114 protein-coding genes, 2 tRNA genes, 3 rRNA genes and 2 pseudogenes (1 of these 121 cut by a window edge) are annotated in these 115,343 nt (G+C 39.4%); 86 read left to right on the top strand and 35 right to left on the bottom strand.

What is annotated here, in order from left to right; all coding sequences use genetic code 11:
* The 8 genes from F984_RS15580 to F984_RS15550 all read right to left on the bottom strand — a co-directional run.
* Positions 1-486, bottom strand: the 5' portion of a protein-coding gene (locus F984_RS15580; RefSeq protein WP_004710631.1) for a hypothetical protein. Its footprint begins 93 nt before the window's first position; only the first 486 of its 579 coding nucleotides appear in the window; it begins with the start codon at positions 484-486; the stop codon falls past the left edge of the window.
* Complete coding sequence (locus tag F984_RS15575; protein ID WP_004710630.1) at positions 483-1,193, bottom strand: hypothetical protein; 711 nt, start codon at positions 1,191-1,193, stop codon at positions 483-485. The genes F984_RS15580 and F984_RS15575 overlap by 4 nt, the downstream gene beginning before the upstream one ends.
* Positions 1,194-1,202: 9 nt before the next feature.
* On the bottom strand, positions 1,203-1,490 hold the full coding sequence (locus F984_RS15570) for a pyocin activator PrtN family protein (RefSeq protein WP_004710629.1): 288 nt from the start codon (positions 1,488-1,490) through the stop codon (positions 1,203-1,205).
* The gene (locus F984_RS15565) at positions 1,487-1,747 is read right to left on the bottom strand and encodes a hypothetical protein (protein WP_004710628.1); all 261 of its coding nucleotides are present in this window, start codon (positions 1,745-1,747) and stop codon (positions 1,487-1,489) included. Before F984_RS15565 ends, F984_RS15570 begins: the two co-directional genes overlap by 4 nt.
* A gap of 81 nt (positions 1,748-1,828) precedes the next feature.
* Positions 1,829-2,029: a hypothetical protein gene (locus F984_RS22590; protein ID WP_004710627.1), complete on the bottom strand. Its 201-nt coding sequence runs from the start codon at positions 2,027-2,029 to the stop codon at positions 1,829-1,831.
* Positions 2,026-2,313: a hypothetical protein gene (locus F984_RS15560; RefSeq protein ID WP_004710626.1), complete on the bottom strand. Its 288-nt coding sequence runs from the start codon at positions 2,311-2,313 to the stop codon at positions 2,026-2,028. The genes F984_RS22590 and F984_RS15560 overlap by 4 nt, the downstream gene beginning before the upstream one ends.
* A gap of 3 nt (positions 2,314-2,316) precedes the next feature.
* Complete coding sequence (locus tag F984_RS15555) at positions 2,317-2,622, bottom strand: hypothetical protein (RefSeq protein ID WP_004710625.1); 306 nt, start codon at positions 2,620-2,622, stop codon at positions 2,317-2,319.
* A 104-nt stretch (positions 2,623-2,726) separates the two neighbouring features.
* Entirely contained in the window at positions 2,727-3,368 is a 642-nt protein-coding gene (locus tag F984_RS15550) for a LexA family protein (RefSeq protein ID WP_000447685.1), read from the bottom strand.
* Positions 3,369-3,471: 103 nt separating this feature from the next.
* On the opposite strand from F984_RS15550, the gene F984_RS15545 reads away from it, so the two are divergent.
* The 33 genes from F984_RS15545 to F984_RS15395 all read left to right on the top strand — a co-directional run bounded on the left by F984_RS15545 (position 3,472) and on the right by F984_RS15395 (position 32,652).
* Complete coding sequence (locus F984_RS15545; RefSeq protein WP_000198661.1) at positions 3,472-3,684, top strand: helix-turn-helix domain-containing protein; 213 nt, start codon at positions 3,472-3,474, stop codon at positions 3,682-3,684.
* A gap of 29 nt (positions 3,685-3,713) precedes the next feature.
* Positions 3,714-4,214 carry a phage regulatory CII family protein gene (locus tag F984_RS15540; protein WP_004710624.1) on the top strand — a complete coding sequence of 167 codons (501 nt, stop codon included), beginning with the start codon at positions 3,714-3,716 and terminating at the stop codon, positions 4,212-4,214.
* Positions 4,207-6,894, top strand: coding sequence for a DUF5906 domain-containing protein (locus F984_RS0104020; RefSeq protein WP_004710623.1), 2,688 nt, complete (start codon positions 4,207-4,209; stop codon positions 6,892-6,894). Before F984_RS15540 ends, F984_RS0104020 begins: the two co-directional genes overlap by 8 nt.
* 346 nt (positions 6,895-7,240) lie before the next feature.
* Positions 7,241-7,711, top strand: coding sequence for a hypothetical protein (locus tag F984_RS15530; protein WP_004710621.1), 471 nt, complete (start codon positions 7,241-7,243; stop codon positions 7,709-7,711).
* Positions 7,712-8,020: 309 nt separating this feature from the next.
* A complete protein-coding gene (locus tag F984_RS15525) occupies positions 8,021-8,611 on the top strand; it encodes an HNH endonuclease (protein ID WP_004710620.1) in 591 nt (196 codons plus the stop codon).
* Complete coding sequence (locus F984_RS15520; protein ID WP_004710619.1) at positions 8,608-8,826, top strand: hypothetical protein; 219 nt, start codon at positions 8,608-8,610, stop codon at positions 8,824-8,826. Before F984_RS15525 ends, F984_RS15520 begins: the two co-directional genes overlap by 4 nt.
* Entirely contained in the window at positions 8,826-9,026 is a 201-nt protein-coding gene (locus tag F984_RS15515) for a hypothetical protein (protein ID WP_004710618.1), read from the top strand. The genes F984_RS15520 and F984_RS15515 overlap by 1 nt, the downstream gene beginning before the upstream one ends.
* A gap of 133 nt (positions 9,027-9,159) precedes the next feature.
* Positions 9,160-9,681, top strand: a complete 522-nt coding sequence (locus F984_RS15510) for a P27 family phage terminase small subunit (RefSeq protein ID WP_004710617.1) — start codon at positions 9,160-9,162, stop codon at positions 9,679-9,681.
* A 9-nt stretch (positions 9,682-9,690) separates the two neighbouring features.
* The gene (locus F984_RS15505) at positions 9,691-11,529 is read left to right on the top strand and encodes a terminase large subunit (RefSeq protein WP_004710616.1); all 1,839 of its coding nucleotides are present in this window, start codon (positions 9,691-9,693) and stop codon (positions 11,527-11,529) included.
* Positions 11,526-12,797, top strand: a complete 1,272-nt coding sequence (locus F984_RS15500) for a phage portal protein (RefSeq protein ID WP_004710615.1) — start codon at positions 11,526-11,528, stop codon at positions 12,795-12,797. The genes F984_RS15505 and F984_RS15500 overlap by 4 nt, the downstream gene beginning before the upstream one ends.
* On the top strand, positions 12,769-13,500 hold the full coding sequence (locus F984_RS15495; protein WP_004710614.1) for an HK97 family phage prohead protease: 732 nt from the start codon (positions 12,769-12,771) through the stop codon (positions 13,498-13,500). The genes F984_RS15500 and F984_RS15495 overlap by 29 nt, the downstream gene beginning before the upstream one ends.
* 62 nt (positions 13,501-13,562) lie before the next feature.
* Positions 13,563-14,846: a phage major capsid protein gene (locus F984_RS15490; protein WP_004710613.1), complete on the top strand. Its 1,284-nt coding sequence runs from the start codon at positions 13,563-13,565 to the stop codon at positions 14,844-14,846.
* 103 nt (positions 14,847-14,949) lie between these two features.
* Positions 14,950-15,249, top strand: a complete 300-nt coding sequence (locus F984_RS15485; protein ID WP_004710612.1) for a head-tail connector protein — start codon at positions 14,950-14,952, stop codon at positions 15,247-15,249.
* 3 nt (positions 15,250-15,252) lie between these two features.
* The gene (locus F984_RS22900) at positions 15,253-15,399 is read left to right on the top strand and encodes a hypothetical protein (protein WP_004710611.1); all 147 of its coding nucleotides are present in this window, start codon (positions 15,253-15,255) and stop codon (positions 15,397-15,399) included.
* 11 nt (positions 15,400-15,410) lie between these two features.
* On the top strand, positions 15,411-15,740 hold the full coding sequence (locus F984_RS15480; protein ID WP_004710610.1) for a phage head completion protein: 330 nt from the start codon (positions 15,411-15,413) through the stop codon (positions 15,738-15,740).
* Positions 15,740-16,255 carry an HK97-gp10 family putative phage morphogenesis protein gene (locus F984_RS15475; RefSeq protein ID WP_004710609.1) on the top strand — a complete coding sequence of 172 codons (516 nt, stop codon included), beginning with the start codon at positions 15,740-15,742 and terminating at the stop codon, positions 16,253-16,255. The genes F984_RS15480 and F984_RS15475 overlap by 1 nt, the downstream gene beginning before the upstream one ends.
* A complete protein-coding gene (locus F984_RS15470; RefSeq protein WP_004710608.1) occupies positions 16,242-16,607 on the top strand; it encodes a DUF3168 domain-containing protein in 366 nt (121 codons plus the stop codon). Before F984_RS15475 ends, F984_RS15470 begins: the two co-directional genes overlap by 14 nt.
* Positions 16,608-16,610: 3 nt before the next feature.
* A complete protein-coding gene (locus tag F984_RS15465; RefSeq protein ID WP_000763816.1) occupies positions 16,611-17,042 on the top strand; it encodes a phage tail tube protein in 432 nt (143 codons plus the stop codon).
* A 47-nt stretch (positions 17,043-17,089) separates the two neighbouring features.
* Positions 17,090-17,461, top strand: coding sequence for a hypothetical protein (locus F984_RS15460; RefSeq protein ID WP_004710607.1), 372 nt, complete (start codon positions 17,090-17,092; stop codon positions 17,459-17,461).
* A gap of 77 nt (positions 17,462-17,538) precedes the next feature.
* A complete protein-coding gene (locus tag F984_RS15455) occupies positions 17,539-17,766 on the top strand; it encodes a phage tail assembly protein T (protein ID WP_004710606.1) in 228 nt (75 codons plus the stop codon).
* A 63-nt stretch (positions 17,767-17,829) separates the two neighbouring features.
* Entirely contained in the window at positions 17,830-18,210 is a 381-nt protein-coding gene (locus F984_RS15450) for a J517_1871 family lipoprotein (RefSeq protein ID WP_004710605.1), read from the top strand.
* Positions 18,211-18,270: 60 nt separating this feature from the next.
* Complete coding sequence (locus F984_RS0104015; RefSeq protein WP_004710604.1) at positions 18,271-22,041, top strand: tape measure protein; 3,771 nt, start codon at positions 18,271-18,273, stop codon at positions 22,039-22,041.
* A 3-nt stretch (positions 22,042-22,044) separates the two neighbouring features.
* Positions 22,045-22,386 (top strand): phage tail protein, encoded by a 342-nt coding sequence (locus tag F984_RS15445; RefSeq protein WP_004710603.1) that lies wholly within the window; start codon positions 22,045-22,047, stop codon positions 22,384-22,386.
* 55 nt (positions 22,387-22,441) lie between these two features.
* The gene (locus F984_RS15440) at positions 22,442-23,602 is read left to right on the top strand and encodes a phage tail fiber protein (protein ID WP_004710602.1); all 1,161 of its coding nucleotides are present in this window, start codon (positions 22,442-22,444) and stop codon (positions 23,600-23,602) included.
* Complete coding sequence (locus F984_RS15435) at positions 23,589-24,383, top strand: phage minor tail protein L (protein WP_004710601.1); 795 nt, start codon at positions 23,589-23,591, stop codon at positions 24,381-24,383. The genes F984_RS15440 and F984_RS15435 overlap by 14 nt, the downstream gene beginning before the upstream one ends.
* Before the next feature lie 6 nt (positions 24,384-24,389).
* Positions 24,390-25,181, top strand: a complete 792-nt coding sequence (locus F984_RS15430) for a C40 family peptidase (protein ID WP_004710600.1) — start codon at positions 24,390-24,392, stop codon at positions 25,179-25,181.
* Positions 25,165-25,821: a tail assembly protein gene (locus tag F984_RS15425; RefSeq protein WP_004710599.1), complete on the top strand. Its 657-nt coding sequence runs from the start codon at positions 25,165-25,167 to the stop codon at positions 25,819-25,821. Before F984_RS15430 ends, F984_RS15425 begins: the two co-directional genes overlap by 17 nt.
* Before the next feature lie 55 nt (positions 25,822-25,876).
* Positions 25,877-30,859, top strand: coding sequence for a TipJ family phage tail tip protein (gene gpJ / locus F984_RS15420; RefSeq protein ID WP_004710598.1), 4,983 nt, complete (start codon positions 25,877-25,879; stop codon positions 30,857-30,859).
* The gene (locus F984_RS15415) at positions 30,859-31,038 is read left to right on the top strand and encodes a hypothetical protein (RefSeq protein WP_004710596.1); all 180 of its coding nucleotides are present in this window, start codon (positions 30,859-30,861) and stop codon (positions 31,036-31,038) included. Before gpJ ends, F984_RS15415 begins: the two co-directional genes overlap by 1 nt.
* 67 nt (positions 31,039-31,105) lie before the next feature.
* Positions 31,106-31,339 carry a hypothetical protein gene (locus F984_RS15410; protein WP_004710595.1) on the top strand — a complete coding sequence of 78 codons (234 nt, stop codon included), beginning with the start codon at positions 31,106-31,108 and terminating at the stop codon, positions 31,337-31,339.
* Positions 31,329-31,877 (top strand): glycoside hydrolase family protein, encoded by a 549-nt coding sequence (locus F984_RS15405; RefSeq protein ID WP_004710594.1) that lies wholly within the window; start codon positions 31,329-31,331, stop codon positions 31,875-31,877. The genes F984_RS15410 and F984_RS15405 overlap by 11 nt, the downstream gene beginning before the upstream one ends.
* Positions 31,874-32,236, top strand: coding sequence for a hypothetical protein (locus F984_RS15400; protein ID WP_004710593.1), 363 nt, complete (start codon positions 31,874-31,876; stop codon positions 32,234-32,236). Before F984_RS15405 ends, F984_RS15400 begins: the two co-directional genes overlap by 4 nt.
* 224 nt (positions 32,237-32,460) lie before the next feature.
* Positions 32,461-32,652 (top strand): hypothetical protein, encoded by a 192-nt coding sequence (locus F984_RS15395; RefSeq protein ID WP_025469349.1) that lies wholly within the window; start codon positions 32,461-32,463, stop codon positions 32,650-32,652.
* Positions 32,653-32,934: 282 nt separating this feature from the next.
* Here F984_RS15395 and F984_RS15390 read toward each other — a convergent pair whose 3' ends face one another.
* The 3 genes from F984_RS15390 to F984_RS15380 form a co-directional block, all read right to left on the bottom strand.
* Complete coding sequence (locus F984_RS15390; protein ID WP_004710591.1) at positions 32,935-34,125, bottom strand: MFS transporter; 1,191 nt, start codon at positions 34,123-34,125, stop codon at positions 32,935-32,937.
* Positions 34,126-34,143: 18 nt separating this feature from the next.
* Positions 34,144-34,551 (bottom strand): RidA family protein, encoded by a 408-nt coding sequence (locus F984_RS15385; protein ID WP_004710590.1) that lies wholly within the window; start codon positions 34,549-34,551, stop codon positions 34,144-34,146.
* 68 nt (positions 34,552-34,619) lie between these two features.
* Positions 34,620-35,546 (bottom strand): DMT family transporter, encoded by a 927-nt coding sequence (locus tag F984_RS15380; protein ID WP_004710589.1) that lies wholly within the window; start codon positions 35,544-35,546, stop codon positions 34,620-34,622.
* 238 nt (positions 35,547-35,784) lie between these two features.
* Here F984_RS15380 and F984_RS15375 point away from each other — a divergent pair, with 238 nt between their 5' ends.
* The 3 genes from F984_RS15375 to F984_RS15365 are packed head-to-tail and all read left to right on the top strand — an operon-like array spanning position 35,785 to position 38,705.
* A complete protein-coding gene (locus tag F984_RS15375; protein WP_004710588.1) occupies positions 35,785-36,912 on the top strand; it encodes a Re/Si-specific NAD(P)(+) transhydrogenase subunit alpha in 1,128 nt (375 codons plus the stop codon).
* Positions 36,913-36,923: 11 nt separating this feature from the next.
* Positions 36,924-37,238 carry a proton-translocating transhydrogenase family protein gene (locus F984_RS15370; RefSeq protein ID WP_000230434.1) on the top strand — a complete coding sequence of 105 codons (315 nt, stop codon included), beginning with the start codon at positions 36,924-36,926 and terminating at the stop codon, positions 37,236-37,238.
* Positions 37,239-37,250: 12 nt separating this feature from the next.
* Positions 37,251-38,705, top strand: a complete 1,455-nt coding sequence (locus F984_RS15365) for an NAD(P)(+) transhydrogenase (Re/Si-specific) subunit beta (protein ID WP_000394402.1) — start codon at positions 37,251-37,253, stop codon at positions 38,703-38,705.
* A 51-nt stretch (positions 38,706-38,756) separates the two neighbouring features.
* Here F984_RS15365 and F984_RS15360 read toward each other — a convergent pair whose 3' ends face one another.
* From F984_RS15360 to F984_RS15335, 6 genes are all read right to left on the bottom strand, one after another.
* Positions 38,757-39,578, bottom strand: coding sequence for an SDR family NAD(P)-dependent oxidoreductase (locus F984_RS15360; RefSeq protein WP_002054525.1), 822 nt, complete (start codon positions 39,576-39,578; stop codon positions 38,757-38,759).
* A gap of 236 nt (positions 39,579-39,814) precedes the next feature.
* On the bottom strand, positions 39,815-40,216 hold the full coding sequence (gene rsfS, locus F984_RS15355; protein ID WP_001047580.1) for a ribosome silencing factor: 402 nt from the start codon (positions 40,214-40,216) through the stop codon (positions 39,815-39,817).
* 81 nt (positions 40,217-40,297) lie between these two features.
* On the bottom strand, positions 40,298-41,092 hold the full coding sequence (locus F984_RS15350) for a hydroxypyruvate isomerase family protein (RefSeq protein ID WP_004710585.1): 795 nt from the start codon (positions 41,090-41,092) through the stop codon (positions 40,298-40,300).
* Between the two features lie 16 nt (positions 41,093-41,108).
* Complete coding sequence (locus F984_RS15345; protein WP_004710582.1) at positions 41,109-41,975, bottom strand: NAD(P)-dependent oxidoreductase; 867 nt, start codon at positions 41,973-41,975, stop codon at positions 41,109-41,111.
* 11 nt (positions 41,976-41,986) lie between these two features.
* On the bottom strand, positions 41,987-42,775 hold the full coding sequence (locus F984_RS15340) for a crotonase/enoyl-CoA hydratase family protein (protein ID WP_004710579.1): 789 nt from the start codon (positions 42,773-42,775) through the stop codon (positions 41,987-41,989).
* 97 nt (positions 42,776-42,872) lie between these two features.
* On the bottom strand, positions 42,873-45,680 hold the full coding sequence (locus F984_RS15335; RefSeq protein WP_004710578.1) for a GacS-like sensor histidine kinase: 2,808 nt from the start codon (positions 45,678-45,680) through the stop codon (positions 42,873-42,875).
* A 172-nt stretch (positions 45,681-45,852) separates the two neighbouring features.
* Here F984_RS15335 and cysM point away from each other — a divergent pair, with 172 nt between their 5' ends.
* The 4 genes from cysM to F984_RS15315 are packed head-to-tail and all read left to right on the top strand — an operon-like array spanning position 45,853 to position 51,354.
* Positions 45,853-46,785, top strand: a complete 933-nt coding sequence (gene cysM, locus F984_RS15330) for a cysteine synthase CysM (protein ID WP_002054567.1) — start codon at positions 45,853-45,855, stop codon at positions 46,783-46,785.
* A 12-nt stretch (positions 46,786-46,797) separates the two neighbouring features.
* A complete protein-coding gene (locus tag F984_RS15325; RefSeq protein ID WP_004710576.1) occupies positions 46,798-47,616 on the top strand; it encodes a 3'-5' exonuclease in 819 nt (272 codons plus the stop codon).
* A 9-nt stretch (positions 47,617-47,625) separates the two neighbouring features.
* On the top strand, positions 47,626-49,017 hold the full coding sequence (gene rlmD / locus F984_RS15320; RefSeq protein ID WP_004710573.1) for a 23S rRNA (uracil(1939)-C(5))-methyltransferase RlmD: 1,392 nt from the start codon (positions 47,626-47,628) through the stop codon (positions 49,015-49,017).
* 30 nt (positions 49,018-49,047) lie between these two features.
* Positions 49,048-51,354, top strand: a complete 2,307-nt coding sequence (locus F984_RS15315) for a RelA/SpoT family protein (protein ID WP_002054537.1) — start codon at positions 49,048-49,050, stop codon at positions 51,352-51,354.
* Positions 51,355-51,398: 44 nt separating this feature from the next.
* On the opposite strand, the gene F984_RS15310 is transcribed toward F984_RS15315, so the two are convergent.
* Positions 51,399-52,172, bottom strand: coding sequence for an SDR family oxidoreductase (locus F984_RS15310; RefSeq protein WP_002054535.1), 774 nt, complete (start codon positions 52,170-52,172; stop codon positions 51,399-51,401).
* A 112-nt stretch (positions 52,173-52,284) separates the two neighbouring features.
* Between F984_RS15310 and mazG the strand changes: the two genes are divergently transcribed.
* From mazG to yjgA, 9 genes are all read left to right on the top strand, one after another.
* Complete coding sequence (gene mazG, locus F984_RS15305; protein WP_004710571.1) at positions 52,285-53,091, top strand: nucleoside triphosphate pyrophosphohydrolase; 807 nt, start codon at positions 52,285-52,287, stop codon at positions 53,089-53,091.
* Positions 53,060-53,470, top strand: coding sequence for a ComEA family DNA-binding protein (locus F984_RS15300; RefSeq protein WP_004710569.1), 411 nt, complete (start codon positions 53,060-53,062; stop codon positions 53,468-53,470). Before mazG ends, F984_RS15300 begins: the two co-directional genes overlap by 32 nt.
* 125 nt (positions 53,471-53,595) lie before the next feature.
* On the top strand, positions 53,596-55,059 hold the full coding sequence (gene pcnB / locus F984_RS15295; protein ID WP_004710567.1) for a polynucleotide adenylyltransferase PcnB: 1,464 nt from the start codon (positions 53,596-53,598) through the stop codon (positions 55,057-55,059).
* Positions 55,056-55,538, top strand: a complete 483-nt coding sequence (gene folK / locus F984_RS15290) for a 2-amino-4-hydroxy-6-hydroxymethyldihydropteridine diphosphokinase (protein ID WP_002054538.1) — start codon at positions 55,056-55,058, stop codon at positions 55,536-55,538. The genes pcnB and folK overlap by 4 nt, the downstream gene beginning before the upstream one ends.
* 45 nt (positions 55,539-55,583) lie before the next feature.
* Positions 55,584-56,393 carry a 3-methyl-2-oxobutanoate hydroxymethyltransferase gene (gene panB / locus F984_RS15285; RefSeq protein ID WP_000624763.1) on the top strand — a complete coding sequence of 270 codons (810 nt, stop codon included), beginning with the start codon at positions 55,584-55,586 and terminating at the stop codon, positions 56,391-56,393.
* Between the two features lie 3 nt (positions 56,394-56,396).
* On the top strand, positions 56,397-57,245 hold the full coding sequence (panC, locus tag F984_RS15280) for a pantoate--beta-alanine ligase (protein WP_004710563.1): 849 nt from the start codon (positions 56,397-56,399) through the stop codon (positions 57,243-57,245).
* 22 nt (positions 57,246-57,267) lie between these two features.
* Positions 57,268-58,119 (top strand): RNase adapter RapZ, encoded by an 852-nt coding sequence (rapZ, locus tag F984_RS15275; protein WP_002054547.1) that lies wholly within the window; start codon positions 57,268-57,270, stop codon positions 58,117-58,119.
* Positions 58,116-58,385 carry an HPr family phosphocarrier protein gene (locus F984_RS15270; RefSeq protein ID WP_000567533.1) on the top strand — a complete coding sequence of 90 codons (270 nt, stop codon included), beginning with the start codon at positions 58,116-58,118 and terminating at the stop codon, positions 58,383-58,385. Before rapZ ends, F984_RS15270 begins: the two co-directional genes overlap by 4 nt.
* A 2-nt stretch (positions 58,386-58,387) precedes the next feature.
* The gene (gene yjgA, locus F984_RS15265; protein ID WP_004710561.1) at positions 58,388-58,924 is read left to right on the top strand and encodes a ribosome biogenesis factor YjgA; all 537 of its coding nucleotides are present in this window, start codon (positions 58,388-58,390) and stop codon (positions 58,922-58,924) included.
* 60 nt (positions 58,925-58,984) lie between these two features.
* Here yjgA and F984_RS15260 read toward each other — a convergent pair whose 3' ends face one another.
* On the bottom strand, positions 58,985-60,613 hold the full coding sequence (locus F984_RS15260) for an acyl-CoA synthetase (RefSeq protein WP_004710558.1): 1,629 nt from the start codon (positions 60,611-60,613) through the stop codon (positions 58,985-58,987).
* 412 nt (positions 60,614-61,025) lie between these two features.
* Here F984_RS15260 and thrS point away from each other — a divergent pair, with 412 nt between their 5' ends.
* The 4 genes from thrS to F984_RS15240 all read left to right on the top strand — a co-directional run bounded on the left by thrS (position 61,026) and on the right by F984_RS15240 (position 64,814).
* Positions 61,026-62,948, top strand: a complete 1,923-nt coding sequence (thrS, locus tag F984_RS15255) for a threonine--tRNA ligase (RefSeq protein ID WP_004710556.1) — start codon at positions 61,026-61,028, stop codon at positions 62,946-62,948.
* A gap of 5 nt (positions 62,949-62,953) precedes the next feature.
* Positions 62,954-63,505, top strand: a complete 552-nt coding sequence (gene infC / locus F984_RS15250; RefSeq protein ID WP_079377112.1) for a translation initiation factor IF-3 — start codon at positions 62,954-62,956, stop codon at positions 63,503-63,505.
* Positions 63,506-63,710: 205 nt separating this feature from the next.
* Positions 63,711-64,331 carry a glutathione S-transferase N-terminal domain-containing protein gene (locus tag F984_RS15245; protein WP_002054551.1) on the top strand — a complete coding sequence of 207 codons (621 nt, stop codon included), beginning with the start codon at positions 63,711-63,713 and terminating at the stop codon, positions 64,329-64,331.
* Positions 64,332-64,385: 54 nt separating this feature from the next.
* Positions 64,386-64,814 (top strand): YqaA family protein, encoded by a 429-nt coding sequence (locus F984_RS15240; protein ID WP_004710553.1) that lies wholly within the window; start codon positions 64,386-64,388, stop codon positions 64,812-64,814.
* A gap of 40 nt (positions 64,815-64,854) precedes the next feature.
* On the opposite strand, the gene nreB is transcribed toward F984_RS15240, so the two are convergent.
* A complete protein-coding gene (nreB, locus tag F984_RS15235; RefSeq protein ID WP_004710551.1) occupies positions 64,855-66,105 on the bottom strand; it encodes a nickel resistance MFS transporter NreB in 1,251 nt (416 codons plus the stop codon).
* A 130-nt stretch (positions 66,106-66,235) separates the two neighbouring features.
* Here nreB and F984_RS23060 point away from each other — a divergent pair.
* The 5 genes and pseudogenes from F984_RS23060 to F984_RS15215 form a co-directional block, all read left to right on the top strand.
* Positions 66,236-66,343 (top strand): annotated as a pseudogene (locus tag F984_RS23060) (hypothetical protein); the annotation flags it as partial.
* A gap of 11 nt (positions 66,344-66,354) precedes the next feature.
* Positions 66,355-66,549 carry a 50S ribosomal protein L35 gene (gene rpmI, locus F984_RS15230; RefSeq protein ID WP_002054552.1) on the top strand — a complete coding sequence of 65 codons (195 nt, stop codon included), beginning with the start codon at positions 66,355-66,357 and terminating at the stop codon, positions 66,547-66,549.
* Between the two features lie 11 nt (positions 66,550-66,560).
* Positions 66,561-66,920 (top strand): 50S ribosomal protein L20, encoded by a 360-nt coding sequence (rplT, locus tag F984_RS15225; RefSeq protein ID WP_000124858.1) that lies wholly within the window; start codon positions 66,561-66,563, stop codon positions 66,918-66,920.
* 91 nt (positions 66,921-67,011) lie between these two features.
* A complete protein-coding gene (locus F984_RS15220; RefSeq protein ID WP_025469348.1) occupies positions 67,012-67,569 on the top strand; it encodes an NADAR family protein in 558 nt (185 codons plus the stop codon).
* A gap of 59 nt (positions 67,570-67,628) precedes the next feature.
* A complete protein-coding gene (locus tag F984_RS15215) occupies positions 67,629-68,132 on the top strand; it encodes a GNAT family N-acetyltransferase (RefSeq protein ID WP_004710546.1) in 504 nt (167 codons plus the stop codon).
* Between the two features lie 6 nt (positions 68,133-68,138).
* Here the strand turns inward: F984_RS15215 and F984_RS15210 are convergent, their stop codons facing one another.
* Positions 68,139-69,140 carry a hypothetical protein gene (locus tag F984_RS15210; RefSeq protein ID WP_004710544.1) on the bottom strand — a complete coding sequence of 334 codons (1,002 nt, stop codon included), beginning with the start codon at positions 69,138-69,140 and terminating at the stop codon, positions 68,139-68,141.
* Between the two features lie 157 nt (positions 69,141-69,297).
* Between F984_RS15210 and pheS the strand changes: the two genes are divergently transcribed.
* The 3 genes from pheS to F984_RS15195 are packed head-to-tail and all read left to right on the top strand — an operon-like array spanning position 69,298 to position 72,985.
* The gene (gene pheS / locus F984_RS15205) at positions 69,298-70,278 is read left to right on the top strand and encodes a phenylalanine--tRNA ligase subunit alpha (protein ID WP_002054514.1); all 981 of its coding nucleotides are present in this window, start codon (positions 69,298-69,300) and stop codon (positions 70,276-70,278) included.
* Positions 70,279-70,310: 32 nt separating this feature from the next.
* Positions 70,311-72,692, top strand: coding sequence for a phenylalanine--tRNA ligase subunit beta (gene pheT, locus F984_RS15200; RefSeq protein WP_004710542.1), 2,382 nt, complete (start codon positions 70,311-70,313; stop codon positions 72,690-72,692).
* Positions 72,689-72,985 (top strand): integration host factor subunit alpha, encoded by a 297-nt coding sequence (locus F984_RS15195; RefSeq protein ID WP_000126166.1) that lies wholly within the window; start codon positions 72,689-72,691, stop codon positions 72,983-72,985. Before pheT ends, F984_RS15195 begins: the two co-directional genes overlap by 4 nt.
* A 167-nt stretch (positions 72,986-73,152) precedes the next feature.
* On the opposite strand, the gene F984_RS15190 is transcribed toward F984_RS15195, so the two are convergent.
* On the bottom strand, positions 73,153-73,416 hold the full coding sequence (locus F984_RS15190; RefSeq protein WP_004710540.1) for a hypothetical protein: 264 nt from the start codon (positions 73,414-73,416) through the stop codon (positions 73,153-73,155).
* A gap of 93 nt (positions 73,417-73,509) precedes the next feature.
* Between F984_RS15190 and F984_RS22580 the strand changes: the two genes are divergently transcribed.
* Positions 73,510-73,644 carry a hypothetical protein gene (locus tag F984_RS22580; protein WP_017393480.1) on the top strand — a complete coding sequence of 45 codons (135 nt, stop codon included), beginning with the start codon at positions 73,510-73,512 and terminating at the stop codon, positions 73,642-73,644.
* Between the two features lie 184 nt (positions 73,645-73,828).
* Here the strand turns inward: F984_RS22580 and rho are convergent, their stop codons facing one another.
* Both rho and trxA read right to left on the bottom strand, forming a co-directional pair.
* Positions 73,829-75,097: a transcription termination factor Rho gene (gene rho / locus F984_RS15185; RefSeq protein ID WP_001054522.1), complete on the bottom strand. Its 1,269-nt coding sequence runs from the start codon at positions 75,095-75,097 to the stop codon at positions 73,829-73,831.
* 319 nt (positions 75,098-75,416) lie between these two features.
* Complete coding sequence (gene trxA, locus F984_RS15180; protein WP_002054512.1) at positions 75,417-75,743, bottom strand: thioredoxin; 327 nt, start codon at positions 75,741-75,743, stop codon at positions 75,417-75,419.
* Between the two features lie 279 nt (positions 75,744-76,022).
* Between trxA and ppx the strand changes: the two genes are divergently transcribed.
* The 5 genes from ppx to F984_RS15155 are packed head-to-tail and all read left to right on the top strand — an operon-like array spanning position 76,023 to position 81,122.
* Positions 76,023-77,543: an exopolyphosphatase gene (gene ppx / locus F984_RS15175; protein ID WP_002054555.1), complete on the top strand. Its 1,521-nt coding sequence runs from the start codon at positions 76,023-76,025 to the stop codon at positions 77,541-77,543.
* A gap of 18 nt (positions 77,544-77,561) precedes the next feature.
* A complete protein-coding gene (locus F984_RS15170; RefSeq protein WP_002054564.1) occupies positions 77,562-78,383 on the top strand; it encodes an acetyl-CoA carboxylase carboxyltransferase subunit alpha in 822 nt (273 codons plus the stop codon).
* Positions 78,320-79,720: a tRNA lysidine(34) synthetase TilS gene (gene tilS / locus F984_RS15165; protein ID WP_080631570.1), complete on the top strand. Its 1,401-nt coding sequence runs from the start codon at positions 78,320-78,322 to the stop codon at positions 79,718-79,720. Before F984_RS15170 ends, tilS begins: the two co-directional genes overlap by 64 nt.
* Entirely contained in the window at positions 79,695-80,531 is an 837-nt protein-coding gene (gene proC, locus F984_RS15160) for a pyrroline-5-carboxylate reductase (protein WP_080631569.1), read from the top strand. The genes tilS and proC overlap by 26 nt, the downstream gene beginning before the upstream one ends.
* Before the next feature lie 21 nt (positions 80,532-80,552).
* Positions 80,553-81,122 carry a YggT family protein gene (locus F984_RS15155; protein WP_002054582.1) on the top strand — a complete coding sequence of 190 codons (570 nt, stop codon included), beginning with the start codon at positions 80,553-80,555 and terminating at the stop codon, positions 81,120-81,122.
* Between the two features lie 59 nt (positions 81,123-81,181).
* Here the strand turns inward: F984_RS15155 and polA are convergent, their stop codons facing one another.
* Positions 81,182-83,953: a DNA polymerase I gene (gene polA / locus F984_RS15150; protein ID WP_004710531.1), complete on the bottom strand. Its 2,772-nt coding sequence runs from the start codon at positions 83,951-83,953 to the stop codon at positions 81,182-81,184.
* A 154-nt stretch (positions 83,954-84,107) separates the two neighbouring features.
* Here polA and F984_RS15145 point away from each other — a divergent pair, with 154 nt between their 5' ends.
* The gene (locus F984_RS15145; RefSeq protein WP_004710529.1) at positions 84,108-86,933 is read left to right on the top strand and encodes a DUF2339 domain-containing protein; all 2,826 of its coding nucleotides are present in this window, start codon (positions 84,108-84,110) and stop codon (positions 86,931-86,933) included.
* Here F984_RS15145 and F984_RS15140 read toward each other — a convergent pair.
* Complete coding sequence (locus tag F984_RS15140; RefSeq protein WP_004710527.1) at positions 86,923-87,840, bottom strand: mechanosensitive ion channel family protein; 918 nt, start codon at positions 87,838-87,840, stop codon at positions 86,923-86,925. The genes F984_RS15145 and F984_RS15140 overlap by 11 nt on opposite strands.
* A gap of 9 nt (positions 87,841-87,849) precedes the next feature.
* Positions 87,850-88,671 carry a hypothetical protein gene (locus F984_RS15135; protein WP_004710525.1) on the bottom strand — a complete coding sequence of 274 codons (822 nt, stop codon included), beginning with the start codon at positions 88,669-88,671 and terminating at the stop codon, positions 87,850-87,852.
* Positions 88,672-88,767: 96 nt separating this feature from the next.
* On the opposite strand from F984_RS15135, the gene gspE reads away from it, so the two are divergent.
* Positions 88,768-90,258 (top strand): type II secretion system ATPase GspE, encoded by a 1,491-nt coding sequence (gene gspE, locus F984_RS15130; RefSeq protein ID WP_004710523.1) that lies wholly within the window; start codon positions 88,768-88,770, stop codon positions 90,256-90,258.
* 55 nt (positions 90,259-90,313) lie between these two features.
* Here the strand turns inward: gspE and F984_RS15125 are convergent, their stop codons facing one another.
* The 7 genes from F984_RS15125 to F984_RS15095 all read right to left on the bottom strand — a co-directional run bounded on the left by F984_RS15125 (position 90,314) and on the right by F984_RS15095 (position 95,274).
* On the bottom strand, positions 90,314-90,745 hold the full coding sequence (locus tag F984_RS15125) for an organic hydroperoxide resistance protein (RefSeq protein ID WP_000051124.1): 432 nt from the start codon (positions 90,743-90,745) through the stop codon (positions 90,314-90,316).
* Between the two features lie 87 nt (positions 90,746-90,832).
* Positions 90,833-91,270, bottom strand: coding sequence for a MarR family winged helix-turn-helix transcriptional regulator (locus F984_RS15120; RefSeq protein ID WP_004710519.1), 438 nt, complete (start codon positions 91,268-91,270; stop codon positions 90,833-90,835).
* A 159-nt stretch (positions 91,271-91,429) separates the two neighbouring features.
* Entirely contained in the window at positions 91,430-91,807 is a 378-nt protein-coding gene (locus F984_RS15115) for a DUF4951 domain-containing protein (protein WP_002054542.1), read from the bottom strand.
* 14 nt (positions 91,808-91,821) lie between these two features.
* Positions 91,822-92,646 (bottom strand): carbon-nitrogen hydrolase family protein, encoded by an 825-nt coding sequence (locus tag F984_RS15110; RefSeq protein WP_004710517.1) that lies wholly within the window; start codon positions 92,644-92,646, stop codon positions 91,822-91,824.
* A 26-nt stretch (positions 92,647-92,672) separates the two neighbouring features.
* Positions 92,673-93,194 (bottom strand): anti-anti-sigma factor GigB, encoded by a 522-nt coding sequence (gene gigB / locus F984_RS15105; RefSeq protein WP_000103065.1) that lies wholly within the window; start codon positions 93,192-93,194, stop codon positions 92,673-92,675.
* Positions 93,195-93,296: 102 nt separating this feature from the next.
* Entirely contained in the window at positions 93,297-94,265 is a 969-nt protein-coding gene (gene gigA / locus F984_RS15100) for an RsbU family protein phosphatase GigA (RefSeq protein WP_002054548.1), read from the bottom strand.
* 115 nt (positions 94,266-94,380) lie between these two features.
* On the bottom strand, positions 94,381-95,274 hold the full coding sequence (locus tag F984_RS15095) for an MlaA family lipoprotein (protein ID WP_004710515.1): 894 nt from the start codon (positions 95,272-95,274) through the stop codon (positions 94,381-94,383).
* Positions 95,275-95,845: 571 nt separating this feature from the next.
* Here F984_RS15095 and F984_RS15090 point away from each other — a divergent pair.
* From F984_RS15090 to hisC, 12 genes are all read left to right on the top strand, one after another.
* Positions 95,846-97,383 (top strand): 16S ribosomal RNA (locus F984_RS15090).
* Positions 97,384-97,442: 59 nt separating this feature from the next.
* Positions 97,443-97,519 (top strand) — tRNA-Ile (locus F984_RS15085).
* A 55-nt stretch (positions 97,520-97,574) separates the two neighbouring features.
* Positions 97,575-97,650 (top strand) — tRNA-Ala (locus tag F984_RS15080).
* A 348-nt stretch (positions 97,651-97,998) separates the two neighbouring features.
* A 23S ribosomal RNA gene (locus F984_RS15075) occupies positions 97,999-100,889 on the top strand.
* A gap of 179 nt (positions 100,890-101,068) precedes the next feature.
* A 5S ribosomal RNA gene (gene rrf, locus F984_RS15070) occupies positions 101,069-101,183 on the top strand.
* Together the 16S, 23S and 5S rRNA genes with 2 tRNA genes alongside form the textbook arrangement of a ribosomal RNA operon.
* 324 nt (positions 101,184-101,507) lie before the next feature.
* Positions 101,508-102,956 carry an RNA polymerase factor sigma-54 gene (locus tag F984_RS15065; RefSeq protein ID WP_004710512.1) on the top strand — a complete coding sequence of 483 codons (1,449 nt, stop codon included), beginning with the start codon at positions 101,508-101,510 and terminating at the stop codon, positions 102,954-102,956.
* Positions 102,957-103,125: 169 nt separating this feature from the next.
* On the top strand, positions 103,126-103,464 hold the full coding sequence (hpf, locus tag F984_RS15060) for a ribosome hibernation-promoting factor, HPF/YfiA family (protein WP_001167461.1): 339 nt from the start codon (positions 103,126-103,128) through the stop codon (positions 103,462-103,464).
* Positions 103,465-103,602: 138 nt separating this feature from the next.
* A complete protein-coding gene (ibaG, locus tag F984_RS15055) occupies positions 103,603-103,854 on the top strand; it encodes a BolA family iron metabolism protein IbaG (protein WP_002050455.1) in 252 nt (83 codons plus the stop codon).
* Between the two features lie 6 nt (positions 103,855-103,860).
* Positions 103,861-105,117: a UDP-N-acetylglucosamine 1-carboxyvinyltransferase gene (gene murA, locus F984_RS15050; protein ID WP_004710509.1), complete on the top strand. Its 1,257-nt coding sequence runs from the start codon at positions 103,861-103,863 to the stop codon at positions 105,115-105,117.
* On the top strand, positions 105,117-105,800 hold the full coding sequence (gene hisG, locus F984_RS15045) for an ATP phosphoribosyltransferase (protein ID WP_002050281.1): 684 nt from the start codon (positions 105,117-105,119) through the stop codon (positions 105,798-105,800). Before murA ends, hisG begins: the two co-directional genes overlap by 1 nt.
* A gap of 105 nt (positions 105,801-105,905) precedes the next feature.
* A complete protein-coding gene (gene hisD, locus F984_RS15040) occupies positions 105,906-107,195 on the top strand; it encodes a histidinol dehydrogenase (protein WP_025469347.1) in 1,290 nt (429 codons plus the stop codon).
* 69 nt (positions 107,196-107,264) lie between these two features.
* A complete protein-coding gene (gene hisC / locus F984_RS15035) occupies positions 107,265-108,350 on the top strand; it encodes a histidinol-phosphate transaminase (RefSeq protein WP_004710506.1) in 1,086 nt (361 codons plus the stop codon).
* Between the two features lie 3 nt (positions 108,351-108,353).
* Here hisC and F984_RS15030 read toward each other — a convergent pair whose 3' ends face one another.
* Positions 108,354-109,742, bottom strand: a complete 1,389-nt coding sequence (locus F984_RS15030; protein ID WP_004710504.1) for an anthranilate synthase component I family protein — start codon at positions 109,740-109,742, stop codon at positions 108,354-108,356.
* Positions 109,743-110,060: 318 nt separating this feature from the next.
* On the opposite strand from F984_RS15030, the gene filA reads away from it, so the two are divergent.
* From filA to F984_RS23055, 5 genes and pseudogenes are all read left to right on the top strand, one after another.
* The gene (gene filA, locus F984_RS15025) at positions 110,061-110,909 is read left to right on the top strand and encodes a putative pilus system protein FilA (protein ID WP_002050459.1); all 849 of its coding nucleotides are present in this window, start codon (positions 110,061-110,063) and stop codon (positions 110,907-110,909) included.
* Between the two features lie 297 nt (positions 110,910-111,206).
* The gene (gene filB / locus F984_RS15020; protein WP_025469346.1) at positions 111,207-112,040 is read left to right on the top strand and encodes a putative pilus system C39 family peptidase FilB; all 834 of its coding nucleotides are present in this window, start codon (positions 111,207-111,209) and stop codon (positions 112,038-112,040) included.
* Positions 112,041-112,084: 44 nt separating this feature from the next.
* On the top strand, positions 112,085-113,269 hold the full coding sequence (filC, locus tag F984_RS15015; RefSeq protein WP_004710498.1) for a putative pilus system protein FilC: 1,185 nt from the start codon (positions 112,085-112,087) through the stop codon (positions 113,267-113,269).
* 12 nt (positions 113,270-113,281) lie between these two features.
* Positions 113,282-114,946 carry a putative pilus system OmpP1/FadL family transporter FilD gene (filD, locus tag F984_RS15010; RefSeq protein ID WP_004710495.1) on the top strand — a complete coding sequence of 555 codons (1,665 nt, stop codon included), beginning with the start codon at positions 113,282-113,284 and terminating at the stop codon, positions 114,944-114,946.
* 14 nt (positions 114,947-114,960) lie between these two features.
* Positions 114,961-115,343 (top strand): annotated as a pseudogene (locus tag F984_RS23055) (putative pilus assembly protein FilE); the annotation flags it as partial.

The following is a 115,343-nucleotide window of genomic DNA, read 5'->3' as shown; positions in this document are numbered from 1 at the left end:
TCCAGCTTTGCTATTTGACAAAACAGGAAGACCATATTGAATTTGATGCTTAACATCATTTATATAAACATCTTCATAATCTGATATAGCTTGTTTAAGTCTTTCAGTAGAGCATCTAAATATTTCACCAGACTCTTTTAAATAAACTGTTTCCCCGCAATCCGAAAGGTTACAGATTAAAAGGTCTTCTTTGGCTTCTGAAATTCCACCAAGTTTTGTGATGATTACTATTGATTCTACAAATTGTTTTAGCTCTAAAAGGTCTGACATTTCGGGTGCATCCCATACCCGATTTGATGTTCTTTGATAAGTAAACTTTTTGAGATATTCGTTGTATGACATCACATTGCCATTTTTGCTTTTTTTGTAATAAATACAGAGATATTCATTTCGATAAACAACTTTTAATGCTTGGTCTGGCGCGTTTTCAACAATTTCTTTGGTCTTCTCAAAGGAAAAGTTTTGGATAAATTTGTATGCCTTCATCTCTTTGTTCCTTTCTTTTTCGCTTTATAGCGGTAACTGGCATTGTTTTGGCAGGTGACGCATTTGTAATTAAAGCCAGTTAATGTTTTTGGGCTTTTCATAATCATGAATTTAGTTTCACCATGACTGTTACACATGCCAGTAAAATGTTTTTGGTTTTGTTCAATGGCTAAAGTCATAAGTTCGAAATTCAATTGAACACGCTTATTATTTGCCTGAACTTCTGCATCGGTAAGTGATCTATATCGACACTTCTTGCAACGTGCATTGTTGTTATCAAAGTAGTAATCAGTTAAACCGTGTTTACTGCAAATTGCTTGAAATTCGGTAAGGCCAAGCTTTCGTGCATTCTCATAAGTTTCACGATTACAGATTCGGTTCATTTCAGCTTCAGTAAAAATATAAAGCTTGGTTGGTTTCTTAGGTCTACCAATTGATTTATTAACTTTTGTCTTGTTGGCCACCTTCTCCAGCTTCGGCTTTTTAGCCTTAACTGGAGCTTTTTTGGTTACCTTTTCAGCGTTATATTTTTCAATGTCCAGTGGTTTTACCTGGACACGTTCTTTAGGAATATTTCCATCTGGAAAATTAGTAAAGCCTGGCTCAAGCAATGTGATTATGTTTCCTTTAATTTTTAACCACTGTTCAACTGCTTCATTTAGGTTTGGCTTTACATATAAATTTGGGCGGATAGTTTCATCAAACATAATGAACACCTATGCATGCATAGCCTGGTGATCTTTTAGGGCAATTTGGCTTTGCTTATCTAAATAAACTGCCAAATCTGCAAGGTTCACCATCCAAGTTGATTTTTTGTTATCCGGTTCGCTACGAAATGCAGGAAACGGTAACTGTTGACTGTTCGCACGTCGTCTAGCTTCAGCAATTTGCATGTGATTGAAATAGTCCTTAATAATCGTTTCCAATGGAACTACTGGTGACTGATAACGAGCTACAAGCAAAAATAGACTATTAGCAAGAAACGGTTTGTCTGGAGTTGTCATAGGTCCTCCTTAGTTTTTCGCCATACTTCAGCAGGGACAATTGCATCTTCATAACCAGGCTTATTGTGCAGACTAAGGGATAGCAACAAATCCTCTTGTGCTTCTGGATCGGCCACAATTAATTGCGTTGCAATATGCCCGGTATAATGAAAAGAAAAACGTTGTGAACCGTCTTCAAGATCAGTCACAATTACATTTGTGACTAAATCAAGGTTAATAAAGTGCTGATGTTTAAGGTTATCTTTAACAAATAACATTAGATTTTCTCCAAGCAACTAACTAAGAGATAGCCCGCCAATAACAGGCCAATTATTGAAAAACCAGCTAGCTTTTCCATTTCATTCTCTCCAGTTGACGCAATTTGATGTGTCACATTGACCAGAGATATGACCGTTGTGTGAGCTGATTGAATAAATCACTTCACCTTCATTACAGATCGGGCAATCGAGCGTGCCATTGATTGTTTGAGCGGGACGTTTTACACCGTGTTTGTCGGTAATTACCTGGCGAACTTTTAAATACGCATCGGACCAATTCATACTGTTCTGCCCCCATGAATAGCCTGGATAAGTTGGCGTTGTGCATCTTGTAAACGTGCAACCAATTGGCTTACTGATTTACCGAAAGGCACAACAATAGCTACGGTGCGATTTTCCCAATCTTTTTTGGCGTGCTGATAACCACCGAAGTAAACGTAAATACGAACTTCTTCAGTGTGGTTATAAAGTTTGAAATTGATCTGTAGTCCAGGCTTAGAAAGCTGAAAGCAGCTACCAGCCAATTTCATGATTTCTTGCTGAACTTGTGGTGAGTTTTGGACCATTGATCAAGCCTCCAAAACCGAACCGTGAAAAGCAGAACTTAGTTCTTCAGTCCATTTAACCTTTTCAACAAGGTTAATAAATTCAAGGTTATAAGCTGAATCAATGAAGGCATTTGCCTGGGCAATCGCAATAACGAGTTCATTGCCGTTAGAAGCTTTTGAAATGTTGGAGATAGCGCATTTGATTTGATCAATCGATCTTTCACGATAGAAATCAAAATCACGCTTTGGTTGGGCAAAATCAGGGGCAAATAGTCGAGCATCAACAAGGATGTCGAATTGGGTTTTAGCAGGGTTATGTTTTTTCATGACTAAATCCTAAGTTAGATTAGATGTATTAAAACTAATCTAGCTTAGATTTTTAGTCAATCAATATTTCTAAGTTTACTTAGATTATTTTTTTTATTATTGATTTATAAGAATTTTTTTGGAGGTTCAAATTTACCCACATATTTACCTTTATAAATACAATTTTCTTTAAGAGGGATAATGTTCGGATGGAAATTCCCATTTAAAGCTTGTAAGTACATGTTTTTATTCTCTCTAACAAGAGCTTTGAATGTTGCTTGATCATCACACATTGCAACAATCATTTCACCTGTTTGAACGTATTCAAGTGGAATATCTGGATCAATACAGATTAAATCCCCATCTTTGAAGTGTGGGGTGTTGCTTGTGCCCTGAACAATCATATAAAAACTGTTTCTTCCTGCTTCTGGTGGAGCAGGTAACCATAGTTCAATTTCATGTGGTTGAATTGATCTTACATTGGTCCAGTTTCCAGCTTGAACATAATCGAGCACAGGCAGCATCCTTGTAATTGGTCTAAAGTCTTTAACAGATTGCTCATTATTATTAACACCATATTTTAAATAATCAATTGTAGTATCAAGGACCTGACACAAAGCCTCTAAATTTTCGTATTTAGGCTCATTTACGTCTTTTTCCCAAAAACCGACTGTTACATCAGATACTCCAACTAGATCGCCAAGTTTTACTTTGGATAATTTTTTTTCTTTCCTAAGTTTTTGTATACGTAAACCAATGGTTTCCATTTCTAAATCCTACAATGATTATCTAAGTTATCTTAGCTATTGACTATCGAAGTTAACTTGTGTCTAATAAATTCTAAGTTTACTTAGATTTTTTGGTGACAGTATGACCCGTACAGAAGCTCTAGAGCTACTTAATTGCAAAAAACTTTATCAATTAGCAGAAAAACTCGAATTGACCACTTCTGCAATAGCTCAATGGGGTGATGAGGAAGACATCCCTGATTATCGTGAATATGAAATCAGAGAGTTAGCGGCTGGCCGAGTTCCTAAACGCCTCCAAAAGAGCAAGCAGAATTTAGTGCATGTAAATAATTAAAAAAATGAATGAAATCGGAGATTTTTAACATGGTTTTATCTTTAATCGAACGTCGTGAAAAAACGGTAATGTCATTAGAGCAGGCTTTAAAGGCTGCTGTTTATCGTCCAGGTGATGAATACCTAATGGCGCAAATTGCAGAAAAGAACGGATGGAATATCAATACGTTCCGTAGTTCCATCAATCCAACGACTCCTACACATAAAGCAAATATTTACCATTTTGAAGCTATTTTGGATGAAACAAAAGATAGCCGAATTATGGATAGTGTTTGTGCAATTCATGGAAATGCGGCTTGGTTTGAGCTACCTAAAACCGAAAATTTAAATACCACTGATTTTGTTATGAAAATAGGAAAATTGGCTCAAGAGCAGGGTGACTTATCTCAATCCGTAGCTAAAGCCATTGGCGATGGTTGCATTAGTGAAGATGAGTTAGCGGTAATTCGTAAAGATGCATTTGAACTTATTCGTGTTGTTTCAACGATTCTAGCTATGGCGGAAGAACATTATCGAGGTGAACATGGCTAGACCTAAAAAGGGCCTTGATTTAAAAATTGTTAAAGAAAAGACCTTCAATCAATGGGATGCAATTTATCCTCAATTTGGCATTACCATGCCGCCTAAAAAAAGACATTCCTCATGTCCTTCGTGTGGTGGTGAAGATCGTTTTTATTACGATGACAAACAGGGGTTCGGTGATTTTTTCTGTAATAACTGTGGAGCTGGGGATGGTATTGCTTTAATTGGACGTGTGACTAATTTGGCTTTACCTGAAATTATTAAAGAATTGGCCGCAATCGTTGGTATTTCTGAAGAAACCGTAATCACCGAAGCAGATCGGGAGAGATGGAGAAAAGAGGCTGCTTTACGTAAACGTATGCATGAGGAAGAGCTGGAAAAAATCCAAAAAAATGCAGCAAAAAAGGCTCTTCGTTTATGGAATAACACACACCAAGGTGAAGAGAAAAACTGTATATACTTAAAAGACAAGCAAGTCAAAATTTTTGATTGCCAGGTCAACTTTGATGGCGATTTGATTGTGCCATTGTTTAACGAAAAACGAGAATTATGGAACCTTCAATATATTAAAGCTGACGGTTCAAAAAAGTTTTTACCAGGTGGACGTAAGAAAGGCTGTTTTCATATTATTGGCACAATTGATCTAGCTGATCCTGTGATATGTATTGCAGAGGGGTATGCAACAGCCGCATCAATACACATGGCAACCAATTTACCTGTCGTGGTTGCGTTTGATGCAGGTAACTTGCCACCAGTAGGACAAGCAATTCGGTCAATAGAACCAAATGCACGTTTGCTTTACTGTGCAGACGACGACAGCGCAAAAGAAGATACTGGCCGAAAAATGGCAAATGAAGCTGTTGCTGTGACAGGCGGTATGGTTATTGTGCCAATCTTCAAGCATGAAGATGGTATCAGTAATGAATCACAAGAGATGGCACAGCAACAAGCATTAACTGACTTTAATGATCTTCACGTGAACTTTGGCTTAGAGGCGGTCAAGGGACAGATCGAAAGAGCCTTGGCTTCTTTCGCATCTTTCCCCGCACCCCTTTCCCCAACAGACCACAAAAATGAGGGTCAAGATCGTGATATTTCATCAAATCAAACTGCTTCAACTGATTGTGTGGCAGAAAATGGGGGTTCCAAGGGGGAGGAAGGTGTATACACCCTTAATCTGGAATCATGTCTAGGTCGGTTTTGCCAGATTGAAGGTGAATCTAAATATTGGGATATGCATAGGAAGGTCCAGATCAAGAAAACAGCCTTCCAAGATATGTTGGGCAAAGGCTTATTTGCTGAATGGTCGAATCACCCTAAGCGTAAATTAATTGATAGCAACTCTGTTAAGAATATCTTAAATAAAGATATGGACCGACTTGAGCAGAATATGAGTGAAAGATTCATTATGCTCGAAGGTACAAAAGAGTCATGGGATGTGAAGAGAAGGCGCACCGTCCGCAACGATACGATCAAGGATAACTTTCGTTCTGGTTATGAAGTTTGGATTAAGTCAGAAAATAAAAAAATGATTTGGTTTGAAGACCTTGTATTCAATCCGACCATGAACGTAAAGCCTGGTCAAATTAATATGTTTGATGGGTTGCCGATAGCACCAATGCTAAATGATGTTGACCAGATGATCCCTATTAAGAGTGCAACTGAACTATGCCAGCCAATCATAAAATTACTTAATCACACATGTAATTATGACAAGGTTGTAGTGGATTGGATTTTAAAGTGGTTAGCTTATCCATTGCAAAATCAAGGCTCTAAAATGGCTACATCAATTCTCATGCATGGTGAAATTCAGGGAGCAGGAAAGTCATTATTCTTTGGAAAAGTTATGCGAGAAATTTATGGCAAGTATTGCGTGACACTTGGTCAAAACGGGCTTGAGTCAATCTATACAGATTGGGCTGAACAAAAGCTTTATTGCATATTTGAAGAAATTTTTAACAATAAATCTAAGTACGGAATGATGGGCTTGATTAAGCATATGATTACGGGAGAAACGATTCGTATTGAGAAGAAATTTATGAGTGGTTATGAACAATCTAACCATATCAACTGTGTGTTTTTATCAAATGATACTCAACCATTGCCCTTAGAGGAAAAAGATCGACGCTTTCTTGTCGTTAAACCCTGTGGGAAATTAGATGATGAACTAAAGCATGAAGTGCTTCAGTGTATCGATGGCACGGGAATTGATGCGTTTTACACTTTTCTTTTGCAACTACCCTTAGATGGCTTTACTACGCATACGGAACCGCCATATACAGATGCTAAGCGAGACATTATTCAATATGGTTTGCCTTCTTGGAAGTTGTTTTATCAGAAGTGGAGTACTGGTGAGCTTGATTATCCTTTCTGTTGTTGCTTATCAACCGATCTATACAAGGCATATGTGAATTGGTGTAGGCATTCAACAGAAAAGCCATTACCCGAAAATAAGTTTTCTTTTCAGATTGCAACTATTCCTGGCGTAACCAAAAGGCTTGGACGTTATAGAGAGCAAGGAACAGGCTATAGCGTGATAAAACCTGAGAAGCAGAAGACAATAATTTTTGTTCGTGAGCATGATCCTCAATCAAATGAAACGTTAGTTGATTGGTTGACTTCACAAATACATGAGTTTAGTGCTAAAGTGCATGGAGATGTCCCAAATGTTTTACAACAAGCACAATAATACTGACATCACCCAATGTTGTTTTCATGACGTGTTAAGGGTGTTAAGGGACATGTTAAGGGTATTTTTATGCACCCTTAACATCACCAAATCAAATCATACCAATGCTTACAGCCTTAATGTTAAGGGTGTTAAGGGTTTTGTGCGCGCGCGCATACGCGTGATAATTATTTTTATAATTAAGTTAATTAATGAATTAATTACCAAAAACTCTCCCGTGCGTGAGAAAAACACCCTTAACACTATTAACACCCTTCACAAGCCTTACCAACTAAGAGTTTTATATTTTTATACCCTTAACAACACTCTTAACACCCTTAACATTGTGTAATGGACTAGGTGCATAATGGAAAAATATTTACGGTTATTGAATCCTAAAACTACCAACTATGAAGCTATACCTTCAGGTTGTCATGGTGCTTTGACTGCTGCGGACGTTTGTATAGCTATGAGTTATGCAAAATTAACTCCTTTGCAGGATAATTTATTCCGCTTGAAATACTTGGGCGCAAACAACATTGAGAATGTGGAGTTATTTAGCAAGTTATTGCTTACAAAGTATCAAGATAAATTTATTCAAGCAGGTGTGAACATGATCTATCACTTGCCAATCGTTCGCGTTGCTTTGGTTGAGTTCTGTTTAGTATCTGCTGATTACAAACCTACTGAACGTAACCGTGAAATTATTTCTGGATTCAGTGATACAACTGTACGCAACCACATGAAAGGCCACATTGATAATGTTTTAGCTGATCTAAAACAGGCATGTGAATTAGGTGAAGAAAAGATTATTAAGCAGGTCTATTGCTCTAAGTAAACTTCGGTATTGACACAAAAGCAAAGTTAAGTTAGATTTCTCCACAATGGATAACTGTATTAAACGCTGTAGTTTCCTTCAGAGCTGAAAAGCTCTCTTTCAAAGCCCGCATGACTTCCTTGGACATGCGGGCTTCTTTTTTGGAGTCGGTTATGGTCACAGGTAGATTAATTGTTGAAATGAAACCGTGGGTTTGTTACTCCGTCTATGCTCTGTATTTGATTGAGAAAAAGATTGGAAAACACAAACTGACTTCAAAATTGATGACAAAACTTTTAGAGCGTTGCATTCGATTTGAAGAGATTCATCATGACCAATCGTCCACCACAAAGAGCTAAGCGTCCTTGCTTGGTTGGCAGTTGTAAAGATTTTGCATCCAACAAAGGATACTGTGATCAGCATCAAAACCGGATCAAACAAAAAGATCGGGAGCGGGGCACAGCGCACCAGCGCGGCTATGATGCCCGTTGGGAAAAAGAAAGAACAAAATTCTTAGATGAGAACCCGCTATGTGCGGATCATCGAAAGCGCGGATTAGTTGAAGCCGCTACGGTTGTTGACCATATCGTCCCACACAAGGGTGACAAAGTTTTGTTTTGGGATAAGAACAATTGGCAACCGCTTTGCAAGTCATGCCATGACCGCAAGACCGCTACCGAAGACAAAGGCAGTTGGTCACCAGTTCAATCACCAAGTAAAGCAAATCGAGAAAGTGAAAACGAGTTTAAGACAGGTGACTTTGTTTTGCCTTCAACTGGTTATGCAATTGATTCGCTTGATTGCAAATTCACAGATCAATTCATGGTTACGGCAGTAGCTGCAAACATGGTTGAAGTTAGTGATGCCGATGGCTTTGTTCATCGTTTGCATCATTCGCACTTCAAGGCGGTGAAGGTATGAGTGAACGTGAAGTTATCTTACTTGGTGATCATGTTGTTTATCGTGATGACATCAAGGGCTTTGATGATATTGGTGTTGTGGTTCAAGCAAACTCAAGTTTGTATGTGATTTGGAATAATGAAACCACGCCACGAATTGAAATCTATGAGCGATTGCGCGGTGCTCGACTTGATGAAGTTGATGCAGGTTGCCGAGTGATTCGGGAGAATTTTTAATGATAGTCAAGATTAATTCAAATATATACGTTCTTGCTTCTGATGTTATCTCGATTAAAAAAAACCAGAGAACAGGCTCTGACAATTACGGGAAATGGTTTGCATACGTTAAGTCGGATCAAAACATTACTGGTTATGAAGTTCCTGAAGATGAAGTAAAAATTCTCGTTCAAGATATCAATCGTTTTACTGAAAAATAGGGGATAGGGGGTCAAAAGTCGAAAAGGCTCTCTCAGAAAAGACCGCCCCCCCGTGAAATTTTTACGTGGTCAAAAGTCCATAGGGGGGTATACCTCTAATATTTAATCAGTTTTAAATTTTTTGGAGGTTCTTATGTCAACTATGGGTCGTCCACCGAAGGGGCTACAAGAAAAAATTCTTAGCGGCAGCCGTATCCGAACCGATCGGGATGGGGATGCTCAAGAAGCTAATGCATCGGTTGCTTTGGGAATGCCACCTTGCCCTCGTTGGGTAAAAGGGGGCGCAAAAAAACATTGGGATACTTTGGGACCTGTATTAGTTCAGGCGGGTTTGTTATCTGTTGTTGATGGTGATGTGTTCGGATTGCATTGTGACAATATGGCCGCCTATGAAAAGGCGCTTGAAAAGTTAGAAGAAATAACTTCATGGGTGACAACAACGCCAAACGGTTTTGAGGTCCAAGCCGCTTGGTTGCAGGTTCGAAATAAATTACAAGAGCAAATTATTAAGACTGCTGCTGAATTTGGTTTAACACCAAGAGCACGTTCAAGCGTCAAAGTTAATAAACAACAGCAATTAGATTTGTTGGGTGCTGATGCTGGTCAGAAAGAAGAAAATGACCCATATGCAAACTTTTCAATTCGATCTAGTTAGTGAGTTTTTATGCGCGATTATTTCAAAATCGCACTTCAGTATTGCCATGACGTGCGCTCTGGAGTGCGTACTGCTGGGCAGCTAGAAAAATTTGCTGTTAAACGTTTTTTAAATGACCTTAATCGTTCTGGTATTCCATTGGGTTCGGGTGATGAAGAGTTAGAAAAATTACTCACATCCTTAAAAATTGGTTCTAAGCCGCCAGATATAAATTTTGAATTTAGATTCGATGTAGAGCGCGCACAACATGCGTGCTTTTTTATTGAAACTTGCCCGCATGTTGAAGGGGAATTAGCCCGCTTAAAACGTGATGGAACACGGCACTTATTAGTAATGTCACCGTGGCAGGTTTTTGTCACGGTCAATATTTTTGGATGGGTGGATTATGAGGGTTTACGTCGCTTCACATACGTCTATCTGGAAGTCGCTAAGAAGAATGGTAAAACCACTTGGTTGGCGGCTGTCGGTTTGTACATGGGATTCATCGACGGTGAACCCGGTTCAAATGTATATGCTGCCGCGACAACTAGAGACCAAGCCAACATTTTGTTTGGCGCGGCAAAAACAATGGTTGCTTATTCGCCAAAGATGCAAGAGCGCTTTGGTATCACTAAGCAAGAGTATTCGATTTTCCAAACGACAACGAACTCATCGTTTAAAGCGCTTTCACAGGATCGGGACGGGTCAAAAGACGGTTTTAACGTTCACTGTGGTTTGATTGATGAATTACATGCTCATAAAGATTCTGGTATGTATGACATTGTGTCAAACGGTATTGCATCTCGTGCGCAACCATTACTTTTTGCGATTACAACCGCTGGAAAAGATACAACATCGGTTTGTTATCGTGAAAGAAAAATTGTTGTAGCAATTCTGAAAGGTGAAGCAACGCACGAGCGTTATTTCGGGATGATCTTTTGCTTAGATAAAGGTGATGACTGGAAAGACCCTAAAAACTGGCCTAAAGCCAATCCCAACTATGGAATTTCGGTAAAACCTGAATATCTGCAAGGGATGGCTGATAAATGCAAAATTTCCCCTTCAAATGAAGCGATTTTTCGGCAAAAGCATTTAAATGAATGGGTAGGTGCGGTTGATGGCTGGCTTGCTGAATCTGTTGTGTCAAATTGTGAGGTTGAAGTCTCCTATAAAAAATTTAAAGGTGTTGTAGGGTTTGGTGGCTATGATTTGGCAAGTCGATTAGACCTTGCCTCATGGGTAGAGATGCGACCAAATTTTGAAGATGGAAAAATTATTTGGTATGTCTTTGCTCATAGTTACATCAATGAAAGAGTAATGGAGTCAACCGAAGCAATTAACGGTGAGATGCGACCGGATGATTACCCTGTTTGGCGTGATGAAGGTTGGTTGATTGAAACACCAGGTGCTTCAACAGATTTCAACCGTATCAAAGAAGACATTCTTGAACATCATAATGACTACCCATTTTATGAAGTTGGTCATGATCCATATCATGCTGAACAAGTGACTGCTGATCTACTCGATGCTGGTTTAAATGTAATTGAAGTTCCTCAAAGAACTGAATTTTTAAACCCGGCAATGCGTTGGATTGAAGTTTTGATTGCTGAAAATCGCATACGTTTTTGCGGTGATCCAGTTTTAAAGTGGTGCATTCTCAATGTGGTAGTTAAAGAGGATGCTAAAGAGTGTATTTTTCCTAGAAAAATTTCACGCGCCAAAAAAATAGATGCTGCGGTTGGGATGATTATTGCAGCTTCAAGGGCCATGTACTGGGATAAGGAAGAAGTTTTTGAACTTGTGCCAGGCGAAGAGAATGGGAATTTTGATGATTTTCTGAGTGGTATGATTAAGGTATCTAGACGATGAGTAAAAACCGCAATAAAGCTAAGGGTCGTCAAAAAGATGACCTAAAAAAGCTGAAAGTGCGGGGAACTGGACCAATGCAAGACAGAACGGGGACGACCTTAATTGATCGTCCCCGTTCTGCTGTAAGGACGGCAAAGCCCGTTACTTTTGATAGTGCAATGACGCTTAGTGCGGTTTTTGCTTGTGTCAAGATTCTTGTTGAGTCTGTAGCAACCCTGCCTTTACAAATGTTTAAGTTAAATGCTGATGGAAGTAGAACAATCGTAAAGGATCATCCAGTAATTCAGCTTTTGAGTAATAAACCTAACCGATATCAAACTGCTGTCGAGTTTCGAGAGCATTTTATGCTGAATCTGGTTGCTGGTAATGCAGTTTGTAAACGTGACTATATTGGTAAAAAATTGGTCAGTTTGCAGGTTATTAATAGTGGTTCGGTTGATCTAAAAATCAAAGATAACGGTGATCCCGTTTATGAATGCCAGATCAACGGACGAAAGGTCGAGCTGACCGAAAAACAGGTCTGGCATGTCAAGATGTTCGGTACAAGTTTATGGGGGATGTCACCCATAGCATACGGTGCGGCGTCAATTGGTGTGGGTTTGTCTGCAAGTGATAAAACGACCAGATTAATGTCAAATGGTGCTAAACCAACAGGTGCATTAAAAACTAAACGTATTTTAAAAGATGCTCAACGAGACAAGCTTAGAACTGAATTAGATATTTTGGTGAATGGTGACGATGGAGACATTGCAGTTCTTGAAGATGATATGCAATTTGAGCAAATCAGCCTTACACCTGCCGATCTAGAATTAATTCAGATTCGTAAGTTATCTGTTGAAGACGCATGTCGTTTTTTTGGAGTGCCTCCGATATTAGTCTATTTAATGGATGGGGCAACGACATGGGGCGATGGTATCGATAAAATTATCGACGGATTCTATAAATTTGGTTTACGGCCATATCTGGAGCGGATTGAAGAAAGTATTCGTATTCATTTGCTGGAGCCTCATGAATGGGATTTGTATGAGTTTGAATTTAAGACAAAAGACCTTCTTCGAGCTTCTTATTTACAGCGTATTGCAGCTAATAAGGATCGAATTATTAGTGGTCAATCATCCATAAATGAAATTCGACGCGAAGAGGGTGACACACCTGATCCAAATGGGGATTTTTTACTTGTTCCAGTCAATATGACTACGGCAGAACGAATGAAAACAGGCAATTACAAGGTGAAAGAAGATGATAAAGCAACTGCAAGTGCGAAATAAATTTTCGCCTAACTTGCCAAAGGTCCAATGTCGGCGGATGCCAATTGCTGTAGAGAATTGCCGTTTTATTAAGAAAGACGATAAAACGGGTGTTGTTACAGTAAGTGGGTATGCTGTTAAGTGGGATTCTGTCAATTATTATGGCGAAAAGTTCATTAAAGGAGCTTTTGCCGATGTTTGTGCTGCTTTTAATGCTGGTACAAAAAAAGTCCACTGTTATTACAATCATGGTTGGCGTCAATGGTATGTCGATTCAACCATTACAATGCGAATCGGCAAGATAATTAAATTGGTTGAAGATGATACAGGTTTATATCTTGAAGTAGAGCTGACACCTGGTCTTGCTTTGGCTCAAAATGTAGCAGCAATGGTACAACATGGAACAGTTGATGGATTTTCAATTGCGTTTTATCCACCCAACGAAATTGATATGGAGAATAAAGGCACACATGTTGAAATTAAGCGTGCTGATTTATATGAAATCAGTATTGTAGATGACCCGGCGGATGATTCGGCGAGAATTATTAGCGATGATGCAATCAATGCCATTGAGTCTGAAGATGATGCTGCTGAACTATTACGCTCCATTTTACCTGGTGATTATGCTGAAAAATTCTTGGCACGTTGGACTAGTGTGCATCAACCTAAAGAAGACCCTGCACCTAAAGAAGATCCATTTTCTTTTTTAGATAAAATTGTTTAAAACCCCCAAATTTCAAATATAAACCCGCTTTTAGCGGGTTTTTTTATGCATAGGAAAAAATTATGACTGCATATCAAAAACTACCATTAGCTCAGCATATGAATTCTTTTAAAGGTTTAAATCCCCGTGATCGTCAGGATTTGGATCAATTTGCAATTCAATTGCGTGATCGTATCAGCCAATTTGACCAGCTTTTGGAACGTTATCGTGGCCGACTTGAAGGGTTAGAAGGTTTACCAGAAGATTTATGTGCTGATTTAGAGGCTCGCTCAAAACAAGTTGAAGAAATCGCTGGAATGATTCAAGACATTCAACAGCGAATGGTTGAAGGTGTTCAAGGCGCCAATGGTACAGAGCAACGTAATGTATTAGCTGCTTTATTGCGAAATAAGGACGCTGTAGATTATGCAAAAATCATGCATTCCCGCTCGGGTAAGAAAAAAGATGCTGTAGTGTTTGAAGGTATTAATGCCCGTAACGTTATTACCTTGAAGTCGATGCCAGCTAATGCAGCTTTTGCCGAAAATGATTTAAACCGTACTGCTGTAACTCAGCCTTTAAGCATTATTGACTTAATTAACTGGGGTACGACGGATGAAGCTATTCATTATTTCTTGCGTGAATCTGCTTTTGACATCATGGCTGATATTGCCCCGGAAAATACCGATAAGCCTGAATCGAATTTGAATTTTGGTTTAGCAACAATGAATGTGGGCACCATTGCTCATTGGATTCGTGCTTCAAAACAAGTACTTGCAGATATGACGTCGCTTGCAACTTATTTAGAAGTTCGTATGGCTTATGGTGTTCGTTTAAAACTTGAATACTACATTGTTAACGGTCATACCCCTGCTACTGGTGAACAAAAAATCTTTAGTGGTCTTTTGGAAGAAGATAACTACGTTACTATCACGCCAGAAGCAGATGCAACCGCTTTAGATGTTTTGAACCAAGCAAAATATAAAGCTGCTGCATCTTTTGTTCTCCCAGATACAATGATTTTAAATCCTGAGGATTGGGGGAAAATTGAGCGTATTAAAGGTGCAGATGGGCATTATATCTTTGGTTCACCAGGTGCAGTTATTCAACCAGTACTATGGGGATTACCAGTAGTTTTCGCAGCTTCAATGCCAAAAGGTAAATACTGGGTAGGCAATATTGCTATTGGTTTTGATGGCGTTATTCGTGAAGATGTTTCTGTAACTGTTTCAACTGAAGATGGCAATAACATTACTAAAAACTTGGTAACTATCTTGGCTGAAATGCGTGCTACAGGTGCTGTTGTTTTACCAGATGCGTGTGTTGCAGGTGATCTACCAGTAATTGCACCTCCAGCGGGTGGTTAATATTCAATAAAGCAGCTTTAGGGCTGCTTTTTTTATGTTTTATGCAGATTTTGGGAAATTTTATTCAAAAATCTGCATTTTTCTTCATATTTAGGACGTTTTTATGAGTGACTACATAACGCTTGATTTGGCGAAATCTCACTTGCGTGTATTGCATACACGTGATGACGCATACATTGAGTTACTGATCAAAGCGGCTTTAAAAGCAGTAACAAACTTCATAGACAAAGAATTTTCAGAAATTCAGCAGGTAGATGGCTCTTTACCTGAGGATTTAGTTTATGCGGCATTACTGATCATTGGCGACATGTATCAAAACCGAGCGGCTCAGACTGATGCTGCTTTACATGTAAATATTGCATGTGAGCGTTTGATGTTTCCATATAAAAAAATGGGGGTTTAACTCATGCGTGAGAAATTTGAAGCATGGATAAAGGCCCAGCCGTTTTACACAAAGCTAATTTATATACATGGTGAGCGTCTCTTTATTCATGACAACGGTGTATACCAAGTTTTTGCAATGGAAGTTGCCTATCAAGCTTGGTTGGTTTAAGGGGGTGATTCATGCAATCTGGAATTTTAGATACATGTTTTGAGGTTTTAAAGCGGACAGAGCAAAAAAATTCTGCTGGGCAAATTAAATTTGAGTGGTCTGTGATTGGTCGCTTTTATGGTGGTGTAAAACCTGTAAGTGTTCAATCATTTGTGCAATCAAGCATGCAAGGTTCGGCATTAGTTGCAAGGATTGTAATGCGTCCTGATGATTTCCCTGAAATATCGGCAGTGTATTTAATCCGGGATGTTGATACACAGAAACTTTATAAAATTGATGGTGTTTTGCCTGTTAGTAAATCACGCCAAGCTTTGATGTGCAGTTTAGGAAAACTTACCTGATGGAATTTGATTTCAAGATAGAGGGGTTGTCCGAACTTACCGAGCAACTCAGAAGTCTTGAAAAGTTAGGTAAACAAAAACAACTTACTCAAAATGCACTGTTCTATGCTTCTCAACCTATTTTTGATGATATTAAAGCCCGTGCTCCACGTGCTGAAAAGGCATATTACAGATATTACCGTGGTTCTTTCCGACAACGTTTGCGTGGAAATCCAAAAAATTCAAGAAAACTTAAGCGCCCTGGAACATTAAAAAGAAGTATCGCTAGAAAACGGATACGGGTAGATGGTGGGGTTGCAGTTGGAATTTATATAAAACCAAAAGCTTTTTATTACAGATTCATTGAAAGGGGCACACCAACAATACCCGCAATTCCTTTTGTTTTGCCCGCTTATGAGCATTTTAAGGAATCTGCTGTTGAGCGTTTCCGCTTGAGATATGGAGAGTATGTTCAAGCAGCATTTGAGCGTAAGCAAATACGCATAGAACAGGAATTTGAAGATGCTCGCGAGTGAAATTATTTATCAAATACTTGGCCCATTATTCAATGACCAAGTTGCACCAGCACCACTTTCTCGAGGAATGGAAATTCATGGGACCTATATTACCTATCAAACACTGAATGGAAACCCATTAAATACTGTCAAAACTTGGACTGGATATGACCAGTTACGAGTTCAAATCAATATTCACAATGCGGATAAGGTCCAATGCGAAAAAGATGCAGCACGTGTAAAGCGTGCTTTAGTAGATCAAAAATTATCGTCATGCAGTTTGGTTGGTGACAGTGATGGTGGTTTTGATGATGAAACACAACTGTTTCAGCAACAAGTAGATATTTTAATCTGGCAAATCGCCGAGGAGTAAGACATGGCTGATAAGGCTTTAATTGATTCACAGGGAATTGTAATTTCCTACAAATTACCAGTAGCACAGGCATTTTCAGAATTGCTTGAAGTCACTGATAGTCCTTTGCCAACAAAAAAACGTGAAGTTGATGACATCACCACGGTTAAATCAACGCATAAAGAAACTATTGCTGCGGGTGTAATTAGTGCTGACGATCTCGCATATGAGCTTTTAATGATTTCAGGTAGTGTTCAACAGCAAGAGTTGGAACAATATTTTGAAGATGGTGAAATGATCGATTGGAAAGTTGTACTTCCTGATGATGCTGCTACTACATATACATTTCAGGGAACAATTACTGAACTTTCACCAGTGCGTGCGGCCAATAAGAAAAACCGCTTTAAGTTGACTATTGCAGTCAATGGAAAAGTAACCAAAACGACTACCCCTTAATACATAAGCCCGCTAAGCGGGCTTTATTCTTAATAGGAAAATGAAACATGACAAGTAAGACAGTAGCAGTTGGATTGGCTGCGGCATTTTTAGCAGTTGCTGAAAACAAAGATTTCATTATTGATGAAGTTGAGGGTCTTGGCCGTATAGGTCTTAAGCGCTTAAGCCTAGAAGATCGTGATGCATGGGTTACAGCAGAAAATGATTCAATCCCAATTATTATTAAGGGTTCTGTCTGTGATCCTGAAACTGGAGAGCTTTCTCTTAAAGAATTAACTAATGATCAGATTAAAAAAATACCTGGTCATATTGCTGATGAATTGCTTAAAAAAATATATAAGCACAATGGCATTAAAACGATGGCTGAAATTAATGCTGAGCGTGAAGCAGGTAAAGAACCAGAACAGTTAAAAAACTAAAAAGCCGACCCGATCTAAAATTCAGATTTCAATTAGCTCTACGCTTAGGTCGGACTGTCGGCGAATTAGAAAGGACGATGACATATCATGAATATCAATATTGGCAGGCATTTAACATTTTAGAGCCTATTGGAATGCAGCGCGAAAATGTATTCCAGGCGAATATTGCGAAAACAGTTTTTGATGTGAATTGTCCAGATAATGGGTTTGGTTTATCGGACTTTTTATTATTCCAGCCGCATCAAGAACGAACTGTTGAAGATGTGATGGATGATATTAAGGCAAGAATGGCATTGTTTAGTTAGTTATTTGCTTTGGTTGTTTAAAAAAGATTATATTCTGACCTCTTATTAGTAAGGGGTTAGATTGTGAAGAAAATAATTCTGCTACTTAGCTGTACTATGGGATTATATAGTTGTGCTACGACACATGATTATTTTTCTATCGTACCAACTTCATCAAATAATATAAGTGGTTTATGGACTGGTCAATTTAATACATTAGTAGCAACATTAAAGCTAAAATCAGACGGTACTGGAATAATCTGTCAAGATCATCTTGGGAGCGCTAGAGTAATGTCAGTTAAATTATCTAATGATCGATTATATTCACAAGATGGTACATATTGGAAATTAATTCAAATATCTCCACAGGTCATGAAATTGAATTATGCTGTTGGTGGTGGATATACACTACAAAAAGATGACGGTGGAAACTTGGTATCACCAGCATGTAAAGAAAAGATTTAGTTAACTCTAAAAAAAGAACCCTGCATTAGCAGGGTTTTTTTATGTCTATAGGAAAATAAAATGGCAGATGATCTTTTAAAACGTGTTGAAATTTTGCTAGAGGCTAATACTGCAAAATTTGAAACGGGTATGGCGAAGGCTGAGAAGATTGCACAAAACTCTGCCAATACCATGACCAAAGGCTATGATAGCGTTAAAAGTGAGGTTAAACGTACTCAAGCCCAGGTCGATGATTTTTCTAGAACTCTGGAACGCCAAGACCGTCAAATATCAATGATGGCTAAAAGTTATAGCCTTTTAGCTTCATCTGTTAAGTCGGTTGTAGCTGGGGTCTCAATTAATGAAATAATTGGTAAATCAGATGATTATATTTCGCTTAATAACCGCCTAAAATTAGTAACTCAGTCGCAAGCAGAGCTTGCAGAAGCATCTACCTCTACTTTTAATATTGCTCAAAAAACTGGCGCTGCTTGGGATGGTGTTGCAGATATTTATTCTAAATTTTCTGCAAATTCAAAAACTTTAAATATTGATCAAAAAGAAACTGCCCGTTTAACTGAAACAGTAGCAAAAGCAACTGCAATGAGTGGTTCAAGTGCTTCAGCAGCTCAAGACGCATTAACTCAGTTCGGCCAAGCATTGGCAAGTAATAAATTACAGGCTGAAGAGTTCAACTCAATGAACGATAACGCTTCTGGTGTACTTGATGCTATGGCAAGGGGATTAGGTAAAACTCGTGGCGAGCTTCGACAAATGATGCTTCAAGGTGAGTTAACTGGAGATGTTATTGTTAAATCTTTGCTTAAAGCTGGGGATAGTGTTGATCAGTTATACAATAAAACTGATAAAACAGTAGGACAAGCTTTCACTAAATTAAACAATGAATTAACAAAATTTGTTGGTGAAGCATCGAAAAGCTCTGGTGTGTCAGTTGTTTTGGCTGATGGAATTAGTACTCTTGCAGATAACTTAGATAAGACAACAGATGTTCTTATGGTTGGGGCTGCTTTTTATGCCGGAACTTATATACCCTCCATTTACAATTCAGTTGTTGCAGGTTATGCAAAAACAAAGCAGTTAATTGAACAAACTGCTGTTCAAATTACAGCGACTAATATGGAAAAAGCCGCAGCTTTGGCTGATGTCGCAAAAGCTCAAAGTACTCTCACGTTGATTGCTGCTGAAAAGGCTTTAGAAATTGAACGTTTAAAAGCCCAAATTTCCGCACAGGGTCGAATGGCAACTGTCACACGTATGGCTGAGCTTAAAAAGCTGGAGTCTGTGGTAACGAATGAGTTAACTGTTGCTCAGTCAAGATTAAATGCAGTTCAAGGTGCTTCAATAGGGGTTGGGCGAAGTTTATTGGGCATCCTAGGTGGTCCAGTAGGTTTGGGTTTAACCGTTGCTGGGGTGGCCGCATCATATTTACTTTTAAAAGATAGTTCATCAAGTACGGTTGAGTCCCTTGATCTTCAAAAACAATCTGTAGATGAACTTAGAGATAAATATGAAAAATTAAGTGTTGCTCAGAAAAATACAACATTGCATGAACTCAAAAAGCAAGTTGATGAATTAAGAGTTTCTTATACTGTTGCTGGCTCTAACTTAAGTGCTTTTGTAGAAGCAATTCCAATCTCAGACGAAAAAATCGATACCATCCGTAAGCTTTATAATGCTTATAGTAGTGGTGCGTTATCATCTGATGATTTTAATAAATCAATCCAAAAGCTTAATTTTTTAACAGATGACCAGAAGTTAAAAATTAATCAGCTTTCAGTAAGTTATGATCAAAGTAAGGTTGCATATAACAATGCAAAAACGGCTCGTGATGCTTTAGTGGATACTACACCAAAAGCAGTACAAGCTCATAACGGTGAAGCTGAAGCTATTCGACAAAAGAATATTGAGCTTCAAAAAACTAAAGACCTTCAGGCAAGTGCAGCAAAGGAAAACTTAAAGAATCAGTATTTTATTAATACTGTTAAAGCAAGTGGCAGTAATCAGAATGCTTTAGATTATGCAACATTTATGACCAAGTTCCGTGAAGACAATAAAATTCCGTTTTCACAAAATTTGACTGCCGAGCAAAAGAAAATTGCTGATAAGCAATTTGCATTGCAGCAAGAGGTTAAAAACCTTCAAGACAAGATTACTGAATCCGTTAAGGCTCAAACTAAAGAGTATGAAAAACAGCAGAAGTTACTTTCTGTTAATGCAACAGTTCAGGCAGCGGCAAAACAGTATAACTTTGCCAGTCTTGAGCAAAAAGCGGGGTTTCCACTGGGGACTCTGTCAGCCTTAATGATGCAGGAATCAAGAGGAAATCCTAAAGCTTATAATGCGGAGACTGGAGCAGCCGGGGCTTTTCAATTTTTGCCAGCAACTGCAAAGCAGTATGGTGTTCAGGATCGTTACAATGTTCAACAATCTGCTGAAGGGGCCATTAAATATCTTACTTATCTTAGGAAACTTTTTAATGGTGATTTAGAGAAAACAATTCGTTCATATCATGCAGGTGAAGGAAATGTTCAAAAGAATACAAAAATTGGACCAGTTAATGATGAGTATTGGTCTAATTATAAAGCTCGTATTGCATTCTTAAATGGTGCAGGTGGTTCTACATCCAAAGATTTTGAAAAATATCTTCAAGATGAAACTAAAGCTGTCACTAAATCATTAGAGGATCAACAAGCTATTCGAGAGAGTTATTATAATTCTTGGGAAAAGCTTGAAAATGAACATAATGAAAAAGTTCAAAAAGTCCGTACAAATTTCGCGAATGATCCTAAAACTCGTGATTTACTTTTGAAACGTGAAGATGAACGATATGCAAAAGCCATTGAAGAGTGGATGCGTTATGAAGATAACCGTGTAAAAGAGGAGGTTAAGGCCAATCAAGAAATTATTGTTTCAAGACAATTGGCATTTGAGGCTTTAAATGGCCCAGTAGGACAAATTGCTGGCATGGCAGCAAACGCAACTGCTGAGGGAACATTAGCGCCAAAGCGGCTTGCAATGTGGAAACTAGGTACACAACATCAAGATGGTTATTCTCAGTTAGGTGATTTACTAACTCAAAGCCAAAAAGCCACTCTTGATGATCAGACTCTTTCTGATCAAGAGCGCTATAAACAATTAAATGATACTTATCGTAAGTATCTCGAGGCAAAGAAAGCTTTAAGTTTGCAATATGCTAAAGAGGAGCAAGATTTAGTCAAGTCACAGCATTTAGAACAACTTAACCTTTGGGGTAATTTGTTGGGTCAGGCACAAAACACCTGGTCTCAGCTAACCCAATCGGTTAAAGATGCAAATGGTGAACAATCTGCTGCCTATAAAGCTATGTTTGTTATGCAACAAGCATTCTCAATTGCATCCACTCTTGTGGCTGCACATGTTGCGGCGGCTCAGGTTGCTGCTGATGCAACGATACCTTTTTTTGGTGCCAAGATTGCTGCATCTGAAGCAATGCTGGCTATGGGCTATGCGCAAGCAGGTTTGATCGGTGCACAGACAATCGCAGGTATTGCACATGGTGGTTTAGATTATGTCCCTTCTGAATCAACATACTTGTTAGATGAAGGTGAACGTGTTTTATCACCACGTCAAAACCAAGATTTAACCCGGTTTATGGCAAATCAACAATCTGGCGGTTCTGGGGTTAAAGTCACGATCAACAACTATGGGAATGATAAGGTCGAAACCTCCCAAGATGCTGATGGCAACTTAATGGTGACAATTGGAAAAATGGTTGATCAAAGAGTAGATGCTGGTATTGCCAGGAACTTAAGGCAGGGGTATCCATTAGCTAATGCAATTAAAGGTAAATAATTTATGAGTGAACGTTTATTTACATGGGCTGAAAGCTTGGCTGAAAATTCTGGAACCCAAAGTTTTAATACCTTGTCTTCTAAATTTGGCGATGGGTATGAACAAAATATATCAGTAGGAATTAATAACCGAAAGGGTTCGTGGAATTTCACAAGAACTGACTCAGAAAGCTTAATAACTGAAATTAAGAAATTTTTAGATGATCATAAGGGTGCTGATTCCTTTTATTGGCAATCGCCAAAGGATGGTCTCATCCGTGTGAAAGCTGGAGACTATCAGTTAGTTGATCGTGGTTCAGGCACCTGGAAGATTTCCACAACATTTACCCAAGTCTTTTACCCTTAATTTTAAATCTCTTCAAAGCCCCTTTTTTAGGGGCTTTTTTTATGCGAGTAAGAAAATGACAATTCAAACAGTTAATCTTGGTTCAGCTCCGACTGGCGCAGGCGGTGATACATTCCGTTCAACTGGCGCAAAAATGAATGAAAACTTTACAAATAATACCCATGCAGCTAGTCGTTTGGTTGGTACTCAAGCTGGAAATGTAATGGAAGTCGGTGCTTTTGGCTTTGGTTACATGGGTTCATCACATTTAAATGTAAATACTTTAAGTGATGTCAAAAATATTGTTCAAAACCAATCTAGAATTTTCAGAGCAGATAGTGGCAATGTTTTCCAGCTTTACGCTCCTACGCTTTACATGAAGACTCAAGATACGAATGTGGCAATATCTTTTGGTCCATTCAGTGGTGATGTAAAAGCTGCTGGTTGGACAGATGGTTCAACCGATTTTACAGCTAAATATTTTTTCCGAACTTCATCAAATACAACAGTTGATGCTAATGGATTTTTAAAGAATGCATCACCAGTTGTTAAATTGTTTGCAGATAAAATTGAACCCAATGAAGAAGCTGCTGAACAGCCACTTTCCTTTGAGAAACTAGATGTTGGTCATTACCTTGTTAAAGGGTCTTCAGGATTTGCGAAAGAAGGCTGGTGGATTGAAATTCCAACCGATACTCACGGTAATAAGATTTGTGCAGTTGAATATCAAACTTTAGAGAATGGTGATCTTGAAATTAAAACCTTCAAGAAAAAGCTAAATGAAGAGGGTGACATTGTTGCCAATCTTGATGCACCAATCGATATTCCAAACAATGCAAATGGTGAGCCGCGCTGGATCGATATTCGTTTAAATACAGTTAAACGAAAAATTATTAGAAAGGTGCCACGCACTGAAAAACAACCGCGTATGGTTCAGCAAATCAAATATTCAATGCAGCCTACCTTTATGACCCGCTTAACTGAACTTATTGATGATGAAGGTAAAGTTGTCATGGTAGATGGAAAACCTTTCCAGAAAAAAGAAACTTATCTGGTCACAGACTCTTCAGGAATGGCAACTCTCACAAAACAGCCTGTAATTAATGAAAATGGTGAACCAGTACTTGAATGGGTACAAGCAGTTGATAGCGAAGGTAATCCTGTCTTTGACGATGTTCAAGTTAAAGATAAAGATGGAAATCCAATTTTTGATGAGGTAATCCATGAGTCTGAATAGTGATTTTCAGAAATTATATGTTGATGGCCTTATTCATCTATTTGAACTAGATGCCAGTAGCTTAGGTGCTGGCATTTTACGTTTCCATGGTCATATATCTTTTCAAGACTGGCAAAAAATTTATACGTCAATTGGTTCCGAAGGTTTAATTGGTGCCGATTCTGGCAGCATTGGAAAGATATTCGATGTTGGTGACCAGAAGGTATGGAACCGAAATATTATCTGGCAAGGTCAAGTTTTTGAACCGATGGCACTTGAGGTGTCTGGTCTTGAAATGCGAAGTGATGGTAAAGCTTCTGCACCTACATTGACGATGGCAAATAATATTAATGGCATTCAGCATGCTTTATCTGCTTATTGTCTTCAATTTAAGGACTTTGCAGGGGCTAAACTAAAAGTTATTACTACTTTGGCCAAATATCTTGATGCTGAAAATTTTAGTACAGGTAATGCTTCAGCTTCAAATGAGGCTAAGCAACAAATTTGGTTTATTGAACAGAAGACATCGGAAAATGCGCAACAAGTTACTTTTGAACTATCGAACCCAATTGATTTTGAAGGTTTAAAAATCCCTGTTCGTCAAATTACTTCTTATTGTGGTTGGGAGTATCGCGGGGAAGAGTGTGGTTACACAGGCGCAGCAATGTTTACTGAAAAAGATGAGCCAACAGATAACCCGGCATTAGATCGTTGCTCTTACAGAATGTCAGGTTGTGAATGCCGATTCGGTAAGAATAAGCCATTGCCCTTCGGTGGTTTTCCAGCATCTAGTATGGTATGACGAAATATGGAACTTACAGCAAAACTTAAAAAAGCAATCATGGCCCATGCTGAAAAAGCTTATCCGGAAGAATGCTGTGGATTAATAGTCGACGGTAAGTATATTCAATGCAAAAATATTGCACCAACAATTTATGATCAAAACGGCAATATTAAGCAAGATAAAACTACCAATTTTGAAATTGATCCTAATAATCTAATTTCTGCAGAAAGTCAGGGAGAAATCCAAGCATATGTCCATTCTCATCCAGATGGCACTGCCAGAGCCACTGACTTGGACCGTGTTCAAATAGAACTGCATAAAAAACCATGGGTCATTTGTTCATATCCGGATCTTGATTTTCAAGTCTACGAGCCTTGTGGCTATCGCGCCCCTTTAGTGGGGCGTAATTATTTTCATGGCTGGCAAGATTGCTATGCGCTAGTACGTGATTTTTATAGTCGTGAATTGGGCATAGAGCTTATGGATTTTAAACGTGATGATGCATGGTGGGAAGATAAAAACCATCCATCACTTTACTTTGAAAATTATGAAAAAGCGGGCTTCTATGAGGTCGATACACCACAATATGGCGATATGCTTGTTTGTCGTGTTGGGCGTACTGAACATCCTAATCATGCGGTTGTTTGGCTTGGTGATAATGGACAGCTTAAAACGGAACAAACTGAGCAATGTATAGGTTCAAGTTTAATACTTCATCATCCGTATAACAGAAAATCAGTACGAGAAATTTACGGTCAGCAGTGGCGTGAACGTACTGTAAAAATTTTGAGGCATAGAGATGTTAAAAACAATTAGGTTATACGGCATCTTGGGTCAAAAGTTCGGTCGTGAATTTAAGCTCGATGTCGCAAATACACGTGAAGCCATGCGTGCATTATCCGTGCAGATTATTGGTTTTGAACACTTCATGACACATGCCCATGAACAAGGTTTAGCTTTTGCAATTTTTCTTAAAGGCAAAGGCTCAAGCAATAAACGCGGCAAGAAACGTCCAGCAATTTACGACCATGAATCCAAGCGTCTAATCACTGGCGATAACATCGGCGCAGATCAGCTTGATTTAAATACTGAAGCTGACACTATTCATATTGTCCCGCGCATTATGGGTGCGGGTGGTAATAATGGGGTTTTGCAAGTTGTACTTGGCATTGTGATGATGGTAGTTGGATATTTCACATTCGGTGCCACATCGACTGTAGGTGCAGCTTTAATTGCTTCTGGTTTCGGTATGACGGTTGGGGGTGTGGCATCTATGCTCATGCCAAAAATTGATACGATACAAAATCAAAATCAGGATGGAAATAGAGCAAACAAGGGTTTTGGTAGTGCGGTTACAACAGCCGCTCAAGGTTATCCTGTGCCAATCCTTTATGGCCGTAGAGAAGTGGGTGGTTTTGTTCTGAGCGCTGGTCAATATCCAGAAGATCAGATGTAATTTTTATGTTAGTTATAGGCGCTTTGAGCGCCTTTTTTATTGCGTGAGATTTGATATGGCGATGGTAAAAGGCGCAAAAAAGGGAAATCAGCAACCTAGACAGCCTGTTGTGGCACCGGATTCAGCGCAATCAAAAACCTATATTAAAGAATTGATTGGCTTATCTGAAGGTGAAGTAGAGGGATTAGCAAATGGGTATCAGTCAATTCTTTTAGATGAAACTCCATTACAAGATGAGAATGGAGGTAAAAACTTTGAAAATGTTACTGTTAATTTTCGATCAGGCACGAATGACCAAGAATATATTGAAGGTTTCCCAGCAGTAGAAAATGAAATACCAATTGATGTGGAGCTAAAATCATCAACGCCATGGGTACGTTCATTTAATAATCTTGACCTTGATGCAATTCGGTTGAGATTACGCTGGGGACCACTACGTACTCAAAACCCAACAAATGGTGATGTTACCGGCTTTACGATTGAATATGCCGTTGATCTTCAAACTGATGGTGGTGCTTGGGCTGAAGTGTTAAGAGCAAAAATCTCTGATAAAACCTCTATCAATTATGAGCGTGATCACCGAATTGATTTACCAGTTTCAACCTCTGGTTGGCTTATCCGTGTTCGCCGAATTACACCTAATTCATCTTCTGAATATATCAGCGATAAAATGTATGTTGCTGCTGCTATTGAGGTGATAGATGCAAAATTACGTTATCCAAATACTGCATTAGTTTCTTTGCAATACGATGCCGAAACATTTGGCGGATCAGTCGCAAAATTAGCTGTTGATTTAAAAGGCGTAAAAATTAAAGTACCTACTAACTATAATGCCGATACACGTGAATATATCGGGTTTTGGGATGGTACTTTTAAACGCGCATATTCGAACAACCCGGCTTGGATATATTACGATCTCTGTACTTCAAAGCGATATGGTATTGGTGAACGTATTAATGAATCAATGCTAGATAAATGGTCTTTATATCGTTTAGCTCAATATTGTGATGAATTAGTTCCAGATGGTTTGGGTGGACAAGAACCACGTTTTACTTGCAATGTTTATCTTCAAAGTGCTGAGGATGCTTATAGCATTCTAAGTAAACTTGCAGGTGTGTTTAGAGCTATTTCTTATTGGGATGGCGATAATATTGTTTGTGATGCTGATATTCCACAAGACACGCTTTTTACTTATACGCGTGCAAATATTATAGGAGAACCAGAGTATAACGGTACTCGCGCACGTGATCGTCATAACGCTGTAAAAGTCGCATGGGATAACCCGGCTAATCACTACAAAACAGAGTATGAATTTGTTCGAGATGAAAAATCTATTGCTGAAATGCGGCAAGTTCGTTTGCTTGATCTTAATGCCTGGGGATGTACTTCACGAGGGCAAGCTCAAAGGGCTGGACATTGGGCGTTAAAGTCTGAACAACTTGAAACACGTATTGTGACATTTAAGGTGGGTTTAGATGGATATATTCCATCACCTGGTAAAGTAATTGAACTTGCTGATAGCCTTTTTGCTGGCCGTGCAAACGGTGGACGTATTTCATCGGTTTCACTAGATCGTAAAAGCGTAACATTAGATCGTGATGATGTTGTTGCTGTTGCTGGGGATCGTCTTGTAATCAATGGTGAAAATGGTAAGGCCCAAACACGTATCATTCAGTCAATTTTAGGACGGGTTGTCACTGTTAATTTAGCTTTTGATGAAAACTCTATTGCTGCTCAAAATGTTTGGGTTATTGATGCTCAGGACCTGGCAACACTTAAATTTAGAGTTTTGTCTGTAGTTCAAGATGAAGACCACCAGTTCACGATTACAGCGGTAGAGTACAACCAGAATAAGTTTGATGCGATTGATAAAGGTGCTCATTACATTGATGTACCAATCTCAATTGTTAATCCCAATATTCAAGAACCAGTTTCAAATATTGTTATTACAAGCGAAGATCGGGTAGATCAAGGCATTAATGTTGCCACTATGGTTGTGTCTTGGACACAAGCAAAAGGGGCAGTTAAGTATCAAGTTGAATGGCGCAAGGATGATGGGAGTTGGATTAAATTACCAATTACCGGTAATAATTCAATTGAGGTTCCGGGTATTTATGCTGGTAACTATCAAGCAAAAGTTACAGCTATTAATGTCTCTGATATTTCATCATTGCCAGCATATTCAACACTTACAAAGTTAGTTGGCAAGCAAGGTTTACCGCCTGCTTTAGCATTCATTCAAGCAACAGGTATTTTGTTTGGTATGCGGCTAAATTGGGGATTCCCGTCAACTGGTGCGCTTGATACTGCTTATACAGAAATACAAGTTTCGCCAGATGGTAAAAGCAATATTGCGCAATTAGGCTTATTTGCTTATCCAACAACAACACACACTTTACAAGGGTTACAACCAAATTTAACTCAATACTACCGTGGCCGTTTGATTGATCGGATCGGTAATATTGGCCCTTGGTCTGACTGGACTCATGCAACAACTTCTGCTGATGCATCTGAAATTTTAGAAATTTTGGAAGGTAAAATTTCTGAAACTGAGCTTAGCCAAGACTTACAAACTAAGATCGATCATATTGAAAATATTGATGCTCAAATTCCGGGTATTATTCAAGATATTAAAAATACGAAAGATCAGATTGCGCAAGAAATTAGGGACAGACAAGCGGAGGTAAAAGCTACACAAGACCAAATTTCGCAAGAAGTCACTGATCGCCAAAACGCAATTCAACAAGCCAAAGATGGTTTATCTCAACAAATTATTGATGGTGATGAAAGTGTTCTTGAAGTTGTCGAAACGGTCAAGAAATCAAGTGAAGATGGTATTGCAGCAGTTCAGCAAGACATTAAAGTTGTTGCGAATGATCTTTCACTTGTAGCAGAAAAAACGGACGGTGTTTATGCACAGTTAAATCCGCCATTGATAGGCTCTGAATCAGATTTGATCGGTAATGATCAAGGCTTTGCAGGCACATGGTCTGTTCAATCAGCAATAATTGAAGGTGATCTTGCACTAAGTAAACGCATTGATACGACAGTTGTTGAAGTTGATGATTTACGTGCTTATGCGCGACAAGAGGTCGAAGCACGAATTGAGGGTGATAAAGTAACAGTTCAAAAGATTGATACTTATATTGCTAGTAATGATACTGCTTTAGCCACTGTGCGTGAATCAGCAAAAACAGCAGTTGAACAGTCAGCAGCGAATGCCGAGTCAATTAAATCAATTAATATTGCTTTAGAAGACACGGTAAGTACCGGTGCGCTTGAGCAAGTTAAATCTGACGTAAAGGAAGTTGATAAGAAAATCATTGCTCAAACAACCAGAATTGATGGTGTTTACGCTCAACTCAATCCGCCTTTGATTGGATCAGATTCTGATCTTATTGGCAACGATGGTGGATATGCTGGCGTTTGGTCTGAACAGTCTGCACGTATTGAAGGTGATCTTGTAGTAAGTAAGCGAGTTGATTCGACCAATGCAGAATTGGGTAATTTACAAGCTTATGCGCGACAAGAGGTCGAAGCACGAATTGAAGGCGACAAGGCAACAATTCAAAAGATTGATGCTTACATTGCTAGTAATGACAATGCTCTTGCAGTTGTTCGTGATACAGCAAAAATTGGTGTTGATCAATCGTCAGCAAATATTGAAGCTATCAAAAACATCAATATCGAGTTGAAAGACAAAGCAACTACTGGTGACATTACTCAAGTTAAGTCGGATATTAAGGAGGTTGATAAAAAGGTTACTGCTCAAACAATCAGACTTGATGGCGTCTATGCGCAAATTAACCCGCCACTAATTGGCTCGGAATCGGACTTAGTAGGTAATGAGGGAGGTTATGCAGGTGTCTGGTCAGAACAGTCAGCACGAATTGAAAGTGATCTTGCTCAAGCAATCCGTACAGACACAGTGCAAACAGATTTGAATGGCAATAAAGCTGCTGTTCAAGAAGTTACTAAATCAGTCAACGGGCTGTATGCAGAAAAGTTTATTAAGTTCGATGTGAACGGAAAGCTAGCTGGATGGGGGGGTGCCAATAATGGCGTAGAGTCACAGTTTATTTTTAACTTTGATTCTATTGCAATCGGTAACGGTAGCAATGGTGCTGTTTCATATCCTTTTAACTTCCGTTCTACCTCATACACTGACCCAGTGACTGGCACTGTTTTTCCAATTGGAGCCTATCTGAAGGCCGCCTTTATAGATTACCAATCCGTTGATACTTCTCATATTAAAGATTTAGCAGTGCAGCGCGGTAAAATTGCTGAATTGGCTGTAGGAAGTGCTCAGATTGATAATCTTGCGGTGACTAAAGGTAAAATTGATGCTCTTGCAGTTGATACCCTAAATATTGCTGACAATGCCGTAACTGTTCCGGTATCTGCATTTGCTGAAACTTCAATTGGTGTCGATACTGATTATATGACTATTCAGACGTTAAACGTGCCTTCTGATATGGGGCATACAGTTTTAACTTTTGGCGCTGTATTCAGCTTCTTAGGTTACGATTCAAAACAGCAAGTTTATTGTCGAGTACTTAAAAATGATCAAGTCGTTTTTGAGGATCTGGAAGTTCACTTTATTGAGCATAACTCAGTTGCTTTAATCACTGATGCAAACGGTTCGCATAACCATAATGGCTCTACTGTTAACGTCAGTGGTACAACGGGACAAGATGGCTCACATAGTCATAGTTACAATGTGAACGGCACAACAGGTTCAACTAATGCCGGAGGTACTTACCATAACCACAGCTTTAGTGCCAGTGGATCTACAGGCAATGTCGGCGGACATAGTCATAGCTTTAGTGCTAGCGGTAATATAACTATGTCGGAAGGTGGTGCGCATACCCACAAGATAACCGTGCAAGGTACTTCACGAAGTGCCGGAACACTTAATATTTCGAGACATGATTCAACAGGGATTTTTGGCACATATAAGCTACAGCTTAGAGTGGTCGCTGGTGGTTCTATGAATGTGTCACAACGTTATATTCATGCAATGACGATGAGGAAGTAATGGCATATTTTGCAGTTTATGAAGTTGAAACAGGTGAAATACAGAATTTAATTGAGTGCCCTGAATTTCTAGCTGAAACAATTCATCTAGAAGAGGGGCAACAATTTTTAGAAGTAGATCACCATGTATCAGCAAATAAATATTTGATCAAAAATGATGAGTTAGTCTTAAAGGATTAATTCAAAAAAATTATTTAAAGCACCCAATCGGGTGCTTTTTTTATTGCCAGTTTCTGGAGAAATGGGTATGGCAGAACCAGCAACATCAACAAGCACAGCAACTTTAGGTTTAGCAACAAACATAGCAGGGGGTGGAATGGTTTTAGTAGGCGGACTTTCAACTACTGAATGGATGGCTGTGCTAGGTGGCGTTTGTGCAGTGGTAGGTCTAATTATTCAGGCTGTAGCTGCATACCGCAAAGATAAACGAGATGAAGAGCTACACGATAAACGAATGCATGAGAAAGATTATGACGAGTAAAACTAAACTATTAGTGATTGGTTCAACTCTAACCGCCTCGATGGGCGGTTTTTTTATTTTTGGACCTAGTGATCAGCAAGTACAGGCTACGGCCGCAAAAGAAGGTTACACACCTAAACCGATTATACCTGTGAAGGGTGACCGTCCGACTATTGGCAATGGCACCACATTCTACCCGGATGGCCGTGCTGTAACGATGAATGACCCAGCTATTAGTCGAAAGCAGGCCTTTGAGTATCTGAAATTTACAATGAATAAAGATGCACAACCTTTCAATAAAACATTGCTAAATATTCCTATTTCACAAGCTGAATATGACCTTTATCTCGATTTTACATATCAATATGGAATTGGTGCCTGGTCAGGTTCATCCATGCTGAAAAATCTAAAAATTGGAAAATATAAAGCTGCTTGTGAATCATTATTGAAATGGAAATACGTTGCAAAGCGTGATTGTTCAATCCGTTCCAATGGTTGTTATGGGGTTTGGGTTCGCCAGGAAGAGCGCTATCAAAAATGCATGGGGGCTAATTCATGACTTGGATTTTATTAAATAAACGTTGGTCTTTAATTATCCTTTTGTCAGTCCTTTACGTTTTCCAAATTGGTTACACCAATCATTTAGCAGGAAAGTTAAAACAAGCTGATCAGCAATGCATGGCGCAAATACAAGATATCGAGCGTAAGCAGGTAAAAGCGCTTGCAGAAGCACAAAACCAAATTAATCAAGTGAGCGCAGACTATGAAAAATATAAGTCAGAACAACGCACAAAAGTCGAGTATGTTGAGCGTGAAGTGCAAAAGATCGTTGAACGTCCTGCTTATAAGTATGCTTGTGTTGACGCTGATGGCGTGCAGCAAATCAACGATCTTATCAAAGCCGGCAATACCAGCTAACTTAATGCAACCATGCCCTAATTTGAATGAATTAGCAGGCACAACGGGCAAAGACTGGATGCTTTGGTCTGTTGATACAGTTGCAAAATATAATGATTGCAAAGCCCGTCATGGTGGAGTTATAAAAGCTCTCAGGTGAGGGCTTTTATAAATTTGCGCATAAATCTGCTCGAAAAACAAAGCTATTGCAAATTTTGCGCAAAAATATTCACATTGGTGGTCTTATGCAAATCATGATTATGCTTTTTGAATGTGGTCGAGCGGAGAGTACTTGTAATTTACCAGCCGATATTGATAAGAAAGGTAAAGTTTTAAAAATCTATGATTATAAAATGAATGAATTGATGATTAATTTAGACGGTACTGTCACGTACAACAATAAACGTTGGACCTTTGAAAAACAACAATCTATTTAAAAATTGTGCAACCATATTGCAACCACTTAATTTATGAAATTGTATAAATGTTTGTTTTTAATGTTTTATTTTAAAAAAAATATTCAATCCATCATTGGGGCAACTGAAATACGAGGTTGTAACGATTGAAGTGATTGCATAATCAATAGACCCAAAAGTCGCTAAATTAAAGAAAGGGCAGCATTATACGGGGTTTAGCTCTGAATCGACAGAGACATTTAATCGCGTAATTTATAACCGCCCTTATGATGAATGTAGAAAGATGATTTTTAACAAATTACCTTATGAGTGAGCCAACTGCTTTTTTTGTAAGAAGGCATCAATCACACTAAATAAAATACAAAACAGAACGAGTCCAACCCCTGCAAGGCAAGTCATGGCCCATCCACCATGATTCCAAGCAAAAATTCCTAATGCCGAACCAGCTGCGCCACCAATAAAGTAAGTGGTCATATAGATGGCATTAATGCGGGACTTAGCATCTGGACGTAGACGGAAAATAATACTTTGGTTACTGGTGTGAACGAGCGCAAGTGCTAATTGAATTAACGCAAACCCAATGACATATGTAGAAAGTAGAGTTTGTCCAAAATAGAAACAAACCCAACTGACTAAGAATAGTCCACAGCCCATCCAAGTAAGTAATTTTGTGTAGCCTTGGTCGGCGTATTTACCAATATAGCGGGTTGATAATGCACCAAAAATACCAACTAGAGGAACGAGTCCGATAAACAGGTCTGGTAAATGGTGTGCTGAGGTCAGTAGTAAGGCGATAGTGGAATATAAAGTACTTACTGCTGCAAAGGCGAAAGCACCTGTAAGCGCTCTTAGTAATAGTCGCTTTTCCTGCTTTAAAAGCTGAGCCATGGAAACAAAAATTTGCCCATAATTCATTTTCATACGCAAGACGTAAGGTAGACGACTTTTTAAAGTAAATGCCAGTAATAGCATTAATACGCCGCTTACCACATAAACGACTTTCCAGTGGAAAAGATTGGAAAATAAACCGGCCAGACTGGTAGAGAGTAAAATCCCGACCAATAAGCCACTCATTAAAAAACCAATAATCTCGCCTGTTTTTTCAGGTTTGACTGTCATAGTAGCTAATGGAATTAATACTTGAGCTGCAACAGAAAATAAGCCCGCTAAAATTGTACCAATCCAGAGCATAGGTAAGTTAACAGCAAAGGCAGAAGTAAATAGACCAACTGCGCAAAGCACCATCAAAAACGGAATAGCTTTGGCTTTATTGACGATGTCACCCATCGGAACAATAAAGAGTAGACCAAGGGCATAAGACACCTGAGCAAATGTCACTGTTAAAGCGGCTTGTGCTTGAGTTACAGCAAACTCTTGCTGAATAGAGTGAATTAGAGGCTGACAGTAATAATTCACACCTGCACATAAGCCACATGCTGCTGCCATCAACCAAAGCAAAGGTTTATTTTGACTGATATCTTCAGGGGTAGACATGATATTCTCTCGGTTTTATTAGGTGTATGCTGTTGCTTCAACTTCAATGAGCATGCGCTCTAATGCAAGGCGTGGTACAGGAATGAGCGTACAGGCTGGAAATGGATGATTTTTCCATAGATTTTGCATGATTTTAATTAAAATTTGGTGTTTTTCATCTGAGTGGTCAACAATTAAAATCCTTAAAACAGCAATATCTGAGATTTTTGCTTCTGCTGCTGTTAATGCATTTTGAATGTTATTAAAAACTTGAGTGGTTTGTTCTTCAAAATTTGGGCTTAATTCCCCTTTCGAATCTTCACCGCCTTGTCCTGCAATATGAATAATATTTTTAAAATTTTGGACTACAGCAATATGGCTATAAGCATTTGGCGTTGGGTTATATAAAGTAGAGGGATTTATGATTCTAAAAGTTTCTTTATTCATTGGAACTCAACCTTTCAGTAAAATTTAGATGAGTATCCAACCTCAACTTAAGTTGAGGTCAAGAGAATTTAATGTTTTAGTCTTTTCTTTCTAAGCGTAATCATCATTACCCCTACAATATTGAGTAGGCAACCGACCCATTGCCACATATTAAGATGTTCATTTAAGAAAACAACGGCAAGTAAAATCGTTAAAACTGGTCCGATTGAAGCGATCATTGCAGATTGTGATGCACCAAGACGTTCAATACTTTGTATGAGCATAACGGTGGGTAAGACAGTGACTAAAAAGCCTAAGCCGACTCCATACCAAATTACATTTGAGGGGAGCTGTAATATTAGTTGAATAGGGTGAGGAGTACTTAGTGTGTAATGTGTTAATGCCCCAATACAGGCCACAGTTAACGCTAAACCTGTGAAATTCCAAGAACCAAATTTTTTAATTAATGGTGGGGTTAACAGTAAATAACCGGCAAATGCTACAGCACTTGCAAATACAAAACTTGTTCCTAGCCAGAAATTGCCCTGAATTGGTGCGTTGTTGTGTTCTTGGAGCATCACTAGCACGGTTCCACCATAACTAAGAAAAATGGCGATTAAACTTTTTATATCTAATTTTTGTTTGTAGAGCAGGCTTGATGCAATCACGGTAAGTGTTGGATATAAAAATAAGATAATTCGCTCTAAAGAAGCACTAATAAACATAAGGCCCATGAAATCAAGCCAGCTGGCAAAGTAGTAGCCTAATAGACCGGCAAAAATTAAAATTAGCCAATCCTTCTTTTTTATGCCCTGATTATGATGCCTATTGAACCAGCAAATTAATAGAAAGAACGGTAGGGCGCTTAGCATACGTAAAGCCATCAGGACTGTACCGTCTACTAATGGAGAAAGGGCATAAGTTTGTTTAATAAAGATTGCTTTTGTGCTGAATAGAAAAGCAGAACAAAGCGCGAAAAAAGACCCAATTTGAAACGAAGATAAAGAAATTTTCATATACAGGACTGTATAAGAGAGACTATTGTCTGCAAAAAAAGAAAAATCTTCCTATATTACACCTCAAGTCAAATATCGTGAATCATCAGTTCAAAATATGGGTATTTATTAAATAAATAGTGGGTGGTATTTTCAAAAAGTTCAATTAGAATCCAAATTCTGTACAAAGAATACACATGGGGGAAACATTGCGGGTTGCAATGTTTTTGACAATGAGAAATTAGCTTGAGGAACGCTCATGCAGATCGGAATCCCAACCGAAACTGTCGTCGGTGAAAATCGTGTAGCTGCTACGCCAGAGACAGTAAAGAAGTTGATTAGCGCTGGTCATAGCGTTGTGATTGAACGTGGTGCTGGTGTAAAGGCTGCGTACATTGACAGTGCTTATGAACAGGTCGGTGCAACCATTACGGATGATGCCTATACGGGTAGTCAAATTATTTTGAAAGTTCGTGCGCCACAAGGCGGGGAAATTCAAAAACTTGCAGCAAATACAGCTGTTGTAGCAATGTTTGATCCTTATCGTAATACCGAGCTAGATCAGTTTGCGAATCAGCAAGTGTCTGCTTTTGCTCTGGAATTGCTTCCTCGTACGCTTTCTCGTGCACAAAACATGGATGTGTTGTCTTCTCAGGCAAACTTGGCTGGTTATAAATCAGTTTTGCTTGCAGCTGCCGAATATCAACGCATGTTCCCAATGCTGATGACTGCTGCTGGTACTGTAAAGCCAGCACGTGTTGTGATTATGGGTGTTGGGGTTGCGGGCCTTCAAGCGATTGCTACAGCAAAACGTTTGGGTGCCATTGTTGAAGCAACAGATTTACGTCCAACAGCTAAAGATCAAGTTGAGTCTTTAGGTGGTAAGTGGTTAGACGTACCAATGTCTGAAGAAGAACAGCAACGTGCAGCAGACGCAGCAAAAAATGGTTATGGCTGGATGCCGGGTGAGCAATACATCAAAGACCAAGCTGCAATTGTGGATAAAGCTGTGTCGAATGCCGATATCGTGATTACAACAGCATTGTTGCCGGGTCGTGATGCGCCGCGTCTGATTAAAGCTGAAACTGTTGCCAAAATGAAGCCGGGCTCTGTCATTTTAGATATGGCAGTTGAAACGGGTGGTAACGTTGAAGGTTCTAAAGTTGGCGAAACTGTTGTGACTGAAAATGGCGTGAAAATTTTGGGTATTCCAAATATTCCAGCCACCGTTGCGACAGAAGCTTCTGCATTATATGCACGTAACGTTTTCAATTTCGTAGAGACTTTATTCGACAAAGAGAAAAACTTTGCGATTAATCAAGAAGACGAAATCCAAAAAGCCCTATTGGTCACTCATGGCGGTCAAGTGCTGCTTAAGCGTGGTTAAGGAGATTTCTCATGGTTGAAACTATTACAATTTTCGTCCTTGCCATCTTCGTAGGTTATTACGTAGTTTGGGGTGTTACACCAGCTTTACATACGCCACTTATGGCGGTAACTAACGCATTGTCATCAATTATTGTCGTTGGTGCGATGTTGCAAACAGTCGGGCTGCCTGTACTTGGTGTAGATGCAAATGTTGCATTTCAAAGTGTGAATGTTGTAAGCGTACTTGGTGCGATTGCGGTATTTTTGGCAAGCATTAATATTTTCGGCGGCTTCGCAGTAACTGCACGCATGTTGGAAATGTTCAAGCCTAAGCAAAAGAAATAAGAGGGCTTTGACATGGAATTTATTCAAGCAAATGCAAACTGGTTGTACCTTGTAGGCGCAATTCTCTTTATCTTGACGCTTCGTGGCCTATCTGGTCCTAAAACAGCAATTCAAGGTAACCGTTACGGTATGATCGCAATGGCGATTGCAGTTGTAACAACCTTCTTTGTTGCCAACAATCCAGTGATCTGGATGATTGGCGGTGCAATGGTGCTTGGCGCGATTGTGGGTATTGCACGTGCACGTACTGTACCAATGACTCAAATGCCTGAAACTGTTGCACTTATGCACTCATTAGTAGGTTTGGCTGCAGTTTTAATTGCAGTTGCTGCAATTTTGCATAACAACCAGCTTACAGCATTGTTTGCCCAAAACGAGGCGGCATTAACAGCTGCTGGCGTACAACATGCGCACATGAGCAAAGTTCATTTATTTGAATTGTTTGTGGGCTGTTTCGTTGGTGCGATTACCTTCACAGCATCTGTATTTGCTTACGGTAAATTGGCTGCGAAAAAATGGGCTAAAACAATTTCTGGTGCATGGGTTAAACCTGTTCAAGCGCTTATCTTTGTTGCGATGTTGGCTTGTGGTTTCTACTTCTTCACAACTGGTAATATGACTGCTTTCTGGGCAATGACCGCACTTGCACTTGCATTTGGCTGGGTATGGATTGCACCGGTAGGTGGTGGTGATATGCCTGTGGTGGTATCGCTTCTTAACTCATTCTCTGGTTGGGCAGCGGCAGGTATTGGTTTTACCCTTGAAAACAACATGTTGATCGTTGCGGGTTCACTTGTAGGTTCATCTGGTGCGATTCTGTCATACATCATGTGTAAAGCAATGAACCGTTCAATCATCAACGTATTGTTTGGTGGTGCAATGGGTGGTGCGGCAGTTTCTACAGCGGCTAAAGGTGAACAAGTTCAACGTAACTACCGTTCAGGTTCTGCTGATGATGCTGGCTTCTTGATGTCAAATGCAGACAGTGTTGTGATTGTACCGGGTTATGGTATGGCGCAAGGTCGTGCACAAAATGCTGTGAAAGAGCTGTGTGAAATTCTAAAAGAGCAAGGTGTTCGCGTCCGTTTCGCAATTCACCCGGTTGCTGGTCGTATGCCTGGTCACATGAACGTATTGCTTGCTGAAGCAGATGTAGCATATGAAGATATCTTGGAAATGGATGAGATTAACTCTGACTTCCCGGCAACTGACGTAGTACTTGTTATTGGTGCAAACGACGTTGTGAACCCTGCTGCAAAAGATGACCCAGGTTCACCAATTTATGGTATGCCGATTCTTGAAGCACATAAAGCACGTACAATCATGGTGATTAAGCGCTCTATGGCGACGGGTTATGCTGGTCTTGATAATGACTTGTTCTATAACGAAAAAACAATGATGATCTTTGGTGATGCTAAGAAAGTTGTTGAAGACATGACTAAAGCAATTAATGGTACAGGCCACTAAGTTGCTTTGATACAAAAAACCACCTTCGGGTGGTTTTTTGCTTTTTGGGATTTAAAGAAACTTTTCTACTAAGTCCATTGATTGTTGGTAGAGGTCGCGTGCCAGTTGCTGGTTTTTGGCATGAGAAGATTTCCAGTCAGGCATATGCGCGCTGACATATTCGCCATTGCGATTTTGCCATGAGTCTCCAATCGCCATTTCTGTAATGAGCTTTGCGGGAACTGACGTTGGAACTAAACCTACTTTCATGGCTGCATAAACTGGTTTTGGTAAATCACGATAAATATCAGAAGCAACACCGCCGGGATGTAATGCATTATTTGTAATTGTACTATCAGCAAGTTGTTTAGCTAATGCGTTGCTGAACAGTAAGTTTGCAAGCTTGGATTGTCCATAATAGAACAGGGGGTTGTAAAAACCTTCTGCACGAAATTTATTAGGTTTAATTGAGCCAACCCAGTGGGCAATAGATGCAAGGTGAATAATCCGTGCTTTAGGTGACTGTTTTAAAGCCGGAAGTAACTTTTGAGTAAGTAAGAAATGACCTAAATAATTAACGCCAAATTGTTGTTCAAACCCATCTGCGGTGAGCTGTTTTGTTTTTGCAAATAGCCCGGCATTATTAATAAGCACATCAAGGCTGCCATATTTATCTGCAATTTCATCAGCAGCTTTTCTGGTTAACTCAAGACTGTTCAGATCAAGAGAAACGATATCAACTTGTCCTTGGTTGAGTGAGCGTAGTTTGTTTTGTGCCTCTTGTGCTTTTTGAGGATTTCGGCATGCCAAAATCACATGTTGTCCTTGTTGTACAAGTTGTTCTGCTGTGGCAAAACCAATACCTGTGTTGGCGCCTGTAATGAGTATCTTCACTTTTTAGTGCTCCGGTTATGCTATTTATTGATGAGACTATAAGAATTGTTATAGTGCTGGAATTCTGACAATTTGTCATGTCAAATTTAAGTAAGATTGATGACTAGCTCGTAAGTGCTGTTGAAGCTTTGATGAGGATATCTGAGGCTATAAAAGATAGTTTTTTTAAATAAAATTTTGATTAGTTATATAAACAAAAAGCGGCTCAAAAGAGCCGCTTTTTTAAAAGCAAAATTTTATGCGACTGACTCTGGGGCAGTACGCCATAAGCTTTCTAAATCATAGAATTTGCGGGCAGTTGGTAGCATCACGTGTACTACAACAAAACCAAGATCAATTAAGATCCATTCGGCATCTCGTTCGCCTTCAACGCCAATCGGGCGGAAACCAGCTTTTCGAGCTTCTTCTGCAACATTGTCAGCAAGTGCTTTGACGTGACGAGTAGATGTACCACTCGCAATGACAATAGCATCCGCAACGTTGCTAATAGAACTAACATCTAACTGTAGAATATCTTTTGCTTTTACATCAACTAAAGCGTCATGGACGACTTTGAGACAAGCTTGTACGTCTTTATTTGAGGTGTTCATTGCGAAATCGTGAGAATTAGACACGCTGGGCGATGGTTCTAAATTCATATAGGGTATATTTTCCTGACAATTACTCACTATCTAATATAGTGGTTTTCACTCAGAATTTCAAACAAAACTAGTAACAGTTTATATATTTACATCATCCGAAAAATATTTCTTTTTCCATGTAAATGACTGATTTGACCCGTTTTTAGGTTTATATTCTGCTGCAATGTAACCGTCATACGTGCTTTGTTTAATCCATGAAAAAATTTGCTCATAAGGGATTTGAGCCGTATCGGGTTCATGGCGTCCAGGACAGTCTGCAAACTGAATATGGCCAATCTGGTGAATATTTTCTTGTAAACCTTCAAGTACATCTTCACCCATCATCGCCATGTGGTAACAGTCATATTGCATTTTTAAAGCAGGGTGGTTGACTGCTTCAAGCATCTCTTGGGCTTGGGCAATGTTCTGTACTAAAAAGCGTGGCATATCTGTGCCATTAATCATTTCAAATACAGGTTCTATGTCGTGTTCTGTAAGTAAATCACAAGCTAGCTTTAAGTTGCTTGCAAGTGTTTTAAGGCAAGGAAGTAAGTCAGAATCTTGAGGTTGCTTACCTGCCAAAATATTAACACGAGGCACTTTTAAGGCAGTGGCATAGCGAATAGCTAACTCTAGTGCTTCACGGAATGCTGCTTCTTGGCCAGGTATGCCTGCTAAACCATTTCCACCTTGCATAAGATCGCCAGCAGGAACATTAATTAAACATAAACTTAGGTTGTAACGTTCAAGTTGGTCTTGAATATCGGAAATGGAAAGTTCGTATGGGAATTGGATTTCTACATGTTCAAAGCCCTCTGCATGGGCTAATGCAAAGCGTTCAATTAAAGAAACTTCGGTAAAAATCATGGATAAGTTAACGGCAAGACGACCCATACACAAACTCCGTTTATTATTGCTCTACTAGTTGAATGATAGTAGCTAAATCTTTCTCAGCAAAGCCATTTTTTTGGTGAGTTTGTAGCTGTAATAGAGCTTTTTGTGCAACAGGTATGTCTAAATTAACATTGTTAGCCAATGTTACCGCGTTGTTAAGATCTTTGGATAATGTTTGAACTTTCCACTGAATAGGCTCGAAAGTATGAGTTGCCATGCGTGGTGCAAGTATTTGAAAAGGCTTTGAGTCAGCAAATCCACCTGCTAGGGCGGGAGCGAGTAATGTCGTGTCTACACCTGCGTGGTCTGCTAGTGCTACAGCTTCGGCAATAAGAGCACTATTTGCTGCCACAATCAGCTGATTGCAAATTTTAGTGGCTTGGCCCGTACCTGTATCACCCATACGTGTTACACGTTGAGAGAGTACATTGTAAACAGGACTCAAAGCTTCAATAGTTTGAGCATCTCCACCTGCAAAAATGACTAGCGTGCCTTGTTCTGCCCCGGCTGTACCGCCTGAAACAGGGGAGTCAATCCATATCACATCTTGTGAAGCAGCACCCTGAGCAAGTGCTTTTGTTGCAGCAACAGACAGGCTTGAGAAATCGACAATAACTTGATTTGCTTTTAAATGAGGCTGAATTTGCTCAAATACGGCTTGCACAGCTTTATCGTCAGCTAGGCAAGTTAAAACTATAGGGTATTGTCCGATGTTTGAAAGATCGAGAGCATATGCGCCAATATCGATAAGTTCTTCACAAGCAGATGCTGTTCTGTTCCAGACAGCAACTTGAAAACCAGCTTGAATAAGGCGGCTAGCCATACGGCTTCCCATAAGTCCTATACCTAAAAAGGCAATAGGTGTATTACGATCAAAATTCATCTTCAAAGCTCTTATCTATATTGGCGTGGTAAAAATTTAACTTCCGGATGTTTGTCTTTTTTACGAGCAAGTTTGCTATTTTTACCAAGTAATAATTTAAGTTGCCAGATTTTTTCTAGACGCAATGATTTTTCTGGTTGGTGCTCCATTGCATCTAATACACGTTTTGCAGCAGTCAATGCATCAGGTGAACGTTGTAGCATTTCTGAGGCAATTGCATTCGCTTTTTCTAAAGGGTTCTCGCTTAGATGAGTTACAAGGCCAATATCTTTTGCATAGTTTCCGTCAAACACACGAGCAGTTAAGGTGAGTTCTTTGGCAAGGTCAACACCTATCAAACCTTTGAGTGAGCGGGTAAGTCCCATGTCGGGTACTAATCCCCAGCGACTTTCCATAATCGACATTTTGGTGTCTGGGTGGGCAATACGAATATCGGCAGCCAGCGCAAGTTGCATCCCCGCACCAAAGCAATAACCTTCAAGTGCCGCAATCACAGGTACAGGTAAGTTCTGCCAAATTAGAAATGCTTTTTGGAAAAGGCTTTGTCCCGGCTTTACAAGTTCCCAAATCGCAAATGCGGAGTTTTTAGGGTTGTTAAGGTCAGATAAATCAATACCAGCACTAAATACTTGTGCTTCACCAGTCAAAATTACACAGCGGATATCTCGGTCTTTTTGTATAGCTTTAGCCGTTGAAACGAGTTCTTTGAGGAGGGCAAAACTCATGGCATTACGTTTATCAGGACGGTTTAGATAAACTGTCGCAATGCCATTATTCTTTTCTATACGTAAAAGTGCCATGAAATTCCCGCTTATTTTTTATCGATAAACGGAGCATAACATGGCTTGAAATTGGAAACATGACAGGTCAGTCATGCCTTTTTTTATAGGTTCTTGTTTAGTCGGGTATAACTAAAATTTGGTGAGCTGCACTCTCAACTTCTTTAATAACAAGACCTAATTCATCGAAACGTCTCATGACTTCTTCAATGAAGCCATCGTCAGCTCTGCGGCGCTCTTTACGTAATGTTGAAACAAATTGCTCGAAGTCACCAGTGACTTGTTGAAGCTTTGGTGTGCCTACATAGCGAGTTGCACCATAGAGGCGGTGCAACACATGTTCGAGTTGAGGAAAGTCTTCAAGCTCAATGAGTTGCTGCATTTCATCTAGCTCGGTTGGGAAACTGTCTACCAACATTTTCAATAAGTCTTGAGCAAGATCTTCTTTATTTGCAGCCAATTGTAGGCTTTGTTGCCAGTTTAATATTTCTGGGTCGAGTGCCTCGGCAACAACATGGTGATCTTTATCTAAAGCTTGTGCAGTGAAATTGTTTTTAGTCCATTGCGTTAAAATCTGAATGATTTGCTCCATTTGAATTGGTTTGGTGACATAGTCATTCATACCAACTTTCAGAAGCTTTTGTTTTTCATCAGCAAGGGCATGGGCTGTTAACGCAATAATTGGAAGCTGCATTTCTCCATCTAGCGTTGACTCTAGTGAACGGATCGCGCGAGTAGTATCAATGCCCGACATAACCGGCATTTGAATGTCCATAAACACCAAATCAAACGGTTTGAGCTTCTGATCAATTCTTTCTTGAATAATATTAAGCGCTTCTTGTCCACTTAAAGCCTTAGTAGTTTTGACATTTAACTCACCTAATAGTGCTTCTAAAACAATTAAGTTCGGTAAATGGTCATCGACCGCTAAAATATGTAAACCCTGACCATTAAAGTCTTGTTGTTCCTCTTCAAAAATAGGTTGGTCACTTAATAATTGAATGAGTCCGCTACGGCTTAATGGTTGATAAAGTGGGCGAGCACGATATTCGGTGAGCATGTTTGGCTCAAGGGTCATTTGATAGCCGTAAACTGCTAAGTTGCCCTGATAGCGGCTACGAATTTCTTTAAGCAGAGCTTCTGTATCGCCACTATGATCAACAATAAGCCATGTATTGTCTTTCTGGTCGAGGTGTTTTAGGCGGCTGAACAAGTCTAAAATTGATTGAGTTTCAATGTGTGGAACTTGGTAATTTTCAAGATAGTATCGTAATACACTTGCCGTTGCAGGGTGTGCTAAATAAGACACCACTTGTAAGTGTTCGAAGTGAGGGTGTTCTATCTCATGTTCTTCATCTACGGCAAACTGTGCCGTAAACCAGAATGTTGAGCCTTTTTCTGTTGGTGCACGTTCTTGGTTATCTTCAAAACCAATTTGACCATGCATGAGATGAACCAGTTGTTTGGAAATTGCAAGACCTAAGCCTGTACCACCAAATTGACGGGTAACAGATGCATCACCTTGTGAAAACGACTCAAATAACTTTTTACGGTCAGTACCGCTTAAACCAATACCGCTATCTTGAACGCTAAAGTGCAGTAAACATTGACCAATGTCATCATGCTCCATACGAACACGAACAATAATTTCGCCATCTGGAGTGAACTTGATGGCATTGGAAATTAGGTTGGTCAAAATTTGTTTAAAGCGTAAGGCGTCTCCAATGACTTCTTGAGGAATGTTGTCTGCATAATAAAATGCCATGGCAATATGCTTTTGCGCAGCCAAAGGTGACAACATATCCATCACATCGAAAATAGCTTCTTCTAAATCAAACGGCGCTGTTTCAAGCTCTAATTTCCCTGCATCAATTTTTGAGAAATCTAATACATCGTTAATTAATGCTAATAGATGGGCAGAAGATTTTCGAATAGTCTGTAAATAGAGATTTTGCTCATTACTTAGATTTTGTTGGCGAAGTAGTAAATGAATAAAGCCATCAATACTGTTAAGTGGTGTACGAAGCTCATGACTGATATTGGCAAGGAAAACTGATTTTGCCTGATTTGATGAAATCGCTTGGTCACGTGCTTGACGGTAAGTAATGTTTTGAACTTCGAGGGTATCTAATGTTCTACGTAAATCTTCTTCGGTTTGTTCGGTGTGTTCTTTAAGCTCTAAAAAACTAAAATGTAGTCTTTTCACCACACTTGCGATATCACGTTGGAGTAAGCGTAATTCACCCGTACTGTTAATGACCATATGCTGATCTAATGTGTCTGCATTGAGTCGCTGTAGTTGCATCCGAATTTCGTACATTGGTGCAACCCAGCGACGAGAGAAGAAATTTAGACAGAGCAAAAGTAAGAGCAGCGTCATTAAACTCGTAATAACTAAAGCGATCAGAATACGATAACGTGCTAATTCTAGTGGTTGATTATCCATTTCAATCACTAGCCAGACAGGGGTTTTACCTGTGATATTGCTGATGCGAACCCCATAAATATTGTTATTGTTATAAGAGATCGGGCCAAAAAAACTATTGTTTTGCGTAAAGTTAGGCCAATAACGATTATCTCGATAGCCTACACTTAAGTAAGTCTGACCATTACTGTCAATTAAAGCAGCACGCTTGAGATTTTTTTCACTGAACATGCTTTGCATAATATGTTGAGCATGGTCATATTCATCGGGTTTGAGTTCTACTAATGTATAGAGATCTTTAGCGATTTGATTATAACGCGCCAAAATAGCTGAGGCATGATGCAGTTGCTGTTGTTTTGCAGAGTAAGATGTTTCAGTTAAAACCAGAAAAGCACCAACACCAGTTAAAATCATCATGGGCACAAAAATAAGAGCAATCAATTGCCCATATGCATGATTCAGACGTAAGCGTTTCGATAAGGTTTTATTGAAATTAGACATGGCTACATCGGATTGATCTCTCTGTAGGGCATATTATCACGCTTTATTTTAAAACAGACGGCATTTTATAACTGACTGGGCTTTAATCACTTTAATTAAAAAGCATAGTGAAATGGGTGCAGTACCGATCATTTTTTCATACAATAGTGCCACCCCGATTTAGGTGTTGATCATGAGTAATACACAACCTGATTTTTTAGCCGACGAATTTTTGTTAGATCACTATGTAGGTAAAACACCTCTAGTCCGTTTGCAGCGCTTGGCTTGTCACACGCAGGCAACGGTTTTAGCAAAATTGGAAGGTAATAATCCGGCAGGTTCTGTAAAAGATCGCCCTGCATATAACATGATTATGCAGGCAGAAAAGCGTGGTCAAATTAAACCGGGTGATACGTTAATTGAAGCAACTAGTGGCAATACAGGTATTGCTTTGGCTATGGTTGCGGCAATGCGCGGCTATAAAATGAAACTTATCATGCCAAATAACATGAGCCAAGAACGCAAAGATGCGATGTTAGCTTATGGCGCAGAGCTGATAGAAGTGACTCCACAGCAAGGTATGGAAGGCGCACGTGATTTAGCTTTGCAAATGGAAAAAGACGGCAAAGGTCATGTTTTAAACCAGTTTGGTAATCCTGATAATGTTGAAGCTCATTACCTGACGACAGGTCCTGAAATCTGGAAGCAAACGGGTGGTAAAATTACTCACTTTGTAAGCTCAATGGGTACAACTGGTACCATTATGGGTGTTTCTAAATATTTAAAAGAACAAAATCCAGACATTCAGATTGTGGGCTTACAACCAGCAGACGGTTCAAGTATTGCCGGTATTCGCCGCTGGCCAAAAGAATATTTACCAACAATTTTTGATAGCAGTCGTGTAGACCGAATTATTGATATTCCTCAAATTGAGGCGGAAAAAACCATGCGTAAATTGGCTCGTATGGAAGGTATCAGTGCCGGTACATCTTCAGGTGGTGCAGTTTGGGCATCAATTAAGATTGCAGAAGAAAATCCAGAAGCTGTTATTGTTTGCATTATCTGTGACCGTGGCGACCGCTACTTGTCTACAGGTTTGTTCTCAGTACAGGACGATAACTCATAATTGAGAGAAAGAATGCGTTTCCCAACTTTAGTTTTTGACATTGAAACTTTAACTGATTTAAAAGCGGGAGCGCATTTATATCATCTTGATTTGCCAGAGGCAGATGTTGAACAGGCACTCACAAAAATCCGCCGCCAAGAATCAGGTATGGATTTTCAGCGTTTGCCATTGCATGAAATCGTTTGTATCTCTGGTTTATGGATTGATGAATCGGGCTTTAGACTGTTTTCTTTTAGCCGAGAGCACTATTCAGAAGCTGAAATTTTACAGAAATTTCTATCTATTTTTGACAAGCGCCATCCCACTTTGGTGAGTTGGAATGGCTCGCAATTTGATTTGCCGGTTATCTTGTTCCGTGCCATGTATCATGGCCTTTCTGCACCGGGCTTGTTCGATCAAGGTGAGCTTGATAGCCAGAAGCGTTTTAATAATTACCAAAACCGTTATCACCACCGTCATATTGATTTAATGGATGTGATGGCAATGTTTAATGGCCGTAATTTCCAGAAACTTGATGAGGTTGCCTGTATTTTAGGTTTACCAGGTAAGCGTGGTGAATCGGGGTATCATGTTCCTGAATATGTACGTGCTCAGCAATGGTTAAAGTTAACCAGTTATTGTGAGGGTGATGTACTCAATACATGGTTTATTTATTTGCGTTGGTTGTTACTTAAAGGTCAAATCAATGTAGATGAACATAATCATTGGATTAGTTCTAGTATTGAATATTTACAGACTATGCCTCAGCAGGCCGATTTTCTTGAAGTGTGGCAACGTACGTCGAAACATACCGACTTTACATCCCACTATTTTAATCCTTTAGATTTTTAGGTTCATTCTTTGAAACAGCAAGCCAAATCTCGCAAAGCTCAGCAACCTGAATATATTTTTCAGGTTGAAACTCTTTCTCATGAGGGGCGAGGAATTGCGCACTATGGTTCTCATCCGGATCATCCGGCAGATAAGCATGGTAAAAAGGTATTTATCCGTTATGCGTTACCTGGAGAAACAGTAAAGGCTCAAATTGCGCATGAGGCTAAGCGCCTTGAAGAAGCTGAAATGATTGAGCTTTTAGCAGAACCTTCGTCAAATCGCGTAGAGGCTGTTTGTCCTCATTATGGTATTTGTGGCGGCTGTGGCATGCAGCACATTCATCCAGATGAGCAAATTCGCTTAAAGCAAAATGTACTCCAGTCACATTTACAACACTTTGCGGGTATTCAACCTGAACAGTGGTTAGAGCCAATTCGATCTTTACAAAGTGATTATCGCCGTCGAGCGCGTATTGGTGTGCGCTATTTGCCAAAACAGGACCGTTTGATTTTAGGTTTCCGTGAGCATCATAGTAATCGTTTAACTTCTATCCATACCTGTAGTGTTTTGGATAAAAAGTTATCAGATAGCCTGCCAGAATTGCGTACTTTACTCCAAAGTCTAAAAGGCAAAGCGCATATTGGTCATGTAGAATTAGCAAAAGGTGATGAGGAAACTTCTTTATTGGTTCGCCATGTAGGAAAATTAAACAATTCTGATGTCAACCAATTAAGACAATTCGCGTTACACAAAGGCTGGCAGTTGTATTTGCAACCTAAAGGTCCCGAAAGTCTTCGTCGTATTGATGAAGAGCAAGGTGCTATGCGATTACATTATGCTTTAAATGCATTTGAAGTAAATTTTGCTTTTTCGCCATTGGATTTTACGCAGGTCAATGGCACAGTAAATGAACAAATGGTGCAATTGGCATGTGAATTGCTTCAATTGCAGCAGGGTGAAAGAATACTGGATCTGTTTTGCGGATTAGGTAATTTTTCGCTTCCACTTGCACGATGTGTTGGTGCAAATGGACAAGTTGTTGGTGTGGAAGCAAGTGAAGAAATGGTGCAGCGAGCAACGGATAATGCCAAGTGCAACAATCTGGTGCAAGCAAGCTTCTTTTCACAAGATTTAACAAAAGATTTTTCGCATCATTCTTGGGCAAATCAAGGATTTGATGCATTATTGATTGATCCTCCTCGTGCTGGTGCATATGAAATCATGCAGTATGTACCAAACTTTGGAGCAAAAAGAATCGTTTATGTATCATGTAATCCAGCAACACTAGCAAGGGATGCGGGTGTTTTGGCTCAACATGGATACAAGTTAAAAAAAGCAGCGGTTATGGACATGTTTACGCACACAGAACATGTTGAATCAATTGCTTTATTTGAAAAAATTCAAGAGATAAACGATTAAAAACATGAGTTACATATCCAGGAGAATGGTATGGTCACAGTACGTGAACAGTTACCTGAACAACTAACTGAGTTGTCAGAGGAAACGACTGTAGAGCATGCCGCCGAAACACAAGTCGGTTTAGCCTCATGGTTGGATCGGGTTCGTGAAATATTAGATGGGGCAGAGCTTAAACAACTCGAAGAGGTTGCGCATTTAACCCTGCAAAAAGAGTTAGATTCAACGGTTAATCATCGTTCCAATACATTTGCTACTGGTGTTGGAATGGCGGATATTCTGGCGCATTTACATGTAGATGAAGATACTTTATCTGCTGCAATGCTTTATCGTAGTGTTCGTGAAGACATTACTGATATAGAAGAAGTAAAGCGTAAGTTTGGTGAGCAAGTCTATAACCTTGTCAAAGGTACTTTGGCAATGGGTAAGCTTTCAGAACTCATTGAAAAAAATAAACGACTAGAAGACCATTTTAATAACAACCAGAGGGAACATTTAAGCGGCATTTATAAAATGCTGATTTCAGTGACTGAAGATGTCCGTGTTGTTTTAATTAAGTTAGCTGAGCGTACTTATTCTTTACGTGAGTTGGCCAACTCGTCACGTGAACGTCAAGAGCGTGTAGCGCGTGAAATTCTAACTATTTATTCGCCATTGGCGCACCGTTTGGGTATTGCACAGCTTAAGTGGGAACTAGAAGATTTAGCCTTTCGTTATTTGGCACCAGACCGTTATAAAGAGATTGCTTCATTACTAAATGAAAAGCGTCTTGAGCGCGAACACTATATTCAGTTCGTAATCGACCGCTTAAAAAATGAATTGGCATCTTACGGTATTGAGGCGGAAATTACAGGTCGAGCAAAACACATTTATTCGATTTATCGAAAAATGAAAAGTAAAAACCTGAGTTTCGATCAGCTTTATGACATTCGTGCCTTACGTGTGTTAGTCAATAGCGTGCCGGAGTGTTATCACTCATTAGGTATTGTTCATCAAATCTGGCGCCATATTCCACACCAGTTTGATGACTATATTACTAACCCGAAAGCCAATGGTTATCGCTCATTACATACTGCTGTAATTGCTGAAAATAAATCTTTAGAGGTACAAATCCGTACTCATGAGATGCATGATGAAGCAGAATTAGGCGTATGTTCGCACTTTAACTACAAAGAAGGCTCAAAGAATACCGACCATTCTTTTAACCATCGTTTACATTCGCTTCGTGCCGTTTTGGAACATTACCAAGAACGTAATGAAACCACCGTACACCAAAACGAAGATGAGACGGAAGGCTTTGATCAGCTTCAAGACTTTGAAGGTTTTGAAAAGATTTATGTGTTTAGCCGTGATGGTGATATTAAAGAATTACCACGTGGTTCAACGGTTTTAGACTTTGCTTACCATGTGCATACAGAAGTAGGAAACAAGTGTTATGCGGCACGTGTTAACCAACGCTATGTACCATTAACCTATACGCTAAAAACTGGTGAACAGGTCGAGATTTTAACCAAGAAAGACCGTGAGCCTAACCGCGACTGGTTGGTGAACTCTTTAGGGTATATCAAGACAGCTCGTGCACGTGACAAACTACGTCATTGGTTCAGACAGCAAGATCGTAGCAAGAACCTTGAAGTTGGCCGTGAGTTATTAAACAAAGAATTGTCTCGATTGGCGATTCACCCTAAGAGTATCGACCTGAACGACTACTCATCACATTTTAATGTGAAAACAGGGGATGACATTTTAGTTAGTCTGGTCAGCGGTGATATCAGCTTGCATGCCTTGATTAATCAGATTAATCGTCAAATGCATCTGGATCAGGATGAGCCTGAGCTGGTACTTAAACCAACATTAAATCCGCGCGCCAGTCATACTTTGTCTGCGCATGGCATCTTAATTGATGGTTTAGACAATGTTGAGTTACATATTGCACAGTGTTGCCAACCGGTTCACGGTGAATCAATTGCTGGCTATATCACATTGAATCGTGGTGTAAGTATTCACAAAGTCTTGTGCTCTGATTATCAACGTATGATCAAGCAAGAACCAGAACGTGCTGTTGAAGCCGATTGGGAAATGCAGCCAACTCGTGGTCAAAGTGTTCAAATTGTGGTTGAAGCTTATGATCGTCGTGGTTTGCTCAAAGACTTAACTCAAGTGATTTTCTCTGACCAAATTAATATTCGTCAGGTGAATACAATTTCTGAGGCAGATGGTATTGCCAATATGAAGTTGCTCATTGAGGTCAAAGGTTTGGCTCAGCTTTCACGTTTGTTGGCTCGTTTAGAGCAACAACCAGGGATTATTAGCGCACGACGCATGATTCAAGGTGTTTAAATAAACTGAGTAAAAAGGCCGTCAATTGACGGCCTTTTTTTTAACTACTTTCTTGATAAATAAATATTAGTTAAACGATTTAAAAACTGTGGACTTATGGTTGAGAGTTGATAAAGCAGTTTGGTTTTTATGCCAACAGGAGTATGAGTAGGAGTCCAGAAATGAGCTTTTTTCTCGACAAGTGAAAGGACCTGCTGAGCAATATCATTTGGTGTTAAGTCAACGCCCATATTTTGAATACTACCTGCATCCATATTATTGACCATTGCGGTTTGTACAAATAAAGGCATCACATCTAAAACACGAATACCATATTTTTTCCATTCCACATCTAAACCTTCGGTAATTCCGCGAACTGCAAACTTACTGGCTGAATAAGAAATAAGGTCAGCTTGCCCGTAAATTGCAGAAGCCGAAGAAAGATTAATGACTCGTGCAAAAGAAGCTTGTTTTAAATAAGGGAGTGCAGCATGGCAGCCATTGATGACGCCGTTTACATTAATATTGATTGTTCTTTGGTGTGAATTGATATCGATGTGTTCAAAAGCCCCAGAATATAAAATTCCTGCGTTATTCACTAAAATATTAAGCTCGCCAGCCCAGTCAGTAAATTCTTTTAATATATGTTGCCATTGCTCGTAATCACTGACATCTAAATAACCAGCGCATGCATTGGGTCCTAACTCAGTTGCTAAGCTTTGAGCAAGTGATTCGTTAATATCATAAATGCCTACTTTATATCCTTGTTTGTAAAATACTCGTGCAATTTCTGCTCCAATGCCTTGAGCTGCGCCACTAATCAGAATGCTATGTTTCATCTTTTTTTCTCTTTATCGTTACAATATGACGAATGATTTGCCGCTTTAATTTTGATCATAGCAAATTAAGATTTTAAATTTACTGACCAACTTTTTGAACTTGAGGGTTACCATGGATAAATTGCTTAAAATTATGCAAGAGCTACGTGAAAAATGTCCGTGGGATCAAGAGCAAACCCCAATGTCACTCACTAAATATGCAATTGAAGAAGCATATGAAGTCGAAGCTGCTATCCGTCAGGGCGATATTGATGAAATTCGAAATGAGTTGGGTGATTTGTTATTACAAGTTGTATTTCAATCGCAAATGTTTAGCGAACAAGGGGCGTTCAATTTTCAAGATGTAGTTGAGGCAATTAGTGAAAAATTGATAAGACGTCATCCACATGTTTTCCAGGCTGATCAATTTAATAACTTAACACCAGAACAAGTAAGCGAGTTATGGAAACAAATTAAACAACAAGAGAAGCAAGGCAAGCCGAAATCAAGATTAGATGAAATTAAAAATGGTCCTGCACTGACTCAAGCACAGGAAATTCAAAAGAATGTTGCAAAAGTCGGATTTGATTTTGAAACAGTAGAAGATGCTTATGTAAAACTAGAAGAAGAATTAGGTGAATTCAAAGAGGCCCTTAAAAATCAAAATATTGATGAAATTCAAGACGAATTTGGAGATTGTCTGTTTTCATTGGTCAATATAGGACGTAAACTTAACATTTCAAGTGAAACTTCACTTTTATCAACCATACATAAATTTAGAAGTCGTTTTGCTTTTATTGAAGAGCAAGCCATAAAACAGCAAAGAACATTAGAAGACATGACTTTGTCCGAGATGGATGAATTGTGGAACCAAGCAAAACGACAATTACATTCAGGGGAAAAACGACATGCGATACAGCATGATAATTTGGAAAAATAATTGTTTTATTTTAATGATGTTGTGCTTAGGTGTGATTTCAACTTCGATTTTTGCTCAATCGTTTGATCAGAATTTTCAGGAATGGAAGGCTAAACAGCAGATGTACGACCAAAAGTTAAACGTCTCTAAATCTTCTCATTCTTATGGTTCTAAAATTTATCAAACGAAGAGTTTAAATGATTCTATTGGGCAGATTCATTTAAATCAGGCTACTGTAAATGAGTTTCGGCAGTTAAAAGGTATAGGTGAGAAAAAGGCTCAAGCGATTGTGGAATACAGGCAAAAGAATGGTGGTTTTAAAAATATTGATGAAATTAAAAACGTCAAAGGAATCGGCCCCGCTATTTTTGAAAAAAATAAATCACGTTTAGCCTTATAAAAGTTCTATTCGTCAATTATCATTTCCTGCGCAATCTAAAGAGAATCAAATTGCCCTTTGTGTGTGTTAGAGCTATGATTAGCGACAACTTGTTATTTACGTCCTGACGTAGGAGACAGCGTCTTTTGCAAACCTTGCGAGCGTCAAAATGTGGTTTGTCCACAGCCCAACTTCCTTCTTCGATTTTAGATGTGATCGATAGTCTGACCAAAGCAGGCTATGAAGCTTATATTGTTGGGGGTGGTGTCCGTGATTTAATGCTAGGACTCAATCCTAAAGATTTCGATGCAGTCACCAATGCAACACCTTCTCAAATTAAAGAAGTTTTTGGTCGTCGATGCCGAATTATTGGCCGTCGATTTGAATTGGCACATGTCTATTCAGGACGTGAGCTGATCGAAGTTGCGACTTTCCGGGCTCCTCCTAAAAAAGCAGTTACCAATGCTTCTGGCATGATTTTGCGTGACAATAACTGGGGAACCATCGAACAGGACTTTGCTCGACGCGATTTTTCTATCAATACGCTTTATTACCAACCACGTAAGGGTATTGTGCTCGATTTTTGTAAAGCAATTGATGATGTCAAGAATAAGACTTTGCGTTTATTGGGCGATCCTGTGCAACGTTTTGAAGAAGATCCGGTGCGTATGCTACGGACGTTACGTTTTGCAGCTAAGCTAAATTTTAAAATTGATCCAGCAATTCTCGATATTTTTGATGTTGAGATGACACAATTGCTTCGTGATGTTTCTCCGCATCGTTTATACGATGAGTCTCAGAAGCTTTTCACAATGGGTCATTTGGCACGTGTATTACCAATGCTAATTGAATTTGGCGTGTGGAAGCAGCTTTTTGCTGATATTCGTCCAGATCTCACCCCATTTATTCAACGCGCTGCAAAAAATACAGATCAACGCATTCAAATTGGCAAAACCATTAACCCTGCATTTTTCTATGCAGTTTTATTGTGGCAACCATTTTTAGAGCGTTGTGACTTTTATTTATCAAAAGGCGTTGTTCCAGCCGAAGCACGTGCTCAAGCAGGTTTAGATGTTTTAAAACGTCAAGCGACACGTACAGTCATTCCTCGTTTTGCCGAAACTTTTATTCGTGAAGTTTGGGAAATGCAAACCCGATTGCTTAATCCAAAGCCACAGCAAATTGAAGCATTGGCAAGCCATGCGCGTTTCCGTGCAGGCTTTGACTTCTTATTACTTCGTGAAAAGTCAGGAGATGACACAACACAAGGAATGGGAAGCTGGTGGGATGCTTACCAAGAAATGTCAAACGATGAAAAAGAAGCTGCGATTAGCCAATATAATCGTCAAAAAGCTAAAAGTCGTCGTAAGGTTGCTGTTGAACCTATTGAAAACAATAGAGCTGATGCAGAAATTGAGCCTTTGGTGGATGTTCCAGAGCCTCGAAGCCGTCGTGGTAAGAAAGAACGTGCACGACAAGAGCAGTCTGTTGACCGTTTTATGGAAAAATCTTCCACATCACAAACCAATATGACGAGCGATCACCCAATTTTAAAGCGCAAGCGGGTACAACGTGATTTGAGCCAAGTTATTTTTGGGCCGACACAATGACAGTAACCACATATATTGGCTTAGGAAGTAACCTAGGTGACTCACGCCAGATTTTGTCTGAAGCAATAGCCAAGCTTAAAACTATTGGTGAAGTGAAGGTATCCAAACTGTACCAAAGCCCACCAATGGGTCCCCAAGATCAACCCAATTATCTAAATGCAGTAGCTCAGCTAAAAACTGAGTTACTTCCGCTTGACTTACTCGATCATTTACAGCGTTTTGAGCAAGAAGCTGGGCGAGTAAGACTCCGTCATTGGGGGGAGCGAACTTTGGACCTAGACCTGCTGATTTATGGTGATGAAAAAATACAAAATGAGCGCTTAACGGTGCCGCATGTAGGATTAATGCAACGAGATTTTGTTGTGATTCCTTTATTAGATTTAGACGCTGATTTACATATCAATGATCAGCCACTTAAGAATTTAGAACTCTTACAGCAGCCAACGCTGACTGTACTTGCTGATGAGTCTTGGGCCTAAAGTCTGACTTATTACGTTCTGCAAACTCCTGTAGAGGATACCATCATGATTAGTCTAAGTGACTTAAGAAAATTTAAAGCCGAAGGACGTAAGTTCTCTTGTCTAACTTGTTACGATGCAAGTATGGCAAAAGCAATGGAACTTGCTGAAATTGATACTATCTTAATTGGTGATTCTCTTGGAATGGCAATTCAAGGTCGTGATTCAACTTTACCTGTAACTGTTGAAGACATGGCTTATCATACAGCGGCAGTGCGCCGTGGTAACCAGCATGCTTTAATTATGACTGATTTACCATTTATGAGTTATGCCACTTTAAACGATGCTTTGCAGAATGCGAAAACAGTTATGCAAGCTGGTGCGCAGATGATCAAAATCGAAGGTGGCGCATGGCTAAGTGAAACTGTACAGGTGTTAACACGTAATGGTGTGCCTGTATGCGTACATTTAGGTTTAACCCCTCAGTCTGTACATGTTTTTGGTGGCTACAAACTACAAGCTAGAACCCGTGAAGCAGCGGATCAACTTATTGCTGACTGTACGGCGGTGGTTGAAGCGGGTGCGGCAGTTTTATTGCTCGAGTGCGTTCCGGCACAATTGGGTCAAGAAATTGCTGAATTATTCCCGAATACTCCTGTGATTGGTATTGGGGCAGGTAATGCAACTGACGGTCAGGTACTTGTAGTACAAGACATGTTAGGTCTAACGTTTGGGCGAGTTGCACGTTTTGTGCGTAACTTTATGAAAGAACAATCTGGTGAAACAGCGATTTTAGACGCTTTTAAAGCATTTCATGCTGCTGTACAGGATCAGTCGTTCCCAGCCAAAGAACATACTTTCCAAGTTGAGCTGTAATTCATGAAAACAGAAACCACTATACAAGGCTTAGCTGCTTCTTTAAATCCTGCTAGAGCTGCACGTAAAATCATTGGTTTTGTCCCAACTATGGGAAATCTACATGAAGGCCATCTCACCCTTGTTCGTGAAGCGAAAAAGTTATGTGACGTTGTAGTTGTTAGTATCTTCGTAAACCCGACCCAATTTGGTCCGGGGGAAGATTTTGATAACTATCCACGTACTTTAGAGCAGGACAGTCGTCTACTTGCTGATGTTGGTTGTGATATTATTTTTGCACCTTCAGTTGAGCAAATGTACGGTACACAACCTCGTTTAACTAATATTAGTGTCAGCCAGATTACAGATGACTTATGCGGTAGTTCACGTCCTGGGCACTTTGATGGTGTAGCGCTGGTTGTCACAAAACTCTTTAATATTGTGCAACCGAATTATGCTTTTTTTGGTCAAAAAGATTATCAACAGTTGGCGGTGATTCGCCAGTTTGTACAAGACTTAAATATTCCATTAGAAGTGATTGGTGTACCCATTGTTCGTGCAGCAGATGGTTTAGCACTGAGTTCAAGAAATGGTTATTTGACTCCGGAACAACGTCAGATTGCGCCAGTCATCTATCAAGGACTAAAGCAAGCTGAAGAGCAATTACACCAAGGTAAAGATTTACAACAAGTCTTGGCAGGTTTAAAAACGTTGTTGACAGACAATGGTTTTGTTGTGGATTATGTGGAAGCTCGTCAGCCAAACTTGTTGGCTGTGTCTCAATTTGATCGTGATATTGTGTTGTTTGTCGCGGCTAAGTTGGGCGGAACACGTTTAATTGATAATTTACAAGTTGCCTTTACACCTCAATAATACATAAAAGGACAGCCATGCCATGAAGCGTATACTTATCGTGACAGGACAGTCTGGTTCAGGAAAATCTTCAGCTCTTCAAGTATTAGAAGATTTGGGCTATTACTGTATTGATAATTTACCTTTGGCATTGCTGCCTGAAATTGTGGCAAAGCTAGATCATGAAAATAATCTTGAACAGCTGGCTTTAGGTGTAGATGTTCGAAGTACTCGGGCTGATATGCAAGAGTTCGACCATGTTTTTGAGCAATTACAAAAACATGGTACGGTTGATGTGATTTATCTGACGACACAAGATCAGGATTTGATTGCACGATTTAGTGCGTCGCGTCGTCCACATCCGTTGGCAAATCGCTTCAAAAGCCTTTTGCAATGTATTCATGAAGAAAAGCAGTTACTGATTCCAATTCAGTTTCGAGCAACGGTTCATATTGATACCACTGATAAAAGTGTTCATGATTTAAAACATATCTTGCTGTCAAAATTAGGGCAGTCAGATAATCTGATTGTTATATTGCAGTCATTTGGTTATAAACATGGCATTCCTTTAGATGCCGACTATGTTTTTGACGTACGGCATTTACCAAATCCGCATTGGGATTTAGAATTACGCCGATTTTCTGGTTTAGACGAGCCAGTTAAGCAGTTTTTAGAAGCAAGTCCGCAAGCAAACGAAATGTTTGAGGATATACACCACTTCTTAAGAAAATGGCTGCCGGCATTTGCTGAAGGGCATCGTCATTATATGACGGTTTCAATAGGTTGCACTGGCGGCCAGCATCGTTCAGTTTATATGGTAGATAGACTAAAACAAGCACTTGAGGCAGAATGGTCTGTTCAGGTCTTACACAGAGAAATGAAGCACTGGTCATGATAGACACAACTGTTGATGTAATTAATAAACTCGGTTTACATGCACGTGCATCAGGAAAACTGATAGAGGTCACTACAAAGTTTCGTTCGTCAATTCAGATTGGTAAGGGCGATCATTTAGTAGATGCTAAGAATATTATGTCGTTACTGATGTTAGGTGCAGGAAAAGGGACCACTTTACGTTTGGTCATTGATGGCACTGACGAAGAACAGGCATTAAATGAAGTACAGGCGTTATTCGCCGCAAAATTTTATGAGGCAGATTAATCGTGGCACGTCGTCCCCAGCGTTATACTGAAGAAGATTTTGATTCTTTAGAAGGACGTGCAAGTAAAACCGAACAGAAAAAAGCAGTTCAACGTATGGCTGCTTTAGGTGAGCAGTTAGCACAACTTTCTATCAAACAAATTCAAAAACTTCCGGTTGATGAGCGTTTAATTGATGCTCTTTTAGAAGTCCAGAATATTAGTTCGTTTGAAGCACGCCGTCGCCAATTTCAACGTGTTGGTAAACTCTTGCGTAATGAAGATGAGACAGTCATTTTATCTTATTTGACTCCTCAACAAGGCGCGAAAAAACAAGCTCAACTTATGCGTTGGGTAGATCGTATGATCGAGCAAGGTGATCCTGCAATTAACGAGTTTAGTAAAATCTATAATGCATCAGAACGTCATACTTTGCGTCAGCATGTGTTAAGGATTAACCGTGATAAGACTCAGCAAGTTCCAGAAGCAGATCTTGAAGCATCTAAAGGTAAGTTTATTAACTACGTGCAACAAGTCGCTTTATTGTCAGATCAAGGTTAATTTCGTTTTAACTAAAAAAAGCGACGTTTAATACGTCGCTTTTTTTATTTCTTATATTGTTTAAACGCGTTCTTTTGCCCATTCACGCAAAATGAATTTTTGCAATTTGCCTGTTGAGGTTTTTGGAATTTCTGTAATCACTACATCTTTGGGGACTTTAAAACGCGCCAGTTCTTTTTGACAATGTGCAATAATTTCTTCAGGAGTCACTGTAGCACCCGTTTTTAATTCAATAAATGCACATGGTACTTCTTGCCAACGTTCATCAGGTTTTGCCACAACAGCCGCTGTTAAAACCGCAGGGTGTTTATATAAAACATCTTCAACTTCTAAAGATGAAATATTCTCTCCGCCCGAGATAATAATATCTTTAGAGCGGTCAGTAATTTTTGCGTAACCATCTGGATGGCAAACAGCTAAATCTCCAGTATGAAACCAGCCACCAGCGAAAGCTTCTTCAGTTGCCTTTGGATTTTTTAAATATCCTTTCATAACAATATTGCCACGGAACATAATTTCTCCCATGGTTTCACCGTCATTTGGAACTGGTTGCATCGTTTCAGGGTCTAATACTCGCATACTATCTTGAAGTGGATAAGGCACACCCTGACGAGAGTGTAGTTGCGCTTGTTCAGTAATTGACAGGTCACTCCATCCTGCTTGAGAGGCACAAAGGGCAGATGGTCCATAGGTTTCAGTTAAACCATAAACGTGGTTAACATTGATTCCAATATTTCGCATACCTTCAATTACAGCGACAGGTGGAGCAGCACCTGCCACCATAACTTCAACATGATGTTCTATGCTTGGCTGCTTTTCTTTCGGTAGATTAATAATCATGGATAAGACGATTGGAGCGCCACAGAAGTAATCAACTTTATGTTTAGCAATAAGCTGCATCACCAGTTCGGGGTCAACTTTGCGTAAACAAATATTGGTTCCGCCACTTGCTGCAATACTCCACGCAAAGCACCAACCATTACAGTGAAAAAGAGGAAGTGTCCATAAATAAACAGCTCGGGGTTTCATACCGCAAGCTAAAATATTACTAGCTGCATTTAAATAAGCACCTCGGTGGTGATAAACCACGCCCTTAGGATTACCCGTTGTTCCTGAGGTGTAATTTAAACTAATTGCATCCCACTCATCTTGCGGTAAATGCCATTCGAAATTAGCATCACCTTGAGCTATCCATTCTTCATATTCAAACGAACCAAGAAATTGATTTTCACCTTCATATTCTTCATCAGCTACATCAATCACAATAATATGTTGGTTTGGAATGAGTGATAGGGCTTCTCGGGCTAGATTAACAAACTCGGGGTCAACCAAAAGCACTTTCGTCTCAGCATGCTCTAGCATAAAAGCGATGGTTTTAGCATCTAAACGGGTGTTTAGTGTATTAAGAACGGCACCTGCCATAGGTACAGCAAAATGGGCTTCAATCATTGCTGGTACATTTGGCAATAAAACTGAAACGGTATCGTTTTTAGCTATGCCTAATTGTTGAAGCTGAGATGCAAATTGACGACAGCGCTGATAAGTTTCTTTCCATGAAATCTGACGATTACCATGAATGATAGACGCTTGGTCTGGATAGATATAAGCTGCACGTTCTAAATAGCGCAGAGGGGATAACGCAACAAAGTTTGCGGGTGTGCGTGGTAATTCATCGTATGCACTAACCATGTGAAATAACTCCATGTTCTATTTTTTAATTCATTCTTTGAAAATATGACTTAATATTAATCAAAGCATTAATGCTTTAGTCTTAAACAGAAATACCCCTCAGTCAGGAAATGAGCACAAATGCTATTTTCAACATCTTAAAACAGTTCTGATGAATAATTATCCTATTTATGTATTTCTTAAAATTTAGGTAGAGCACTTATTAAAGTCACTTATTGCTGTTTACCGTATAAGCAAAATGTATTTATGATTTTATGAGTACAAAGGTTTTCACTTGGCTTGAACAAGTGTAAAATCTTTCAGGTTTTTTAATTTTGATTTACACCGTTTTTATATTTTGAGGCTTGCCTCGATCATAATCTCGCGGTGAAATGCTCCTTCGTATAGGGCATCACTCCTTAAGGATTTTTCTATGCCAATTATCACATTGCCAAATGGCGATCAAAAGAATTTTGATCACCCTGTATCTGTTATGGAAGTCGCTCAAAGTATTGGGCCTGGTTTAGCAAAAAATACCGTTGCTGGACGAGTAAATGATCGCTTAGTTGATGCATGTGACTTAATTACCGAAGACTCGACCTTACAAATTATCACTCCAAAAGATGAAGAAGGTCTTGAGATCATTCGCCACTCTTGTGCACACCTTGTAGGGCATGCAGTAAAGCAACTTTTCCCTGAAGCAAAGATGGTGATTGGTCCAGTCATTGAAGAAGGTTTCTATTACGACATCTGGATGCCACGTCCTTTTACATTAGATGATATGGCAGCAATCGAAGAGCGCATGAAAAAGCTCATCGATCAAGATTACGATGTGGTTAAAAAAATGACTCCACGTGATGAAGTTATTGCTGAATTTACTGCTCGTGGTGAAGAATACAAATTACGCTTGATTGCAGACATGCCTGAAGAAACTCAAATGGGCTTGTACTACCATCAAGACTATTTAGATATGTGTCGTGGTCCTCACGTACCGAATACAAAATTCTTAAAATCATTCAAGCTTACTAAAATCTCTGGTGCTTACTGGCGCGGTGATGCGAAGAATGAACAGCTTCAACGTATTTACGGTACGGCTTGGGCTGATAAAAAACAATTAGCAGCTTACATCAAGCGTATTGAAGAAGCTGAAAAGCGTGATCACCGTAAAATTGGTAAAGCATTAGACTTGTTCCATATGCAAGAAGAAGCACCGGGTATGGTGTTCTGGCATGCAAATGGTTGGACTATTTATCAAGTACTAGAGCAGTACATGCGTAAAGTTCAGCAAGACAATGGTTACCAAGAAATTAAAACTCCGCAAATCGTAGACTTTACGCTTTGGGAGAAATCTGGTCACGCAGCAAACTATGCAGAAAACATGTTTACGACTCATTCAGAAAGTCGTAACTATGCTGTAAAACCAATGAACTGTCCTTGTCACGTTCAAGTGTTCAACCAGGGATTAAAATCTTACCGTGATTTACCAATTCGTTTAGCTGAGTTTGGTTCTTGTCACCGTAATGAACCATCTGGTTCTTTACACGGTATTATGCGTGTTCGTGGCTTTACACAAGATGATGCACATATCTTCTGTACTAAAGAACAGATTGGTAAAGAAGTTGCAGATTTTATTCAACTTACTTTAGACGTTTATAAAGACTTTGGCTTTGAAGAAGTTCAAATGAAGTTGTCTACTCGCCCAGAAAAACGTGTAGGTGATGACGCTCTTTGGGATTTAGCTGAAAAATCTTTAGCAGATGCTTTAGATGCAGCTGGTCTTAAATGGGAATTGCAGCCGGGTGAAGGCGCATTCTATGGTCCAAAGATTGAGTTCTCTTTAAAAGACTGTCTTGGTCGTGTATGGCAATGTGGTACCATTCAATGTGACTTCAACTTGCCAGTTCGTTTAGACGCTTCTTATGTAACTGAAGAAAACGAACGTGATCAGCCTGTAATGTTGCATCGTGCAATTCTTGGTAGTTTTGAGCGTTTTATTGGTATACTAATTGAACACTACGCTGGTTTCATGCCACCTTGGTTGTCACCTGTACAAGCATGTGTCATGAACATTACCGATGCTCAAGCTGAAGCAAGTGAGCAAGTTGTGGCAAAACTCAAGGAAAATGGCCTTCGCGCTATTTCTGACTTGAGAAATGAAAAAATCGGATTTAAGATTCGTGAGCGTACTCTAGAGCGCATTCCTTACCTGTTAGTTCTTGGTGATCGAGAAGTTGAAGAAGGTACAGTGAATGTACGTACTCGCTCAGGAAAAAATTTAGGTACTATGTCAGTGGATGCTTTCATTGACTTAGTGAAATCTGCCGTCGCCGAACGTGGCCGGTATATTGTGGAGTAAGAAAGATTAAACAGCCTGACCGTAACCAACAACAAGGTGCAAAGAGTAACCGTCCAGCAATTAACGATGAGATCCGTGCAAAAGAAGTACGCCTCGTCGCTGCTGATGGTGAGCAAAAAGGAATTGTTTCATTAAATGAAGCACTGCGTGCTGCTGAGGATGCAGATCTTGACCTTGTTGAGATTGTCGCAAACGCTGAGCCGCCTGTTTGTAAAATCATGGATTACAACAAGCACTTGTTTGACCTGAAACAGAAGCAAAAAGATGCCAAGAAAAAACAGCATCAAGTGCAAGTGAAGGAAATCAAACTACGCCCAGCAACTGATGTAGGTGATTATCAAGTTAAGCTTCGTGCTATTTTGAAGTTCCTTGAAGAAGGTAACAAAGTCAAAATCACTTTACGTTTCCGTGGTCGTGAAATGGCTCACCAACAACTTGGTTTAGCTCAATTGCAAAAGATTGAAGCAGACGTAGCTGAGTTTGGTATTGTAGAGCAAGCTCCGAAAATGGAAGGTCGACAAATGGGTATGTTACTTGGACCGAAAAAGAAAAAGTAATACTCAAAAAAAGCACTGCAAACGCAGTGCTTTTTTATGCCCGTCATTTCTTGATTTAATTCCTTTAAAGTGCGATTTAATAACTTTTTAAACCAAAGTTATTCTCAAATTTTATGTGTTTTTTGGTGTTGGACATATCATTGTATTAGCCAAAACATGATATAACGCAAGACGCAGTCATGATAACGATGAATAGGAAAATAGAATGATTGATCTATATTATTGGGGAACACCCAATGGACATAAAATCACAATTGCCTTAGAAGAAATGGGACTGGATTACACCCTTTATCCAATTAATATTTTAGAAAATGATCAATTTCAACCAGATTTCCTGAAAATTTCCCCGAATAATAAAATCCCCGCAATTGTTGATCAGGACGGTCCACGTGGTGAGCCAATTTCAGTATTTGAATCAGGCGCGATCTTACAATATTTAGGTCGAAAAACCGGATTGTTTTATCCAACAGATGAACAAGAGCGGGTTGAAGTGGAACAATGGCTTATGTGGCAAATGGGTGGTTTAGGCCCTATGTTGGGGCAAAATCATCACTTTAACCGCTTTGCACCAGAGAAAATTCCTTATGCAATTGAACGTTATGTGAATGAAACTAAGCGTTTATATGGTGTGTTAAACAAACAGCTTATTGGTCAGAAGTTTGTTGCAGGGGAATACTCAATTGCTGATATGGCAATTTTACCTTGGATTCTGCGCTATGAATGGCAGGGGATTCAATTAGAGGATTATCCTTATGTACAAGAATACATTGTCCGCCTAACAGCACGTCCTGCGGTACAAAAAGCTTTATCAATTAAAGTTATCTAATTTTGCTTGGTAGCACAATGAAGAAAGTGAAAGGTGATTTGGTTTTAATTTAATATGCTAAGTTACTTTTTACTTTTTTTGAGTGCTTTTGGGGCGGCTACATTATTACCACTACAATCAGAAGCTGTACTCGTTGCTTTATTATTAAAAAATCAACATTCCGCTTTTCTTCTTATTTTGATTGCTACTTTTGGAAACGTACTCGGTTCATGTGTGAACTGGTGGTTAGGTTTAAAAATAGAACAGTTTAAACATAAAAAGTGGTTCCCGGTTTCCGAAAAACGTTTAGAGCAAGCTCAACGTTTTTATCATAAATATGGTTTTTATTCGCTGCTTTTAAGTTGGACACCTGTGATTGGTGACCCTATTACTTTAGTTGCGGGCTTATTCAAAGAAAATTTTTGGCGCTTCTTATTTATGGTTCTTATTGCTAAGGCTGGGCGTTATATTTTCATTTATTGGGTAATTACAGACTTTATTTAAAATACAAGCATCCGAAGATGCTTATATTAAAACTATTTATTTAGTCTTCCGAGCTTTTGGTAATGTCGACTTTAAATAGGTCATTGGTTTTTAACCAACAGAACGTGACCACTGCAAGCGTCATACAACCACCAAAAATAGTCGCTGCAATAGTTCCCAAATATTTAGCAGCCAAGCCTGATTCAAATGCACCCAGCTCATTACTAGATGACACAAACATGCCATTTACAGCCGCTACCCGACCACGCATATTTTCTGGTGGGAATATTTGCAAAATGGTTTGTCGAACCACAACTGAAATACTGTCACAAGCACCTGTCATGGCCAGTGCAAATAGGGATAACCACATATTGTTTGAGAAAGCGAAAAGGATCGTAAATACACCAAATCCGGCAACTGCAAGTAGCATGTTACGCCATGCGTGCTGAGTTGGCGGAAAACGGGTCAAAGCAATCATGGTAATGAGTGCACCAATAGAAGGCGCTGCACGCAAATAACCTAAGCCTTCTGGCCCTACTTTTAAAATATCTTCAGCAAAGATAGGCAGTAAGGCAATCACACCTCCAAATAAAACGGAGGCTAAGTCTAAAGAAATAGCCCAGAGAACGATTTTGGTTTTCCAAATAAAGCGGAAACCATCACCTAAGCTTTCTAATACATTCGCAGTTTCAATTTTAGGAAAGCTTCGGTTTTGTAATAAATTAATAAGAATAAAACAGATGCTGAGTAGGGCAGCAACACTAAAAAGACTGGTTTCTCTGCCTAAGTAAGCAAGCATAAAACCGCCTAGCATAGGCCCAATAATCACACCACTTTGCCAACCAATAGTTGTCCATGTTGCGCCATTGGCATAAAGCTCGCGTGGAATTAAGAATGGTTTCAATGAGGTGGCAGAGGGATTATAAAACCCACGTATCGTACCTAAGCCAAAGATGACTGCGTAAATACCCCAAGAAAGGAAATTTACACTGATATGACCTAAACCATGCAAGTGGAACAGCAACCACAAAACTAAAGGTAGAGGTACCGAGAAAAATAAACAGATTTTCATAATGACCTGTTTATTAAATTTATCAGCAAAATAGCCACCCCAAAGCGATAGAGCAATAAATGGAATGGCTTCTGCTAGTCCAATTAAACCTAAAGTTAGAGGATCTTTGGTAATTTGATAAAGTGAATAAGCAACAATAATTTCTTGAATCAAAATTGCTAACGTTAAGCAAAATTGATTAATGGTAACAATAGAGAAATCTCTGTAGCGCAGTGCAGCGAATGCATCATGTTTCTGCATTTGAAATATCGTATGTTGATAATTTGAACATATTATAGAGCTAAATAAGGCATAATGTTGAATTTATTAGCAGTGACCAATCTCTAAAAAAAACGATATGAATTTTTAATTTGTTAAGACATTCATCTAAAAAAGCACTACGAGTAGTTTTAATTTTAGTCAGCATACTATAAAATACGCGCTTCCTTACCTGCAGGTCGATTTTGCAATGGTGCAATCGCGCCGAACAGGTGCCTAAAAGAGGTTACTATGGCTAAGTTAAAAACTCGCCGTGGTGCAGCTAAACGCTTCAAAGCGACTGCAAACGGTTTTAAGCGTAAACAAGCGTTCAAGCGCCACATCTTGACCAAAAAATCTGCTAAACGTATCCGTCAATTACGCGGCTGTGTAATGGTTCATGTTTCTGACATGAATTCAGTTCGTCGTATGTGCCCATACATCTAAGGAGATTATAAATGGCTCGTGTAAAACGTGGTGTAGTGGCTCATCGTCGTCACAAAAAAATTCTTGCTCGCGCTAAAGGTTACTATGGTGCTCGTTCACGCGTTTACCGCGTAGCGTTCCAAGCGGTAATCAAAGCTGGTCAATACGCTTACCGTGACCGCCGTCAAAAGAAACGTCAATTCCGTGCTCTATGGATTGCGCGTATCAATGCTGGTGCTCGTCAAAACGGTTTGTCTTACAGCCGTATGATCGATGGCTTGAAAAAAGCTCAAGTGATCATCGACCGTCGCGTATTAGCTGACATCGCTATGCATGATGCAGTAGCATTTGCTGCTTTAGCTGAAAAAGCTAAAGGTGCATTAGCTGCATAAGCTTAGAGATTCAAAAAGAGGCCGCTTTTTAGCGGTCTTTTTTATTTTTATTGGTTCTATTTTAAAAAGAGAAAATAATCAGAGATAAATGCTGAAAGACGAAAAATTTCTAAATGACTTAATTCAAAAAGTACAGCAAGGTCACCAGTATAAATACTTATATTTTTGGGGACATACTCCTAAACAAGCTGATCTTGTTGATAAAAGCTGTTTTAGCCAGTGGTTCCCAGCGCAATTCAAAGTAGAAGGTGTCGAGTATTTTACTGCTGAACACTATATGATGGCGCAAAAAGCAAAATTATTTAATGATGAAGAAATTTTTGCACAGATTTTGCAGGTTAAACATCCGAATGAAGCAAAGCAACTCGGTCGTAAAGTGCGTAACTATGATGAACAGATATGGCAAGAAAATCGTTTTGACATAGTGGTGCAGGCGAATTTTGCGAAATTCTCACAGTATTCTGAATTGAAAAAATTCTTATTAGCAACGAAAGACCGTATTTTGGTTGAAGCATCTCCTGTCGATAAAATTTGGGGTATTGGTATGGCGCAAGACCATCCACATGTCCAAGATCCATCTCTATGGCAAGGTCTAAATTTGTTGGGGTTTGCTTTAATGCATGTTCGAGAGCGGCTTTTAACTGAATAGGTTGGTGTGAGATCAACCAATGCTTCACTTTAAAAAAGTAGTAAGGTGAGGGGAGCAAATTGAAGTCATTAAATAATTCAGATATTCGTATAGCATCATTTAACGATGCATTATCTATTGCAGAAGTACATGTGCAAGGTTGGAAAGAAACCTATGCCGGTATGGTTAAGCAAGAAATATTAGATGAGCTTAACGTACTAGATAAAGAACAGTTATGGAAAGAGATAAGCAGAAGTCCTGATCATAAGTTATTTATCTATACTGAAAATGGGGTAGTGAAAGGCTTTCTTGATGGCTATTTAAACCCAGAAAGTAATATTGCTGAAATTCTTGCTTTTTATCTTTTAAAAGAAGTTCAAAAACAAGGTATAGGTCGTGAATTATTCCAAAAGTTCTATCAATGCGCTTTAAATCAAGGTTATGCTTTTATTCGTTTAGAAGTCTTTAATAAAAATCCGAGCCGTTTCTTCTATGAAAAAATGGGAGCACAGTTAATTAATGAAGCCGAACTACCAGAGTTCGGCCTCGGAATAACAGAATTACTTTATCAATGGAAACTTTAATCTTGATTAAAGACCAAAATAATAAGCTAAGGCACAAATAATTACCGTTAGTACAATAAGCTTAATTACACCTGTTCCTCCAGCCTTATGATGAGGTGTTTTTAAATGAGTTGCGGATTCATTCGTTGCATCAAAAGGAGAAGGTTTTTCAACTGGTTTTAATTGTGCAGTTTGATAATGATTGGCTGCTTTCACAATGAGCTTTGCAAATAGATCATCAGTTTTGTGGGTAAAGTTTCTTAAGTTAATAATTTGTTCTTGGTCTAGGTCTTCCCCTAAAGGATCATTTGCGCTGCGTTTTTTCTGCTCTAAATAGTCAGATAGAGCTTGGGTGCGATAGAGGAGTTGATGCGCACAATCTGCTGGGTAGTTTTCAGGTATAAGTGCAAGTGTTGGTTGATGATCTATCGAAATTTGATGAGTTGATCCATCAAAATATTTTTTCTGAAATTCGGGTTCTTCAAAACCTGCTGCATACTTACTCCGAAATAACTCGGTTTCCATAAAGTCAGCAATTTCATCCCATTGGGGTGCCTTTAAGTCAGCTTCAACTTTCTTAGATAATTTTTCATTCAACTCAAAACGCCAGAAAGTTTCTAAGCGTAAATCGCTACGCTGATTTAAAGGTGGTTCAAATTCGTTATCGCTACTGTACCACTCTGCAAGCTCATGACCAAAAATCCATGCGATTTTTTTATTGTTTTGGTGGCTTACAATAAAATGAGCATAAGGTAAAAGCTCGACATTACTATTCGGGTTTTGTTCTTCATTTAAAATAGTAGATAGGTGAAGAGAGATTTGAGTCGTCCCTTGTTTTTTGAGTGCTTCTAACCAAACTTGGAAATGTTGAGCAAGTAAATGCTGTGAAATTAAGTCACGAAATTGAAAACTATGTTGGTCAAAAATATGATGTTGTCGCCATTGGTTGAAGCTTAAATTCTGGCGAAGGTATTCATTACCGTAGGTCACAAGTGTAAGTTGTTGTTTCCAAATCTGATTGAGCGCCATAATAATTGATCTCATTGACGATGCTATTATTTTATACGTTTTATCTTTTTGTTGCCTAATACATTTTTCATGATGGATAAACTTCATCAATACGGTGAAAAACTGTTAGAATGCAGTGTTTTATTATATTTTTAAATTTGTTGCTTTGAGAGTTAATATGTCACTGGAAGCCCTGACTACAGAAGCGCTTGCTGCCATTGCAGCAGCTCAAGACCTTGTTGCACTTGATCAGGTGCGTGTGCAATTTACAGGGAAAAAAAGCCAGCTTGCAGAACAATCGAAAGCATTAGGGAAAATGGACCCTGAAGAACGTAAAGTACAAGGTGCTGCGATTCATGCTGTTCGAGAAACGATTAATAGTGCTTTAACTGAGCGTCAAACGGCATTACAACAAGCTGCGCTAGCACAAAAACTAGCAAATGAGACCATTGATATTACTTTGCCAGGTCGTGGACAGCGCATTGGTACAGTTCATCCTGTTACTCAAGTGCAAGAACGTATTTGCCAATTCTTTACTAAAGCTGGTTTTACGGTTGCAACAGGGCCAGAAGTTGAAGATGACTATCATAACTTTGAAGCATTAAATATTCCTGGGCATCACCCTGCACGTGCCATGCACGATACTTTCTATTTTGATGCAAACCATTTGTTGCGTACGCATACCTCTGGTGTGCAAATTCGTACCATGGAAACAAGTCAGCCGCCAATTCGTATTGTATGTCCGGGCCGTGTATACCGCTGTGACTCCGATCAAACGCATTCGCCAATGTTCCATCAAATCGAAGGTTTGTACGTTGCTGAGAACACCAGCTTTGCTGAATTAAAAGGTTTATTAATTAACCTACTTAATGAGTTTTTTGAGAAAGATTTAAAAGTACGTTTCCGCCCATCATATTTCCCATTTACAGAGCCTAGTGCAGAAGTAGATATCATGGATGAGCGTGGACGTTGGTTAGAAGTATTAGGCTGTGGCATGGTGCATCCAAATGTATTGCGTGCTGCGGGTATTGATCCTGATAAATACAAAGGCTTTGCTTTTGGTTTAGGGGTAGAACGTTTTGCAATGTTGCGTTATGGCATTAATGACTTGCGTATGTTCTATCAAAATGACGTGCGTTTCTTACGCCAATTTGCCTAACATTTTTTCAGGATTAAATAAGGTTTATAAAGATGAAGATTAGCGAAAATTGGTTACGCACATGGGTTAACCCTGCAATTGATAGTGATACATTATCTGATCAGTTGACTATGCTTGGTCTTGAGGTAGATGAACTAGCGCCTGTTGCTAAGCCATTTACCGGAGTTGTAGTTGGTGAAGTTCTAACAGTTGAACAGCATCCAGATGCAGACCGTCTACGTGTAACAACAGTGAATATTGGTTCAGGTGAGCCTCTGCAAATTGTATGTGGTGCTCCTAATGTTCGTGCTGGAATGAAAGCACCTGTAGCAACTATTGGCGCAGTATTACCAGGCGATTTTAAAATCAAAAAAGGTAAGCTTCGTGGTGTCGAGTCACAAGGTATGCTGTGCGGCGCTTCTGAAATTGATCTTGAAGATAAAATCGATGGTTTGCTTGAGCTACCTGCCGATGCTCCAGTAGGGGTAAACATCCGTGAATACTTAAAACTTGATGATAACGTCATCGATATTAGTATTACGCCAAACCGTGGTGACTGTTTCAGTATCCGTGGTATCGCACGTGAAATTGCAGTGATTAACCAACTGCAAATGAATGAACCTGAAATTAAATCGGTTGATGCGACAATCACTGATGAGAAAAAGGTTGTTATCAGCACAGAGGGTGCTCCACGCTATTTAGGACGTGTCATTAAAAATGTAAATGTGAAAGCTGCTACTCCTGAATGGATGGAACAAGCTTTAGCACGTTCAGGTATTCGTACACACAGTATTTTAGTTGATGTAACGAACTACGTTCTAATGGAATTAGGCCAGCCAATGCATGCTTTTGATTTAGCTAAAATCGAAGGTACTGTACAAGTTCGCCAAGCTAAGCCGCAAGAAAAGTTGCAACTTTTGAATGATCAAGAAGTTGAATTGCAAGAAGATGTGATGGTTATTGCTGATGACCAGAAAGCTTTAGCAATTGCCGGTATTATGGGTGGTCTAGCGTCAAGTGTAACTGATGATACGACAGACATTTTCTTAGAAAGTGCATTCTTTGCTCCGCTTGCGATTGCCGGGCGTGCTCGTCGTTTTGGTTTACACACAGACTCTTCGCAACGTTATGAACGCGGTGTAGATTTCGAATTACCTTTGATTGCGATGAACCGTGCTTCCCAGCTTATTCAAGAGTTGGCAGGTGGTGAGTTTGGTCCAATTACTATAGCTGAAAAATCTGATTTACTTCCTAAACGTGAAGCGATCGAACTTAAGCAAGCTCAGGTAGACCAATTATTGGGATATCAAGTTGCTGCTGAATTTATTACAGATGCTTTAACTCGACTAGGTTGTGAAGTAACTGTTAAAGCTGATGGCGAATGGAGCGTAGTTCCACCATCACATCGTTATGATATGGCAATTTATCAAGATTTGATTGAAGAAGTTGCTCGTATTGATGGATATGACAATATTCAGATCAGCTTACCAAGCATGGATGTTCAGCTTGCTAAGTACCAAGATCGTTTTGAAATTGCACAGCTACGCCAAACAGTAGTTACTTTAGGTTACCAAGAAGCAATCAGCTTTAGCTTTGCTGATGCAAAACTTGAAAAGCAGTTAAACCCGCAAGTCAATCCACTTATGCTAGCAAATCCAATTTCAAGTGATTTGGCAGCAATGCGTAGCACTTTGCTTTCTAGTTTAATTCCTTGTGTGCAATATAATTTAAATCGTCAGCAAAGCCGTGTACGTTTCTTTGAGCTTGGCTTACGTTTTGATTATCAAGATGCCAATTCTATTCAAGACTTAAGGCAAATCCCGACATTAGCTTTAATTGCTGTAGGTTCTCGTGAACCAGAATCATGGCATGCTAAGCCACAACCAATGGACTTCTTCGATTTTAAAGGTGAAGTAGAGGAAGTTTTAGCTGCTGGACGTGTCAAAGTTGAATATGTACGTTCAGAGCGTTCATGGTTACATCCAGGACAGTCTGCTGAAATTTTAGTTGATGGTAAATCAATTGGTTACCTAGGTCGTTTGCACCCATCTTTAGAAAATGAGCTCGATTTGAGCACAACTTGGGTTGCTGAGCTTGATCAGGCAGCAGTTTTGCAATCTTATGTATCTAATTTTACAGAATTATCACGTTTTCCTTCGGTTAGACGTGATATTGCGCTTTTAATCTCTGATAATATAAATGTTAGAGATATTCAGCAGTTAATCGAAAAAACTGGTGGAGAGCTTTTAGACTCTACTTGGTTATTCGATGTGTATACGGGGCAGGGTGTCGAAGAAGGTAAACGTTCATTAGCGTTTGCACTATTATGGCAACATCCTTCACGTACGCTTGAAGATGCTGAAATTAAATCTGGTATGGACAATATAATCCAAGTGTTGGAAAACACTTATCAAGCGACATTGAGGGCCTCATGACAGCACTAACTAAAGCAGACATGGCTGATCATTTAAGTGAGTTAACCAGCTTAAATCGCCGTGAAGCAAAACAAATGGTCGAGTTGTTCTTTGACGAAATTAGCCAAGCGCTTATCGCGGGTGAGCAGGTTAAGCTTTCTGGTTTTGGTAATTTCGAGCTTAGAGATAAACGCGAGCGTCCGGGACGTAATCCTAAAACTGGCGAAGAAATTCCGATTTCTGCCCGTCGTGTAGTGACCTTTAGAGCAGGTCAGAAATTTAGACAACGCGTTGGAAATGAGCAGATCGATTGATCTGCTTTTTTTATTTATAATTTTTTATAGCTTTAGAATTAATATATTTTATGGAGCGATAAAATTCATTTAAATCATATATCGAATATATATTTGTTTAAATCATAAAATTTAAGCATAAAAAAAGAGGACATAACGTCCTCTTTTTATCTAATCTAGATTCTAGATTAGTGTGCAGCAGAAGCAGCAGCGTCAGCAGAAGCAGCAGCGTCAGAAGCAGAAGCAGCAACGTCAGAAGCAGCAGCAGCAGTTTCAGAAGCAGCAGCGTCAACAGCAACAGCAGCTTCAGAAGCAGCAGCAGTAGCTTCAGAAGCAGCAGCTACAGCTTCAGATGCAGCAGCAGCAGCTGGAGCTTCTTCTTTCTTAGAACAACCAACGAAAGCTAAAGTAGCGGCAACAGCAGCAGCAACAGCGAATTTTTTGAATAACATGGCATCACTCTCACAAAAAAAATTTGAGATTAAAAAAACCTAAGTTAGGCTGTTTTGCTTTTATTATTCCTAAACGTAGCTAGGTAACAACGCATGGAGCAGTCTAACTGGTCTGCCGCTATGCTATCACTGCAAATGTTGAAATACTACTGTCACCTGTCAAAAAAGCGCAGAAAAATTGAAAAAACAGCCTGTTTTTTAACAGAAAAAAACAATCAATTAGATTAGATATATTGGAAAAGGTATAAGTAAGCTACTAAAAAACATAATTTTTTTATATTAAAAATATTTGTTTTCAAAAGCTTAAATATATCCTTACATAAGGTTTAACAAAATGTATTTTTGTGTAAAGCATGTCAACCAAATAAAAAAGCTACTCATGAGAGTAGCTTTTTGGAAAACAACATAATGATTAAGTGGAAGCTTTACGTTTCATCTGATCAAAGAAATCATCATTTGTTTTGGTTTCTTTCATACGGTCAAGTAAGAATTCCATAGCAGCCAACTCATCCATAGGATGAAGAAGTTTACGGAGGATCCAGACTTTACGTAATTTATCTTCATCCATTAAACGTTCTTCACGACGTGTACCTGACTTCTTAATATTCATGGCAGGGAAGACTCGTTTCTCAGCAATACGGCGATCAAGCGTAATTTCTTGGTTACCAGTACCTTTGAATTCTTCGTAAATTACATCGTCCATTTTACTGCCAGTTTCAATAAGAGCAGTAGAGATGATTGTTAAAGAACCGCCTTCTTCGATGTTACGAGCAGCACCGAAGAAACGTTTTGGACGTTCTAATGCATGTGCATCTACACCACCGGTCAATACCTTGCCTGATGAAGGAATTACCGTGTTATATGCGCGAGCTAAACGTGTGATAGAGTCAAGTAAAATCACAACATCTTTTTTATGTTCAACAAGACGTTTTGCTTTTTCAATGACCATTTCAGCTACTTGTACGTGACGTGCTGGTGCTTCATCAAATGTTGAGGCAACGACTTCACCGCGTACGGTACGTTCCATTTCAGTTACTTCTTCTGGACGCTCATCAATAAGTAAAACAATAAGGAACACTTCCGGATTGTTTCTCACAATAGATTGTGCAATGTTTTGAAGTAACATTGTTTTACCCGCTTTTGGCGGTGCAACAATAATAGAACGTTGTCCTTTACCAATTGGCGCAACTAAGTCGACAACACGAGCAGTTAAGTCTTCTGTTGTACCATTACCAAGTTCCATAACCAATTGTTCGGTTGGGAAAAGGGGAGTTAAGTTTTCAAATAAAATTTTATTTCGAGAATTTTCTGGCGTGTCATAGTTAATCTGGTTAACTTTGAGCAACGCAAAATAACGCTCACCTTCTTTCGGAGGGCGAATAGTACCTGTGATGGTATCACCTGTACGCAAGTTAAAGCGTCGGATTTGTGAGGGGCTCACATAAATATCATCCGGACCAGCTAAATACGAACCTGCGGCAGAGCGCAAAAAACCAAAACCATCAGAGAGAATTTCAAGAACGCCGTCACCAAAAATTTCTTCACCATTCATTGCATGGCGTTTCAAGATGGCAAAGATAATATCTTGCTTTCGGTTACGAGCCATACCTTCAAGGCCCATAAATTCAGCAATTTTAATTAGTTCGCCGATTGGTTTTTTCTTGAGTTCAGTTAAGTTCATAGGGGTCAGAATTAGGAAAGAATAGAGTGTGGTTTAAAAGAAGAAAAATCGCTCGCATACAAAAAAGAGTATCGCAATTGTATTTACACAATAACAATTCAGAAGTCTAATTAACTGTTTCGAAGAGAAATGTGAAAAAACAATTTCTGTTGCCGAGTGGCGATCTTTATGTTTGTGTCTTGTAAGAAGCCGGACAGAAGACGATTCCCTTCAGTGCCTCTTGAGCATGCAATATAAGTGAGATCAGCTAATTTGTCAATTTATAGCCGAAAAAAATACGCTATAGAGATATAGCGTATTTCATCTGTAACGTTCGGACTTAAACGTTTTCGTCAATGAAGCTAACGAGTTTAGAACGAGGTACAGCACCGATTTGCTGCGCTACTACTTCACCATTTTTGAAAAGTAATAAAGCAGGAATATTACGGATATTGTATTTCACTGCAGTATCTTCACAAGAAGTCACGTCAACTTTAACGATTTTTACTTTACCAGCATATTCACTTGATAAATCTTCAAGAACAGGTGCAATCGCTTTACAAGGTGCACACCAACCTGCCCAGAAGTCAACAAGTACAGGTGTTTCTGCATCTAGAACATCTGCTTGGAAGTTATCATCAGTTGTATTTACAATAGTCGCAGACATGGTACGGCTCCAATTTTTAGAAAAAAGTGCTATCACTATAGGAGGATATAATCTCTATCAGTATTACATAGCTACTTAGTTCAATGTAAGGGTTTGATGCTATTATTCAAGGCTTAATTAAATTTGTCTAATGGATGCTCACGATATTCACCATCGGCTTGTACAATCGTTTAACAAATCGAAAATTATCGATGGCTATTAATTGTTGATGAAAATGGCTTTTCAATTGCATTCTTGTGAATTACTCTAGGCGTGAATTGTTATGGGTTTAGTTCAATAATGTCTGACTTTCTGATTGATGAAGAATTACTTGCTGCCATAGATATGGGGTCGAACAGTTTTCACCTTGCCATTGCACGGGTAGATCACGGTGAAGTTAAAAAAGTGGCTTCAATGTCAGAAAAAGTACAGCTTGCAGCTGGTCTGGATGAAAATAAAAACTTAACAGAAGCTGCACAGCAACGTGGCTTGGCATGTTTGGCTCGTTTTGTCGGGCGTTTGGGGTCGGTTCAACCTAATCGTTTAAGAATTGTGGCAACGAATGCTTTACGTCAGGCTAAAAATGGCCATGAGTTTATTCAAAAAGCTGCTGAAATTTTACCTAAACCTATTGAAATTATTGCAGGCCGTGAAGAAGCACGACTGATTTATCTTGGTGTATCTCACACGATGGCAAATGGTGGACGCCGCTTAGTTGTTGACATCGGTGGAGGGTCTACTGAGTTTATTATTGGCGAAGAATTCGAGCCGATTTATACCGAATCATTACAGATGGGTTGTGTAGCATATACTAAAGCCTACTTTGCTGATGGTGAAATTACCCAAAAAGCTTTTGATAAGGCAGTGGTTGCTGCGCGCAAAGAACTTTCAGCGATCGCAACAACTTATAAAATGGAGGGTTGGGATACTGTTGTTGGTTCTAGCGGAACAATTAAAGCCTGCCGTCAAATTATGGTAAATATGGGGTTAAGTGACGAGCAAGAAAATGTTACTCGTGAAGGCCTCTATAAACTTAAAGATAAGTTGCTCAAGTTCAAAAATATTTCTGAAATTGATTTTGAAGGACTTAGAGAGGATCGACGAGCAGTTTTGCCAGCCGGATTGGCAATTTTGTACGCAGTTTTTGAAGTATTAGAAATTGAACATTTGGCATATTCTGATGGTGCATTACGTGAAGGAGTCATGTATGACCTTTTAGGTCGTTTTAAGCATGAAGATATCCGAGATCGTAGTGTGCAAGCTCTAATGGGACGTTATAACGCTGATCCGAAACAAGCAGAACGAGTTGTAAATACAGCTCAACACTTATTTGATGGGGTGGCAGAATCTCTGAATTTAACCAGTGAAGACAGTGACTTACTGCGCCGTGCAGCATATTTGCATGAAATTGGTTTAGCAATTAGTCATGGTGGTTATCATCGTCATGGTGCTTATTTATTACAGCATTCTGATATTCCTGGTTTCTCACAAATTGATCAAAACCATCTTTCACATTTAGTTGCTCATCATCGTCGTAAATTACGTAATGATGTAAAAAATGAAGTTTTAAAGGCGGGCGGTAATAAATTACTCTACCTAAGTCTATTACTTCGCCTTGCAGTTTTACTCAACCATAGTCGCAGTGATCAGATGCTTCCTGCCATTGAATTGACCATCATAAATGATCAACAATGGCAGCTTAGTGTTTCTGGTGATGCCAAACAATGGCCATTGTTAGTTGCCGACTTGCATGATGAGCAAGAGCAGTTTAAGCATTGGGACATTGAATTGAATATTCAGTCGGAAAAATTTATCGATTAAAGGGATAATATTCGACCTATGAAAAAAGCTACTCAGTCCAAAGCGTGGACAACGGTTCAAATTGCACGTCATCCTGATCGTCCGCAGTTTCTAGATTATGTCGGTGAAATCTTTACAGAGTTTGATGCCTTGCATGGTGATCGTTTGTTTGGTGACGATGGTGCGATGGTAGGTGGTCTTGCTCGTTTTGACGGTCAACCTGTGATGGTCATTGGACAACACCGTGGTCGTAGTACCCGTGAAAAATTAAAGCACAACTTTGGTATGGCGAACCCAGAAGGTTACCGTAAATCTCAGCGTTTACTAGATATGGCTGAGCGTTTTAATCTTCCGGTTTTCACGTTTATTGATACGATGGGTGCATATCCAGGTGTTGGTGCTGAAGAACGTGGACAAGCTGAAGCAATTGCGACCAGTCTTGCTCAACTTTCAAGTTTGAAAGTTCCTGTTGTTGCAACAGTACTCGGTGAAGGTGGTTCTGGCGGTGCTCTAGGTATTGGGGTTGCTGACCGTGTGATTATGTTGTCACATAGTATTTATTCTGTGATTTCACCAGAAGGTTGTGCATCTATTTTATGGAAGACTGCTGAAAAAGCAGCTCAAGCGAGTGAAGCTTTAGGCTTAACAGCAGATAAACTACAATCTCTAGGTATTGTTGAATATGTAGTAGATGAAGGCGAAGGAGCTCATTTAGACCCTGAGCGTGTGATGCAAAACCTAAAAGTAGTTTTAAAGCAAGCTTTGGATGAATTGCTACCGATGGATGCAAATGAACGATGCGAAGCACGTTATCAACGTTTAATGAAGTTTGGCAGCGAAAATTTAGGCATCACGTCTTAAAGCAGGCTCAAGAGTTTTCAGAAAATAGTTCTTTTCTTATTGGATGTAGTGGTGGCATGGATTCAATGCTACTACTACATTTAATGACTCAAATTTTCCCTCAAAAGATCCGGGTAATTTACATTGATCATCAACTGCAAGAACAAAGTGCAGAATGGGGGAAGCTTGTTGCCAGTCAGGCAACAAGTTTAAATATTTCTTATATTATTCAAAAAGTACAGATTTCTGATGGGAATCTGGAATCTCAAGCACGTCAAGCACGTTATCAAGCTTATCAGCAACATTTACAACAAAATGAAATTCTATTGCTTGCTCATCATCAGCAAGATCAGGCCGAAACAGCTATTTTACGTTTATTGTCAGGTACAGGTGTAGATGGACTTGCTGCAATGCAAGCCATTGATTACCGTGAAAATATGACGATTTGGCGTCCTTTTTTGGATTTAACACGTGAGCAAATTGCTTCTTGGGCTGCTCAGCTTGAAGTGAAGTATATTGATGATCCAATGAATTATGATACCCATTATGACCGTGTGTGGTGTCGTGAAGAGCTTTGGCCATTTTTATCAAAAAGATTTCCAAAAATGCAGCAGGCGCTGAGCCGAACCAGTTATCTCATGCAGGATGCTTCCGAAATTTTAGAAGAAGTTCTGAAAAATGATTGGCAATATTCGGGTTCAGCTGATTATTTAGATTTAACGAAATTATCCGAGTTATCTTTTGCGCGACAGCGCCAGTTACTTTCTGCATGGATGAAGGGTGATGGGCAATATCGACCTGCATTTGAAATGGTCGAGCGCTTAAAAAAAGAAGTCATTGATTCTAAATCTGATGCACAAGCCGCTTTACATTGGAACCAGTTTTATTACGTCCGTTATCAAAATATTCTTTATAGGTTAAGTAAACAGATTTATCTTGCTGAAAAATTAAATCTGGTTGAAGCTGAACTGGAGCATTCATTTAAATTACAAGAAGAATGGCAGGGTGCAGCAGGACTGTTCCATATTGAGAGTAAAAAAATTGGTTTAAGTCATTCTTTATTGAATAAAAAATTGAAAATAATTCGACGCCAAGGTGGGGAAAAGATTCATCTATATGGTCGTGTTGGACAATGGCCGTTAAAAAAAGCGATTCAAGAAGCACATATTTTGCCTTGGCTTCGTCATACAATTCAAATATTAGTCATAGATAATGTTATGCTTGGGGTTTTTACACCGAAAGGATTTTGGTTGGCTCAGTCTCCGTATTGTGAGCAAGGAGGATGGCAACCAGATTTAATTTCTCATTCTTGTGATCTGGTAAATGGCGAATATGGTTATGACAAGTGCAGTAAATAGTAATATCTGTTTTATTGGTGGTGGTAATATGGCCCAAGCGTTGATCGGCGGGCTGATTTCAAGAGGCTTGCCACCAACACGTATTACCGTTTCAGATCCAGTTGAACAAATCCGTCATTTATTACAAGAAAAAGAAGTTCATGTAACCCAAGATAATGTGGCTGCAATTAAAAATGCGGATGTTGTCGTACTTGCGGTAAAGCCACAAGTTCTAGCGAATGTTCTACGTCCGCTGAAAGGCTTATTATCGGATAAACTGGTTATTTCCATCATTGCTGGTGCGGAAATTAAGACAATATCAAATCTTATTGATAGCGAACGAATTGTTCGTGTTATGCCGAATACGCCAGCATTAGTTCAAACTGGCGCACATGGTATTTATGCGACTGATGTAGTTGATGCTTCAGACCGTGAATTAACGAGTCAAATTTTAGCAGCAACTGGTTTAACAATTTGGGTAAACTCCGAAGCTCAAATTGATGCGGTAACAGCAGTTTCAGGTTCAGGCCCGGCTTACTTCTTCTACCTCATGGAAAGTATGATCCGTGCAGGTAAAAATCTAGGCCTAGATGAAAAAGTTGCAACTGCTTTAACTCTTCAAACGGCATTAGGTGCGGCTCAAATGGCAATTACGAGTTCAAATACTCCGTCTGAACTACGTAAAAATGTGACATCACCGAATGGTACAACACAAGCTGCACTTGAAGTTTTTGATCGTGCACAAATCTCTCAAAATATTCAATCTGCATTAGCTGCTGCACAGAAACGTAGCCAAGAATTGGCTCAAGAACTGAGTGACAGTGCAAAATAGCTTTAATAGGATAAGACAACTATGGGTGCAAATTCTGCGCTAATTTTTGGAATTTTAATTAACGTTGCGATTTTATTGGTCTTTTTCCGGTTCTTAATGCAATTGGCGGCAGTAAGTCCTTATAATCCTGTGGTTTTATCGACAGTAAAGGCGACGAAGATTGTTGATATTTTTGGCCGAATTTTTCCAACAGTCGCAAAAGGCCGATTCAATTTAGCCGCGTTAGTTCTTTTAATTATTTTATATTTACTGAAAATTTTCGGTGTGATGTATCTTTCAGGTTCAATGCCAAATAGTCCGATTCATTTAGTGATTCTGACATTTGTGACAATGATCCAAGATTTGATTCGTTTCTGTCGTTATTTAATTTTTGCGACAATCATTTTGAGTTGGGTGGTGATGTTCACTCAATCTCGTTCACCTTATATTGAAGTCATTCAAGATTTGGCAGAACCATTATTAGCGCCGTTCCGTCGCTTACTGCCTAATATGGGAATGATTGATTTGTCGCCAATTTTGGCATTCTTAGCGCTCTATATTGCTGAGATCTTAATGAATGAAGTTGCTAAAGTTCTTTTAACTGGACTTTAAGTTGAGACGATAAAAAAGGGCTGTATTTCACAGCCCTTTTTTATTGGTTTATTGATGACTTAGTGTGCATCATCCCAGTTTTGCCCTTGCCCAACTTCAACTACTAAAGGCACGGAAATTTCGACAACGGATTCCATAACACTTGCGATTTGCTTAGAAAGTTCTTCGGCAATGTTTTGATCGGCTTCAAACACTAATTCATCGTGTACCTGAAGTAGTAGTTTTGCTTGATCTTTTGGCAAGATTTTATCAACTGCAATCATTGCAAGTTTAATAATATCAGCTGCACTACCTTGTAAAGGCGCATTGATCGCAGCACGTTCAGCAGCCTTACGTACCATCACATTTCGAGCATCAATATCTGGTGTATAAAGACGACGTCCTAAAATAGTTTCAACAAAGCCTTGCTCCGATGCTACTTGGCGGGTACGTTGCATGTATTCATAAATACCCGGATAGCGTTGGAAGTATTGCTTAATATAGTTTTGCGACTCTTGACGTGTGAAGCCTAACTGACGAATTAAGCCAAACTCGGACATACCGTAAAGTAAACCAAAATTTACAGCTTTGGCTTGGCGACGCTGATCGTTTGTTACATCTTCGATCGCAATACCCAATACTTCTGCAGCCGTACGGCGGTGAACGTCTTGTCCGTGCTGGAACGCATGTACTAAAGCATCATCTTGAGAAAAATGAGCCATTAAACGAAGTTCAATTTGTGAGTAATCGGCTGCTAGTAAAACTCGTCCTTCTGGTGCAATGAATGCTTTACGAATTTGACGGCCAATTTGTCTACGAATTGGAATATTTTGTAAGTTAGGATCCGAAGAAGATAGACGACCTGTCGCTGTGAGAGCTTGGTGATAACTTGTATGTACGCGATGGGTATCGTTATGAGATTGTTCAACTAGACGGTCAGTATAGGTACTTTTTAGCTTTGCTAACCCACGATGTTCTAGAATAATTTCCGCTAATGGGTGTTCGATTTTTTCTAAAACACTTTCACTGGTACTGTATTGTCCAGTTGCAGTTTTTTTACCACCTTTAATACCTAATTTATCAAATAGGATTTCGCCTACTTGTTTAGGTGAAGCAATGTTAAAAGTTTCATCTGCAATTTCCATAGCCTGATTTTCAAGGCCTTCCATGGTTTTTGCAAATTCAACACTTAATTTATCTAAGAATGCATGATCTAAACGAATACCATCTTCTTCCATGCCTGACAAAATTCGGGCAACCGGCATTTCGATGTTATATAAAATATTTTCTAGCTCAGGATGTGCTTTAAGTTTATTTGAAAGGACTTCATATAAACGATAAGTCACATGCGCATCTTCGGCTGCATAATGAGCAGCAACTTCAATCTCAATTTGATTAAAAGTCTTCTGTTTAGCACCTTTACCAGCAATTTGTTCAAAAGTTGTGGTTAAGTGACTTAAATAGACACGAGCTACATCATCCATACCGTGACGAGTTGCTGCTGCATTTAATACATAAGATGCCAGCATGCTATCGAAATACCAGCCTTTAAGTTCTATACCGTGATTAGCAAAAATGTGCGCATCATATTTAAGGTGATGACCGATTTTTTTAACCGCTTCATTTTCTAATACTGGCTTAATTTGAGCCAGAATTTGTTCACGATCCAGCTGCTGTGGCGCATTTTCGTAGTTATGCGCTAAAGGCACATAATAGGCATCTTTTGCATCAAAGGCGATTGAAAAACCAACCATTTCGGCAATACGGTAATCAAGACTTGTGGTCTCTGTATCAATAGCAAAATGATCGGCATTTTGCATGCGTTGCCAGAGTTGATCCCAAGCTTCTTGAGTTAAAACAGTATGATAATTTGCAGTCCCAAGCTGATCATCTTGACTAGTTAAGCTAGCTTGATCTTCTGTTTCTATCGTTTCAGCAGGTTTAACTTCATTTTGAACCACGGTCTGTGAAGCTTGCTGTTTGTAGCTTGAACTATTTGGGTTGTTTGGATGATCAAGCGACTGTAATTGGTTTCTAAACTCAAGCTCCGTATAGAGATTGCGTAAGGCATCTACATTTGGATCAGTAAGTTTTAATTCATGCCAGTCGAGTTCTAAAGGAAGGTCGCAAACAATACTTGCCAACTGATGATCAAGCTTAATGTTATCTAAATTGTCTTTAATATTTTGGCTCAGTTTGCCTTTAAGCTGGTCTACATTAGCAATGATATTATCTAAAGTGCCATATTCGGTCAGTAACTTGGCTGCTGTTTTTGCTCCCACGCCAGGCACGCCCATAATACCGTCAGATGCATCGCCCATTAGAGTCAAGTAATCGATAATCTGATTCGGCCAAACGCCAAACTTTTCAAATACGCCATCGGTATCCATCACGCGATCTTTGAAGCTATCTTCAAGTTTTACATAGTCATTGACGAGCTGAGCCATGTCTTTATCTCCGGTTGAGATCAGTACATGATGCCCCTCAAGTACGGCACGTTTAGCCAGTGTGCCGATAATGTCATCAGCTTCAGCACCCGGAAGGCTATATAAAGGAATTCCTTGCGCTTTAATTAGAGCGTGTAAATATGGAATCTGTTGAGATAACTCTTCCGGCATAGTCGGGCGATCACCTTTATAAATAGGTGAAAGCTTATGACGGAAAGTTGGCTCAGGCGTATCAAAAATGACGGCCATATGTGTTGGTTGCATACGGCGCATTAATTTTTGAATGGCAGAAATTGCCCCACGTATTGCATTGGTATGTAACCCTGTAGAGGTCGTCAATGGTGGTAATGCATGATATGCACGAAATAAAAAATAGGACCCATCAACCAAGACAAATGGTGGCATTGAACAATTCCTTAATTTGAATTAGGGGTATTTTACGTGAAAACGGCTATGAATGCAGGTTTATGATTTTTGCAGTATTTTGTATGTATAAATATACGCTTGTATTGGCTTGAAGTAAGATGATAAGTAATGAAGGTGTCATATTGCTAAGCCCATGTATAAAAAAGACAAACAGGGAATGATTGTTGTTTTGATCGCTTTGACTTTGTTTTTAGCCATTTCAATTGGTTTTAAATTTCAGAGTGCCGTTGTTGCTTTATCTATTGCTCTTACTGTCATACTAGTTCAGTCGTTATCAAATCTACATCAACGTTTAACTCATTTAGAACAACAGTTTTCTCGGCAGAGAACCCCACTTTATTCTATTCACATACAACGCACAGTCATTTATGCGGTTGCTTTAGTTGCTTTAGTTGCTTTAGTTGCATTAGTTGCTTATATCAATCATTGGATGTGGATTGCTGGTGGGGCATTACTGGTTTTATTGTTATGTTTGATTCAAACTATTAGTACATTTCATACTCGTCTATTGTTCCTCGAGACAGCCAAGCAAACAGTAAATGTAAATGAATCTATACATACAGAAGCGATCACACCTGTATTAGAGCAAGTTGATCCAAACAATATTACCGAGCCAGCTTTACCTGAAACAATAGCATTAAATCAAGAAGAACAAATAGTTCGTACACAGACCACTGCATGGTGGCAACCAGCAGTCGATTGGATGATTCATGGTAATCCAATTTTAAGGGTTGCTGTTGCTGTGCTTATGGTTGGGGTGGTGCTTTTACTGCGTTTTGCCAGTGAGCATTGGCAGTTGAGCTTAGGTGTGAAACTTGGTTTTATTGCCATTGCAGGAGGTGTATTAACAGCATTTGGATATACCTTGCAAAAGAAAAACCAGTTATTTGCTGTGGCGTTGCAAGGTGTCGGGTTAGCGATTGTCTTTCTAACGCTTGTGTTCTCGCATCATTTCGGTGTAATCGCAAGTCTAACTACAGCGAGTATTTTATTTGCTATTTTATTATCAATTACGGTATTCCTGAGCTTAAAACAACAAGCCATTTATTTAGCAATACTGGCACTCGGTATGGCTTATGCGGCTCCTTTAGTGATTCCGCAATATCGTCCTGATGTGATTTTTCTATTTAGTTACTATTTTGTCATTAATCTTGCGGTCGCTGCCGTTAACTTTATTCAGCCATGGAAAGTTTTAAATCAAATTGCTTTCTTTGCCACAATGTTTATTGGTGGTAGTGCAATCGCATTTTATGCCGAGCCAGCAAAATTTGGCACATTAGACTGGATTTTATGGTGTCATATTGCCTTGTTTATTTGGTTAAGTGTTCGTTATAGCCAAAATATATCTCGGGTTTCAGCACATGAAAAACAAGAGGGGATTCGTGTACCTCCACTCTTAGATGTTGGCCTTATTTTTAGTGTTCCTGTATTAGGCTTTACACTTCATGCTTATTTAGTTCATGAGTCGACCCAAGCTTTAACAATTGGTGCTGCTGTATTAGCGTGTACTTATGCGGTATTAACTTATTGGATTAAAAAATCCCATCCCCAACTTTCAGTTCTTGCAAAAAGTTTTTTTATACTCGCGGTTGCTTTTTTTGCCTTAATTTTTCCACTCGCAAAAGGGGCGCACTGGACTGCTATTGGCTGGGTTGCACAAGGTACGGCTTTAATTGTGTGGGGCGTCACTGAACGCTATCGTTTAAGCCGATATATTGGCGTAGTTTTAGTTTTACTCAGCTCACTTGCACTGTTTTATCAGGTTTGGGCAAATGAAGAATTCCCAACGCTAAGCACTAGTATTTATGCAATTGCTCAATTCATTTCTGCTTTTTATTTATTGCAATACAACAGTAAAGAGCAACGCTATTTTAGCGCAAGTATGTTTAGCGGTATTTTCTTATGCTTAGGCATGTATGCGGGCGCTGTAGCTGGTATAGAAATAATGGCATGGCATCATCATGGTTTAAGTCCGTATTTGATCTTCGCCGTAGCCCTAATCGCAATATTTAGCGCAGTCGTACATTATAAATTACGTGTGCAATGGCAGAGTTTGCAGTTAATTTTAATTAGCCTGTTACTGTTGTTAGTTTTGGGAGAAGCCTTTACCAGTCAAGTATTCATTCTGTTTAAATGGACCGATCTATTACAGCAAACTACTTTCCTAGTCACTACAATTATTCTTAGCGGCTTATTTATTATGGCTCAACCACAGACGCGTGAGTCTGGATACTTAAAAGTCTGGGCTGGTTTAAGCTGGTTAGCGTTAGCAATAGTTGGCGTGGCTATTTTTCCAAAAATGCCAATTGTGGCTTTGGCTTTTGTTCCTGTGGTTTATTCACTTTGGACATATAAAGCTCATAAAACGACACTGTTGCATCAAATTCCGGTGTGGTGTTTAAGCTTACTGTGGTTGCTTGTGGTGAGTCTTGATGGTCATTCTGCTGAGTACCTTTATTTTATTCCTTTAATTAACTTAACGGACTTTCTTTCAATTGCGATATTTGCAGGTTTACTTTTTATTATTTATCAACATGATTTTGATCAAGATAAGTCACTGGAGTGGACTTTTAAAATTACAACAATTTTAGTGGGCTTACTGGTATTTAGTAGTGTAGTCGTTCGGGGCTTGCACCATTACTGGGCAACACCGCTATGGAGCGTGGCAATTTGGACAAATGGAATAGTCCAATTAAGCCTGACACTACTTTGGGTTATTTTGGCATTTGTATTGACCACATACTCAAGTCGGAAAATGATTCGTCAACTCTGGTTTGTAGGTGCTGCACTTTTAGGGATTGTTGTATTAAAGCTGATTTTGCTTGATCTATCGCAAAGTGCAACATTAACTCGAGTTATTTCATTTATTGGAGCAGGTGGGGTAATGTTGATTATTGCTTATCTTGCACCATTACCACCATCATCCTCTGTGCAGAAGAATCAAGAGCCTAAGCTTTAGGCTCTCGTTTTAACTCTTTCTGGTTGCTATATTGATCGATATCATCTTCAGCAAAAACAGTAGATGGACGATCAATTAATCCCATTTTAGGAACAGGAATTTCAATTTGGTTATCTAAAAAGCCATTTCGAATACGTTCTTGCATTTCATCTCGAACTTTTAAAGAATTTTCTTGGCGGCACCACATTGCAAATAAAAGCTCAATCGATGATTCCCTAAATGCAGTTACTGTAACCGCAGGTTTTGGGTCATCTAACACGAGTGGGTAATTTGCTGCGACGTTAAGTAGAACCTCACGGACTTTAATAATGTCTTCATGAAAATTAATGGCGAGTGTAATTGGAATACGGCGTATCGGGTATTTAGATAAGTTGTGTACAGGGGCACGAATAAGTTGTTCATTCGGTAAACGAATATAGACGTTGTCGAGTGTAAGTAATTTTACTGAAAGCAAATCAATTGAGATGACTTCACCTTCGATGGTATTGCCACGAATGAGGGTAATTTGAATGGTATCACCGACTTCAAATGAACCTTCACCAATCAAAAATAAACCACTAATCAAGTTACTGGCAGAGGTTTGCGAAGCAAAACCGAGCGCTACTGTTAAGATCCCCGCTGCCCCTAGGAATACACTAAGTTTGAACCCGGCTTCTTTTAAACTCGTCATAATGAAGAGTAAGAAAATAAAATAGAAAATACCGCGGCGCCATACCAGACGCTGATGAGCATTAAAACGTGAGCCAACGGTTCTAATAAATGTATTTGAAATAATACGGGCAAGGACAAAACCAATAAAACAAAGCACAACACCGACTAAAATTTCACTGATACGTTCGGTATTAATATTGGTGAATATACTTTTGAGGCTATCAGCGATATCTCTAGGAATATTTGAATCAGCCATAAAACCCCCTTAGAAAAATGAATCAAACATATTAAATAGTGCACCGCCAGGTGAACGTGGGGGATGTACGTAAGTCACTTCACCTGCAAGAGGCGGTGTACGGTTTTCAATACGAATGCGGGCAGGGCGGTCAGACCCTTCATAATAAACTTTAATCTGTGAGGTCCATAAGCGTCCCGTACTTTCACTATAAAATAGCGGTAGGGCGGTAACCGGAACATTCATACGATCAAAGCGTAATTGATGATTACTGGTATTGTGAAAATCAATCGGCGTAACTGCTCTAAAAGCACGTGGTGTTAATAGATTTAAATCGGTACGTCCATCAACAGAGGTGGCATAGCAAATTTCACCTTGCTGTGCATTGGGTCCAAACCATGTATCTTTAGGCTGAATTACAGGAATCTCAAATAAAGGTTCATGCTGACTTTCAACTAAACCTGCAATCCATAAAGGAGTACTAATATAAAGAGTCCCTCGCTGACCTGCTGGAATATAAATTGGATCAACAGGTTTAATCACAACAGATCGGTCCGCCAAACGTGGCATGAGTAGAAACTTCGGATTAGTTTTTCTAAACATGTAACGTTCGACTTGAACAGTATGGGGGAAACCAAAATTTGCATCCGAGATCATGTGCCAATCTTGTTCATTATCATCTTGGAGAGTGGGACGATAATATTCGATACGCCATTCTTTTATGCCCCGCGTTAAACGAAAGAGCATTGAACCGAATTGCCATGCTTTCGACTGGTTAATTTCAAAGTGCTGTTCACCCCACCATTTTAAAGAATTCTGGGGGCGAGGCTGATATTCATTATTTTCAAACAAGACGTAAAATTCCTCTACCGAGTTGTTAAACAGACTTCACGCTGTAATCTGCTTAGAGTACACTCAAAATCATCTTACTCATCATTATAAATTGTGATGCAAATATTGAAACAAATACAAGTTCCATATAGTTTTGCCAAGCGTCATGGTGTTTTATTTCGTTATGACGGTGATCAAGTTTTTATTGTTAGACGTCAAAATACAGAAAAAATTGCATTGCAGGAAGCAAGACGAATTTTGGGGAAGCCTGCATATTATCAGCTATGTACTGAACAAGAGTTTAATAGCTTATTAAGTACGAGTTATGCTGGTGACACAGGGGAGTCGCAACAAGTTGCAGCAGGTCTAGAAGATCATCCAGATTTATTGAGTTTGGCCGATCAGGTTCCTGAAACAGAAGACTTAATGGACCAAGAAGATGACGCGCCTATTGTCCGTCTGATCAATGCACTTCTATCAGAGGCGATTCGAGTTGGTGCTTCTGATATCCATATTGAAGCTTTTGAAAAAAAATTATCCGTTCGTTTGCGGGTAGATGGTCAATTACGTGAAATTGTACAGCCGCGCCGTGAGTTGGCACCGTTACTTGTTTCACGTATTAAAGTTATGGCGAAACTAGATATTGCCGAAAAGCGTGTGCCGCAAGATGGACGTATTTCTTTACGACTTGCTGGACGTGAAGTTGATGTGCGTGTATCTACTTTGCCTTCGTCTCATGGCGAGCGAGTTGTTATGCGTTTGCTTGATAAACAAGCGGGTCGCCTTAATATGACTCACTTGGGTTTAATGGCAAATGACTATGAGCGTTTAACTCAATTGGTGCATCGTCCACACGGAATTATTTTAGTTACAGGTCCTACGGGTTCGGGAAAAACCACTACCTTATATGCAGCTTTATCTGATTTAAATGATAATACGCGCAATATCTTAACTGCCGAAGACCCAATCGAATATCAACTTGAAGGCATAGGGCAAACACAAGTTAATACCAAAGTGGATATGACATTCGCTCGTGCTTTAAAGGCAATGTTACGTCAAGATCCAGATGTTGTAATGGTTGGTGAGATTCGTGATTTAGAAACTGCTGAAATTGCAGTACAAGCATCATTAACAGGTCATTTGGTTTTATCGACACTACATACCAATACTGCTATTGGTGCGGTTACTCGTCTTAAAGATATGGGAATTGAACCGTTCTTACTTTCAAGTTCTTTAATTGGGGTCGTTGCTCAGCGTTTGGTTCGTACCTTATGTCCACATTGTATGACATGGCGTGAAGCCGATACTTTTGAAAAGCAGGTTTTTCAGCATATTTCGCATGAGCCAACTTTAAAGTTACCGGAAGCTCAAGGGTGTGAGCAATGTTCCCACTTAGGGTTTAATGGCCGTACAGCGATTTATGAAATTGTACCTATTGACGAACCTATGCGCCGACTCATTCATGGTAATGCAGCAGAGTTTGAATTAGAAAATCATGCCCGTCAGTATTCTGGTTCTATTCGAGATGATGGCTTGCGTAAAGTGCTCTCAGGCAAAACTACACTTGAAGAAGTACTTCGTGTAACTAATGAAGCAAGTGAAGCATAATACGAAAGATATAAAAAATGCCCGATAATATTCGGGCATTTTTCAATATGAATAATTATTCAGTCACAATATTAAAAGTTACATCAATATTGTTACGAGTCGCATTTGAATATGGACAAACAATATGAGCTGCTGCAACTAATTTTTCAGCTTCTTCGCGGTCCATACCAATTAAATAAACATTTAAAGTAACTTCAATACTAAAACCTGTAGGAATTGGACCAATACCAACTTCACCTTCAACATAAGCATCTTTGCTAATGTTGAATTTATCGCGGTTAGCAACAAATTTTAAAGCGCCTAAAAAGCACGCTGAATAACCAGCTGCAAATAATTGTTCTGGGTTGGTTACAGCACCACCAGCGCCACCCATTTCTTTAGGCACACCAAGTTGTACGTCTAATACACCGTCTGATGAAGTTGCACGACCATCACGGCCACCAGTTGCTTTAGCTTTTGCACGATACACAACTTTTTCTAAAGACATCTTTTTATTCCTAAATTAAATTGAATACAAATATATCGTACACGACTTAAATATTTTAACAAGTTAATTTTGTAAAAAAAGTGGTGATTATTTAGCTATATTTGTACGAAGCTGTGTCAGTTGATCTTTTAGGCCGAGTAACGTGGTCATATCACAAGAACTTGCTTCCAATATATGAGCTGGAATATTCACTGCCCGTTCTTTAAGTTTTTTCCCGTTTTCGCTTAACGTAATAATTACTTGTCGTTCATCTTCTTTTGAACGAGTACGATTAACAAATTGCAGTGCTTCTAGCTTTTTTAAAATTGGTGTTAAGGTGGAGGACTCTAAAAATAACTTGCTGCCAATTTCTGAAACAGTAATCTCATCTTTTTCCCATAAAACTAACATCACCAAATATTGAGGATAGGTAATACCTAATGGAGTTAAAAGTTTACGATAAAGTTGATTAAGAGCTAAATTTGTTGAATAAATGAGGAAACATAATTGATTCTCAAGCTTTAAGTTTTGACAGTCTTGGTCCATATATTCCTCAGAAAACTAGTGGGTGCTTTTCTAGTATATCGCTTTATGTTTAATTTCTTAAATGCTCATAATTCTGAGTTATTGATAAAAATCAGATAACGCAAAAAAAAGAGTAATCAAAGGATTACTCTTTAACTTTAAAATATGAATTTGAAACAATTACCAGAGGTCAGCAATTTTTTTCATTAAACGAGCACGGTATCTTGCAGTTGGATTGTTCTCATCGCGTTGTTGCTCTTGTTCGTAAAAATCCTGCCAAGCTGTAATCATTTCCAAGGTTGTGCCTTGTTTTTTTATCATAGAAACATCAGCTGGTTGAATATTTTCTAAACGTTGTCTTGCACCTTCAGCACCAGTTCCCCAGCCAATAATTCGTTGCCCAAAAGCAGGAAGAGGAATATTTTTTGGAGTAGGTGGAAAAGTATTTTGTTTAAGCTGTAAATTTGGAGAAACAAAATGATTTGTTGCACCGAAATCCGCTGCGTAACAGTGAATATTTGCCCCTAAGCAAAAAATGCTAAATAAGTATTTCCACATGAATAATTAAGCTTTTAATAGTGAATTAATTTACGATGAGTCATTAAAGGCATTGAAGTGCGAACAAGTTCTTGAGCAGCTAAATCAAAAGGTACAGTAATTAAACCATTACCTTCATGTTCAATCATACTTAAAATTTGTCCACGGCTATCAGTTGCTCCTGCATGTCCCCAAGTTTGACGTTTTTCCCCATGCCAACCTTGTTGTGCCGCTCCTAAAACATAGCATTGGCTATCCATTGCACGTGCTTGCAACAACAGCTGCCAGTGCATTTGTCCTGTTGTATAGGTAAATGCTGCTGGAGCAGTCAATAGATGAGCGCCTTGTTGTCTGAGGGTTAAAGCTAACTCGGGAAAACGCAAGTCATAACATACCATTAGGCCGATATTGCCAAAAGGAGTAGATGTGACTACAACGTCTGTTCCAGGCTCAAAGAAACGGGATTCTTGATATCCACCAACAGCATCGCCAACTTGTACATCAAATAAATGTATTTTGTCGTATCGTGCTTCTGTACCTTCAGGACTGATACATAAGCTTACTGTACGCACACGGCCATCTTGAATGATAGATCCATCTGGACGGAATGGGCAGGGCAGAGTACCTGCAACAATCCAGATTTGATATTGATGCGCAAGTTTTTCAAGTCTTTGCTGGATCGATTCAAATTGCTCAGCTGTTTCACGCTGTTTACCAGCAGCGAAACATACAAAGTTCTCGGGAAAAACAATTAAGCTAGCATTTTGAGCCTTGCTTTGCTGAATCAATGACTCAATTATTTGAAAGTTGCTTTCAATGTCATCTTGAGAATTCATTTGAACAGCTGAAACAAGAGTCATATACAAATCCCGATTAGCAATAAAATTTAGGCATTTTGCTTATCAGATACTTGTTCAAGCGTATCTTGTTCTTTCTGCAATTGCTTAACAAGTGGCTCAAACATATTCTGATTATTTGCATTGAGTTTCATCAATGTCTTATGCGCATCCAGAACAGTTCTTAACATCGCATTATGAGTAATGTGTTCATCCGTTAACGTTAAAGTACAAACGTTAGGATCGCCACAATAATTCAGAATGACAAAAACCTGCCCTAGCCCCATGCTGTTGGCTAAGGTTGTGATATCTGGATTGGTAGATAGCATCACAGCTTGAATATGATGAGTCTGTTTCAGTTTTAAACCTAGCTTAGCTAAGATACCTAATACAGTACTATCAATAAATGTTGTTTGGGTTAAATCAACGATTGCACCAACAACATTCTCTTGCTGTTCAATTCTGTTTAAAAGTTTGTCTAGACTTATACAAGAATGGGCTCGCACTTCACCAATAAGTTTGAAAATATGCGTTCCATTTAAACTTGCATATTCAACATGACCTGTTGACATATAAATGCCATTTTCAGAGAAGGATAGAAAAATTATCACATAGTGCCATCTCAGACTCAAGAGTCCTTAAGTCGTATATTTTTTAATTGTTTGATTTTTAAATTAATTCATTCGACAAAGACTAAAGATGGCAATGTCATCAGCAACATGATCAGGGGCTTGGAATGATTGATTTTGCAAATGTTGAACCAATTGTTGAAATTGATCATTCAATCCGCCATCAAATGGTTCTAATGCTCCATCTGAACAAACTATGAAACGTGCATGGCGATTTAATGTGCAAACGTGTTCTTCAACTTCTAGTTCGTCAGTTAAACCCAAAGGAAAGCTACTAGTTGTTAAAATTTTTGGAGGTTGATTAGGTTCAAAAATAATTGGAGGAGGGTAGTGACCTGCACTAGACCAACGAAGGCTATGTGTTTCCAGATTTAAAATACCAACTACAATCGTAATATGTTTTTCAATATTCTCTTGAACTAACATTCCATTTAATTTTTTAATCAACTGTCGCGGTGTTTTTGAACGACCATGAAAGGCAGCCATCCATGAAGTTAATAAACTGCTTGTAACACCGTGTCCCGATACATCGGCAAGATAGAATAAAACCTCTTTATCATTTAATTTCCAATAATCATACCAGTCACCTGATAGATAGGCGGAAGGTTGAAAAAAAGTTTCAACTTCATAATTTAATAAATCAATAGGATTTGGTAATAAACGTTTTTGCAATTCTGCGGCGGAAGGTAAATCGCGACTATCTTGATTGCGTTTATATTGAGCATCAATCCTTGTTAATGCCTTGTTTAAATCTTGAGGTAACTGGTTCCATACCCATCCCGCAAGAGCACCTGCTTCCCATGCTTGAGCTAAAGCACTACCTTCATGTTCAAAAGCAATCACAATGGTAGGTAAACGCCATTTATGAGTCAGGAAATCTTGTACATCTGCAATTGCGATAATTGTTGGATCATATAAATCGAGATCATCTATGTGAATGACTTGTAAGTCTGGTAATGCTTCCAGAGCTTGCTCTAAGAAAGGGATAGAGCGGGTCGGTTTAATAAAATACATAGAAGATATGGTAGTCCTTTTACAAGATCACTTTATCCATCATAGAGGATGTATGATCAAAATCAAGGTATTGCCTTTTTATATGAAGAGTACAATACCTTGATTTCTTCTTTAATTATTTTTTAGTTTGACTATCATCTGGTACATCTTCAGATTCGTCATCATCAATAAAAGATACGTCTGCTGAATTACCTTTTTTCTCAGCAATTTGGAAAGCCTTACGTTGGAGATACAAATCGCGAATCATCGCATATTGATCACCTTGTATGGTTTGATCCAAATCTAGATATTGAGCACGTGTATCAATGGCCTGTAAGACATTAGTTGACCAGTAAAGACCATCTTGGTTATCCATGATGTACTTTTGTGGACGAGCCTGAGAATCTACAGCTAAGCCAATCCCATCACGTAATGTACTCGGTCCAAAGAAAGGCAACATTAAAAATGGCCCAGAAGGAACGCCATAATAACCAAGAGTGACACCAAAGCTTTCATCTTCAGGCGGAAGGCCTAAGCGACTAGCAGGGTCAGCTAAACCTAAAGTTGTTAATGTATTAACAGTAAATCGGCCGAGTGTTTTTGCTGCACGTCCAGGGCGTCCTTGAATTAACTGGTTAACAGCATTCCATGGCTCTCCAAGATTTTTACGGAACTGGCGATAAGAGCCACGCACATCTTCTGGAGTTTTCTCATTATATTGAACTGCAACTGGACGAAGAATATTACGATCCAACATATCATTAAAAGAATAAATCGGACGGTTTAATGACTGTAGTGGATCTTTTACTGTATCCGGTTGAGCAGCGTTTGCATTAATTTTTAAATCTTTAGCTTTTAGCGCTTTCAAGTCTTTAATAATTTGTGAGCGGGGGCGGCCCTGCTGAGCCTCTGTCGAAGTAGCATCTTCCGGACTAGCGGCAGATTCTTCAGTAAGATTTTCCTGAGCGTGTGCTGAGGTATAAAGACCCACAGTTAATAAGCTCGATAATAGTAAATTAGAATAATTCATATAATTCCTTAACCGCTAGCCAGGCTCTGTTCAATATGCAGTTGGATAGAGATATATTTTAATACAGAAGCGATAAGCTATTATCAATGTAAAATTGGTCAAATAATATAGAAAAATGACTAAAAAGCCTAAAAAATGATCGGTTGATGCGTAGGATGTTAAAAAGGTATTGCAAAGGGATATTAATGGTCTATAATGCACATCCATCGGCGGTGATGCAGATAGAAACTTGTTGAAAAACAGTTACTTGAGATTAGATTGGTTGCTTTAAGTGATGAATTTGATGTTAAGTTGGTTTGAGAAGTAAGTTTTAAAAATATCGAAATTACCTGTTGACTTTTAAGAGATTAAGAGTAATATAGCCGACCTAGCTTGCTGGTGACGAACCAGGAAGAAGATCATTAAGAGAATTGAAGAACAACTTGTGTGGATTTTTACTGATTGATTAATCGAAATAATTTTCATTGATTGATTGGTTTAAATTACTCGAAGTTTATTTGAGCGAAATTTAAGTCAGTAATTGATGAGCCAGAATTGGCACCTTGTCTATAAATAAGGTGCAAAATGATTTTAACTGAAGAGTTTGATCATGGCTCAGATTGAACGCTGGCGGCAGGCTTAACACATGCAAGTCGAGCGGGGGAAGGTAGCTTGCTACTGGACCTAGCGGCGGACGGGTGAGTAATGCTTAGGAATCTGCCTATTAGTGGGGGACAACATCTCGAAAGGGATGCTAATACCGCATACGTCCTACGGGAGAAAGCAGGGGATCTTCGGACCTTGCGCTAATAGATGAGCCTAAGTCGGATTAGCTAGTTGGTGGGGTAAAGGCCTACCAAGGCGACGATCTGTAGCGGGTCTGAGAGGATGATCCGCCACACTGGGACTGAGACACGGCCCAGACTCCTACGGGAGGCAGCAGTGGGGAATATTGGACAATGGGCGCAAGCCTGATCCAGCCATGCCGCGTGTGTGAAGAAGGCCTTATGGTTGTAAAGCACTTTAAGCGAGGAGGAGGCTACTTTAGATAATACCTAGAGATAGTGGACGTTACTCGCAGAATAAGCACCGGCTAACTCTGTGCCAGCAGCCGCGGTAATACAGAGGGTGCAAGCGTTAATCGGATTTACTGGGCGTAAAGCGCGCGTAGGCGGCTAATTAAGTCAAATGTGAAATCCCCGAGCTTAACTTGGGAATTGCATTCGATACTGGTTAGCTAGAGTGTGGGAGAGGATGGTAGAATTCCAGGTGTAGCGGTGAAATGCGTAGAGATCTGGAGGAATACCGATGGCGAAGGCAGCCATCTGGCCTAACACTGACGCTGAGGTGCGAAAGCATGGGGAGCAAACAGGATTAGATACCCTGGTAGTCCATGCCGTAAACGATGTCTACTAGCCGTTGGGGCCTTTGAGGCTTTAGTGGCGCAGCTAACGCGATAAGTAGACCGCCTGGGGAGTACGGTCGCAAGACTAAAACTCAAATGAATTGACGGGGGCCCGCACAAGCGGTGGAGCATGTGGTTTAATTCGATGCAACGCGAAGAACCTTACCTGGCCTTGACATAGTAAGAACTTTCCAGAGATGGATTGGTGCCTTCGGGAACTTACATACAGGTGCTGCATGGCTGTCGTCAGCTCGTGTCGTGAGATGTTGGGTTAAGTCCCGCAACGAGCGCAACCCTTTTCCTTATTTGCCAGCGAGTAATGTCGGGAACTTTAAGGATACTGCCAGTGACAAACTGGAGGAAGGCGGGGACGACGTCAAGTCATCATGGCCCTTACGGCCAGGGCTACACACGTGCTACAATGGTCGGTACAAAGGGTTGCTACACAGCGATGTGATGCTAATCTCAAAAAGCCGATCGTAGTCCGGATTGGAGTCTGCAACTCGACTCCATGAAGTCGGAATCGCTAGTAATCGCGGATCAGAATGCCGCGGTGAATACGTTCCCGGGCCTTGTACACACCGCCCGTCACACCATGGGAGTTTGTTGCACCAGAAGTAGCTAGCCTAACTGCAAAGAGGGCGGTTACCACGGTGTGGCCGATGACTGGGGTGAAGTCGTAACAAGGTAGCCGTAGGGGAACCTGCGGCTGGATCACCTCCTTAACGAAAGATTGACGATTGGTAAGAATCCACAACAAGTTGTTCTTCATAGATGTATCTGAGGGTCTGTAGCTCAGTTGGTTAGAGCACACGCTTGATAAGCGTGGGGTCACAAGTTCAAGTCTTGTCAGACCCACCATGACTTTGACTGGTTAAAGTTATAGATAAAAGATACATGACTGATGATGTAAGCTGGGGACTTAGCTTAGTTGGTAGAGCGCCTGCTTTGCACGCAGGAGGTCAGGAGTTCGACTCTCCTAGTCTCCACCAGAACTTAAGATAAGTTCGGATTACAGAAATTAGTAAATAGAGATTTCGGTCTTGATTTATTAACTTCTGTGATTTAAGTATCACAGTATTAAGCATGACCTGATGAAGGCATGTTTATTCATTAACAGATTGGCAAAATTGAGTCTGAAATAAATTGTTCACTCAATAACAAAGAGAGATGAAGTAATTCTGATCTTGGAGTTAATTGAGAACTAGCAAATTAACTGAATCAAGCGTTTTGGTATATGAATTTAGATTGAAGCTGTACAGTGTTTAAATACACAGTGCTCTAAACTGAAATGTTGAAGTTACTAACTTGTAGGTAACATCGACTGTTTGGGGTTGTATAGTCAAGTAATTAAGTGCATGTGGTGGATGCCTTGGCAGTCAGAGGCGATGAAAGACGTGATAGCCTGCGAAAAGCTCCGGGGAGGCGGCAAATATCCTTTGATCCGGAGATGTCTGAATGGGGGAACCCACCTACTTTAAGGTAGGTATTGCAACATGAATACATAGTGTTGCAAGGCGAACGAGGGGAAGTGAAACATCTCAGTACCCTTAGGAAAAGAAATCAATTGAGATTCCCTCAGTAGCGGCGAGCGAACGGGGATCAGCCCATTAAGTTATGTGTGTTTTAGTGGAACGCTCTGGGAAGTGCGAACGTAGAGGGTGATATTCCCGTACACGAAAGGGCACACATAATGATGACGAGTAGGGCGAGGCACGTGAAACCTTGTCTGAATATGGGGGGACCATCCTCCAAGGCTAAATACTCCTGACTGACCGATAGTGAACCAGTACCGTGAGGGAAAGGCGAAAAGAACCCCTGTGAGGGGAGTGAAATAGATCCTGAAACCGCATGCATACAAGCAGTGGGAGCACCTTCGTGGTGTGACTGCGTACCTTTTGTATAATGGGTCAGCGACTTATATTCAGTAGCGAGGTTAACCGTATAGGGGAGCCGTAGAGAAATCGAGTCTTAATAGGGCGTTTAGTTGCTGGGTATAGACCCGAAACCAGGCGATCTATCCATGAGCAGGTTGAAGGTTGGGTAACACTAACTGGAGGACCGAACCCACTGTCGTTGAAAAGCCAGGGGATGACTTGTGGATAGGGGTGAAAGGCTAATCAAGCCTGGTGATAGCTGGTTCTCCCCGAAAGCTATTTAGGTAGCGCCTCGGACGAATACCATAGGGGGTAGAGCACTGTTTCGGCTAGGGGGTCATCCCGACTTACCAAACCGATGCAAACTCCGAATACCTATGAGTACTATCCGGGAGACAGACTGCGGGTGCTAACGTCCGTAGTCAAGAGGAAAACAATCCAGACCGCCAGCTAAGGCCCCAAAATCATAGTTAAGTGGGAAACGATGTGGGAAGGCATAGACAGCTAGGAGGTTGGCTTAGAAGCAGCCACCCTTTAAAGAAAGCGTAATAGCTCACTAGTCGAGTCGGCCTGCGCGGAAGATGTAACGGGGCTAAAACTATGTGCCGAAGCTGCGGATTTGACATTAGTCAAGTGGTAGGGGAGCGTTCTGTAAGCCGATGAAGGTGTATTGAGAAGTATGCTGGAGGTATCAGAAGTGCGAATGCTGACGTGAGTAACGACAAAACGGGTGAAAAACCCGTTCGCCGAAAGACCAAGGGTTCCAGTCCAACGTTAATCGGGGCTGGGTGAGTCGACCCCTAAGGCGAGGCCGAAAGGCGTAGTCGATGGGAAATTGGTTAATATTCCAATACTTCTGTGTAATGCGATGAGAGGACGGAGAAGGTTAAGTCAGCCTGGCGTTGGTTGTCCAGGTGGAAGGATGTAGGTATGTATCTTAGGCAAATCCGGGGTACTCTATACTGAGATCCGATAGCAAGCTGTACTTGTACAGCGAAGTGGCTGATACCATGCTTCCAGGAAAAGTCTCTAAGCTTCAGTTACACAGGAATCGTACCCGAAACCGACACAGGTGGTCAGGTCGAGTAGACCAAGGCGCTTGAGAGAACTCTGCTGAAGGAACTAGGCAAAATGGTACCGTAACTTCGGGAGAAGGTACGCTGTTGTTGGTGATGGAACTTGCTTCCTGAGCTGATGACAGCCGCAGAAACCAGGCCGCTGCAACTGTTTATTAAAAACATAGCACTCTGCAAACACGAAAGTGGACGTATAGGGTGTGATGCCTGCCCGGTGCTGGAAGGTTAATTGATGGGGTTAGCGTAAGCGAAGCTCTTGATCGAAGCCCCAGTAAACGGCGGCCGTAACTATAACGGTCCTAAGGTAGCGAAATTCCTTGTCGGGTAAGTTCCGACCTGCACGAATGGCATAATGATGGCGGCGCTGTCTCCAGCAGAGGCTCAGTGAAATCGAAATCGCTGTGAAGATGCAGTGTACCCGCGGCTAGACGGAAAGACCCCGTGAACCTTTACTGCAGCTTGACACTGAACTTTGACCTTACTTGTGTAGGATAGGTGGGAGGCTTTGAAGTTGGAACGCTAGTTCCAATGGAGCCGTCCTTGAAATACCACCCTGGTAATGTTGAGGTTCTAACTCTGTCCCGTTATCCGGGACGAGGACCGTGTCTGGTGGGTAGTTTGACTGGGGCGGTCTCCTCCTAAAGAGTAACGGAGGAGTACGAAGGTGCGCTCAGCGTGGTCGGAAATCACGCGTAGAGTATAAAGGCAAAAGCGCGCTTAACTGCGAGACCCACAAGTCGAGCAGGTACGAAAGTAGGTCTTAGTGATCCGGTGGTTCTGTATGGAAGGGCCATCGCTCAACGGATAAAAGGTACTCTGGGGATAACAGGCTGATACCGCCCAAGAGTTCATATCGACGGCGGTGTTTGGCACCTCGATGTCGGCTCATCTCATCCTGGGGCTGAAGCAGGTCCCAAGGGTATGGCTGTTCGCCATTTAAAGAGGTACGCGAGCTGGGTTTAGAACGTCGTGAGACAGTTCGGTCCCTATCTACCGTGGGCGCTGGAAATTTGAGAGGATCTGCTCCTAGTACGAGAGGACCAGAGTGGACGAACCTCTGGTGTACCGGTTGTGACGCCAGTCGCATCGCCGGGTAGCTATGTTCGGAAGGGATAACCGCTGAAAGCATCTAAGCGGGAAGCCTACCTCAAGATAAGATTTCCCTAGGAATTTATTCCTCTAAAGAGCCGTTCGAGACTAGGACGTTGATAGGTTGGATGTGGAAGCATAGTGATATGTGAAGCTGACCAATACTAATTGCTCGTGAGGCTTGACTATACAACACCCAAGCAGTTGTATATAAAGCATCAATCGATTCATAAATCTACAAAGCAACTTGATTTAGTTAAACGCTTAGCTAAAATGAACACAGTCAGATTCAATCAGCCCAGTCTGTAAAGATTTGGAAAACGCTTCGGCAGTTAATAAGACCAAAGCAAGTATCCATAAACAGTTGTGCTGGCGACCATAGCAAGAGTGAACCACCTGATCCCTTCCCGAACTCAGAAGTGAAACCTCTTAGCGCTGATGGTAGTGTGGGGTTACCCATGTGAGAGTAAGTCATCGCCAGCTCATTATTCCAAACACCCCCATTCTAAAGAGTGGGGGTGTTTTTTTATTTGTCATATGATTACTTCAAGAATAATATAAATTCGATAAAATATGGAAAAATACAAGCGGTATAAAGTGAAAATATAATTCATGAAGCAATAATCTTTTTTAATTATTCTCAATCGATCATTAGATATAACTCAAAATAACCTTAATATTATTTTAGAAGATTAAATTACTACTTTTCTCATGAAATGCTGAGTCAATATATAGGATAAACCATTACTATATGCTATAAATAATGAATAGGCATGATTTTTGCTTGTTTTTTGGAAAGAGAAATATATGAAATTATCTGTTGGATTGAAAGTTGCGAACTCTTTATCGTTAACACCTCAATTGCAGCAGGCAATCCGTTTACTGCAGCTCTCAAGTTTAGAATTAGAGCAAGAAATTCAAATTCAATTAGATAGTAATCCATTACTTGAAAAAGTGGAAGATGAATCAATAGCAGAAAGTTTATCCACTTTAGAAAAAAAAGAGGCAGATGATCTTACTACAGAGTTAAATGCAAACCATTTACCTGATGATTTACCTGTTGATACTGAGTGGGATGACATTTATACCCATCAGTCTACAGCTCTGGCTACGCCTGAATTTGAAGAGCGTGAGGATAACCGTCAAGTTCAGATGACACTTAAAGAGCATATGTTAGAACAAGTCAATTTATTGCATTTTTCAAAAATAGATCAGTTGATTGCTTATTGTATTGTGGATGCCTTAGATGATAAGGGATTTTTAGATGCTGAGATAGAAGAGATAATCTTAGCTGTACAACATCTATTAAATGATATGAATATTGAGGAAGACGTTGAGGAAGATGAAGTTTTAGTTGTTTTAAAGCATATACAACGGCTTGATCCAATTGGTATTGGTGCCCGTAATCTTGCCGAATGTTTAAAAGTTCAGTTAGAGTTTTTGCCTAAAGAAACTAAATATCTAAAAGAAGCTAAAAATCTACTTCAATATTATGAATTATTGATTGCGAACGATCTCAATAAATTATTAAAACAAACAGGTCTTTCTAAAGATCAGTTAAAGTTTGCAGTTGATTTGCTAAAAACACTAAAGCCTTACCCAGGTATGGATTTTGAAAAGCAAGAATCAGAATATCAAATTCCTGATGTAGTAGTTGCTAAGAAGGATTTACATTGGCAAGTTCAGTTAAATCCTGATGTGATGCCAAAACTAAGAATTAATTCTTTTTATTCGAGTATGATTCGTAGGGCAGATCAGAGTGATGATAATTTATATCTGCGTAATCAGATGCTTGAAGCCAAGAATTTTATAAAGAGCATTGATGAGCGCCATAAAACTTTATTAAAAGTTGCGACTTGTATTGTTGAGCATCAAAAAGCATTTCTTGAAATAGGTCCTGAAGCAATGAAACCGTTGGTACTACGGGACGTTGCTGAGGAAGTGGAATTACATGAGTCTACAGTTTCTCGGGTCACAACAAATAAATATATGCTAACACCACGTGGACTTTTTGAGTTGAAATACTTCTTTTCTAGTCACGTGGGAACAACAGCAGGCGGGGAGGCTTCCTCTACCGCCATTCGAGCTATGATTAAAAAGTTGGTATCCAATGAAAATCCACGTAAACCATTGTCTGATAATGCAATTGCTGCTTTGTTAAAAGATGAAGGGATAGAAGTGGCTAGAAGGACTGTAGCAAAATATCGAGAATCGTTACATATTCCATCGTCATCCGAAAGAAAAGTCTTGATCTAGATTTTGAAGTATGACTATTCTAGATATTCATTATGACGAAATAATGAAATTTCAATTTCACCAAAAGGAGTAGCTAGAATGATTTAATTGTCCCAAATCATCTTTTTTAGATTGCATTAAATCGTTTTAGTTCTTCTTTATATAACCCAAAAAGGTGAGGGATAGAATTATGCAAATAACGATTCGTGGACATCATTTAGCAATTACACCAGCTATAGAAGAAAATATTAAAGCAAAATTTAATCAGTTAACAAAACATCTTGATCAGGTGAATAGTATGCAGATTAAATTAACCAAAGATCATCAGATTGATAAGCGATCGCATAAAGGTAGTTCTAATCATGTGGCCGAAGCAATAGTCCGGTTACCGGGAATTGAACTATTTGCTCAAGCAACAGCAGATGATATGTATACTTCAATTAAAAAACTGACTGAAAAACTAAAAAAACAATTGTTAAAATATCGGAAAATGCAATGTACATATTCACAAGTTGCTGTTTCTATTTAATAAGTTTTTAATAATTGAGAGAGGCTTGAAATATAGCCTCTTTTTTATTGATAAAATATAAACACGTACTGAATTCTTTGAAAAAGTTATAGTAAAATACTTCGTTTTACACCGTAGGTTGTGCCAGAGGTCTTTGCAATGAATAGTGAACAGCTCACTCAAATTTTAAAAGAAGCTTTTCCTGAAGCGGAAGTAGCGGTGAGCGGACAGGCTGGAAAATTTGACCTCCGTATTGTGGATGATCAATTTGAAGGTAAGCGTACTGTTGCCCGTCAACAAGCAGTTTATGCACCATTAAATACTTATATTGCAAGTGGCGAAGTTCATGCCGTAACAATTCGTGCGATGACCAAAGATGAATGGCGCAAAGCAAGCCTTTTCGGAGCTTAAATATTAATGGATAAATTTTTAATTACGGGCGGTGTTAAGCTCGAAGGGGAAGTACGCATTTCTGGTGCTAAAAATGCGGCTTTACCATTACTTGCGGCAATGATTCTTGCTGACTCTCCAATTACATTAACCAATGTTCCAAATCTTAAAGATGTAAATACTTTGGTGAAATTAATTGGTGGTTTAGGCGTCACGATCAGTTATGAGAACGATACCGTTAAAGCTGATACCTCGACTTTAGATAACCAGTTTGCGCCTTATGAACTTGTAAAAACAATGCGTGCATCTATTTTGGTTTTAGGACCATTATTAGCGCGTTATGGAAATGCCAAAGTTTCATTACCTGGCGGATGTGCAATTGGCTCTCGACCAGTAGATCAACACTTAAAAGCCTTAGAAGCGTTAGGTGCTCATATCGAAGTCGAAAATGGTTATGTCCATGCGACTGTAGATGGTCGACTTAAAGGCGGTGAAGTAGTCTTCGATATGGTCACTGTCGGCGGTACTGAGAATATTTTAATGGCGGCTGCTTTAGCAGATGGTGTAACTACAATTCGTAATGCTGCGCGTGAACCTGAAATTACTGACCTTGCCCAAATGCTTATTAAAATGGGCGCAAAAATTGAAGGTATAGATACCGATACACTCGTTGTTACTGGTGTTGAAAGTCTACATGGTTGTGAATATGCAGTTGTTGCAGACCGTATTGAAACAGGTTCTTACTTGGCTGCAGCGGCTATTACTGGTGGTCGTGTAAAAACAACACATACAGATCCTTCATTACTTGAATCTGTTTTAGACAAGTTTGAAGAAATGGGTGCTGAAGTGACCCGTGGCGACGACTGGATTGAATTGGATATGTTGGGTAAGCGTCCTAAAGCAGTAAGCTTTAGAACGTTGCCGCATCCTGAATTCCCGACTGATATGCAAGCACAAATTATGGCTGTAAATGCAATTGGTCGTGGCTTTGCAACGATTTCTGAAACCATTTTTGAAAATCGTTTCATGCACGTTCCTGAATTGTCACGTATGGGTGCTAATATTCAGGTTGAAGGTCATGATGCTGTTGTGACTGGTGTTGAAAAATTACAGGCAGCACCTGTAATGGCAACAGATTTACGTGCTTCATTCTCTTTGGTTTTAGCGGCTTTGGTTGCTGAAGGTGATACATTAATTGACCGTATCTACCATATTGACCGTGGTTATGAGCATGTCGAAGAAAAACTTCAAGGTTTAGGTGCCAAAATTAAGCGAGTAAGTTAATGAATGACGTAAGAAACGATGATCCTAATTTTAACGTAATGGGTAATTTTGATCATGGTTTGACCTTGGCACTGAGTAAAGGACGTATTTTAAAAGAAACTTTACCTTTACTTGCTACAGCAGGTATTAACCTACTTGAAGACCCGGAAAAATCGCGTAAGTTAATTTTTCCTACCACTCACAAGCAAGTTCGTATTTTGATTTTACGTGCGTCTGATGTGCCAACTTATGTTGAGAATGGTGCAGCTGACTTAGGTGTAGCCGGTAAAGACGTGCTTATGGAACATGGTGCTCAGCATGTTTATGAGCTATTAGACCTGCAGATTGCGAAATGTAAATTAATGACTGCTGGTAAAGTAGGAATGGAACGTCCAAAAGGTCGTCTAAAAATTGCGACTAAGTACGTCAATCTAACTCGTCAATACTATGCAAGCTTAGGTGAGCAGGTGGATGTTATTAAGCTTTATGGTTCTATGGAGCTGGCACCACTCGTTGGTTTAGGTGATTATATTGTTGACGTCGTGGATACCGGAAATACTTTGCGAGCAAATGGTCTTGAACCATTAGAAGAAATTTGTAAAGTATCTTCACGCCTTATTGTTAATAAAGCGAGCTTTAAACGTAAACAAGGCTTATTAAACCCTATCATTTCCCAACTTGAACATGCTGTTCAATCACGTTAAAAGTAATTTCCTATCATGCTTTTGCGATAGTTGTAGATATGATGCCCACAAGAGTCTAGAAAAAGAGTAAACTTGGTTTTTCTTTTTCGCCTTGTGGGTAAATTGATGCGACGTTTATCGACTCAAGATCAGAACTTCAAACAGGTTTTTGCCGAGCTTTTAGCTTTTGAAACTGTTAATGATCCTAATTTAGTTCAAACAGTAGATCAAATTATTGCTGATGTTCGTCAGCATGGTGATGATCATGTTTTAAAACTTACTCAACAGTTCGATCGACATCCAGCGCATCAATTTTCCGATCTAGAATTGTCTCAACAACAACTTAAAGCTGCTTTTGATGGTTTAAACAAAGAGATTCGTGAAGCCTTACAACTCGCGGCTGATCGTATTCGTACATTTCATGAGGCTCAGAAACAAGATAGCTGGACTTATGTAGATGATTTAGGTAACACCCTAGGACAAAAAGTGACTCCACTTGACCGTGTTGGTATTTACGTACCAGGCGGACTTGCATCTTATCCTTCATCTGTACTTATGAATGCAGTGCCTGCACATGTGGCAGGTGTACCTGAAATTATTATGGTGGTGCCTGCGCCAAATGGTGAACTAAATCCACTCGTTTTAGCTGCTGCTTATTTAGCTGGTGTTAGCCGAGTATTTACTATTGGTGGTGCACAAGCTGTTGCTGCTTTAGCTTATGGTACTCAGACCGTTCCACGTGTTGATAAAATTACGGGCCCTGGAAACCGATTTGTAGCAGCAGCAAAACGTGCTGTATTTGGTCAGGTTGGTATCGATATGATTGCTGGGCCTTCTGAAATTTTAGTATATGCGGAAGGTGTGAATAACGCTGAATGGTTAGCGATGGATGTATTATCTCAAGCTGAACATGACACAGTCGCTCAAGCTATTTTCATTACTCCAGATGAAGCATTGCTAGAAGCTGTAGAGTCTGCAATTGAAAAACACTTAAGTGAATTGCCAAAAGCTGATATTGCACATACATCGATTGAAAATCGTGGGGCTTTAGTTTTAGTAAAAGACCGTGCAGAAGCTGTTGATTTGATTAATCAGGTTGCACCAGAGCATTTGGAGTTATGTCTTGATGATGCTGAAACAATGAGCGAAGACATTCGTCATGCAGGGGCAATTTTCATAGGACGATATACACCTGAAGCAATTGGTGATTACTGTGCTGGCCCAAATCACGTATTACCAACATCTGGTACAGCGCGCTTCTCATCGCCACTTGGTGTATATGATTTTCAAAAGCGTTCTAGCTTGATTATGTGCTCAAAAGAGGGCGTTAAAACATTAGCTAAGACGGCTGATGTCCTTGCTGTCCAAGAAAATCTTGATGCCCATGCACGTTCGGCTCGTTATCGTTATCAATAAGCCTTAAGCCTTTTAGTTTTTTTAATGATTATTCAGGGCTGACTTTCAGCCCTTTTTTGAGATAAGACTATGACTGTATCTACAGCACAAATGCGTTTTTGGAGTCCTGAGGTTCGTGAACTAGAGCCTTATGTGCCAGGTGAACAACCTAAAATCCAGAATTTATTAAAGTTAAATACCAATGAAAACCCGTATCCGCCATCACCCAAAGTAGTAGAAGCAGTTCAAGCGGTATTACATGAACAAGCTGATGCTCTTCGTTTATATCCAGATCCGGATGCTACAGCTTTAAAACAAGCGATTGCTAAGCAACAGGATATTGATGTATCTCAAGTTTTTGTAGGTAATGGTTCTGATGAGGTGCTTGCTCATATTTTTAAAGCATTTTTCCTTCAAGAAGAACCGATTCTGTATCCGGATATTACTTATAGTTTTTATCCAGTTTATAGCCAGTTTTTTGGAACAAAAACAAAAGAAATTCCACTCAATGAGAATTTCGAGATTGATGTCAAAGATTATACTCAGCCTAATGGTGGGGTTATTATTACCAACCCAAATGCACCAACCAGTATTGCGTTAAGCTTGGCAGAGATTGAACAAGTGTTACAAGCTAATCCAGACCGTGTGGTTGTGATTGATGAAGCTTATGTTGATTTTGGTGCTGAGTCAGCTGTAAGTTTGATAAACCGTTATGAAAATCTTGTGGTGTGCCAAACAACTTCAAAGTCTCGTTCTTTGGCTGGTTTACGCGTTGGATTTGCGATTGCTCAGTCACATTTGATTGCAGCACTTGAAGCGGTAAAAAATAGTTTTAATTCATATCCAATTGATCGATTTGCTATTGCAGCGGCTGTCGCTTCTTTTGAAGATCAAGCCTATTTTGAAGAACAGTGTCAAAAGGTCATTATAAGTCGAGAAAAACTTGTTCGTGATTTAACGGAACTTGGCTTTAACGTCTTGCCATCGAAAGCGAATTTTATATTCGCTACGCATTCGCAATATGATGCTGGGCAATTAGCACAAAAGTTGCGTGAGCAGGGCGTTATTGTCCGTTATTTCAATAAGCCTCGCATTAATCAGTTTTTACGTATTACGGTTGGAACTGATGAACAAAATGCGCGTTTAGTTCAAACATTGAAGCAAGATATTCTTTAATATTTATTCTGCTGTGCTGTTCATTAAGTTCAGCATAGCAGAGATTTTATCAAGACTTTCTTGATATTCAGCCTCAGCTTCTGAGGCAATCGTAATACCGCCACCCGCCCAAATAGAGAGTTGGTTTTGATATTGTTGAAAACTGCGAATTAAAATATTCCAACGTCCCGTGCCATCGAAATTAAAATACCCCAGAGTCCCGCAATATGCTCCTCTTGGCGCACCTTCTAACTCTTCAATAATTTGCATTGCTCGAATTTTAGGAGCTCCTGTAATTGAACCTCCTGGTAAAGCAGTGAGTAACATTTGCATAGGATTAATATCATTTTTAAGTGTAGCCGTAACTTCACTTACCATGTGATGAACTTGATTGAAACTTTCAATTTCAAATAACTTCGTTGTTTTTACCGAGCCAGTATTGGCATAAATGCTCAAATCATTACGTAATAAATCAACGATCATGACATTTTCTGCTTGATCTTTTTTAGAGTTTTTTAAGGTTTGCTTTGAAAGTAAATCTTGTTCTTCATTTTTAAAACGAGGCATAGTACCTTTGATCGGTCTGGTTTTAATTTGCTTATCTACATCAAACTCAATAAATAATTCAGGAGAGCAGCTTAATAACTCAAAATTTTCTAACTTCAAATAACCAGCATATGGAGCATTAGTTAAATTCCACAACTCTTCTGCTTTATTTAATAATGAGCCGGTAAAATTTGCACTGAATTCTTGAGTAAGGTTAATTTGATAACAATCTCCTGCTTTAATATATTCTTGTATTTTATGAAAGGCAGTTAAGTATTTATTTTTATTCCAACGAGGATGAATATTTTCTTCTAATTTAAAAATATTATTTTTTAGTTTAGAAGAAGGTTTTTTGAGTAAATCTGAAATATATTTAAAAATTTCTAATGCATTATTTTCATCGCTAAAAAAATACCATTCATTATTTATATTTTTAATAAAAGAATGATAGCAACCTATAAATAAAGAAGGTTGTTCATGTAATTGATTATTTATAAATTGATTCGCAGAGAAGTCATAGCTAATAAAACCAATATATCCTCCATTAAAGCTTATAGTTTCAATATTTTTGTTTTTTAGATCTGGGGATTGAAATTGAGAAAAATCTATAAGACTCTGTATGTCAGATGAAGTTTGATAATTATTTAGGTCCGATTTTTCAAATAAAAAATTTTTATAATTTTGAATAATTAAATATTTATTTGGAAGAAACCCAATAACCGGATTGTTGTCATCATGAAGATATACAAGCCCGATTAACTCTTCTAATTTTTTTAAAATATCGGCAGCAGATCGAGAGCTTTCTAAAGAGATTTTTTTCTTTAACTGAGACATTTTAAACATATAAGTACTTGGAAGAGGTGACATAGTTTACTACAACTTCTAGTCCATCAAACGGATGAGTCGAAAGAGTTTAATATTTCGTAGAAAAAACAACCGAACAATTTTTCAGTTTTGCTAATAATTTATGAATTCGAACGGGCAATCAATATCGGTACCGTTTGTCGGGTAATTGGCAAAAAGTGCATTACAGTAGTTGAACAAAAATTAACGTAGCTGTAATTTAGTAATTGCTAAGCAAAACTACTCAAGGATTGGAAGTTTCGGTTGCCACAAAAGAAAAATGCAACTTGAGACAGTAAGAGTGGTTAAGTCAAAAAATAAATGCTCTTGGGAGAGTGCTCAATGAAAATGTTCACTAAACTTGCTTTAGTTTCTTCTTTAGCTATCAGTGCAAATGCTATGGCAATGCAATCAATGGATGATGCAGCGCTTAGTGCTGCTACAGGTCAAGACGGTATTAATATCGGTATTGCTTTGGGTTCTGGTGGTATTTCTATCGATAAATTATACCTACACGATAATGATGGTTTAGCAACATCAACAGGTATTACTGGCGCTTCAGGTACAGCGGGTTCAATCGCAATTAGTGGTGTTACGGTAACTCAAAAAGGTACAGGTAATCTTTTAGATTTAGCGATTGATACAAATGGTGCTTCAGGTTCAAATGGTGCTTTCTTAAACGTTGCAGCAACAGTAGGTGCGGTTGACGTGCATGTTGGTTCAATTGGTGTAGGTACTTCCGGTACATTAAATACAACTACGGCTGTACGTGGTATTACTGAAACTGCTCCAACTGAAATTATCTCTGGTTTAGATTTATCTTTGGGTCAAATTTCTGCAAATGTTCAGTTAGGTTCAACTCCGCAAGGCGCAATGATCAAAGTGAACTCTAGCTTGCAAGGTGGTTTAACACTATCTAACTTCGGTATTAATGATGCTGCTGGTGGTGGTAAAATTGTCCTAGACAAAGTAATGGTTCGTGGTTCAGGTAATACAACTGGTGACTTGGATGTAAATGCGAATATTTCTGTTGTTCCTACAGGCTTACGTATCCAAAATAACAGTACGCAAGGTATGAACGTTTATGCACAGGGCGTACACCTAGGTGCAGCGGGTAATGCTTCAATTGGTGATTTAGAAATTCAAGGTTTAAATGTAGGGACTTCTACAATTACTATTTCTGGTCACTAATTTAAAGACTGATAAAAAGCGCGTTTATACGCGCTTTTTTATTTATCTTAATAAAACTAATATCTATACTTTTCTATTTAAATAATATTAGCTTATATAATAAGAAAGAATATAAAATATTTAAATGAGAATTAATTAACAGTTTATAAATGTAAAACTATGCATTCATCAAAAAGATTAAAAAAAAGCTGTTTTTTACAAAAAAAAAAGGTATCTTCAACACACAGGGATGTAGAGCTATTGCTCTAAGAATAAAATGAATAAGGCCGGTTAGGCCACCATTTAGACCAAGTGCTTATGTTAGAGATAGTTTTAGGCTCAGCATTGATGTATTACTTTGCGACAGAAGCCTTCGAAATAGAAAAAAAGCCGCCGGGAACTGTTTATTATACAGAGACTGCCGATTCACGTAATTTATCATTTCATCGAAACCATATTGAACCTGTCACAATAAAACCGGCTTTAGAAGACCAGTTTCGTGGCATTGTTCGACAAGCCTATGATTATAGTTGTGGCTCTGCTGCACTTACGACTTTATTAAATGGCTATGTGGGAACGAGTTTAACTGAACAGCAAACAATGAGTGGTTTGCTTCAGTATGGCGAATATCAACGTATTATTGAGCGCCGAAGTTTCTCATTACTTGATATGAAGCGCTTTGTCACAGCAATTGGTTTAGACAGCGGTGGTTATCGAGGTGAGTTTTCTGATTTAGTTAAACTCGGTCAGCCTGCAATTGTGCCTATTTCTTATGCAGGTTTTAAACATTTTGTCGTATATAAAGCTTATAAAGATGGAAGAGTATATGTAGCTGACCCTGCTTTAGGGAATATCAGCTTTGATGAAAGTCGTTTTAAACAAATTTGGGATAATAATACTTTATTTGTTATTTCTGTTCCTGAATCACAGCGTAAAGATCTATTGGCATTAAAAGATGCAGATATGCGTCATGTCGAAGATGCCACGGTCAATAGATATGCTTTTGTTGATGTTCAATATCCAGCATTTAACTTTGATCGTTTAGCAAATAAAGCTTCAACCATGAGACGTGTGCTAGATAACGATAATCATTCGCCGACATATGGACAGCCGATAGAAACCTATATGCGTCTTTATTACAAACGCAAATAGTCAATTTTAAAGTTAGTAAAATAAATAAATTGGGTAGGAAAAACATGAATAATCGATGGATGAAGATGAGTGTGTTGGCCTTAAGTATGAGTGCCATTACAGGGACAATCTATGCCGAAGATCAAGTACAGCAAGCACAAGTATCTGATACGAATCAGACTGTAGCAAATGGAACAGAAAGCTCTGGCTCTTCAGAAGCTATAACCTCTAGTTCAGCTACAACAGATAATACTACGCAAGCATCAAATGTAGTAGATACGAATGCCGCAGCCCCAGCTCCAAATAGTGAGGCACATCAAGCTGCAAGTGCGTTACAGAAAAAAGAAGGTGATGCTAGTCAGGAGACAAATTTACAAGAAGTATTTACTTCAAATGAACGTCAATATTCTTTGATTAAGAAGGGCGTAATTTCTTCTTACTATGACCTTGATTACACTTACTATCGTGACGCTCGTATTGATTTAGCCTTATCGGATAATTCTTCTCAACTTAACCGTTTACGTGTTGAAGAAGATGCTAACCACACATTAACGAATAGTTTTACTTTCCAATATGGGGTGTTAGATAACTTAACCTTGTCTGCAACTCTTCCTTTTGTTGCTAAGTCTGAGATTATTAAAGATAAAACAACAGCTGGTTTAGGTGATATTTCTTTTGGTGCACGCTGGGAACCTTTTCCATTAAAGCAAGGCCGTTTACCACTCGTACTTTTTGGTAGCGTATCAACTAAAACAGGCGATAGTCCTTATGAAATCGGTATAGATGAGCTGTCAACAGGTAAGGGATATTACTCGGTTGGTGTAGGGGCGAGTACTCGAAAATATATTGATCCAGTTGTTCTCTTCGCTTCTGCATCTGCCAATTATGGATTTAAAGAAAGTGGCCTTAATCAAGCCCGAGGTTCACGCATTTTAGAATCTTTTGATCCAGGGATTAGTGGCGGTTTCTCATTTGGTTTTGCTTATTCATTTAACTATGACGTGTCTTTGACGATGTCATATCAGCAAAGTTTTAATACAAATGCTGAATTCCAATTTAATAATGGTGAGTCGTATAAATCACCAGATCAAAGTAGTGGAATGTTATCTTTTGCTTTAGGTGTTCGCGTTTCACCTGAAACGATTGTTAATGGTACTGTTGGTATTGGTTTAACCGAAGATGCACCAGATATTTCTCTTGGTTTGTCATTCCCGTTAGATATTTTAGGTTTTAACAAAAAACAAAAATAAGGAGATATGCAGGTGAAATATCCTAAATTATGTCCTCTAACGGCGGCAATTGTTATCTCCGGTTTTTCTAGCTTTGCCAATGCTCAATTAGGACAAAACTTAGCTGTTGATATTCGCTCACTATCGATGGGGAATGCTGTAACTGCAGATCCTCCAGGTATTAGTGCAGTTCATTTTAACCCTGCAGCCTTAGCAAAAATTGATGGGTTGCAAACCGATGTACAGGGAATTCTTGCTAACTTTGATATTCAGCGTGAGTTTTCTGCGCCCCCTGGTTATAACATTTTTGGTTATTCAGATGACCCTCTCGTTTGTAATGATGGTCCGGAAGTTTCCGCTAATATCTGTACAGATTTCAAAGGGACAGTGCATGGTGATGTCGAGTACGCAAGCTTATATGTGCCGATCCTAAAAAAAATGGTTGATCTTGGAGGAGGATATCCTCTAGTTGCTCCTACAGCCGGAATTGCCTATAAACCACCTGGTTCAAAAGTTACTTATGCGACAGCAGTATATGCCCCCTTGGTAGCAGGGTTTGGAGCAGAGAATGGTAATCCTGGTAATTACATGGGTAAGCAAGTTGCTGTAGAACGGATCACTTATTTATCCCCATCGTTTGGTTATCAGGTAAATGATCATTTATCAATTGGGGCTTCTATAGGGATGTCCTATAACGCAATCGCATTAAATACTGATTTACGTTTTCCAAATGAGATGATTGGTGTATTGCGTATGGTTGATGATGTGGTATGTGCACCGTTCAAAGACAATAACGATATGATTACCGATCTATTGTTATTGGGAATTTGTAATGCAAAAGAAGGTATGAATCCATTTGGTAAAATGGGTTCATTGCAAGTTTCGTTAGAACAATCATTAAGCCCAAGTTATAACCTAGGTTTACTCTGGGAACCAACAGAAGATTTTGGTTTTGGTATGGTCTATCAAAGTGCTGCCAAGATGCGTTTAAAAGGCAAATACATGATTAATAATGCCAGAGCACCTCAAGAATTAATCAACGGTCTTAACTCATCAGCTACGGGTCAAATTTTAGCTGCCATTCTCGGATTACCTGGTTATGTTCCTGATACTGAGTCCGGTTTAGTTGCAATGGATCTCGAGTATCCAGCACATTTCCAAGCGGGTATTAAATATAAAATATTACCAGATTTACAAGTTAACTTTGATGTGGGATGGACCGATTATTCTGCTTGGAATAAATTTAAGTTCGAATTTGATCGACAAATTACGTTATTAAAAGTAGCAAAGCTTTTATCTAATGACGTTACCGATAATTCATTATCATTGCCACTGAAATTTACCTCGCCATGGAGCTGGGGGATTGGTCTTGAATATTCAGCAACTGATCGTTTGAAATTAAGAGCAGGTTATGAACCTCGTGCCAGTTCAATACCTGATGATAAACGTAATACCATGGTCCCGATCAATAATGCACAATTATTTGGTCTTGGGGTGGGGTACCGTTTTGATGCGGATACTGATCTAGATCTTTCAGTGGGTTTCTTACGTAGTCGTGACAATATTCCAGCTTGTACGAGTACATTGTCGAATAAGTGTGGTGTCGATAATATTTTATTAAACCCATATTCTGGTTTAGATGTAAAAACGAATACAAAAGTTACAGTACTTGGTTTGAGCTATAGAACAAAATGGTAAAACAATATAAAAGGATGTTTCGACCTAGATTTGCTATCTCAACTTTATGTGTTGCGATAGCAAGCGTTTCTGTATCTTATGCAGATGGGTTCTATACAATCATTGGTCCAGATGGTCGACCAATGATTGTGCCGAGTAAAAAAGTCGAACAGAAGCAATCAAATATTAGAATCGAAGCACCGAAGCAAGTGGCGCAGCCTAAATCTGTCGTTATACCTGTTCAAGAAGCACCTTTTGAGAATCTTCATAATTCAAAAGAACCTAAAAAGTTTGAATCACGCGCTATAAAAAAATTAAATACTGCACCGACTGCACCGACTGCACCGACTGCACCGACTGCACCGACTGCACCGACTGCACCGACTGCACCGACTGCACCGACTGCACCGACTGCACC

This window comes from Acinetobacter nosocomialis NIPH 2119, from assembly GCF_000368085.1.
Lineage (GTDB): Bacteria > Pseudomonadota > Gammaproteobacteria > Pseudomonadales > Moraxellaceae > Acinetobacter > Acinetobacter nosocomialis.
Note: the sequence above shows the minus strand (reverse complement) of the source record. Positions and strands in the feature narration are given on the sequence as shown.

Coding starts and splice junctions, on each gene's coding strand:
- F984_RS15575 (WP_004710630.1), bottom strand. CDS start 1,193: ATGTTTGATGAAACTATCCGCCCAAATTTATATGTAAAGCCAAACCTA.
- F984_RS15570 (WP_004710629.1), bottom strand. CDS start 1,490: ATGACAACTCCAGACAAACCGTTTCTTGCTAATAGTCTATTTTTGCTT.
- F984_RS15565 (WP_004710628.1), bottom strand. CDS start 1,747: ATGTTATTTGTTAAAGATAACCTTAAACATCAGCACTTTATTAACCTT.
- F984_RS22590 (WP_004710627.1), bottom strand. CDS start 2,029: ATGAATTGGTCCGATGCGTATTTAAAAGTTCGCCAGGTAATTACCGAC.
- F984_RS15560 (WP_004710626.1), bottom strand. CDS start 2,313: ATGGTCCAAAACTCACCACAAGTTCAGCAAGAAATCATGAAATTGGCT.
- F984_RS15555 (WP_004710625.1), bottom strand. CDS start 2,622: ATGAAAAAACATAACCCTGCTAAAACCCAATTCGACATCCTTGTTGAT.
- F984_RS15550 (WP_000447685.1), bottom strand. CDS start 3,368: ATGGAAACCATTGGTTTACGTATACAAAAACTTAGGAAAGAAAAAAAA.
- F984_RS15545 (WP_000198661.1), top strand. CDS start 3,472: ATGACCCGTACAGAAGCTCTAGAGCTACTTAATTGCAAAAAACTTTAT.
- F984_RS15540 (WP_004710624.1), top strand. CDS start 3,714: ATGGTTTTATCTTTAATCGAACGTCGTGAAAAAACGGTAATGTCATTA.
- F984_RS0104020 (WP_004710623.1), top strand. CDS start 4,207: ATGGCTAGACCTAAAAAGGGCCTTGATTTAAAAATTGTTAAAGAAAAG.
- F984_RS15530 (WP_004710621.1), top strand. CDS start 7,241: ATGGAAAAATATTTACGGTTATTGAATCCTAAAACTACCAACTATGAA.
- F984_RS15525 (WP_004710620.1), top strand. CDS start 8,021: ATGACCAATCGTCCACCACAAAGAGCTAAGCGTCCTTGCTTGGTTGGC.
- F984_RS15520 (WP_004710619.1), top strand. CDS start 8,608: ATGAGTGAACGTGAAGTTATCTTACTTGGTGATCATGTTGTTTATCGT.
- F984_RS15515 (WP_004710618.1), top strand. CDS start 8,826: ATGATAGTCAAGATTAATTCAAATATATACGTTCTTGCTTCTGATGTT.
- F984_RS15510 (WP_004710617.1), top strand. CDS start 9,160: ATGTCAACTATGGGTCGTCCACCGAAGGGGCTACAAGAAAAAATTCTT.
- F984_RS15505 (WP_004710616.1), top strand. CDS start 9,691: ATGCGCGATTATTTCAAAATCGCACTTCAGTATTGCCATGACGTGCGC.
- F984_RS15500 (WP_004710615.1), top strand. CDS start 11,526: ATGAGTAAAAACCGCAATAAAGCTAAGGGTCGTCAAAAAGATGACCTA.
- F984_RS15495 (WP_004710614.1), top strand. CDS start 12,769: ATGATAAAGCAACTGCAAGTGCGAAATAAATTTTCGCCTAACTTGCCA.
- F984_RS15490 (WP_004710613.1), top strand. CDS start 13,563: ATGACTGCATATCAAAAACTACCATTAGCTCAGCATATGAATTCTTTT.
- F984_RS15485 (WP_004710612.1), top strand. CDS start 14,950: ATGAGTGACTACATAACGCTTGATTTGGCGAAATCTCACTTGCGTGTA.
- F984_RS22900 (WP_004710611.1), top strand. CDS start 15,253: ATGCGTGAGAAATTTGAAGCATGGATAAAGGCCCAGCCGTTTTACACA.
- F984_RS15480 (WP_004710610.1), top strand. CDS start 15,411: ATGCAATCTGGAATTTTAGATACATGTTTTGAGGTTTTAAAGCGGACA.
- F984_RS15475 (WP_004710609.1), top strand. CDS start 15,740: ATGGAATTTGATTTCAAGATAGAGGGGTTGTCCGAACTTACCGAGCAA.
- F984_RS15470 (WP_004710608.1), top strand. CDS start 16,242: ATGCTCGCGAGTGAAATTATTTATCAAATACTTGGCCCATTATTCAAT.
- F984_RS15465 (WP_000763816.1), top strand. CDS start 16,611: ATGGCTGATAAGGCTTTAATTGATTCACAGGGAATTGTAATTTCCTAC.
- F984_RS15460 (WP_004710607.1), top strand. CDS start 17,090: ATGACAAGTAAGACAGTAGCAGTTGGATTGGCTGCGGCATTTTTAGCA.
- F984_RS15455 (WP_004710606.1), top strand. CDS start 17,539: ATGACATATCATGAATATCAATATTGGCAGGCATTTAACATTTTAGAG.
- F984_RS0104015 (WP_004710604.1), top strand. CDS start 18,271: ATGGCAGATGATCTTTTAAAACGTGTTGAAATTTTGCTAGAGGCTAAT.
- F984_RS15445 (WP_004710603.1), top strand. CDS start 22,045: ATGAGTGAACGTTTATTTACATGGGCTGAAAGCTTGGCTGAAAATTCT.
- F984_RS15440 (WP_004710602.1), top strand. CDS start 22,442: ATGACAATTCAAACAGTTAATCTTGGTTCAGCTCCGACTGGCGCAGGC.
- F984_RS15435 (WP_004710601.1), top strand. CDS start 23,589: ATGAGTCTGAATAGTGATTTTCAGAAATTATATGTTGATGGCCTTATT.
- F984_RS15430 (WP_004710600.1), top strand. CDS start 24,390: ATGGAACTTACAGCAAAACTTAAAAAAGCAATCATGGCCCATGCTGAA.
- F984_RS15425 (WP_004710599.1), top strand. CDS start 25,165: ATGTTAAAAACAATTAGGTTATACGGCATCTTGGGTCAAAAGTTCGGT.
- gpJ (WP_004710598.1), top strand. CDS start 25,877: ATGGCGATGGTAAAAGGCGCAAAAAAGGGAAATCAGCAACCTAGACAG.
- F984_RS15415 (WP_004710596.1), top strand. CDS start 30,859: ATGGCATATTTTGCAGTTTATGAAGTTGAAACAGGTGAAATACAGAAT.
- F984_RS15410 (WP_004710595.1), top strand. CDS start 31,106: ATGGCAGAACCAGCAACATCAACAAGCACAGCAACTTTAGGTTTAGCA.
- F984_RS15405 (WP_004710594.1), top strand. CDS start 31,329: ATGACGAGTAAAACTAAACTATTAGTGATTGGTTCAACTCTAACCGCC.
- F984_RS15400 (WP_004710593.1), top strand. CDS start 31,874: ATGACTTGGATTTTATTAAATAAACGTTGGTCTTTAATTATCCTTTTG.
- F984_RS15395 (WP_025469349.1), top strand. CDS start 32,461: ATGCAAATCATGATTATGCTTTTTGAATGTGGTCGAGCGGAGAGTACT.
- F984_RS15390 (WP_004710591.1), bottom strand. CDS start 34,125: ATGTCTACCCCTGAAGATATCAGTCAAAATAAACCTTTGCTTTGGTTG.
- F984_RS15385 (WP_004710590.1), bottom strand. CDS start 34,551: ATGAATAAAGAAACTTTTAGAATCATAAATCCCTCTACTTTATATAAC.
- F984_RS15380 (WP_004710589.1), bottom strand. CDS start 35,546: ATGAAAATTTCTTTATCTTCGTTTCAAATTGGGTCTTTTTTCGCGCTT.
- F984_RS15375 (WP_004710588.1), top strand. CDS start 35,785: ATGCAGATCGGAATCCCAACCGAAACTGTCGTCGGTGAAAATCGTGTA.
- F984_RS15370 (WP_000230434.1), top strand. CDS start 36,924: ATGGTTGAAACTATTACAATTTTCGTCCTTGCCATCTTCGTAGGTTAT.
- F984_RS15365 (WP_000394402.1), top strand. CDS start 37,251: ATGGAATTTATTCAAGCAAATGCAAACTGGTTGTACCTTGTAGGCGCA.
- rsfS (WP_001047580.1), bottom strand. CDS start 40,216: ATGAATTTAGAACCATCGCCCAGCGTGTCTAATTCTCACGATTTCGCA.
- F984_RS15350 (WP_004710585.1), bottom strand. CDS start 41,092: ATGGGTCGTCTTGCCGTTAACTTATCCATGATTTTTACCGAAGTTTCT.
- F984_RS15345 (WP_004710582.1), bottom strand. CDS start 41,975: ATGAATTTTGATCGTAATACACCTATTGCCTTTTTAGGTATAGGACTT.
- F984_RS15340 (WP_004710579.1), bottom strand. CDS start 42,775: ATGGCACTTTTACGTATAGAAAAGAATAATGGCATTGCGACAGTTTAT.
- F984_RS15335 (WP_004710578.1), bottom strand. CDS start 45,680: ATGTCTAATTTCAATAAAACCTTATCGAAACGCTTACGTCTGAATCAT.
- cysM (WP_002054567.1), top strand. CDS start 45,853: ATGAGTAATACACAACCTGATTTTTTAGCCGACGAATTTTTGTTAGAT.
- F984_RS15325 (WP_004710576.1), top strand. CDS start 46,798: ATGCGTTTCCCAACTTTAGTTTTTGACATTGAAACTTTAACTGATTTA.
- F984_RS15315 (WP_002054537.1), top strand. CDS start 49,048: ATGGTCACAGTACGTGAACAGTTACCTGAACAACTAACTGAGTTGTCA.
- F984_RS15310 (WP_002054535.1), bottom strand. CDS start 52,172: ATGAAACATAGCATTCTGATTAGTGGCGCAGCTCAAGGCATTGGAGCA.
- mazG (WP_004710571.1), top strand. CDS start 52,285: ATGGATAAATTGCTTAAAATTATGCAAGAGCTACGTGAAAAATGTCCG.
- F984_RS15300 (WP_004710569.1), top strand. CDS start 53,060: ATGCGATACAGCATGATAATTTGGAAAAATAATTGTTTTATTTTAATG.
- folK (WP_002054538.1), top strand. CDS start 55,056: ATGACAGTAACCACATATATTGGCTTAGGAAGTAACCTAGGTGACTCA.
- panB (WP_000624763.1), top strand. CDS start 55,584: ATGATTAGTCTAAGTGACTTAAGAAAATTTAAAGCCGAAGGACGTAAG.
- panC (WP_004710563.1), top strand. CDS start 56,397: ATGAAAACAGAAACCACTATACAAGGCTTAGCTGCTTCTTTAAATCCT.
- rapZ (WP_002054547.1), top strand. CDS start 57,268: ATGAAGCGTATACTTATCGTGACAGGACAGTCTGGTTCAGGAAAATCT.
- F984_RS15270 (WP_000567533.1), top strand. CDS start 58,116: ATGATAGACACAACTGTTGATGTAATTAATAAACTCGGTTTACATGCA.
- F984_RS15260 (WP_004710558.1), bottom strand. CDS start 60,613: ATGGTTAGTGCATACGATGAATTACCACGCACACCCGCAAACTTTGTT.
- thrS (WP_004710556.1), top strand. CDS start 61,026: ATGCCAATTATCACATTGCCAAATGGCGATCAAAAGAATTTTGATCAC.
- F984_RS15245 (WP_002054551.1), top strand. CDS start 63,711: ATGATTGATCTATATTATTGGGGAACACCCAATGGACATAAAATCACA.
- F984_RS15240 (WP_004710553.1), top strand. CDS start 64,386: ATGCTAAGTTACTTTTTACTTTTTTTGAGTGCTTTTGGGGCGGCTACA.
- nreB (WP_004710551.1), bottom strand. CDS start 66,105: ATGCAGAAACATGATGCATTCGCTGCACTGCGCTACAGAGATTTCTCT.
- rpmI (WP_002054552.1), top strand. CDS start 66,355: ATGGCTAAGTTAAAAACTCGCCGTGGTGCAGCTAAACGCTTCAAAGCG.
- rplT (WP_000124858.1), top strand. CDS start 66,561: ATGGCTCGTGTAAAACGTGGTGTAGTGGCTCATCGTCGTCACAAAAAA.
- F984_RS15210 (WP_004710544.1), bottom strand. CDS start 69,140: ATGGCGCTCAATCAGATTTGGAAACAACAACTTACACTTGTGACCTAC.
- pheS (WP_002054514.1), top strand. CDS start 69,298: ATGTCACTGGAAGCCCTGACTACAGAAGCGCTTGCTGCCATTGCAGCA.
- pheT (WP_004710542.1), top strand. CDS start 70,311: ATGAAGATTAGCGAAAATTGGTTACGCACATGGGTTAACCCTGCAATT.
- F984_RS15195 (WP_000126166.1), top strand. CDS start 72,689: ATGACAGCACTAACTAAAGCAGACATGGCTGATCATTTAAGTGAGTTA.
- F984_RS15190 (WP_004710540.1), bottom strand. CDS start 73,416: ATGTTATTCAAAAAATTCGCTGTTGCTGCTGCTGTTGCCGCTACTTTA.
- F984_RS22580 (WP_017393480.1), top strand. CDS start 73,510: ATGGAGCAGTCTAACTGGTCTGCCGCTATGCTATCACTGCAAATGTTG.
- rho (WP_001054522.1), bottom strand. CDS start 75,097: ATGAACTTAACTGAACTCAAGAAAAAACCAATCGGCGAACTAATTAAA.
- trxA (WP_002054512.1), bottom strand. CDS start 75,743: ATGTCTGCGACTATTGTAAATACAACTGATGATAACTTCCAAGCAGAT.
- ppx (WP_002054555.1), top strand. CDS start 76,023: ATGTCTGACTTTCTGATTGATGAAGAATTACTTGCTGCCATAGATATG.
- F984_RS15170 (WP_002054564.1), top strand. CDS start 77,562: ATGAAAAAAGCTACTCAGTCCAAAGCGTGGACAACGGTTCAAATTGCA.
- tilS (WP_080631570.1), top strand. CDS start 78,320: ATGCGAAGCACGTTATCAACGTTTAATGAAGTTTGGCAGCGAAAATTT.
- proC (WP_080631569.1), top strand. CDS start 79,695: ATGGTTATGACAAGTGCAGTAAATAGTAATATCTGTTTTATTGGTGGT.
- F984_RS15155 (WP_002054582.1), top strand. CDS start 80,553: ATGGGTGCAAATTCTGCGCTAATTTTTGGAATTTTAATTAACGTTGCG.
- polA (WP_004710531.1), bottom strand. CDS start 83,953: ATGCCACCATTTGTCTTGGTTGATGGGTCCTATTTTTTATTTCGTGCA.
- F984_RS15145 (WP_004710529.1), top strand. CDS start 84,108: ATGTATAAAAAAGACAAACAGGGAATGATTGTTGTTTTGATCGCTTTG.
- F984_RS15140 (WP_004710527.1), bottom strand. CDS start 87,840: ATGGCTGATTCAAATATTCCTAGAGATATCGCTGATAGCCTCAAAAGT.
- gspE (WP_004710523.1), top strand. CDS start 88,768: ATGCAAATATTGAAACAAATACAAGTTCCATATAGTTTTGCCAAGCGT.
- F984_RS15125 (WP_000051124.1), bottom strand. CDS start 90,745: ATGTCTTTAGAAAAAGTTGTGTATCGTGCAAAAGCTAAAGCAACTGGT.
- F984_RS15120 (WP_004710519.1), bottom strand. CDS start 91,270: ATGGACCAAGACTGTCAAAACTTAAAGCTTGAGAATCAATTATGTTTC.
- F984_RS15115 (WP_002054542.1), bottom strand. CDS start 91,807: ATGTGGAAATACTTATTTAGCATTTTTTGCTTAGGGGCAAATATTCAC.
- F984_RS15110 (WP_004710517.1), bottom strand. CDS start 92,646: ATGACTCTTGTTTCAGCTGTTCAAATGAATTCTCAAGATGACATTGAA.
- gigB (WP_000103065.1), bottom strand. CDS start 93,194: ATGTCAACAGGTCATGTTGAATATGCAAGTTTAAATGGAACGCATATT.
- gigA (WP_002054548.1), bottom strand. CDS start 94,265: ATGTATTTTATTAAACCGACCCGCTCTATCCCTTTCTTAGAGCAAGCT.
- F984_RS15095 (WP_004710515.1), bottom strand. CDS start 95,274: ATGAATTATTCTAATTTACTATTATCGAGCTTATTAACTGTGGGTCTT.
- F984_RS15065 (WP_004710512.1), top strand. CDS start 101,508: ATGAAATTATCTGTTGGATTGAAAGTTGCGAACTCTTTATCGTTAACA.
- hpf (WP_001167461.1), top strand. CDS start 103,126: ATGCAAATAACGATTCGTGGACATCATTTAGCAATTACACCAGCTATA.
- ibaG (WP_002050455.1), top strand. CDS start 103,603: ATGAATAGTGAACAGCTCACTCAAATTTTAAAAGAAGCTTTTCCTGAA.
- murA (WP_004710509.1), top strand. CDS start 103,861: ATGGATAAATTTTTAATTACGGGCGGTGTTAAGCTCGAAGGGGAAGTA.
- hisG (WP_002050281.1), top strand. CDS start 105,117: ATGAATGACGTAAGAAACGATGATCCTAATTTTAACGTAATGGGTAAT.
- hisD (WP_025469347.1), top strand. CDS start 105,906: ATGCGACGTTTATCGACTCAAGATCAGAACTTCAAACAGGTTTTTGCC.
- hisC (WP_004710506.1), top strand. CDS start 107,265: ATGACTGTATCTACAGCACAAATGCGTTTTTGGAGTCCTGAGGTTCGT.
- F984_RS15030 (WP_004710504.1), bottom strand. CDS start 109,742: ATGTCACCTCTTCCAAGTACTTATATGTTTAAAATGTCTCAGTTAAAG.
- filA (WP_002050459.1), top strand. CDS start 110,061: ATGAAAATGTTCACTAAACTTGCTTTAGTTTCTTCTTTAGCTATCAGT.
- filB (WP_025469346.1), top strand. CDS start 111,207: ATGTTAGAGATAGTTTTAGGCTCAGCATTGATGTATTACTTTGCGACA.
- filC (WP_004710498.1), top strand. CDS start 112,085: ATGAATAATCGATGGATGAAGATGAGTGTGTTGGCCTTAAGTATGAGT.